This is a genomic window from Cryobacterium psychrophilum, from assembly GCF_004365915.1.
Lineage (GTDB): Bacteria > Actinomycetota > Actinomycetes > Actinomycetales > Microbacteriaceae > Cryobacterium > Cryobacterium psychrophilum.
The window spans coordinates 3,372,687-3,488,029 of the sequence record NZ_SODI01000001.1; the positions used below are offsets into that span (position 1 = coordinate 3,372,687).

The 115,343-nt window shown below is 64.9% G+C and carries 107 protein-coding genes and 1 pseudogene (2 of these 108 cut by a window edge); 79 read left to right on the plus strand and 29 right to left on the minus strand.

From position 1 onward, the window contains the following. Nucleotides 1-112: the 3' portion of a DUF222 domain-containing protein gene (locus EDD25_RS15890; RefSeq protein ID WP_166671328.1), read on the plus strand. The gene continues 1,394 nt to the left of window position 1, outside the view; only the last 112 of its 1,506 coding nucleotides appear in the window; the start codon falls outside the window, past its left edge; the stop codon is at nucleotides 110-112. A gap of 34 nt (nucleotides 113-146) precedes the next feature. Here EDD25_RS15890 and EDD25_RS15895 read toward each other — a convergent pair whose 3' ends face one another. Next, a complete protein-coding gene (locus EDD25_RS15895) occupies nucleotides 147-1,484 on the minus strand; it encodes a GAF domain-containing protein (RefSeq protein WP_241986395.1) in 1,338 nt (445 codons plus the stop codon). A gap of 174 nt (nucleotides 1,485-1,658) precedes the next feature. Here EDD25_RS15895 and EDD25_RS15900 point away from each other — a divergent pair, with 174 nt between their 5' ends. Beyond that, nucleotides 1,659-2,051 (plus strand): hypothetical protein, encoded by a 393-nt coding sequence (locus EDD25_RS15900; RefSeq protein ID WP_134174689.1) that lies wholly within the window; start codon nucleotides 1,659-1,661, stop codon nucleotides 2,049-2,051. Nucleotides 2,052-2,229: 178 nt separating this feature from the next. Here the strand turns inward: EDD25_RS15900 and EDD25_RS15905 are convergent, their stop codons facing one another. Both EDD25_RS15905 and EDD25_RS15910 read right to left on the minus strand, forming a co-directional pair. Further along, nucleotides 2,230-2,610 carry a flagellar assembly protein FliW gene (locus EDD25_RS15905; RefSeq protein WP_134174691.1) on the minus strand — a complete coding sequence of 127 codons (381 nt, stop codon included), beginning with the start codon at nucleotides 2,608-2,610 and terminating at the stop codon, nucleotides 2,230-2,232. Continuing rightward, entirely contained in the window at nucleotides 2,607-3,074 is a 468-nt protein-coding gene (locus tag EDD25_RS15910) for a flagellin (protein ID WP_241986396.1), read from the minus strand. The genes EDD25_RS15905 and EDD25_RS15910 overlap by 4 nt, the downstream gene beginning before the upstream one ends. Nucleotides 3,075-3,227: 153 nt before the next feature. On the opposite strand from EDD25_RS15910, the gene EDD25_RS15915 reads away from it, so the two are divergent. Beyond that, entirely contained in the window at nucleotides 3,228-4,685 is a 1,458-nt protein-coding gene (locus tag EDD25_RS15915; RefSeq protein ID WP_134174693.1) for a lipase maturation factor family protein, read from the plus strand. On the opposite strand, the gene EDD25_RS15920 is transcribed toward EDD25_RS15915, so the two are convergent. Continuing rightward, nucleotides 4,682-5,053, minus strand: a complete 372-nt coding sequence (locus EDD25_RS15920) for an RNA-binding S4 domain-containing protein (RefSeq protein WP_134174695.1) — start codon at nucleotides 5,051-5,053, stop codon at nucleotides 4,682-4,684. The genes EDD25_RS15915 and EDD25_RS15920 overlap by 4 nt on opposite strands. Nucleotides 5,054-5,114: 61 nt before the next feature. Here EDD25_RS15920 and EDD25_RS15925 point away from each other — a divergent pair, with 61 nt between their 5' ends. From EDD25_RS15925 to EDD25_RS15950, 6 genes are all read left to right on the plus strand, one after another. After that, a complete protein-coding gene (locus EDD25_RS15925; protein ID WP_134174697.1) occupies nucleotides 5,115-5,642 on the plus strand; it encodes an adenine phosphoribosyltransferase in 528 nt (175 codons plus the stop codon). Nucleotides 5,643-5,710: 68 nt separating this feature from the next. After that, on the plus strand, nucleotides 5,711-6,202 hold the full coding sequence (locus EDD25_RS15930) for an NUDIX domain-containing protein (protein WP_134174699.1): 492 nt from the start codon (nucleotides 5,711-5,713) through the stop codon (nucleotides 6,200-6,202). A 79-nt stretch (nucleotides 6,203-6,281) separates the two neighbouring features. Continuing rightward, nucleotides 6,282-6,899 (plus strand): CDP-alcohol phosphatidyltransferase family protein, encoded by a 618-nt coding sequence (locus EDD25_RS15935; RefSeq protein ID WP_243834561.1) that lies wholly within the window; start codon nucleotides 6,282-6,284, stop codon nucleotides 6,897-6,899. 94 nt (nucleotides 6,900-6,993) lie between these two features. After that, complete coding sequence (locus tag EDD25_RS15940) at nucleotides 6,994-7,407, plus strand: FHA domain-containing protein (protein ID WP_241986401.1); 414 nt, start codon at nucleotides 6,994-6,996, stop codon at nucleotides 7,405-7,407. Beyond that, on the plus strand, nucleotides 7,407-8,102 hold the full coding sequence (gene ftsR / locus EDD25_RS15945) for a transcriptional regulator FtsR (protein ID WP_134174703.1): 696 nt from the start codon (nucleotides 7,407-7,409) through the stop codon (nucleotides 8,100-8,102). Before EDD25_RS15940 ends, ftsR begins: the two co-directional genes overlap by 1 nt. A 175-nt stretch (nucleotides 8,103-8,277) precedes the next feature. Next, nucleotides 8,278-8,829, plus strand: a complete 552-nt coding sequence (locus EDD25_RS15950; protein ID WP_134174705.1) for a MerR family transcriptional regulator — start codon at nucleotides 8,278-8,280, stop codon at nucleotides 8,827-8,829. Between the two features lie 108 nt (nucleotides 8,830-8,937). Here EDD25_RS15950 and EDD25_RS15955 read toward each other — a convergent pair whose 3' ends face one another. Continuing rightward, nucleotides 8,938-9,753 (minus strand): ParA family protein, encoded by an 816-nt coding sequence (locus EDD25_RS15955; protein ID WP_134174707.1) that lies wholly within the window; start codon nucleotides 9,751-9,753, stop codon nucleotides 8,938-8,940. 77 nt (nucleotides 9,754-9,830) lie between these two features. Here EDD25_RS15955 and EDD25_RS15960 point away from each other — a divergent pair, with 77 nt between their 5' ends. The 3 genes from EDD25_RS15960 to EDD25_RS15970 are packed head-to-tail and all read left to right on the plus strand — an operon-like array spanning nucleotide 9,831 to nucleotide 15,157. Further along, on the plus strand, nucleotides 9,831-13,235 hold the full coding sequence (locus tag EDD25_RS15960) for a pyruvate carboxylase (RefSeq protein WP_134174709.1): 3,405 nt from the start codon (nucleotides 9,831-9,833) through the stop codon (nucleotides 13,233-13,235). A gap of 34 nt (nucleotides 13,236-13,269) precedes the next feature. Further along, entirely contained in the window at nucleotides 13,270-14,622 is a 1,353-nt protein-coding gene (locus tag EDD25_RS15965; protein ID WP_241986397.1) for a MinD/ParA family ATP-binding protein, read from the plus strand. Nucleotides 14,623-14,665: 43 nt separating this feature from the next. Continuing rightward, complete coding sequence (locus EDD25_RS15970) at nucleotides 14,666-15,157, plus strand: peptide deformylase (RefSeq protein WP_134174711.1); 492 nt, start codon at nucleotides 14,666-14,668, stop codon at nucleotides 15,155-15,157. 12 nt (nucleotides 15,158-15,169) lie between these two features. Here EDD25_RS15970 and EDD25_RS15975 read toward each other — a convergent pair whose 3' ends face one another. After that, the gene (locus EDD25_RS15975) at nucleotides 15,170-17,002 is read right to left on the minus strand and encodes an AMP-dependent synthetase/ligase (RefSeq protein WP_134174713.1); all 1,833 of its coding nucleotides are present in this window, start codon (nucleotides 17,000-17,002) and stop codon (nucleotides 15,170-15,172) included. 169 nt (nucleotides 17,003-17,171) lie between these two features. On the opposite strand from EDD25_RS15975, the gene EDD25_RS15980 reads away from it, so the two are divergent. The 3 genes from EDD25_RS15980 (at nucleotide 17,172) to EDD25_RS15990 (ending at nucleotide 20,376) form a co-directional block, all read left to right on the plus strand. Then, nucleotides 17,172-18,116 carry an ROK family glucokinase gene (locus EDD25_RS15980; RefSeq protein ID WP_134174715.1) on the plus strand — a complete coding sequence of 315 codons (945 nt, stop codon included), beginning with the start codon at nucleotides 17,172-17,174 and terminating at the stop codon, nucleotides 18,114-18,116. An 83-nt stretch (nucleotides 18,117-18,199) separates the two neighbouring features. Continuing rightward, on the plus strand, nucleotides 18,200-18,889 hold the full coding sequence (locus EDD25_RS15985; protein WP_134174717.1) for a lysophospholipid acyltransferase family protein: 690 nt from the start codon (nucleotides 18,200-18,202) through the stop codon (nucleotides 18,887-18,889). Between the two features lie 107 nt (nucleotides 18,890-18,996). Further along, nucleotides 18,997-20,376, plus strand: coding sequence for a class II 3-deoxy-7-phosphoheptulonate synthase (locus EDD25_RS15990; RefSeq protein WP_134174719.1), 1,380 nt, complete (start codon nucleotides 18,997-18,999; stop codon nucleotides 20,374-20,376). Between the two features lie 101 nt (nucleotides 20,377-20,477). On the opposite strand, the gene pknB is transcribed toward EDD25_RS15990, so the two are convergent. Beyond that, complete coding sequence (pknB, locus tag EDD25_RS15995; protein WP_134174721.1) at nucleotides 20,478-22,439, minus strand: Stk1 family PASTA domain-containing Ser/Thr kinase; 1,962 nt, start codon at nucleotides 22,437-22,439, stop codon at nucleotides 20,478-20,480. 54 nt (nucleotides 22,440-22,493) lie between these two features. After that, entirely contained in the window at nucleotides 22,494-23,738 is a 1,245-nt protein-coding gene (locus EDD25_RS16000) for a lytic transglycosylase (protein WP_134174723.1), read from the minus strand. Nucleotides 23,739-23,894: 156 nt separating this feature from the next. Between EDD25_RS16000 and EDD25_RS16005 the strand changes: the two genes are divergently transcribed. Then, nucleotides 23,895-24,251: an Rv2175c family DNA-binding protein gene (locus tag EDD25_RS16005; protein ID WP_338419616.1), complete on the plus strand. Its 357-nt coding sequence runs from the start codon at nucleotides 23,895-23,897 to the stop codon at nucleotides 24,249-24,251. A gap of 21 nt (nucleotides 24,252-24,272) precedes the next feature. Here the strand turns inward: EDD25_RS16005 and EDD25_RS16010 are convergent, their stop codons facing one another. Then, complete coding sequence (locus EDD25_RS16010; protein WP_134174725.1) at nucleotides 24,273-25,397, minus strand: polyprenyl synthetase family protein; 1,125 nt, start codon at nucleotides 25,395-25,397, stop codon at nucleotides 24,273-24,275. 75 nt (nucleotides 25,398-25,472) lie between these two features. Between EDD25_RS16010 and EDD25_RS16015 the strand changes: the two genes are divergently transcribed. The 21 genes from EDD25_RS16015 (at nucleotide 25,473) to dnaE (ending at nucleotide 49,293) form a co-directional block, all read left to right on the plus strand. Then, nucleotides 25,473-25,859: a DUF3040 domain-containing protein gene (locus EDD25_RS16015; protein WP_134174727.1), complete on the plus strand. Its 387-nt coding sequence runs from the start codon at nucleotides 25,473-25,475 to the stop codon at nucleotides 25,857-25,859. A gap of 277 nt (nucleotides 25,860-26,136) precedes the next feature. Further along, entirely contained in the window at nucleotides 26,137-26,568 is a 432-nt protein-coding gene (gene mraZ, locus EDD25_RS16020) for a division/cell wall cluster transcriptional repressor MraZ (RefSeq protein ID WP_134174729.1), read from the plus strand. A gap of 97 nt (nucleotides 26,569-26,665) precedes the next feature. Beyond that, complete coding sequence (gene rsmH / locus EDD25_RS16025; RefSeq protein WP_134174731.1) at nucleotides 26,666-27,616, plus strand: 16S rRNA (cytosine(1402)-N(4))-methyltransferase RsmH; 951 nt, start codon at nucleotides 26,666-26,668, stop codon at nucleotides 27,614-27,616. Then, entirely contained in the window at nucleotides 27,616-28,200 is a 585-nt protein-coding gene (gene ftsL, locus EDD25_RS16030) for a cell division protein FtsL (RefSeq protein WP_134174733.1), read from the plus strand. Before rsmH ends, ftsL begins: the two co-directional genes overlap by 1 nt. Before the next feature lie 24 nt (nucleotides 28,201-28,224). Then, a complete protein-coding gene (locus EDD25_RS16035) occupies nucleotides 28,225-30,033 on the plus strand; it encodes a peptidoglycan D,D-transpeptidase FtsI family protein (RefSeq protein ID WP_241986398.1) in 1,809 nt (602 codons plus the stop codon). 13 nt (nucleotides 30,034-30,046) lie between these two features. Further along, nucleotides 30,047-31,591, plus strand: a complete 1,545-nt coding sequence (locus EDD25_RS16040) for a Mur ligase family protein (RefSeq protein ID WP_134174735.1) — start codon at nucleotides 30,047-30,049, stop codon at nucleotides 31,589-31,591. Continuing rightward, nucleotides 31,592-33,004, plus strand: coding sequence for a UDP-N-acetylmuramoyl-tripeptide--D-alanyl-D-alanine ligase (locus EDD25_RS16045; RefSeq protein ID WP_134174737.1), 1,413 nt, complete (start codon nucleotides 31,592-31,594; stop codon nucleotides 33,002-33,004). Beyond that, nucleotides 33,001-34,107, plus strand: coding sequence for a phospho-N-acetylmuramoyl-pentapeptide-transferase (gene mraY, locus EDD25_RS16050; protein WP_134174739.1), 1,107 nt, complete (start codon nucleotides 33,001-33,003; stop codon nucleotides 34,105-34,107). Before EDD25_RS16045 ends, mraY begins: the two co-directional genes overlap by 4 nt. Next, complete coding sequence (gene murD / locus EDD25_RS16055; protein ID WP_134174741.1) at nucleotides 34,104-35,609, plus strand: UDP-N-acetylmuramoyl-L-alanine--D-glutamate ligase; 1,506 nt, start codon at nucleotides 34,104-34,106, stop codon at nucleotides 35,607-35,609. The genes mraY and murD overlap by 4 nt, the downstream gene beginning before the upstream one ends. Before the next feature lie 2 nt (nucleotides 35,610-35,611). Beyond that, complete coding sequence (gene ftsW / locus EDD25_RS16060; RefSeq protein WP_134174743.1) at nucleotides 35,612-36,859, plus strand: putative lipid II flippase FtsW; 1,248 nt, start codon at nucleotides 35,612-35,614, stop codon at nucleotides 36,857-36,859. Next, a complete protein-coding gene (locus EDD25_RS16065; protein ID WP_134174745.1) occupies nucleotides 36,856-37,923 on the plus strand; it encodes a UDP-N-acetylglucosamine--N-acetylmuramyl-(pentapeptide) pyrophosphoryl-undecaprenol N-acetylglucosamine transferase in 1,068 nt (355 codons plus the stop codon). The genes ftsW and EDD25_RS16065 overlap by 4 nt, the downstream gene beginning before the upstream one ends. Nucleotides 37,924-38,033: 110 nt before the next feature. Next, entirely contained in the window at nucleotides 38,034-39,431 is a 1,398-nt protein-coding gene (gene murC / locus EDD25_RS16070; protein ID WP_134174747.1) for a UDP-N-acetylmuramate--L-alanine ligase, read from the plus strand. Between the two features lie 166 nt (nucleotides 39,432-39,597). Then, entirely contained in the window at nucleotides 39,598-40,443 is an 846-nt protein-coding gene (locus EDD25_RS16075; protein ID WP_166671329.1) for an FtsQ-type POTRA domain-containing protein, read from the plus strand. 148 nt (nucleotides 40,444-40,591) lie between these two features. After that, nucleotides 40,592-41,791 carry a cell division protein FtsZ gene (gene ftsZ, locus EDD25_RS16080; protein ID WP_134174751.1) on the plus strand — a complete coding sequence of 400 codons (1,200 nt, stop codon included), beginning with the start codon at nucleotides 40,592-40,594 and terminating at the stop codon, nucleotides 41,789-41,791. Beyond that, nucleotides 41,760-42,584 (plus strand): YggS family pyridoxal phosphate-dependent enzyme, encoded by an 825-nt coding sequence (locus EDD25_RS16085; protein ID WP_134174753.1) that lies wholly within the window; start codon nucleotides 41,760-41,762, stop codon nucleotides 42,582-42,584. Before ftsZ ends, EDD25_RS16085 begins: the two co-directional genes overlap by 32 nt. Beyond that, nucleotides 42,577-43,110, plus strand: coding sequence for a cell division protein SepF (locus EDD25_RS16090; protein ID WP_134174755.1), 534 nt, complete (start codon nucleotides 42,577-42,579; stop codon nucleotides 43,108-43,110). The genes EDD25_RS16085 and EDD25_RS16090 overlap by 8 nt, the downstream gene beginning before the upstream one ends. A gap of 8 nt (nucleotides 43,111-43,118) precedes the next feature. Next, nucleotides 43,119-43,412 carry a YggT family protein gene (locus EDD25_RS16095; RefSeq protein ID WP_134174757.1) on the plus strand — a complete coding sequence of 98 codons (294 nt, stop codon included), beginning with the start codon at nucleotides 43,119-43,121 and terminating at the stop codon, nucleotides 43,410-43,412. A gap of 167 nt (nucleotides 43,413-43,579) precedes the next feature. After that, the gene (locus EDD25_RS16100; RefSeq protein ID WP_134174759.1) at nucleotides 43,580-44,200 is read left to right on the plus strand and encodes a DivIVA domain-containing protein; all 621 of its coding nucleotides are present in this window, start codon (nucleotides 43,580-43,582) and stop codon (nucleotides 44,198-44,200) included. A 4-nt stretch (nucleotides 44,201-44,204) separates the two neighbouring features. Then, a complete protein-coding gene (lspA, locus tag EDD25_RS16105; RefSeq protein ID WP_241986399.1) occupies nucleotides 44,205-44,822 on the plus strand; it encodes a signal peptidase II in 618 nt (205 codons plus the stop codon). Further along, entirely contained in the window at nucleotides 44,819-45,745 is a 927-nt protein-coding gene (locus EDD25_RS16110; protein WP_134174761.1) for an RluA family pseudouridine synthase, read from the plus strand. The genes lspA and EDD25_RS16110 overlap by 4 nt, the downstream gene beginning before the upstream one ends. An 80-nt stretch (nucleotides 45,746-45,825) precedes the next feature. Beyond that, on the plus strand, nucleotides 45,826-49,293 hold the full coding sequence (gene dnaE / locus EDD25_RS16115) for a DNA polymerase III subunit alpha (protein ID WP_241986403.1): 3,468 nt from the start codon (nucleotides 45,826-45,828) through the stop codon (nucleotides 49,291-49,293). A gap of 416 nt (nucleotides 49,294-49,709) precedes the next feature. Here the strand turns inward: dnaE and EDD25_RS16120 are convergent, their stop codons facing one another. The 3 genes from EDD25_RS16120 to EDD25_RS16130 form a co-directional block, all read right to left on the minus strand. Next, on the minus strand, nucleotides 49,710-50,480 hold the full coding sequence (locus EDD25_RS16120; protein ID WP_134172691.1) for an ATP-binding protein: 771 nt from the start codon (nucleotides 50,478-50,480) through the stop codon (nucleotides 49,710-49,712). Further along, nucleotides 50,477-52,066: an IS21 family transposase gene (gene istA / locus EDD25_RS16125; protein WP_134172690.1), complete on the minus strand. Its 1,590-nt coding sequence runs from the start codon at nucleotides 52,064-52,066 to the stop codon at nucleotides 50,477-50,479. Before istA ends, EDD25_RS16120 begins: the two co-directional genes overlap by 4 nt. Nucleotides 52,067-52,323: 257 nt before the next feature. After that, nucleotides 52,324-52,653, minus strand: coding sequence for a hypothetical protein (locus EDD25_RS16130; RefSeq protein ID WP_134174765.1), 330 nt, complete (start codon nucleotides 52,651-52,653; stop codon nucleotides 52,324-52,326). 56 nt (nucleotides 52,654-52,709) lie between these two features. Between EDD25_RS16130 and EDD25_RS16135 the strand changes: the two genes are divergently transcribed. Both EDD25_RS16135 and EDD25_RS16140 read left to right on the plus strand, forming a co-directional pair. Beyond that, nucleotides 52,710-53,765: an HNH endonuclease signature motif containing protein gene (locus tag EDD25_RS16135; protein ID WP_134174767.1), complete on the plus strand. Its 1,056-nt coding sequence runs from the start codon at nucleotides 52,710-52,712 to the stop codon at nucleotides 53,763-53,765. Between the two features lie 75 nt (nucleotides 53,766-53,840). Continuing rightward, nucleotides 53,841-54,605, plus strand: a complete 765-nt coding sequence (locus EDD25_RS16140) for a lysophospholipid acyltransferase family protein (protein WP_134174769.1) — start codon at nucleotides 53,841-53,843, stop codon at nucleotides 54,603-54,605. A gap of 33 nt (nucleotides 54,606-54,638) precedes the next feature. On the opposite strand, the gene EDD25_RS16145 is transcribed toward EDD25_RS16140, so the two are convergent. Continuing rightward, nucleotides 54,639-55,193, minus strand: a complete 555-nt coding sequence (locus EDD25_RS16145) for a flavin reductase family protein (protein ID WP_134174771.1) — start codon at nucleotides 55,191-55,193, stop codon at nucleotides 54,639-54,641. Between the two features lie 69 nt (nucleotides 55,194-55,262). On the opposite strand from EDD25_RS16145, the gene hisD reads away from it, so the two are divergent. From hisD to EDD25_RS16160, 3 genes are read left to right on the plus strand one after another with little or no spacing between them, the layout of a single operon-like run. Then, complete coding sequence (gene hisD, locus EDD25_RS16150; protein ID WP_134174773.1) at nucleotides 55,263-56,573, plus strand: histidinol dehydrogenase; 1,311 nt, start codon at nucleotides 55,263-55,265, stop codon at nucleotides 56,571-56,573. A gap of 27 nt (nucleotides 56,574-56,600) precedes the next feature. Then, a complete protein-coding gene (nrdR, locus tag EDD25_RS16155) occupies nucleotides 56,601-57,095 on the plus strand; it encodes a transcriptional regulator NrdR (protein ID WP_134174775.1) in 495 nt (164 codons plus the stop codon). Nucleotides 57,096-57,108: 13 nt separating this feature from the next. Continuing rightward, complete coding sequence (locus tag EDD25_RS16160) at nucleotides 57,109-58,137, plus strand: quinone-dependent dihydroorotate dehydrogenase (protein ID WP_134174777.1); 1,029 nt, start codon at nucleotides 57,109-57,111, stop codon at nucleotides 58,135-58,137. A gap of 32 nt (nucleotides 58,138-58,169) precedes the next feature. On the opposite strand, the gene EDD25_RS16165 is transcribed toward EDD25_RS16160, so the two are convergent. Beyond that, the gene (locus tag EDD25_RS16165; protein ID WP_241986380.1) at nucleotides 58,170-59,195 is read right to left on the minus strand and encodes an App1 family protein; all 1,026 of its coding nucleotides are present in this window, start codon (nucleotides 59,193-59,195) and stop codon (nucleotides 58,170-58,172) included. Between the two features lie 163 nt (nucleotides 59,196-59,358). On the opposite strand from EDD25_RS16165, the gene EDD25_RS16170 reads away from it, so the two are divergent. The 5 genes from EDD25_RS16170 (at nucleotide 59,359) to EDD25_RS16190 (ending at nucleotide 63,399) form a co-directional block, all read left to right on the plus strand. Continuing rightward, nucleotides 59,359-60,039: a TetR/AcrR family transcriptional regulator gene (locus EDD25_RS16170; RefSeq protein WP_134174779.1), complete on the plus strand. Its 681-nt coding sequence runs from the start codon at nucleotides 59,359-59,361 to the stop codon at nucleotides 60,037-60,039. A 135-nt stretch (nucleotides 60,040-60,174) separates the two neighbouring features. Then, entirely contained in the window at nucleotides 60,175-61,071 is an 897-nt protein-coding gene (locus tag EDD25_RS16175; protein WP_134174781.1) for an ABC transporter ATP-binding protein, read from the plus strand. Continuing rightward, complete coding sequence (locus tag EDD25_RS16180) at nucleotides 61,068-61,736, plus strand: ABC transporter permease (protein WP_134174783.1); 669 nt, start codon at nucleotides 61,068-61,070, stop codon at nucleotides 61,734-61,736. The genes EDD25_RS16175 and EDD25_RS16180 overlap by 4 nt, the downstream gene beginning before the upstream one ends. Then, nucleotides 61,733-62,473 carry an ABC transporter permease gene (locus tag EDD25_RS16185; RefSeq protein WP_134174785.1) on the plus strand — a complete coding sequence of 247 codons (741 nt, stop codon included), beginning with the start codon at nucleotides 61,733-61,735 and terminating at the stop codon, nucleotides 62,471-62,473. Before EDD25_RS16180 ends, EDD25_RS16185 begins: the two co-directional genes overlap by 4 nt. Then, nucleotides 62,473-63,399: an ABC transporter substrate-binding protein gene (locus tag EDD25_RS16190; protein WP_134174787.1), complete on the plus strand. Its 927-nt coding sequence runs from the start codon at nucleotides 62,473-62,475 to the stop codon at nucleotides 63,397-63,399. Before EDD25_RS16185 ends, EDD25_RS16190 begins: the two co-directional genes overlap by 1 nt. Before the next feature lie 65 nt (nucleotides 63,400-63,464). On the opposite strand, the gene EDD25_RS16195 is transcribed toward EDD25_RS16190, so the two are convergent. Both EDD25_RS16195 and EDD25_RS16200 read right to left on the minus strand, forming a co-directional pair. After that, nucleotides 63,465-64,415 carry a M56 family metallopeptidase gene (locus EDD25_RS16195; RefSeq protein WP_134174789.1) on the minus strand — a complete coding sequence of 317 codons (951 nt, stop codon included), beginning with the start codon at nucleotides 64,413-64,415 and terminating at the stop codon, nucleotides 63,465-63,467. A 79-nt stretch (nucleotides 64,416-64,494) separates the two neighbouring features. Next, nucleotides 64,495-64,881 carry a BlaI/MecI/CopY family transcriptional regulator gene (locus EDD25_RS16200; RefSeq protein WP_134174791.1) on the minus strand — a complete coding sequence of 129 codons (387 nt, stop codon included), beginning with the start codon at nucleotides 64,879-64,881 and terminating at the stop codon, nucleotides 64,495-64,497. Nucleotides 64,882-64,969: 88 nt separating this feature from the next. Here EDD25_RS16200 and EDD25_RS16205 point away from each other — a divergent pair, with 88 nt between their 5' ends. Genes EDD25_RS16205 through cydC form a run of 4 tightly spaced genes read left to right on the plus strand, consistent with a single transcriptional unit; the run spans nucleotide 64,970 to nucleotide 70,766 of the window. Further along, nucleotides 64,970-66,382 (plus strand): cytochrome ubiquinol oxidase subunit I, encoded by a 1,413-nt coding sequence (locus EDD25_RS16205; protein WP_134174793.1) that lies wholly within the window; start codon nucleotides 64,970-64,972, stop codon nucleotides 66,380-66,382. Nucleotides 66,383-66,406: 24 nt separating this feature from the next. Further along, nucleotides 66,407-67,411 carry a cytochrome d ubiquinol oxidase subunit II gene (gene cydB / locus EDD25_RS16210; protein ID WP_134174794.1) on the plus strand — a complete coding sequence of 335 codons (1,005 nt, stop codon included), beginning with the start codon at nucleotides 66,407-66,409 and terminating at the stop codon, nucleotides 67,409-67,411. 6 nt (nucleotides 67,412-67,417) lie between these two features. Continuing rightward, nucleotides 67,418-69,070: a thiol reductant ABC exporter subunit CydD gene (gene cydD, locus EDD25_RS16215; protein ID WP_134174796.1), complete on the plus strand. Its 1,653-nt coding sequence runs from the start codon at nucleotides 67,418-67,420 to the stop codon at nucleotides 69,068-69,070. Next, complete coding sequence (gene cydC, locus EDD25_RS16220) at nucleotides 69,054-70,766, plus strand: thiol reductant ABC exporter subunit CydC (protein ID WP_134174798.1); 1,713 nt, start codon at nucleotides 69,054-69,056, stop codon at nucleotides 70,764-70,766. The genes cydD and cydC overlap by 17 nt, the downstream gene beginning before the upstream one ends. A 3-nt stretch (nucleotides 70,767-70,769) precedes the next feature. Here the strand turns inward: cydC and EDD25_RS16225 are convergent, their stop codons facing one another. Further along, entirely contained in the window at nucleotides 70,770-71,405 is a 636-nt protein-coding gene (locus tag EDD25_RS16225) for a DedA family protein (RefSeq protein ID WP_134174800.1), read from the minus strand. Between the two features lie 61 nt (nucleotides 71,406-71,466). Here EDD25_RS16225 and pabB point away from each other — a divergent pair, with 61 nt between their 5' ends. From pabB to EDD25_RS18075, 4 genes and pseudogenes are all read left to right on the plus strand, one after another. After that, nucleotides 71,467-72,891, plus strand: a complete 1,425-nt coding sequence (pabB, locus tag EDD25_RS16230) for an aminodeoxychorismate synthase component I (RefSeq protein WP_134174802.1) — start codon at nucleotides 71,467-71,469, stop codon at nucleotides 72,889-72,891. A gap of 203 nt (nucleotides 72,892-73,094) precedes the next feature. After that, nucleotides 73,095-75,623 (plus strand): leucine--tRNA ligase, encoded by a 2,529-nt coding sequence (gene leuS, locus EDD25_RS16235; RefSeq protein WP_241986379.1) that lies wholly within the window; start codon nucleotides 73,095-73,097, stop codon nucleotides 75,621-75,623. A 103-nt stretch (nucleotides 75,624-75,726) separates the two neighbouring features. Then, complete coding sequence (locus EDD25_RS16240) at nucleotides 75,727-76,416, plus strand: helix-hairpin-helix domain-containing protein (protein WP_134174806.1); 690 nt, start codon at nucleotides 75,727-75,729, stop codon at nucleotides 76,414-76,416. Nucleotides 76,417-76,808: 392 nt separating this feature from the next. Continuing rightward, nucleotides 76,809-78,569 (plus strand): annotated as a pseudogene (locus EDD25_RS18075) (ComEC/Rec2 family competence protein); the annotation flags it as partial. Nucleotides 78,570-78,791: 222 nt separating this feature from the next. On the opposite strand, the gene EDD25_RS18080 reads toward EDD25_RS18075, so the two are convergent. Then, the gene (locus tag EDD25_RS18080) at nucleotides 78,792-79,862 is read right to left on the minus strand and encodes a glycosyltransferase family 4 protein (protein WP_134174810.1); all 1,071 of its coding nucleotides are present in this window, start codon (nucleotides 79,860-79,862) and stop codon (nucleotides 78,792-78,794) included. After that, nucleotides 79,859-81,289: an MATE family efflux transporter gene (locus EDD25_RS16255; protein ID WP_241986378.1), complete on the minus strand. Its 1,431-nt coding sequence runs from the start codon at nucleotides 81,287-81,289 to the stop codon at nucleotides 79,859-79,861. Before EDD25_RS16255 ends, EDD25_RS18080 begins: the two co-directional genes overlap by 4 nt. 146 nt (nucleotides 81,290-81,435) lie before the next feature. On the opposite strand from EDD25_RS16255, the gene holA reads away from it, so the two are divergent. Beyond that, complete coding sequence (holA, locus tag EDD25_RS16260; RefSeq protein WP_134174812.1) at nucleotides 81,436-82,485, plus strand: DNA polymerase III subunit delta; 1,050 nt, start codon at nucleotides 81,436-81,438, stop codon at nucleotides 82,483-82,485. A 7-nt stretch (nucleotides 82,486-82,492) separates the two neighbouring features. Here the strand turns inward: holA and EDD25_RS16265 are convergent, their stop codons facing one another. Both EDD25_RS16265 and rpsT read right to left on the minus strand, forming a co-directional pair. Next, a complete protein-coding gene (locus tag EDD25_RS16265; RefSeq protein WP_134174814.1) occupies nucleotides 82,493-83,059 on the minus strand; it encodes a hypothetical protein in 567 nt (188 codons plus the stop codon). A 139-nt stretch (nucleotides 83,060-83,198) separates the two neighbouring features. Further along, nucleotides 83,199-83,462 (minus strand): 30S ribosomal protein S20, encoded by a 264-nt coding sequence (rpsT, locus tag EDD25_RS16270; protein WP_134174816.1) that lies wholly within the window; start codon nucleotides 83,460-83,462, stop codon nucleotides 83,199-83,201. A gap of 238 nt (nucleotides 83,463-83,700) precedes the next feature. On the opposite strand from rpsT, the gene lepA reads away from it, so the two are divergent. Genes lepA through hemW form a run of 3 tightly spaced genes read left to right on the plus strand, consistent with a single transcriptional unit; the run spans nucleotide 83,701 to nucleotide 87,437 of the window. Further along, nucleotides 83,701-85,557: a translation elongation factor 4 gene (gene lepA, locus EDD25_RS16275; protein ID WP_134174818.1), complete on the plus strand. Its 1,857-nt coding sequence runs from the start codon at nucleotides 83,701-83,703 to the stop codon at nucleotides 85,555-85,557. Between the two features lie 4 nt (nucleotides 85,558-85,561). Beyond that, nucleotides 85,562-86,209, plus strand: a complete 648-nt coding sequence (locus tag EDD25_RS16280; protein ID WP_134174819.1) for a DUF1990 family protein — start codon at nucleotides 85,562-85,564, stop codon at nucleotides 86,207-86,209. A 4-nt stretch (nucleotides 86,210-86,213) separates the two neighbouring features. Continuing rightward, nucleotides 86,214-87,437, plus strand: coding sequence for a radical SAM family heme chaperone HemW (hemW, locus tag EDD25_RS16285; RefSeq protein WP_134174821.1), 1,224 nt, complete (start codon nucleotides 86,214-86,216; stop codon nucleotides 87,435-87,437). 17 nt (nucleotides 87,438-87,454) lie between these two features. Here the strand turns inward: hemW and EDD25_RS16290 are convergent, their stop codons facing one another. Then, the gene (locus EDD25_RS16290; RefSeq protein WP_134174823.1) at nucleotides 87,455-87,829 is read right to left on the minus strand and encodes a DUF4870 domain-containing protein; all 375 of its coding nucleotides are present in this window, start codon (nucleotides 87,827-87,829) and stop codon (nucleotides 87,455-87,457) included. Between the two features lie 95 nt (nucleotides 87,830-87,924). Then, a complete protein-coding gene (locus EDD25_RS16295) occupies nucleotides 87,925-88,365 on the minus strand; it encodes a DUF4870 domain-containing protein (RefSeq protein WP_134174825.1) in 441 nt (146 codons plus the stop codon). A gap of 166 nt (nucleotides 88,366-88,531) precedes the next feature. Here EDD25_RS16295 and hrcA point away from each other — a divergent pair, with 166 nt between their 5' ends. The 9 genes from hrcA to leuA all read left to right on the plus strand — a co-directional run bounded on the left by hrcA (nucleotide 88,532) and on the right by leuA (nucleotide 97,598). Next, nucleotides 88,532-89,560: a heat-inducible transcriptional repressor HrcA gene (hrcA, locus tag EDD25_RS16300; protein ID WP_134174827.1), complete on the plus strand. Its 1,029-nt coding sequence runs from the start codon at nucleotides 88,532-88,534 to the stop codon at nucleotides 89,558-89,560. Between the two features lie 62 nt (nucleotides 89,561-89,622). Further along, nucleotides 89,623-90,732, plus strand: coding sequence for a molecular chaperone DnaJ (gene dnaJ, locus EDD25_RS16305; RefSeq protein WP_134174829.1), 1,110 nt, complete (start codon nucleotides 89,623-89,625; stop codon nucleotides 90,730-90,732). Nucleotides 90,733-90,744: 12 nt separating this feature from the next. Then, nucleotides 90,745-91,485, plus strand: a complete 741-nt coding sequence (locus tag EDD25_RS16310; protein ID WP_134174831.1) for a 16S rRNA (uracil(1498)-N(3))-methyltransferase — start codon at nucleotides 90,745-90,747, stop codon at nucleotides 91,483-91,485. 19 nt (nucleotides 91,486-91,504) lie between these two features. Then, a complete protein-coding gene (locus tag EDD25_RS16315; RefSeq protein WP_134174833.1) occupies nucleotides 91,505-91,882 on the plus strand; it encodes an HIT domain-containing protein in 378 nt (125 codons plus the stop codon). 52 nt (nucleotides 91,883-91,934) lie between these two features. Continuing rightward, complete coding sequence (locus EDD25_RS16320) at nucleotides 91,935-92,951, plus strand: PhoH family protein (protein WP_134175621.1); 1,017 nt, start codon at nucleotides 91,935-91,937, stop codon at nucleotides 92,949-92,951. Continuing rightward, nucleotides 92,948-93,412 (plus strand): rRNA maturation RNase YbeY, encoded by a 465-nt coding sequence (gene ybeY, locus EDD25_RS16325; RefSeq protein WP_134174835.1) that lies wholly within the window; start codon nucleotides 92,948-92,950, stop codon nucleotides 93,410-93,412. Before EDD25_RS16320 ends, ybeY begins: the two co-directional genes overlap by 4 nt. Further along, nucleotides 93,412-94,737, plus strand: a complete 1,326-nt coding sequence (locus tag EDD25_RS16330) for a hemolysin family protein (RefSeq protein ID WP_134174837.1) — start codon at nucleotides 93,412-93,414, stop codon at nucleotides 94,735-94,737. Before ybeY ends, EDD25_RS16330 begins: the two co-directional genes overlap by 1 nt. Further along, a complete protein-coding gene (gene era, locus EDD25_RS16335) occupies nucleotides 94,721-95,638 on the plus strand; it encodes a GTPase Era (protein ID WP_134174839.1) in 918 nt (305 codons plus the stop codon). Before EDD25_RS16330 ends, era begins: the two co-directional genes overlap by 17 nt. 193 nt (nucleotides 95,639-95,831) lie before the next feature. Further along, on the plus strand, nucleotides 95,832-97,598 hold the full coding sequence (gene leuA / locus EDD25_RS16340) for a 2-isopropylmalate synthase (protein ID WP_134174841.1): 1,767 nt from the start codon (nucleotides 95,832-95,834) through the stop codon (nucleotides 97,596-97,598). 96 nt (nucleotides 97,599-97,694) lie between these two features. Here the strand turns inward: leuA and EDD25_RS16345 are convergent, their stop codons facing one another. The 6 genes from EDD25_RS16345 to EDD25_RS16370 all read right to left on the minus strand — a co-directional run bounded on the left by EDD25_RS16345 (nucleotide 97,695) and on the right by EDD25_RS16370 (nucleotide 104,060). After that, a complete protein-coding gene (locus EDD25_RS16345; RefSeq protein ID WP_134174843.1) occupies nucleotides 97,695-97,937 on the minus strand; it encodes an acyl carrier protein in 243 nt (80 codons plus the stop codon). Beyond that, nucleotides 97,934-99,373, minus strand: coding sequence for a dihydrolipoamide acetyltransferase family protein (locus EDD25_RS16350; RefSeq protein ID WP_134174845.1), 1,440 nt, complete (start codon nucleotides 99,371-99,373; stop codon nucleotides 97,934-97,936). The genes EDD25_RS16345 and EDD25_RS16350 overlap by 4 nt, the downstream gene beginning before the upstream one ends. After that, a complete protein-coding gene (locus tag EDD25_RS16355; protein WP_134174847.1) occupies nucleotides 99,366-100,346 on the minus strand; it encodes an alpha-ketoacid dehydrogenase subunit beta in 981 nt (326 codons plus the stop codon). Before EDD25_RS16355 ends, EDD25_RS16350 begins: the two co-directional genes overlap by 8 nt. Continuing rightward, a complete protein-coding gene (gene pdhA / locus EDD25_RS16360; protein ID WP_134174849.1) occupies nucleotides 100,343-101,362 on the minus strand; it encodes a pyruvate dehydrogenase (acetyl-transferring) E1 component subunit alpha in 1,020 nt (339 codons plus the stop codon). Before pdhA ends, EDD25_RS16355 begins: the two co-directional genes overlap by 4 nt. After that, nucleotides 101,359-103,164 carry an acetate--CoA ligase gene (gene acsA, locus EDD25_RS16365; protein ID WP_134175623.1) on the minus strand — a complete coding sequence of 602 codons (1,806 nt, stop codon included), beginning with the start codon at nucleotides 103,162-103,164 and terminating at the stop codon, nucleotides 101,359-101,361. The genes pdhA and acsA overlap by 4 nt, the downstream gene beginning before the upstream one ends. Nucleotides 103,165-103,409: 245 nt before the next feature. After that, the gene (locus EDD25_RS16370; protein WP_175182995.1) at nucleotides 103,410-104,060 is read right to left on the minus strand and encodes a hypothetical protein; all 651 of its coding nucleotides are present in this window, start codon (nucleotides 104,058-104,060) and stop codon (nucleotides 103,410-103,412) included. Between the two features lie 177 nt (nucleotides 104,061-104,237). On the opposite strand from EDD25_RS16370, the gene recO reads away from it, so the two are divergent. The 11 genes from recO to EDD25_RS16420 form a co-directional block, all read left to right on the plus strand. After that, nucleotides 104,238-104,960 (plus strand): DNA repair protein RecO, encoded by a 723-nt coding sequence (recO, locus tag EDD25_RS16375; RefSeq protein ID WP_134174851.1) that lies wholly within the window; start codon nucleotides 104,238-104,240, stop codon nucleotides 104,958-104,960. Next, on the plus strand, nucleotides 104,957-105,820 hold the full coding sequence (locus tag EDD25_RS16380; RefSeq protein WP_134174853.1) for an isoprenyl transferase: 864 nt from the start codon (nucleotides 104,957-104,959) through the stop codon (nucleotides 105,818-105,820). Before recO ends, EDD25_RS16380 begins: the two co-directional genes overlap by 4 nt. Nucleotides 105,821-105,899: 79 nt before the next feature. Continuing rightward, nucleotides 105,900-106,595, plus strand: coding sequence for a DsbA family oxidoreductase (locus EDD25_RS16385; protein WP_241986377.1), 696 nt, complete (start codon nucleotides 105,900-105,902; stop codon nucleotides 106,593-106,595). Next, on the plus strand, nucleotides 106,592-106,720 hold the full coding sequence (locus EDD25_RS18210; RefSeq protein WP_277871687.1) for a hypothetical protein: 129 nt from the start codon (nucleotides 106,592-106,594) through the stop codon (nucleotides 106,718-106,720). Before EDD25_RS16385 ends, EDD25_RS18210 begins: the two co-directional genes overlap by 4 nt. A 96-nt stretch (nucleotides 106,721-106,816) precedes the next feature. After that, nucleotides 106,817-107,971: a tRNA dihydrouridine synthase DusB gene (dusB, locus tag EDD25_RS16390; RefSeq protein ID WP_134174855.1), complete on the plus strand. Its 1,155-nt coding sequence runs from the start codon at nucleotides 106,817-106,819 to the stop codon at nucleotides 107,969-107,971. Further along, nucleotides 107,964-109,229: a deoxyguanosinetriphosphate triphosphohydrolase gene (locus tag EDD25_RS16395; RefSeq protein WP_134174857.1), complete on the plus strand. Its 1,266-nt coding sequence runs from the start codon at nucleotides 107,964-107,966 to the stop codon at nucleotides 109,227-109,229. Before dusB ends, EDD25_RS16395 begins: the two co-directional genes overlap by 8 nt. A 29-nt stretch (nucleotides 109,230-109,258) precedes the next feature. Next, the gene (gene dnaG / locus EDD25_RS16400; RefSeq protein WP_134174859.1) at nucleotides 109,259-111,115 is read left to right on the plus strand and encodes a DNA primase; all 1,857 of its coding nucleotides are present in this window, start codon (nucleotides 109,259-109,261) and stop codon (nucleotides 111,113-111,115) included. Between the two features lie 151 nt (nucleotides 111,116-111,266). Beyond that, nucleotides 111,267-112,904: an ABC transporter substrate-binding protein gene (locus EDD25_RS16405; protein WP_134174861.1), complete on the plus strand. Its 1,638-nt coding sequence runs from the start codon at nucleotides 111,267-111,269 to the stop codon at nucleotides 112,902-112,904. 92 nt (nucleotides 112,905-112,996) lie between these two features. Beyond that, on the plus strand, nucleotides 112,997-114,088 hold the full coding sequence (locus tag EDD25_RS16410; protein WP_134175627.1) for an ABC transporter permease: 1,092 nt from the start codon (nucleotides 112,997-112,999) through the stop codon (nucleotides 114,086-114,088). A 1-nt stretch (nucleotide 114,089) separates the two neighbouring features. Then, nucleotides 114,090-115,169 carry an ABC transporter permease gene (locus EDD25_RS16415; protein ID WP_134174863.1) on the plus strand — a complete coding sequence of 360 codons (1,080 nt, stop codon included), beginning with the start codon at nucleotides 114,090-114,092 and terminating at the stop codon, nucleotides 115,167-115,169. Next, a protein-coding gene (locus EDD25_RS16420; protein WP_241986376.1) for a dipeptide ABC transporter ATP-binding protein crosses the window boundary here: on the plus strand, nucleotides 115,166-115,343 show its 5' portion. It continues 1,526 nt past the right edge of the window; the window shows 178 of its 1,704 coding nt (coding positions 1-178); it begins with the start codon at nucleotides 115,166-115,168; its stop codon lies beyond the right edge, outside the window. Before EDD25_RS16415 ends, EDD25_RS16420 begins: the two co-directional genes overlap by 4 nt.

The window sequence follows — 115,343 nt, forward strand, 5'->3', positions numbered from 1 at the left end:
TCGAACGGCCGACGCAAACCGCACACCCATTCGACTGGCCAGTAAATCACGACTGAAGCTGGGCTCGCACCTCCGACCACGCCGCGTGAAATCGAGCGCGAGTTCGCACTAGTGGACCTTGTCACCAACCTGATGGCTCGGCAAACCTACGGCCGGGCGGGGGCCGGTGTCAGTTCGTCGTCGATGCGTTTCAGGCGCGCCACCACGGTGGCACGTTTGGGGGAGCGAGCCGGCAGCAGTTCGAGGCACGCGCGCCACACCTCGGTGTCCCACGTGGCCTCTTCGGAGCGCGCGTATTCGAGCAACACCTCCACTGAGGCATCCGCTAACATCGCCTCGCGCAGGCGAGCGCTGACTTCTGAGCGGATGTCGGCGATGCCGGGAGCGACGGAGTTGGGCAGAACGGAGCCGCGGTACGCACCCATCGCCACCCGGTGTGCCCCACGTTCCAGAAAGGTCAGCACGCGCTGGGCATCGATTTCGAGGGACGTTTCGAGCCGGTAGGGCCGGGAGCTGATCACCACGCGCCCCGAGAACAGTTCGAGGACCTTGCGCACGCGCACCATCTCCGCGCGGAGCGTGTCGACCGAGTAACCCTCGTCGCTCAGCAGGAGGGCGAGTCGATCTGCCGAAAGTCCCTCGCGGTGCCAAGTGAGGAGCACCAGGATCTCGGCGTGCCGGGGGCTGAGGTCCACAGACACGCTGCCGCTCTCCAGATGCCCGTGGTCGCTGCCGAGCACGTTGAGAGCTACCGGGGGAGCGGCCCGCCGCGGCGCCGCCACAATGAGCGGTGAGCGTGCTGCAGCCAATTCTCGCGGGGCGGTGCCCAGACATTGGATGCGCAGTTCTGCTTCCATCGCGGCGACGGCCGCTTCGACGAGCGGAAGAGTCTGCGGTGCCACGGCCTCGTCGCCGCCGGTGATGTCGATGACGCCGAGGATCTTGCCCGTGTGCGGGTCGTGGATGGGAACGGCGGTGCAGCTCCACGGGTGGGCGAGCAGGCTGAAATGTTCGGCACGGCGAATCTGGATCCCGCGATTGAGGGCCAGGGCGGTGCCGGGTGCGCTCGTTCCGACTCGGCGTTCAGACCAGTCCGCGCCCTCGACGAAGAGCATCTCCTCCACCTTGCCGCGCAAGACACGGTCGCCGTCGATCCAGAGCAACCGCCCTGACTCGTCGCCGATGGCCACGATGAGCTTTGACTCGAAGGCATGCCTGATCAGCAGGTTGTGCACGACCGGCAAGACGGCGGCGAGTGGATGCTGGTTGCGCAGGTCACGCAGCTCCGCGTCGGTGAGGATCCGTTCGGCGGCGACGCTGGTGGGGTCGAGGCTGAGCGAGAGGGAACGTTGCCAGGAATCCTGCACAAGTTTGCGAACTCCGGGGCCGATGAGGCGCTCGGACACGGCGGATTCGTGGGCCTTTTCCAACGCTCGTCCTTCGTCGGTGGCCTTCGAGGAGGCGGCGAGCCGAGGTCCGGTCAATGAATCCTCCGATCTGCACTGGTCGATGGCGACGCACACGATGGCACGGCGGACTGTCAGTCTAGGGGTGCGGATGAGGGGGGCGGTACGGGCTGCGAGGCATTCACAGGTACGGCCGTGAAGAAAAGCTGTGGATATCTCAGTTTCACGGAGAAAACGTTGCATTCTGGGCGCATGACGATCCTTGATGAGTCCCCGCCCGTCATCACCCGGGAAGAGGCCAGGGCGCGCGCGTTCGACCTGGTCGGGCGCGCCATTCGCTTGCAGCTGTGGGTGATGGTGCTTGATGCCCGCGGGCATCAGCTGCCGCTTCTCATCCCCATTGATGACATTCCGGCGCGTCCGGAGCCGGGCGACCTTGCCACGGCGGGTGCCAGCATGTGCGCTCTCGTGTCGGAGTACGCACCGGGCGGCAGTGTGATTCTCATCCTCGAACGGCCCGGCGCCGCACTGCTCACGGCCGCGGATCGGGAGTGGTGCGTCGAGCTCGCCTCCGCGTTCGCACTCGTTCGGATCACCGGCATCTTCGTGGCCCACGACGACGGCGTCGGTGCGCTCGAATCGTAGCTCGGGAATCCCCCTCAGCGGGACGAAATAAAATGGGCGTTGGGCTCGCCTGGCGGCCGAGAATGCGAACGTCACCCGGCCGCGCGCCCAGCGACGGCCGGCCGAGTGTGCCGGTTCCGGCGTTTGGCCGCAGCGAGGTCATGCACGCGTTGTGGCGCGGCCTGCCGCGGAAGGGTGGCTACGCGGCGGTGGTGAGCTCGGCGCGGAGGGGCCAATCCTGACCTTCAAGGATCAGCTGGGCGCAGACGCCGGTCAGCGCGTTCACGACGATGGGGGCCATCAGGTTGACGGTGGTGTTTCCTTCGCCGGGATTCACGACCACGAGCACGAGGGCATCCGCTGGCTCGGACAGAGAGAGCGAACCGGACTGCTCGGTGGAGATGTACGGGGTGTAATCGGGCAGGTACACCGCCGCGTCGAGAACGTAGAGCCGTGTGCTCGGGTTCGGCACCGCCTGCAGGGCGTACAGGCCGTTGGCGCCGTCAACCGTGGTGAGGGTGAAATCCGTCATCGGCGCGAGGCCGGGTGGGGGAGTGACGAAGGTCAGGGAGGCGGTCATCGCAGAAAATCCATCAGTGTCGGTTGCAGCACGCGGGCAGTCACGGCCAGGGCCGACTGGTAGGTCACTTCCTGGAGCTTGAGGTCCAGAATCACCTTCGCCAGGTCGATGTCCTCGACACGGGAGCGTTGGGCCTCGAGCGCACCGGACTGCTCGAGCAGCCCGCCCTGTGCCCGTTCCAATCTGGCCTGCCGGGCGCCCACCTCGGAGCGCTGCCCAATGATCGTCGCGAGGCGCGCGTCAATCGCCGTGAGCTGGTCGCTGACCGGCGTTCCGTCGCGCAGGTTGCCCACGACGGTGTCAAAGAGGGAGAAGACCGACGGGTTGCCGGCCGTGCGCCCGAGAAACGAGGTGTTGGCCACGCAGAGCAGGTCGCCCTTGAGACCGTCGAGCTCCGCGGCAATGGCTTCCTTCGCCGCGGGGGAGAGGGCGCCGTTGCCGCCCTGCATCGTGAGGTCGCGCACCTGCGTTCATGATGTTCGTCGAGGCGGCCATCGTGGGGCCGCCGGACACTGCAAGGGTATGGGCTCTTCCACCGGAGACGAGCGTACTCAGTGAATTGGCGCACGCCATTCGTGCCATTGAATTAACTCCCAGCAGCGCCTACATTGGCGCAAATGGACTGGTTCACAGCGGGTGAATACGAAATAGCACGCCAGATTCTCCAGCGAGGAGTCGCTGCCTGCTTCATGATCGCGTTCGTCTCCACCATCAAAGAGTTTCCCGCCCTCCTCGGTGAACGTGGGCTGCTGCCCGTTCCGCGATTCGTCGCCCGCGTTCCCTTTCGCCGCGCCCCGAGCATCTTCCACTGGCGCTATTCCGATTTCATGCTGCTCAGCATCTGCTGGGTGGGTGTCGTCTTCTCAGCCTTCCTCATCATCGGTATTCCCCAGCAGGGTCCGCCATGGGCGCCAATGATCGTCTTCCTGTTCCTGTGGGCGAGCTATCTGTCGATCGTGAACGTGGGCCAGACCTTCTATTCCTTCGGCTGGGAGAGCCTGCTGCTCGAGGCGGGGTTCGTTGTGGCCTTCCTCGGTTCGCCCGACGTGGCACCGCCGATCACGATCGTGATCTTCGTGCGTTGGATTGTCTTCCGCCTCGAGTTCGGCGCGGGCATGATCAAGATTCGCGGCGGCTCGGAGTGGCGGGACCTCACGGCTCTGTTCTATCATCACCAAACGCAGCCCATGCCGAACCCGGTCAGCTGGTACGTGCACCACCTGCCCCCGTGGTTCCATCGCGGCGAAGTGCTCGGAAACCACGTCGCGCAACTGCTCGTTCCGTTCTTTCTCTTCGCTCCGCAACCGATCGCATCCGTTGCCGCAGTGATCGTCATCGCCACCCAGCTCTGGCTCGTGCTGACGGGAAATTTCGCCTGGCTCAACTGGATCACCATCGTCCTCACGTTCTCGGCAATCGACGATGCAACGTTCCGGGCTGTCCTGGGCGTCGTGCCAGCGTCGGCGCCGGCCGCCGCTCCCGCCTGGTTCATGGGGAGCGTTCTGCTCGTGACCGCATTCCTGCTCGTGTTGAGCTGGGCTCCAATGCGCAACCTGTTCACCAGGGGCCAGCTGATGAATGCCAGTTTCAATCGCTATCACCTCGTCAACGCCTATGGCGCGTTCGGGACCGTCACGCGGGTCCGCTACGAGGTCATCGTCGAGGGCAACGACGACGCCGCGCCGGGACCGAACGCGGCATGGCAGGAATACGGGTTTCGCGCCAAACCGGGTGACCCGCGCCGCATGCCCCCGCAGGTGGCTCCGTACCACCTGAGACTCGATTGGCTGATGTGGTTTCTGGCCCTCGGCTCCCGCGACACCCGCTGGTTCGAAGTGTTTCTGCTGCGCCTGTTGCAGGCGGACCGAACGACGCTTCGCCTTCTCCGTCACAACCCGTACCCCGATCATCCACCGCGGTGGATCCGAGCGAGGCTGTGCGAGTACCGGTATTCGACACGGGCCGAGAAGAGAGCAACGGGTGCCTGGTGGGTACGCAGCGATGTCGGAATGCTGGTACAGCCCGTTGCCTACGAGGGCGGACCCAGCCAGGCGGGAAGAAATCTCCCGCCCTAGTAGCCGCGGAGCTCTTCGATGTCGCGGCGCTCCCGCTTGGTGGGTCGTCCGGCGCCGCGGTCCCGTGTGGGGACGAGGGCGACCTCTTCACGCGGCGGCGGAGGGGGCGTCTGGTCCACATAGCAATCGGCTGCCACGATCGCACCCACCCGCTTGACGATGAGCCGGGAAACGACGAGGATTCGATCGAAACCATCGCTTCGCACGCGTACCTCGTCGCCAATACGCAGCGATTGGGCGGCCTTGGCCTTGTCCCCGTTCACACGCACGTGCCCGGCGCGGCACGCGGCCGTGGCCATGGAACGGGTCTTGAACAGTCGAACCCCCCAGATCCAGCTGTCAACGCGTGCGGTGAGTAGGGGCTCCATGGCCCAATTCTACGGGGAGGGTCTGCGCCCTGCCCCCCCCCAACCCGCTTAGGCTTGAGCAGTGAAAACACCCGCCGCAACCCATGTGCACACCCTCTTAGCGTCCTACCCCGATTTCCCCCAGCCGGGGATTCTGTTTCAGGACCTCAACCCGGTCTTTGCAAACGCGGCAGCGTTCCGTTCCATCATCGACGAGCTATCCGACCAGCATTTCGGCCAGTTTGATGCCGTGGCCGGCATCGAGGCCCGCGGTTTTCTGCTCGCCGCAGCCGTGGGATATGCCGCCAACGTTCCCGTGCTCGCCGTACGCAAGGGCGGGAAACTGCCCGGCACCGTACTCGCCGAAGAATACGATCTCGAATACGGATCCGCGAGGCTTGAGCTCGAAATCGGGCAGCTTGAGCCCGGCACACGCGTTCTCGTGGTTGATGACGTGCTCGCCACCGGTGGAACCATCGCCGCGACAGCCCGCCTGATCGAACGTGCGGGCTACCGGCTCTCCGGCGTGGGCGTCGTTCTGGAGCTGACCGGGCTCGAGGGTCGAAGCCGCCTGGGCGATTCTGCCGTGCACGCCATCATTTCCATCTGAGACTGCCTGAGGCGACCACGGAGGACCGACCGGTTGAGAAGCGCCACCACGAGGTCCATGCTGGAGTCATGACGAGCGGCAGCGGTGATGCGTGGGTTTACGGGCCCGACGGAGGCAAATTTTGGGGACGCTTCGGCGCCGCCGGGCTCCTCGTGCACGACCCGCAGCGCGGCGTCCTCCTCCAGCACCGTGCGCTGTGGAGCCATTTCGGCGACACGTGGGGTCTACCCGGCGGTGCTCGGCATGAAGACGAGACCGCGGTCGAGGCCGCTCTGCGCGAAGCGAAAGAGGAGGCCGGCGTCCCGGCCGACCTTCTTCACGTGCGTTTCACATCGGTGCTCGACCTCGGGTTCTGGTCGTACACCACGGTGGTGGCGCAGGCCGTGAACAGCTTCGATCCCGTGATCAGCGACTCGGAGAGCATCGCCTTGCGTTGGGTTATGCCCGAAGCCGTGGCCCACTTTCCCCTCCACCCTGCGTTCGCCGCGAGCTGGCCGGCTCTCCAGCTGCGCATCATGAATCCGACTCCCGCGTCACGCCGCAACGCCGACGCGGGATGACGTGCCGCACCAGGAAGCGTGCCTTAAAATCTTCCTGATCGGAGGGCTATTAGTTCAATAATTCGCTATGCTTTTAGCTGTGACGAGGGCGGAGAGCAACGAGGTCGGCACGCAGGTTTTTACGGTGCCGAACGGCCTCAGCGCCATTCGCCTCGTTCTCGTTCCCGTCTTCCTGGTGCTGCTCGCGCAGGGTCAAGACGCCCTCGCGCTTATCGTGCTCGCCTTCTCCAGCCTCACGGATCTTCTCGATGGCTTCATCGCCCGGCGCTTCCATTCGGTGACCCGGCTCGGTCAACTGCTGGACCCCGCAGCGGACCGGCTGTACATTTTCGCTGCCCTGATCGGACTGGCGTGGCGCGATCTGGTTCCCTGGTGGTTCCTTCTGCTCGTTGTGGGGCGGGACGTATTCATGTTGGTGCTCGGGGTCGTCCTCGCCAACTTCGGATTTGGTCCCCTTCCGGTTCACCAACTGGGAAAAATTGCGACGTTCTGCCTGTTCTACGCCCTCCCCATGATCATGCTGGGGCAGGCGTTTCCCGACCTCGCGTGGTGGTCGGGGCCGGTCGGTTGGGCCTTCGGTCTATGGGGCGTTTTGCTCTATTGGTGGGCCGGAATGATTTACGCAGGTGAAACCTTCCGGGTGATTCGAATTCCACGGGTCATTGTGCCGGTTCAATCAGATACGCTGGAAACATAGGAGGTGCACCGTGGCCGATTTTGAGAATTCGAACGAGGAGCAGAACGTGCCCGTGCACAAGGAAACACCAGAATCGGTCAGCACCGACACGACCATGAACTTCGGTCAGGAGTTCGCGTCCCAGATGGCGTCGATCGACGCGAACGTCACGGTCGAGGAGCAAGAGGCCATCGCTGCCCTGCCTGCGGGGTCGGCGCTGCTGGTTGTTCGCCGTGGGCCCAATGCCGGGGCTCGTTTCCTGCTTGACGCCGACCTCACAACAGTGGGCCGTCACCCGAACGCGGATATCTTCCTCGATGATGTCACCGTGTCACGGCGGCATGCCCAGTTCTTGCGTCACGGGCGTTCCTTCGACGTGAAAGACCTCGGTTCGCTCAATGGAACGTACTATGACGGGGAACGTATCGAGACGGCGCTGCTGAGCGATGGCGCCGAGGTTCAGGTCGGAAAATTCCGTCTCACCTTCTACGCTTCCCGCCTCGACCTCTCGCACGCGGCGAGCGAATAGTGACGGCGTCCTCCGCCCAGGTGAAAACCGTGGGCGCAGCGCCGCTATTGAGCATTGGTCAGGTATTGTCTCGGCTCACGCCGGATTTTCCCGAATTGACCCCGTCGAAACTTCGCTTCCTGGAGGAGCAGGGTCTGGTTTCACCCGCACGTACGGATTCGGGTTATCGCAAATTCTGTTCGAGCGACCTGGAACGGTTGCGGTTGGTCTTGTCTATGCAACGGGACCACTATCTGCCCCTCAAGGTCATTCGCTCCTACCTGGACGATCTTGACGCCGGACTCTCGCCGACGCTTCCGGGAGGTTCGACTCCTGGGCTGTCGATGCTCTCGATCGCGCGTCGCCTGAGCCGTGAGGAGCTCCTCCGTGAAGCGGGGGCCTCTGCCGGGCTGCTGCACGACGCGGTGTCGGCGTCGATTATCCTTCCCGCCGACTATTACGGCGACAACGTGCTCAACGTGCTTCGGGCCCTTGTCGAACTGCAGCGAAGCGGCATTGAGCCTCGGCACCTGCGTGGTTTTCGCAGTGCTGCAGAGCGTGAGCTTGGCCTGATCGAAAGCGCACTGGTTCCGCTCGCGCGCAGAAAAGACGCGTCGAGTCGAGCCAAGGCCGCCGAGAAGGCCGGTGAAATCGCCGGACAGCTCGAAGTTATCCGGAGCAGCCTGATTCGATCCGCCTTGGGGCGGTTGGTATAGTCATAGGGTTGGGCCAGAGCGGCCGGCGAGCAGATTGCTACCCTTGGATCGAGCTTGTCGATATTTCGACACGGTAAGTTTCGGTGAGAATGTCAGCGGTTGCGGGCAGAGATATCGGTACCGTTAACGATAGCGATCAAAACTTCGTCGCGAAAACATCCTGGGAGGCCGTCGCATGAGTGAGCTGAGTTCTGAGGGCGACGCCTCGCGATATTCCCAGGGACTACTGTTCACCGATGGCCTGCCCCAGCTCGACGAGAATTCCGGCTATCGGGGTGCCGTGGCGGCCCGTGCCGCAGGCATCAGCTATCGCCAACTCGACTACTGGGCGCGAACTGGGCTCGTCGAACCCACGGTGCGGGGCGCAGCCGGCTCCGGCTCCCAACGGCTCTACGGCTTTCGTGACATCCTGGTGCTCAAGCTCGTCAAACGCCTTCTCGATACGGGCATCTCGCTGCAGCAGATCCGCACGGCGGTCAATCAGCTGCGCGAATCGGGCGTCGTCGACCTGGCCCAAACGACGCTGATGAGCGACGGCGCCAGCGTCTACCTGTGCACGTCAAACGATGAGGTCATTGACCTCGTCAGCCGCGGTCAGGGCGTTTTCGGCATCGCCGTCGGTAAGGTGCTTCGTGAGGTTGAAACGAGCCTGATAGAACTCGATCTGCAGGCGGCCGATCCCTCTGACGAACTCGCGGCTCGACGGTCGACGCGCAAGATCTCCTAGTTTCGCACCAGCGCCAGAGCCAGCACGGACACCCGCGCCGGCGCCGGCCGCCCGGGCGCGAAGGCACGATGTGGAGACGGTGACCGTCCCCACATCCGCTTCGGCGGTCTAGCGGGGTGCTGTGGTGTCCGCGTACTCGCCGATACGGGCGGTGCGCAGCACGCGTTCCAGCAGCTGATCGAAGTAACGGGCCATCTCCTGCGCGCTGTCGCCCGGCCAGATGTGCAGGGGCTTGGCGGCGCCCTGTGCCTGCTGCAGCGACGTGCGCTCCGGAAGCTGGGGGCTGAGCACGAGCGGGCCAAACATGTCGCGCAGCTCCTTGATTCGGAACTGGTGCTCCAGCGACGCCGTGCGTGCGCGGTTGACGATGATGCCGAGCGGCTGCAGGCGCGGGCTCAGCCCGCGGCGGATCTCTTCGATTGCACGCAGGGCACGGTCGGCAGCCGCAACGGAGAAGAGTCCCGGTTCGGTGACAACGGCCACGCGGTCGCTCGCAGCCCAGGCGGTCCGGGTGAGCGCGTTGAGGGAAGGGGCGCAGTCGATGAGGACGAGGTCGTATTCCTTCTCGACCGTGGAGAGTGCCTCTTCAAGCTTCCAGATCTCCCGGATGCTCGGGTGCGGACCGTCGAAGTTAATGGCGGACGGGCTGCCGATCATCACATCGATGGTTCCCTGGCGACCGCGCGTCCACCCGCTCGGAGCGATGGCGGCGCGGACGGTCTTTTCCTTGGGCGAAGCCAGAACATCTGCCACGTTGAGGTGCCCGGCGACTTCGATGTCCATCCCGGTCGATACGTCCGACTGGGGATCCAGATCAACAACCAGTGTTCGTACACCGCGGGCGAAGGCTGCAGAAGCAAGACCAAGGGTCACCGTGGTCTTTCCTACACCTCCCTTGAGGGAGCTAACGCTGAGTACATGCACAAGTAGACACGTTACCTTCAGTAGTCTGGGAGAACCTAACCGTTAGCTGTATGCCGGTTCACGTTCGAAAGGTCTGCATGTTTAAGAAGATCCTTGTTGCCAACCGCGGCGAAATTGCGATCCGTGCTTTTCGCGCGGCCGTTGAGCTCGGAGCAAAGACTGTTGCCGTTTTCCCGTTTGAAGATCGCAACTCCCTGCACCGCCTGAAGGCCGACGAGGCTTATCAGATCGGAGAGGTCGGCCATCCGGTCCGTGCGTACCTCAATGTGGAGGAGATTGTCCGCGTTGCACGCGAGTCCGGCGCCGATGCGATCTACCCGGGTTACGGTTTCCTGTCCGAGAACCCCGAGCTCGCTGAAGCCGCTCGCGCTGCGGGCATCACGTTCATCGGCCCGGGCGCCGACGTGCTTGAGATGGCTGGTAACAAGGTCACGGCCAAGGAACACGCCATCGCCGCGGGTGTACCCGTGCTGAAATCGACGCAACCGTCTCAGGACGTGGAGTTGCTCATCAGCCAGGCCGACGAGATCGGCTTCCCCATCTTTGCGAAGGCCGTAGCCGGCGGAGGTGGGCGTGGCATGCGCCGCGTGGAGAGCAAGGCCCAGCTGCGTGGCTCCCTCGAAGAGGCCATGCGCGAAGCCAACAGCGCGTTCGGTGATCCGACGATGTTCCTCGAGGCTGCGGTGCTTCGGCCCCGCCACATCGAGGTGCAGATCCTCGCCGATGCAACCGGTGAGACCGTGCACCTGTTTGAACGCGACTGCTCGGTACAGCGCCGTCACCAGAAGGTCGTGGAGATTGCCCCGGCACCGAACCTGACCGAGGAAATCCGCGTCAAGCTCCACGCGGATGCGATCAAGTTCGCCCGGTCGATCGGCTACGTCAATGCGGGGACCGTCGAGTTCCTTCTGGACACCGTCGGTGAACGCGCCGGCCAGCACGTTTTCATTGAGATGAACCCGCGCATCCAGGTTGAGCACACCGTCACCGAAGAGGTAACGGACATCGACCTCGTGCAGTCGCAGATTCGCATCGCGGCGGGGGAAACCCTCGCCGAGCTGGGCCTGACGCAGGACAAGATCCAGCTGCACGGTGCTGCCCTGCAGTGCCGCATCACGACCGAAGACCCCGCCTCCGGGTTTCGACCCGATACCGGCAAGATCACCACCTACCGTTCTCCCGGAGGCGCCGGCATCCGTTTGGATGGTGGAACCATCAACCCCGGCACGCAGATCAGCCCGCACTTCGACTCGATGCTCGCCAAGCTCACCTGTCGTGGCCGCGACTACGCGAGCGCCGTCAGGCGTTCCAAGCGTGCCCTCGCCGAATTCCGCATCCGCGGTGTGTCCACGAACATCTCGTTCCTGCAGGCCGTTCTCGACGACCCCGACTTCGCCGCAGGCGACCTGAGCACCTCGTTCATCGACGAGCGTCCGGAGCTGCTGCGCACCCCCGCCTCCAAGGACCGCGGAACCAAGATCGTCAACTGGCTCGCTGACGTCACGGTGAACCAGCCCAACGGCGCACGCGTCACCGCGGTCACGCCGGCCGAGAAACTGCCGGTCCTCGACCTCAGCACCGAGGCTCCGAGCGGTTCGCGTCAGCAGCTGCAGCTGCTGGGACCGACCAAGTTCGCTGCCGCGCTGCGCGCCCAGACGGCTCTGGCTGTCACCGACACGACCTTCAGGGACGCGCACCAGTCGTTGCTGGCCACCCGGGTCCGCACGAAGGACCTCGTCGCCGTTGCGCCGTACGTGGCGCGCCTCACCCCGCAACTGCTGTCCGTCGAGGCCTGGGGCGGTGCCACCTATGACGTGGCCCTGCGCTTCCTCGGCGAAGACCCCTGGGAACGTCTCGCCGCCCTGCGCGAGGCGCTGCCGAACATCAACATCCAGATGCTCCTGCGCGGTCGCAACACGGTGGGCTACACGCCATACCCGACCGAGGTGACGGATGCCTTCGTGCGCGAGGCCTCAGACACCGGCGTCGACATCTTCCGCATCTTTGACGCCCTCAATGACGTGTCGCAGATGCGCCCCGCCATCGACGCGGTTCTCGAAACCGGAACCGCGCTGGCGGAGGTGGCCGTGTGCTACACGGGTGACCTGCTGAATCCGGCGGAAGACCTGTACACGCTTGACTACTACCTGCGCCTCGCGGAACAAATCGTAGAGTCCGGGGCTCACGTCCTGGCCATCAAGGACATGGCCGGACTGCTGCGGCCGAGCGCCGCAGAGAAGCTCGTCACGGCCTTCCGCGAGCGGTTTGACCTCCCCGTTCACGTGCATACCCACGACACGCCTGGCGGCCAGCTCGCGACCCTCCTGGCCGCGGCTCGTGCCGGAGCGGACGCCGTTGACGTTGCGAGTGCACCGATGGCCGGAACGACAAGCCAGCCCTCGGCATCCTCCCTCGTTGCCGCCCTCGCCCACACCGAGCGAGATACAGGCATCTCGCTCACGAGCGTCACCGACCTCGAACCGTACTGGGAGGCCGTGCGCAACGTTTACCGTCCGTTCGAGTCCGGGCTATCGGCGCCCACCGGCCGCGTGTACACGCATGAGATCCCCGGCGGCCAGCTGTCGAACCTGCGCACGCAGGCCGTCGCCCTCGGACTGTCCGATCACTTCGAGCTTATCGAGGACATGTACGCCGCGGCGAACAAGATTCTCGGACGCGTTCCCAAGGTCACCCCCTCGTCCAAGGTCGTCGGCGACCTCGCGCTGTACCTCGCGGCGGTGAAAGCCGACCCGGCCGACTTCGAAGCGAACCCGGATAAGTACGACGTGCCCGACTCCGTTGTGGGTTTCATGGCCGGCGAACTGGGCGACCTGCCTGGTGGCTGGCCGGAACCCTTCCGCACGAAGGTGCTCGCCGGTCGCACGATTCGTAGCGGTGTGACGGAGATTTCGGACGCGGAGCGCACAGCGCTGAACATGGACAGCACGACCCGTCGCACCATGCTCAACCAGCTTCTCTTCCCGGCGCCGACCCGCCAATTCGAGCAGATCCGTGAACTCTTCGGCGACCTGTCGGTGATCGACACGGTCGATTACCTCTACGGTCTGCAGCAGGGGCAGGAGCACGCCGTGGATATCGCACAGGGTGTCCGCCTCTATGTGGGCCTTGAAGCCATCGGTGAAGCCGATGACAAGGGCATCCGCACGGTCATGACCATGCTCAATGGCCAGCTTCGCCCCGTGTTCGTGCGGGACCGCAGCATCAAGGTTGAAGCGCGCGTCGCCGAGAAGGCCGACGCCAACCAGCCGGGACAGATCGCGGCTCCGTTCTCCGGAGTGGTCACGCTCCAGATTGAGGACGGTGCGGATGTCACGGCGGGACAGGCCGTCGCGAGCATCGAAGCGATGAAGATGGAAGCGGCGATCACCTCTCCGATCGCCGGCTACATCGAGCGAATTGCCATCCCGAAGACCCAGCAGGTCGAAGCCGGTGACCTGCTCGTGGTGGTTCGTCCGCGCTAGGCTCAGTGCCGCTCACCGAGGAATAGAGTCAGTTTTGGCAGATCAGCACGACGATGCAGAGGGCATAGACCCTGTGCGCGGAACTCCCGGTACTCCTCGGGGGCGCGATGGCGCACCCGAGGAGTACCACAGTGACCTCCCGCCGCATACGGTCGACAACCTTGCCGCCGTGCTGCCCGGTAGCCTCGGCGCACCCGTCACAGCCGCCGTAAAGCCTCGGCGGGCGCTCAGCGGGGCGGCCGAGGATCGCGCGCGCCTCGCCACGCACACGGTCGAGATCGGCGCGTCCGCCGTGCCGCGACCGGTTCGGGCATCCACCGCCAGTAGCGCCACCCTGACCTCGGCACAGGCGAGAACGGATGCCATCGTGCCGGGACGCCGCGACCGGTCTCGTTCCGACACCGAGGGTCGGCAGCGCGACGAGCCCGACTTTGCTGTGCAGCCGGAGTCGGCTGGAATGTTGACCCCCGAACGGCTGCTTACAGTCAATCGAACGACCCGCCGTGCGCCTCGGGGCGCCTGGAACCAGTTCGTGTATGCGGCGTCCCTGCACCTCGTCAATCTGGGCGACTCGGCGGCGGTTCAGGCGGAGACGGCTCTCGAGGACCGCATTCGCAAACAATTTGAAGGCGGCACCCGGTTCGTCCCCATCCTCACTCGCAAGGGTGGCGTTGGGAAAACAACGGTGACGGCTCTGCTCGGAATGGCGCTTGCGGACGTGCGTGACGACCGGATCATTGCCATTGACGCCAACCCCGATCGCGGCACGCTCTCCGAACGGGTGGCCCAGCAGACAACGTCGACCGTGCGGGATGTCGTCACCCAGGGGGCATCGATCGGGAACTTCACTGACTTTTCAACGTTCGTTTCCCGCGACGAAACCCGGCTCGACATCCTGGCGTCCGATACCGACCCGATGCTCTCCGAGGCCTTCGACGAGAACGACTACAACGTGGTCGCCGACCTGGCGGCACGCTACTATTCGATCTCGCTCACCGACTGTGGCACCGGGATCGTGCATTCGGTGATGCGCGCGACCCTGCTTCGTGCGGATTCCATCGTCATCGTGTCGGGCGGGAGCGTCGACGAGGCGCGACTGGCGTCGGAGACCCTCACCTGGCTCGAAGCCAACGGATACCGGGATCTCGTGAAGAATGCCGTCGTGGCACTCAACACGGCGACACAGGGCACGAACCTGGTGCGGCTGGAGGAAATCGAATCGCACTTCCGATCCCGTGTCCGCGAGATCGTTCGCATCCCCTACGACCCGCAACTCGCGGCCGGCAGCGCCGTGTCATACGCGGACCTGAAGCCGATCACCCGCCTGGCGGCCCGGACGCTCGCGGCCCTTGTCGTCGAGGGACTCCCCGTCCGGCGCATCGATTAGGCGACCCACCTGTCAGTTAACCACCAGCATTGGAAGTTCCACTGTGCCTGAACGCCAGATTCGTCTCTTCGGAGACCCGGTCCTGAAAACGGTCTCCGACCCGATCCTCGTCATTGACGACCGGGTCCGAAGCCTCGTGCAGGATCTGGTTGACAGCGTGCAGCTGCCGGGCCGCGCGGGCGTCGCCGCCGCACAAATCGGCGTCAACCTGCGTGCCTTCAGCTACAGCGTGGATGGCACAGTCGGCTACATTCTCAATCCCACGCTCGTCGAGCTCTCCGGTGAGCCCGAGCTTGTCGACGAGGGCTGCCTCTCGGTTCCCGGCCTCTGGTACCCGACGAAGCGCTATCCGTTTGCGCGGGCCACAGGCATCGACCTTGAGGGTGAGCCCCTGGAGCTGTCCGGGACCGGCATCATGGCGCAGGCGCTCCAGCATGAAACGGACCACCTTGATGGCCTCTTGTACCTGGACCGGCTCGACAAGGAGAATCGTCGAGCGGCCATGAAGGAGATTCGCGAGTCCGCTTGGTTCTGATCCTGACCGGGACTAATCGCGCAGCGAGAAGCCTTCGGTGATGGGGGAGCCCGCGTAGAGGCGATCAATCTCATCGGCGAAGTCCCGCAGGATGATGTTGCGCTTGATGCTCATCTTGGGCGTCAGGTGTCCACTCTCTTCCGTGAGCTCCATGGGAAGCACCACGAACTTGCGAATCGACTCCGCACGCGACACCGTGTCGTTGGCTCGGTCCACGGCGCGCTGCACCTCGGCCAGGACCAGGAGATTGACGGCGGCTTCCGCCAGGCTCATCCCCGCGTCGCCCTTGTTGTTGTTGAGCCACACCGGCAACATATCGGGGTCGAGGGTGACGATGGCGGCAATGAACGGTTTCTGGTCGCCGACAACAATGACCTGACCAACCAAAGGGTTGGACCGGATGGGATCCTCGAGTGCGGCTGGTGCCACATTCTTGCCCCCTGCGGTGACAATGATCTCTTTCTTGCGACCCGTGATGGTCAGGAATCCGTCGTCGTCGAACTGCCCAATATCGCCGGTCTTGAGCCAGCCGTCGTCAAAAGTTTCCTGGGTCGCCTGCGGGTTCTTCCAATACTCCTTGAAGACGTTGACGCCCTTCACCTGGATCTCCCCGTCCTCCACGACGCGCACGGATACACCGGGGAGGGGCGGACCGACCGTGCCGATCTTTGCCCGGGTTGCGAGGCTGACCGTGGCTGGGGCCGTGGTCTCCGTGAGTCCATAGCCCTCGAGAATCACGATGCCGAGGCTGTGGAAGAAATGTCCCAGGTGCGCGCCGAGCGGAGCGGACCCGGACACCGCGTAGCGAACGTTGCCGCCCATCGCCTCGCGAAGCTTGCTGTAGACGAGGCGATCGAAGAGGGCGAATTTGATCTTCATGCCCAAAGGAATCGACTCGCCGGCCTGAAGGGCCTTGGAATGCGCCACGGCGACAGCGACAGCGGCCGTGAAAATTTTGCCCTTGCCACCGGCTTCGGCCTTCTGGCCGGCCGAGTTATAGACCTTCTCGAACACGCGGGGGACAGCCAGCAGGAAGGTGGGCTTGAAACTTCCGAGGGAGGGCAGAAGCTGGCGGGTGTCCGGCTGATGTCCCACCCGCACGCCGGCATGCACGCTCAATATGGCAATGAAACGCGCGAAAATGTGTGCCGTCGTGATGAACAGGAGAGTCGATGCGCCGTTCGGGTCGGAGAGCACCTCTTTGAGCGCGACCGCTGCATTGCGGCTGGTTTCCACGAAGTTCGCGTGAGTGAGAACGCATCCCTTGGGTTTTCCCGTGGAACCGGAGGTGTAGATGAGGGTTGCCATGTCGTCTCCGACGGCGAGATTACGTCGGTTTTCGATCTCGGCGTCGGGGACGTCAACGCCCGCGGCGACGAGCTTGTCGAGGTCACCGAGGTCAATCTGCCAGACCTGAGCGACGTTGGGAAGGTCAGCGTGCACCTCATCGAAACGCGCGAAGTGATCGGCCGTCTCCAGGATGATGGCGGTCGCGCCGGAGTCGCTGAGGTTCCAGTGCACCTGGCTGGGGGAGCTCGTGTCGTAGACGGGCACCAGGATGGCGCCGGCGAACCACGTCGCGAAATCGATGAGTGTCCATTCGTAGCGCGTCTTGCACACGAGGCCGATCTTGTCTCCGGGCTGGATTCCTGCGGCGACGAGGCCCTTGGCCAGGGCGATGACCTGGGAATAAAATTCCTTCACCGTGACGGGAAGCCATCCGCTCGCGTTCGGCAACGAAAAGAGCACGAGGTCCGGCGTGGCTTTGAGGCGCTCGACGAGGAGGTCTGTGGCGTTGGCGCTCGGGTCAGCGGCCACAACGGCTGGTGTGTCGAATTGCTTCACGGTAACTCCCTTGGTACCGGCGGGGCGCACTTCGTTTGCCCCGCGGATGTTGGCGGTGATCTGGTGCTTCGCTGCACGACGGGCTGCTTAAGTACACTCTAGGTGGTGCAGTGTGTGCCTGCTAGGTCGCCACGCCCGCTCCCTCCTGCCCGCAACGAAAGGTGCTGCCATGCACGCCATTGGAATTGATATTGGGGGCACCAAGATCGCTGGTGCGCTTGTTGATGAAAACGGAGTTATTCTTCGTTCTGACCGCCAACCCACAAATCCCAACGATCCAGGCGAGATCGAGGACGTGGTTGTGGCGATGATCACCAGTCTCGGGCTGGGCGAGGACGTTGTCGCCGCCGGAGTGGCGGCGGCGGGCTTCATCGATGCCGCACAGTCCACTGTGTACTACGCCCCCAACATTCACTGGCGTAACGAGCCCTTCCGCGCCAAGCTTGAGGCGAGGGTCGACCTGCCGATCATCATCGAGAACGACGCGAACGCGGCGGGCTGGGCTGAATTCCGTTATGGGGCCGGCCGTGACTTCACCGACATGGTCACGCTCACCATCGGCACGGGGGTCGGGGGCGCGATTGTGGCCAACGGCAGCCTGTTCCGGGGCGGGTTCGGCGCCGGCGCTGAATTGGGTCATCTGCGCTTGGTTCCCGACGGGCTGCCCTGCGGGTGTGGGGCCCGAGGATGCATCGAACAGTACGGGTCGGGCCGAGCCTTGCTGCGCATCGCCAATGAAATTGCCGACGCCGGCTCACTGGGGGCGGATCTCGCGGCTGCACGGGCGCGCCACGGGAAGCTCACCGGAAAGGAGGTCGGACGCCTCATCGAGCTCGGCGACCCGGGCGCGGTCGCCGCACTGCGGACGATCGGCGAGTCCCTGGGCGAGGCCTGCGCGAGCCTGGGCGCCGTTCTGGACCCCCAGGTCTTCGTTTTCGGTGGGGGAGTCGCCGCCGCCGGAGACCTGCTTCTTGAACCGATACGCGCGGCGTACCTCGAGCACCTGCCGGCGCGGGGGTATCATCCCGAAGCAGCCTTTGCGATCGCGCAGCTCGTCAACAACGCGGGTGTGGTGGGTGCCGCGGACCTCGCGCGAATCGCCGCCCTGCGCTGAGAGCGCTACGGCGCTGATTGCGCGTGCTGAAGTGGCGATGACACTCGCCGTATGATGTTTGAGTCGGATGGAGATCGAGCACAATGTTTTACTGGTTTATGAAGAACATTGTGGTCGGGCCGCTCTTGCTGGGAATCTTCCGGCCATGGGTGGTGGGCCTGGAGAACATTCCGAAGACCGGTGGGGTCATCCTCGCCAGCAACCACCTGTCCTTCATTGATTCGATCTTCCTCCCCCTCGTCGTGTCGCGCCGGGTGGTGTTCCTCGCCAAAAGTGAGTACTTCACCGGAACCGGGCTGAAAGGGTGGGCCACCCGGCAGTTCTTCAAGGCCAGCGGACAGCTTCCGATTGACCGCTCGGGCGGTAAAGCGTCTGAGGACTCGCTCAACACGGGCCTTCGCGTGCTCGGCGCGGGCGGAGTGCTGGGGATCTACCCCGAGGGCACGCGCAGCCCGGACGCCCGCATGTATCGAGGACGCACGGGTGTGGCCCGTATGGTCCTGGAGTCCGGTGTGCCGGTGATTCCCGTCGCCATGATCGACACCGAAAAGGCCATGCCCACCGGCACGCGCATTCCCAAGGTGCGCCGAATCGGGATCGTCCTGGGCGCTCCGCTTGATTTCACCCGTTTCGAAGGCATGGAGGGTGATCGCTTTGTACTCAGGTCCGTCACCGATGAACTCATGTATGAACTCCAGCGGCTCAGCACCCAGGAGTACGTCGACGTGTACGCGACGAGCGTGAAAGAGAAGCGGGCCGACCTTTCGCGATAGGCTGAAAACACTGCGCTTTGCCCCATTCAGGGCAGTGCCCCGCGTGGGTGCCGCACCATTCAGGCGTGCATGTGTGTGCGCCGTAGACAGAAAACAGGAAATATTTCGTGGTAGACCCCACCGAACCAGTCGTATTGGCAGAAGCATCTGTAATCGCCGGACTGGATCACTGGCGTACGCTGCCGATCAAGCAGCAGCCCAGTTGGCCCGATGCCGATGCAGTCGCCGCGGCTTCCGCCGAACTTGCGACCCAGCCCCCCTTGGTCTTTGCCGGCGAGGTGGACATCCTCCGCGATCGTCTTGCCGAGGCCGCCTCCGGACAGGCTTTCCTGCTGCAGGGCGGTGACTGCGCCGAGACCTTCAGCGGTGCAACGGCCGACCAGATTCGCAATCGGGTCAAGACAGTGCTCCAGATGGCCGTCGTGCTCACCTATGGTGCGTCGATGCCGGTCATCAAGATGGGCCGCATGGCCGGCCAGTTTGCCAAGCCGCGCTCCAGCGACTTCGAAACTCGCGGCGACGTGACGCTTCCCGCCTACCGCGGCGACATTGTCAACGGCTATGACTTCACGCCCGAATCGCGCGAAGCCGATCCGGCACGACTCGTCAAGGGCTACCACACCGCCGCTTCGACCCTGAACCTGATTCGCGCCTTCACGCAGGGCGGATTCGCCGACCTGCGCCAGGTGCACAGCTGGAACCAGGGCTTCGCCGCGAACCCCGCCAACCAGCGCTACGAGAAGCTCGCCAAGGAGATCGACCGGGCCATCAAGTTCATGACCGCGTGCGGCGCTGATTTCGAGGCGCTCAAGCGTACCGAGTTCTACACCAGCCACGAGGGTTTGCTCATGGACTATGAACGCCCGATGACGCGCATCGACTCGCGCACCGGAACGCCGTTCAATACCTCGGCGCACTTCATCTGGATCGGTGAGCGCACCAGGGACCTGGATAGCGCACACGTCGACTTCCTGTCACGGGTGCGGAACCCCATTGGCGTCAAGCTCGGCCCGAGCACCTCGGCCGACGACATGCTGCGTCTCATCAACAAGCTGGACCCGAACCGCGAGCCCGGACGCCTGACCTTCATCACGCGCATGGGTGCCGGTAAGATCCGCGATGCCCTCCCGCCGCTGCTGGAGGCCGTCAAGGCGAGCGACGCAAGGCCGCTGTGGGTCACCGACCCGATGCACGGCAACGGCGTCACCACCCCGACCGGTTACAAGACTCGTCGTTTTGACGACGTCGTCGACGAGGTTAAGGGCTTCTTTGAGGCTCACCGCGCCGTCGGAACGCACCCGGGAGGCATCCACGTCGAACTCACGGGCGACGATGTCACGGAGTGCCTCGGCGGCTCGGAGCACATCGATGAGGCCGCCCTCTCGACGCGTTACGAGTCGCTCTGCGACCCTCGCCTTAACCACATGCAGTCCCTCGAGCTGGCCTTCCTGGTGGCCGAAGAGCTCGGGAATCCGCCGCGCGTGTAGTTCATGAAACGGTGAAGGCCGGATCAACGCGAAAGCGTTGGTCCGGCCTTTTTGCGCAGATTGGCTCGGGAGTTGAGGCAGTCCGACCGTGGAAGGACCAACTAAGCTGAGAAGTTGACCTTCACGTTACTGTTGCGGGGAACCGACGTGCCCGAACCCGGTGTGACCTTGGTCACCGTGAACAGCCCGGGAGCAGCGTCGGCGAAGATGTTGTAGTCCAGCTTCAGTCCGGCATCACTGAGGATCTGCTTCGCCTCTGACCACGGTTTTCCGACAACGTCGGGAACCTGCACGGGCTCCGGCCCGCGGGACACGGTCAGGATGATGGTCGCCCCGGCCCGCACCGGAGCCTCGGGTCCCGTGGTGGAGACCACCTTGCCCTCGGCGATGCTGTCGCTGTAGGTCTGTTCACCGGAGATCGCGAGGAGTTCCTTGTCCGCGAGTGCCTGCGTGGCAGCGGCGACCGAGGACCCGACCACATCGGGAATGGCCCCGAGCGACACGACCAGATTCACCTTGAGGCCCTGGAAGTAGTCGCCGCCCTCCGAGACGTCGCCGTCGTCGCTCGCGCGGCTAGCCGAAATGACCGTGTCAGCCTCCGCCGACGTGCTGAAGATCGAATCCACGCTGCCAACCTCGGCCAGCAGAGTCGTGATCTGTGCTGACGCGTCCTCCTGGCTCAGGCCGGCCAACGGAGGAAGCGTGATGGGTTGCAGGCCGAGGGAGACGACGACGTTGACCGTGCTGTCCTTGGAGACCCGCGTTCCGTCCTTGGGCTTCGTTCCAATCACGACGCCCTCTGGCACATCGGCACTGTACACGGAACTCTCGTTCGATTTCAGGCCGACGCTGTCGATTCGTGCAGCGGCGTCGGAAGGAGACAGGGTCGAGACGGTCGGCACCGCAATGTCGGAACCGGGGCCGGAGCCGAAGTACCATCCGGTACTCCCGAGTGCCGTTGCGATGAGGAGCACGAGCGCGAAGAGCCAAAAACCACGGTTCTTTCGGCGGCGAGCCTTCGTGGCGAGGGCGGTGCTGTTGTCGGGGGACTGGGGGATGACGCCGGCAGCGGTCATGGGGCCCAGTACGCTCGTCGCCGATGTGCCGTCGTGAAGAGCAGCCGTCAGGAGCTTGGTCTCCGCGTTGGCGGCCGCATTCGTGATGCCGGGGACCATCATCGTTGGCTGGAGGGCAGTGGGCTGCTGACCGGGGGAGCCGGCACCGGGGTGGCCGCGGCCGTCCAGGAGCTGATCGAGCATGACGCGCGCGTCCCTGGGGCGTTGCTCCGGGTCCCGGGCAGTGGCCCACTGCACGAGTTCGTCCAGTTCACGCGGGGTCGACGTCACCTTGCTGCTGGGCATCGGTACCGTGTCGTTGGCATGCTGGTACGCGATTTGCATCGGTGCCTCGCCCACATACGGCTGCTCACCCGTGAGCATCTCAAAGGTCATGATGCCGAGGGCATAGATGTCGCTGCGGGCGTCGGCAATGCCCCGGGTGACGAGTTCGGGGGAGAGATACGCAATGGTCCCGAGAAGCGCCTGGCCCGTGGCCGTGTTGTTGTTGACCGCTCGCGCGAGGCCGAAGTCGCTGATCTTGATGCGGCCGTCATCGGCGAGCAGCACATTCTCCGGCTTGACGTCGCGGTGAACGATGCCGGCCTTGTGTGCGGCTGCAAGCCCGCTGAGCACGGCCTCCAGAATGTCCACGGTCTGCTCGGGGGTGAGCTTGCCGTAGTCCTTGAGCAGGTCACGCAGGGTGATCCCCGGCAGGTACTCCATGACGAGGTAGGCCGTGTCAGCGTCCTGGCCCTGATCGAAGACGTTGACGACGTTGGGGTGCGCCAGACGGGCGGCGGAGCGGGCTTCCTGGATGAACCGGCTCTTGAAAGCGTTGTCGTCGGCCAGGTGGCCGTGCATGATCTTGATCGCCACTCGACGTTCGAGACGCAGGTCGGTGGCCAGATATACCGTGGCCATACCGCCTCGAGCGATTCTGGAGCGCACCTGATATCGACCATCTATCAGACGGCCGATCATCTGGTCGGTCGGGGTTTCACTCACTAGTCGAGTCTAGAGAAGCTCAGGGCCATGAGCCTGCTAGAACGCCGCGCGCCGCTAGCCCAGTTGGTTGAGCCAGGCGCGGGCCGACGTTTCCCACTTGCCGTAATGTTCGGGAAAAGCAGAAATCTGCACGGCCTGGGCCGCCTGCGTGACCGTCATCGATTCCCAGCCCGCGATCTCGAGCAGGCCGCGGGTAACCCCGGAATTCGGGTTAGTGCTGCCGCCAAAGAAGGCGAGCGTGGCACGCTTCGGGTTCATGGTCTGTTCCGGGGAACCCCAGCCGACGCTCGGGCGCTGCTGGAACAGACCGAGCGAATCCCGGTCACCGTAGTCGATATTACGCAGACCTGACTCCTGCGCTGCCGCGGCGAGAGCGATGACGAGGCCGTAGTCGGAGACTCCAATGGATCGGCCCACCGCCACGATCGTTGCCGCGTTGGTCCGCATTTCAGCGGTCAGGGGCGTGACATGGGTCGCGTCGGGGAGCGCGGAGAACTGAGAGGGAATTGCGAGTACCTGGCCCGGGTAGATCATGCTTGACCAACCGAGGCCGTTGGCATCCAGAACGGCCTGAACGCTGACGCCAGCCGCCGCAGCGACGCCGCTGATCGTGTCACCCGTCTGGATCGTGTGATTGGATGCCCTCATCGGTGCCGTGACGGGGGTCATGGGGGTGATGAAGGCTGCCTGTACCATCTGGGCGGCGGGCGCGGCCCCGGTCGGCAACGCGACGGCCTGACCGGGGTAGATGATGCTGCTGCGCTTCAAGCCGTTCGCGCTCAGTACCGCGTCGGTGCTGAGTCCGTGCGCGGCTGCGATGCCGCCGATCGTGTCGCCGCTCACCACGGTGTACGACGAGGACGAGACCGAGTGCGCGGTGGGCGCCGGCGCTGCGGCGGCCGTGAGATTGAGGACCTGGCCGGGAAAGATCAGGGCTGCCGAATCGAGGCCGTTGAGTGAGAGCACGCTTGATGTCGACAGACCGAATCGCGCCGCAATGCCGCTCACGGTGTCGCCCTGCGCGACGGAGTACTGGGCCGGTGCGGCCTCGATTGCGCTCTTTGCGACCGTCGCTGTTCGGGTTGTGCTCTCAACGAGTTTTGGGTTCAGCGGCTTCTTCGCCACGGCGGCCTGGGCCGGTGCGGCCAGATTCAGGCTGATGGCCAGCGTTCCGACGATCACGATCGGAACGGTCACGAGCGGGCTGCGCCCTCTCCGCTCGCCGGATTTTGTGCGGCGGTCGCGCGGGGTTTCTCCTGCAGCGACCGCGTCAACGATTGTGCTCAGATCGCTCGACATGGAACTCCTCTTTCGTAAAATACCCCAGCCCCCGGAGTTGAGGCTGGCACAAATGACAACTTGAGTCAATCAGTGATACAGCAGTAATACCTACCAAATGCGGCATCCGGGTGCAACTCGTTTTGCGAGTGCGCCGAATCATGGCAAACTTAAGCCGTGACCGAAGAGTTTTCAGAGCCCCAGAATTCAGAGCCAGAATGGCTGACCATCCCCGCACTCGTCGAAATGCTCGGAATAACCCAGAGTAGGGTCCGACAGCTGATCGATGACCACTATCTTCTCGCCATCCGCCGCGACGGCGTTCTTCAGGTCCCCGCGGAGTTCCTGCGGGATCGAGCTCCGTTGCCTGAACTGCGCGGAACCATCTTCGTGCTCAACGACGACGGCTTCACGAATGAGCAGGCGATGAGCTGGCTGCTTGACGTCGACGACAGCCTGGGGGTGGCGCCCATTGCCGCCCTCCGTGCCGGACGCAAGGCCGAGGTACGTCGCGTCGCCCAGGCTCTCGCCTGAGCGATCCGCTCCCACCACGGTTCAGAAGGCTCGGCGAGCCACCTTGTCTGCGAGGCCGCGGAGTTGGTTTTTGGCATGACCGCTGATGTTTGCGGTGTCAAGTACGGTGAGGGCTTCGGTCAACCGTTCCGTGATGAGCGCTTCGACGCGTTCGACGGCGCCACTGTGCGTGATGGATTGCTGCAACGTTGCGATTCGCGTGGCGTCGAGGGCCGGGTCGCCGAGCTGCTCGTCGAGCACGCGTCGCGCCTGGGCTGAAAGTGTCTGGCGGGCGAGTGCAATCAAGACCGTGCGCTTGCCCTCCCGAAGGTCATCTCCGCTCGGCTTGCCCGTCACGGAGGCATCACCGAAGACTCCGAGCAGGTCGTCCCTCAGCTGGTAGGCGATGCCGAGCGGCAGCCCGAACGCCCGCAGAGACGCGAGCTGTTCGGCACTGCCGCCGGCGAGCGCTGCTCCAATCACGAGCGGGGCGAGCACGCTGTACCGCGCCGATTTGAACTCGATCACCCGCATCGCCCGGTCGCAGAGTTCAGATTCAGGCGCGGTATGCCACGCGCGTTCTTCCAGAATGTCGAGGTATTGACCGGCGGTTACCTCGGTGCGCATGAGATTGAACTCAGATCGAGCGGCCAGGGCCGCCTCGCGGTCCGGTAAGGCGGCGAGCCCCTCGTCGAGCAGCTCGTCGCTCCAGCCCAGGAGGAGGTCGCCGAGCAGTATCGCCGAGTCACGGCCGAATTCCGTCGAACTGCCCACCCAGCCCTTGGTGCCGTGCAGCCGTTCAAAGAGTTTGTGAGCGGATGCCGCGCCGCGGCGGGTGTCCGAGTTGTCGATGATGTCGTCGTGCACGAGCGCCGCCGCATGGAACACCTCCAGTGCCGATGCGGCGCCAGTGATGGGTGAAAGATCGTCGACTCCTGGGCCGTTCCACGCAGCCGGCGCGGACGTCGCCGCGCCGGCACGCACGCTCTGCCAGCCCCAGTAGCAAAAAAGCGCTCTGAAGCGCTTGCCACCGCTGAGAAATTGCCGAGAAAAGGCCACAAGAGGCACAAGGTCGGGGCTGATCAGGGCCACAATTGGATCACGGGTACTGAGGAACTCGTTGATGCGGGATTGAACGAGATCGACTACATGAGTGCTTTCAGTCACCCGCCTAGCCTAGTCAACCTGACGGGACTAGAATTAGGACTCAACCCGCTCGATCCCGAAATTGGAGGGAATGAGATGCCGCTTTCTGAACAAGAGCAGCGACTCCTTGAAGAGATGGAGCGCAGCCTCTATCACAACGATGCAGATTTTGTCGCAAGCGTCGGCGTATCGCGCCTCCGCCCCAACTACCGCTCGATCGCCGTTGGCGTGCTTCTTGCCGTTCTGGGCATTGTCGCCCTGATCGCGGGCGTGGCCCTCCAGCTCTTGTGGCTTGGCATTGTCGGGTTCGTCGTGATGTTCACGGGGGTGCTGCTCGCGCTGTCGCCAGGCAAGTCCATGAAAGGCATGAAGGGCATGCCGTCGTCGGGCTCTTCAGGCCGTGGTCCGGCTCAGGGTCGCACTGATCAGGGCTTCATGAATCGCCTGAACGAGCGCTGGGACCGTCGCCAAGACGGACAATAGGCACGACGAGCGCGAGCTGCGGCTAGCTCCACTTCGCTCCCTCTCACGCAGGGTTTTGCCCTGGAAAGGACCGATCACCCGATCGGTCCTTTTTTTGTGCCCAAAATCCGCCGAAGTGGTGACAAATCACTCCCTTTCCCTCCACCGCCAAATCCCTTTTGTTTCATGGCATTTAGCTCAAAAAAAGTCAAAATATTGGGAATATTCCTGATTTAGTGGTGGACGGTGGAGTAAAGTGGAGCAAGATTTGAATCCGGCAGGAAAGGAAGGGGGATGCATGTTTCTTGGCACCTATGCCCCCAAACTCGACGAGAAGGGACGCATCATCCTTCCCGCGAAGTTCAGGGACGAGTTGTCGACGGGTCTGGTCATGACCCGTGGCCAGGAACACTGCATCTACGTCTTCAGCGCCCGCGAGTTCGAGGACCTGCACGACAAGATTCGTCAGGCTCCGGTCACGAGCAAGCAGGCGCGCGATTACCTGCGCGTCTTTCTCTCCGGAGCCAGCTCCGAAACTCCCGATAAGCAGAATCGGGTCACCATTCCAGCCAATCTCCGCTCCTATGCGGGGCTCGACCGCGAACTCACCGTTATCGGTGCCGGCAGTCGAGTAGAGATTTGGGACAGCGAGGCCTGGGCCAGTTATCTGGCCGAGCAGGAAACCTCATACGCCAACACGACGGAGGAGGTGATTCCGGGACTCTTCTAGCCCCTGGCGCCTGACTCCCAGCCGTTCGCCCTGACACACTTCCCCGGTGCCAGGACAGAATGGATGGGGATCAGGCGGCAGGGACCAGCCCGGCATTATGGCCATAAACGAAATCCACACCCCGGTCCTACTCGAACGCTGTATCGAGTTGCTGGCCCCGGCCCTCACGCCCCCCGGGTCGGTGCTCGTCGACGCGACCCTCGGCATGGCGGGACACGCCGAGGCATTTCTGCAACGGTTCCCCGAACTCACCCTGGTGGGCCTCGACCGCGATCTCGATGCCCTCGCGATTGCACGCGAGCGTCTCGCCCCCTTCGGCGACCGCGTCCACCTCGTACACACCGTGTATGACGGCATCGGTGACGCCCTCGCGGAACTCAACATGTCAGAAGTCCAGGGGGTGCTATTCGACCTCGGCGTCTCGTCTCTTCAGATCGACCGGGTCGAGCGAGGCTTCTCCTATTCCAAAGACGCACCGCTCGACATGCGGATGGACAGCACCTCGGAGCTGACCGCCGAGGTCGTCCTCGCCACCTACAGCGAGCCGGACCTGCGCCGCATCTTCCAGGACTACGGCGAAGAGAAACTCGCTGCCCGGTACGCGAAGGCAATCGTTGCGGCGCGGGACGTGACCCCGTTCATTCGTTCGTCCCAACTCGTCGATGTGATCACGGCGGCCACGCCGGTCGTCGTACAGAGAATGGGGCACCCGGCCAAGCGGGTCTTCCAAGCGCTTCGCATCGAGGTCAACCAGGAACTCTCCGTTCTGGAACGGGCGATCCCCGCGGCGCTTGAGGCGATCGCGGTCGGTGGACGAATCGTCGTGATGGCCTACCAGTCCCTCGAAGACCGCATCGTGAAGCGGGCACTTGCCGGAGCCTCCGGATCGACCGCGCCGGCCGGGCTTCCGGTGGAGCTTCCCGAACACCGACCCGTCTTCAAACTTCTCGTCCGCGGCGCTGAACTCGCGTCTGAAGACGAAAAAGCGGAAAATCCGCGAGCAACACCCGTGCGGCTGCGCGCTGCTGAGCGTTTGAGGAGGGCCTGATGAGCGACAATCTTGCACGAGTGCCACAGGCGGGTACCCCGGAGCGTTCGACAGAGCTCACCGGGGATCATCGCCGGTTTCAGATTGTCTCTCCCGCCTCGCGCCACCGTTCGCGCCCGCGCATCGTCTACGCACTCACGGCCATCGCCGGGGTCAGCGCCATCATCGTCGCGCAGCTTCTGCTGAGCGTTGGTATCTCCCAGGGCGCATACGAGATCTCCTCGCTGCAGGCCAGCCAGGCCGAGCTGGGTCGAACCGAGGCCAGCGTGAACGAGGACCTCGCGAGTGTCTCGTCGCCGCAGAGTCTCGCGGCCAATGCCGCTGCCCTCGGCATGGTCAGTAACTCCAACCCGGTGTACCTGAGGCTCTCCGACGGGGCAGTGCTCGGGGCTCCCAGCTCCGCCTCGGGTTCACACGCGGGTGCGGCGAGCCTCGTTCCAAACTCCCTGCTCGGAGATAACATCGTGCTCAGCCAGCTGTCCGCAGGCGCAGCCGGAGCCGACGTGGCCGGTGCGGTGTCTGCCGTTGCCGTGACCAGTGCACCCGTGGTTCCAGCGGGTCTGCCATCGCCGACGACCCGCTAGCGCGGCTCAGGTAAGGATTTGACCGTGTCCAATAAAGCCGTCCCGACCAGGCCGCACATTACCCGGTCAGCTCGGCGACGGGTGGCGGCCACAGTCGTCGTGTTGTTCATCATCATGTCCGTCTTCGTCGCCAGGCTCGTCGATATCCAGGTTGTGCGTGCCGAAGCGCTCACCGCCGACTCCGTGGGCAACCGTTCGGTCGACCAGACCGTGTACGGCAGTCGCGGCGGAATCGTCACGGAAGGCGGGGTCGTGCTCGCCGAATCGGTGATGCGCTACGATATCACCGTCTCACCCAAGAACGTGGGGAAGTTCACCAGGGCGATTGACGGGAGCGACAAGCGGGCGACGGTAACGGTCGCTCAGGCATCCGCAGAACTGGGCGCTGTCACCGGCCAAAGTGGCGACGCGATCCAGCTCATCATCTCCGATGCCCTCGCTGACAACCCCAAATCTGATTTCGCCTACATCACGAAACAGGTCGATGTTGACGCGCTTCGCGCCATCAACAAGCTCGATATTCCCTGGTTGTACCCGCGGACCAACCCCAGCCGGGTCTACCCGAACGGTGCCGTGGCGGGAAACATTGTCGGATTCGTGTCCGGGGAGGGCAAAGCCCAGGCGGGACTCGAAATCGGACAGGATGCCTGCCTGGCGAGCGAGAACGGCACGGAAACGTACCAGAAGGGAGCCGACGGCGTTCGGATCCCCGGGAGCAGCAACACGACGAAGGAGGCGGTGGACGGCGGAGACGTTGTCACGAGCATCGACTCTGATCTTCAGTTCTTCGTGCAGCAAACACTCGCCGCGCGGGCGCAGGAAACGGGTGCGGCGTGGGGTACAGCCGTTGTCCAGGATGCCAAGACGGGCAAGCTCCTCGCGGTCGCGGACTATCCATCCGTTGACCCCAATAACGTCGGCGGCACCAGCGACCCCGACGACCGCGGCTCCCGTGCCTTCACGGAGTCCTTCGAACCCGGATCGACCCTTAAGGCCCTCACCGCGGCATCCGTGCTTGACGCCGGTGTTGCCGATCTGAATACCACGGTGCTGGCCCCGTATCGCTACCTGCCGTCGAACGGCGCCAACATCAACGACAGCCACCAGCACCCTGACCAGCAGATGACGATGTCGGACGTGCTGGTCGACTCTTCCAACACGGGCATGTCCAAGTTCGGCGAGATGCTCACTGCGAAGCAACGCTACGACTACCTGACCAAGTTCGGCGTGGGAACATCCACCCGCGCCGGTTTCCCGCGGGAGGACGGTGGAATTCTTCATCCCTACCAGGAGTGGGACGCGCAGACCGCGTATGCCACGATGTTTGGCCAGGGCCTCACGACCACCGCACTGCAGGTCGCCAGCATTTACCAGACGATAGCCAATGACGGTGTGCGGATGCCCGTCCAGCTCGTGGAAGGCTGCCGACACGCCGACGGTACGACCACGGGCCAGCCCGACACCACGGGAACGCGAGTTCTCTCCGAGAAGTCGGCCAACGAAACCTCCGAGGTGCTCGAAATGGTGTACAACAACAGCTGGGTGAGCAACGTTTGGAACATTCCCGGCTACCGAGTGGCCGCGAAAACCGGAACCGCGCAGATGCCCAATGGCAGGGGCGGCTATTCCAAGGGTTACCTCGTGTCCGTCTCGGGCTTTGCTCCAGCGGACGATCCTGAGTACGTCGTTTCGGTCAGCTTGGCCGACCCTGTTAAACTGAACTCGTCCGCCGCACCCGCTCCGGTCTTTCAGGAGGTCATGAGCCAGGTGTTGAAAAAGTACCGGGCGGTGCCCTCGGGGGATCCAGCCCCTGACCTCCCCACCTCCCGGTGAGAAAGTGAGCCCTGTGACCAACCTGGCACCCTCGGCTCTCCGTCCCCAGCATCCCGTTCCGCGGTCGTTGTCGGGACTCGTCGAAGAATTCAACCTTGAAGCGCACGGCGACCTCGCCGACGTCTTTGTAACCGGTGTGAGCCTCAGCTCGCGAACGGTGCAACCCGGCGACCTCTACGTCGGCGTCGCCGGCCAACACAGCCACGGTGCGTCCTATGCCGCCGCTGCCCGCGAGGCGGGAGCTGTTGCCATACTGACCGACGAACGGGGGGCACGCCTGGCCGCAGAGAGCGGCCTGCCGATTATCGTCACCGAGAACGCTCGGGCGGCACTGGGGACGATAGCGGCATGGATATATCGCACCGAGGAAAACCCCGCCACGTTCTTCGCGGTCACAGGAACGAACGGCAAGACCAGTGTCGTGTACCTGCTGTTCGGCATCCTGAACCAGCTCGGCGTCACATCGGGCCTGACGTCCACGGCGGAACGACGCATCGGTGACCTGGCCGTCACCAGTTCACTGACAACACCGGAGGCCAGCGAGCTGCACGCGCTGCTCGCTCGAATGCGAGAGGCAGAGGTGCGCGCCGTCGGCATAGAGGTCTCGGCGCAGGCCCTCAGTCGTCACCGCGTGGACGGCCTCGTCTTCGACGTGGCCGGGTTCACGAACCTGAGCCACGACCACCTCGACGATTACGCGGCCATGGATGATTACTTCCAGGCCAAACTCGAGCTCTTCACCCCGGATCGCTCTCGGCGTGGTGTCGTCACCGTCGACTCGGTCTGGGGCCAGCGCATCGTCGCCGAGTGCCGTATTCCCGTGACGACGATCAGCAACCATGCGGATGTCCCCGCCGACTGGCGCATGACCGTTGTGGGCGAGAATGCCACCTACACAGAATTCGTTCTCGAGGGTCCCGGCGCGCGCCGCCTGCAGACCCGCGTGCCGCTCATGGGCTGGTACATGGCAGCCAACGCCGCCCTTGCAATCGTGATGCTCGTGGAATCAGGTTTCGACCTCGACCAAATCGCTCATGCCCTGGAGCGCGATGGTGGCATCGATGCGTACATTCCGGGGCGTGCCGAGCTCATCTCCGGATCCACGGGACCGCTCGTCTACGTTGATTACGGACACAGTCCTGATGCGTTCCTGAACACGCTCGCCGCCATTCGAAAGTTCACGCCGGGGCGCCTCATCATGTTGTTCGGTGCCGACGGTGACCGCGACGCGACCAAGCGGGCCGACATGGGCGCCATTGCCGCTCGCGGTGCAGACGTCGTTGTTGTGACCGACTTTCATCCCCGCTTCGAAGACCCGGCGAGCATCCGCGCCGCGCTGTTGGACGCGGCTCGTGCAGCCGTTCCCAACGGTGAATTCTACGAAGTCGCCAATCCGCAAGCGGCATTCCGCCAGGCGTTGGCGCTTGCCGGTGAGGGCGATGCGATCCTGTACGCTGGCCCCGGCCACGAAAACTATCATGAGGTTGCCGGTGTCAAGATTCCCTATTCAGCTCGTGACGATTCTCGCCAGGCGCTCCGTGACGCAGGGTGGCTGTAAGTGATTGCCCTTTCCCTGCGCGACATCGCCGACACCGTCGACGGTGTGCTCCACCTACCGGCGGGCGAGGCGGACCCCGAGCGACTCGTGAACGGAAGCGTGCAAACCGACTCCCGTGAAGTCGTGCAGGGCTCGATCTTCGTCGCCAAGCCCGGCGCAACGACCGACGGTCACCTCTACGCTCCGCTTGCGGCGGAGCGCGGCGCCGTGCTCCTGCTCGTCGAACGCGTGCTTGACCTTCCCGTGGCCCAAATCGTGGTCGCCGACGTGGTTGTGGCTCTCGGATCGCTCGCGTCGACCGTCGTATCCCGAGTGCGCTCGGAGGGCCGACTCAAGGTCGTGGCCGTCACCGGTTCGAATGGCAAGACAACGACCAAGAACCTGCTTCGCGAGATTCTCGAACGCGTCGGTCCAACCGTGGCCGCCCGGGGATCCTTCAATAACCAGGTCGGTGCCCCCATGACCATGCTGGAGGTCACTCACGACACGGCGTACCTCGTCGTGGAAATGGGCGCGAGCGCGGTCGGGGCGATTGCCCGACTCGTTGGTCTCGTGCGACCTGATATCGGCATCGTGCTCTCGGTCGGCCTGGCGCATGCCGGCGAATTCGGGGACCTCGATGCGACGGTGCGCGCGAAATCCGAAATGGTGACCGAGCTGTTGCCAACGGATGTCGCAGTGTTGAACGCGGACGACCCCCGCGTCGCCCACATGAGTGAAAAGACCGGCGCCCTCGTCGTCTTCTTCGGTGAATACGGCAACGCGATGGTACGCGCGACCGATGTGCGTGCCAGCCGCGCCGGAACCACCTTCGTGCTGCACCTCACCTCCGGCGAGTTCCGCCCGGTGACATTTCGGGTCCTCGGCGAACATCATGTGATGAACGCCCTTGCGGCTGCCGCGGCAGCCGAAGTGCTCGGCGTTCCCCTCGATATCATCGTGGCCGGGCTGGAATCCGTGCAGCGGGCCGAGCGCTGGCGCATGGAGGTTCTGGGTGGGCGCGATAACGTCACGGTCATCAACGATGCCTATAACGCGAGCCCCGACTCGATGACGGCGGCGCTCAAGACCCTGGCGCAGATTGCTGAGCCGGGTAGCCGCACCATCGCCGTTCTCGGTGAGATGGCCGAGCTCGGTTCTCTGGCGGGGGAGGAGCACGATCGCGTCGGCCTGCTCGCCGTTCGTCTCAACATTTCGCAGGTGATCGTTGTTGGTCAAGGCGCACGGCGCATGCATATCAGCACGATCAATGAGGGATCGTGGGACGGCGAATCCGCCTACGTCGACACAGCGGACGAAGCCTTTGAGCTGCTGCGCACCCTCGTGCAGCCTGGCGACACCGTCCTGGTGAAGTCATCAAATTCCGCGGGACTGCGTTTCCTGGGTGACCGGTTGGGAGACCTTTTCTCGTGAGAGCACTATTGCTGGCCGGCGCGCTGTCGCTCGCCTTCACCCTCTTTCTGACACCGCTGTTCATCCGGCTGTTCCACAAGCTCGGCTGGGGACAGTTCATCCGCGACGACGGCCCCAAGAGCCACCATGCCAAGCGCGGCACCGCCACGATGGGTGGCATCATCCTCATCTTCGGCGTCGTGATCAGCTTCTTCACCGCCAAGCTCAGCCAGGGGGAGCCGATCACGGCCTCCCCGTTGCTGGTGCTGTTCATGATGGTCGGTCTCGGTCTCGTCGGTTTCGTCGACGACTTCCTCAAGACCCGCAACCAGCGAAGCCTGGGGCTGGGCGGCTGGTCCAAGATCGCCGGCCAGGTGCTCGTGGCCGGCGTGTTTGCCTGGCTGTCGCTCCAGTTCCCGAACAGGAACGGCCTGACGCCCGCGTCAACGCACGTCTCATTCATCCGTGACACGTCGCTGGACTTCATGAACCTCGGCGCGATCCTGGGCCTGATCGTGTTCATCGTGTGGATCTGCCTCATCGTCGCCGCGACGTCCAACAGTGTCAATGTCACGGACGGCCTTGATGGGCTCGCGACGGGCTCGTCGATCCTGGCGATCGGATCCTTCATCGTGATCGGATTCTGGCAGTTCAACCAGTCCTGCTTCAGCGGCGGTTCCGATTCGACCGACCTGTATCGGTGCTACGAAATTCGTGATCCCCTGGACCTCGCTGTCGTATCGGCCGCTATCGTCGGTGGACTGATCGGATTCCTGTGGTGGAATACCTCTCCCGCCAAGATCTTCCTCGGCGATACCGGATCGCTGGCCATCGGTGGCGCACTCGCCGCCCTCGCTGTCCTCAGCCGCACCGAGCTCCTCCTGGTGCTCATCGGTGGTCTCTTCGTGATCGAGTCCGGCTCCGTCATCGTGCAGCGCGCCTACTTCAAGGTCACTCGGGGAAAGCGCATCTTCCTGATGAGTCCCATCCACCACCACTTCGAGCTCAAGGGCTGGGCGGAGGTCACGGTCGTCGTGCGCTTCTGGATCATCGGCGGTCTGCTCGTCGCCGCCGGTGTTGGCACGTTCTACCTTGAGTGGCTTTCGGCGGTTCCGACCCGATGAGTGAGATTCCTGTCGCCGGTGTCCCGGCGAGCCGACTCGACGGGCTCACGAGCTGGCACGCCGATTGGACAAACCTGCGGGTGGCCGTGCTCGGACTGGGCGTCACCGGTTTCGCGGCCGCGGATACCCTGGCCGAACTCGGAGCAGATGTTCTCGTGGTCGCGTCCGGTGGCCCCGACGAACGTGCGCAGCTCCTGAACGTGCTCGGCGTCGCCCTGGTGCAGTCCGACCTCAGCGAGGTCCCCGCGGAGTTGGCGGCGCACCAGGCGGACCTTGTCATCGTGTCACCCGGCTTTCACCCGGACCACGTGCTCCTCAACTGGGCACGCGCGCAGGGCATCGCGGTGTGGGGCGACATCGAGCTGGCCTGGCGATTGCGCAACAAGATGGGAGTTCCTGCCGAGTGGCTGCTCGTGACGGGCACCAACGGCAAGACCACCACCGTGCAGCTTGCGGCGACGATGCTCGCTTCCGCCGGCTACCGGGTCGCACCGTGCGGCAATATCGGCGTGCCCGTACTCGACGCCATCCGGGACCCGCAGGGCTGGGACGTGCTCGTGGTTGAGCTTTCGAGCTACCAGCTGCACCACCTGCCCCGCACCGGGCCGGGAGCCCTGCAACCCTGGTCGAGTGTCTGCCTGAATGTGGCGGACGACCACCTGGACTGGCACGGTTCGGCCGAGGCCTACCGGGAGGCGAAGGCAACCGTCTACTTCAACACCGGGGTCGCCTGCATTTACAACAAAGCGGATGCGGCGACACTGCGAATGGTCGAGAACGCCGAGGTTCGGGAAGGGGCACGGGCGATTGGCTTCGGCCTTGGCGTGCCGGGTCCGAGCGAACTGGGCATCGTCGAAGGCATCCTGTGTGATCGTGCCTTCCTGGACGACCGCTTTGAGCAGGCACTGGAATTAGCCACGCTCACGGAGCTTGCCGGTGCGGGCCTGTCGGCGCCCCACGTCGTTGCCGACGTGCTCGCAGCGAGCGCTCTCGCTCGTTCCTTTGGCGTTGACCCGGAAACGGTGCGGTCCGCGCTTGTTACGTTCCACCTTGATGCCCACCGGATCGAGGTGGTGGCCCTTCATGAAGGAATCCACTGGATCGATGATTCAAAGGCTACGAACCCGCACGCCGCCGACGCTTCACTTGCGTCGTTCGACTCCGTGGTCTGGCTCGTCGGCGGCCTGCTCAAGGGCGTGAACGTCGATGAGCTCGTTCGCAAGCACGCCTCCCGTTTGCGGGGAGCGGTCATCATCGGGGTCGACCGACTGGCGCTGCGTGACGCATTTGCGCGACACGCGCCCCTGGTGCCGGTCTTTGAGGTCGAGTCAGACGACACTGAACAGGTCATGCCGGGAGCAGTCAGACTGGCTGCAAGCGTGGCCCGGGCCGGCGACGTGGTTTTGCTGGCCCCGGCGGCGGCGTCGATGGATCAGTTCAACAGTTACGCCGAGCGGGGTAAAGCGTTCAATCAGGCCGTACATCAATTTCTTGGAAGGTGAGCATGGCCACCGTCCCACGCACGGGGCCGCGGCGTCCCGCGGCGGCCCCCACGCCGACAGCAGAAGAGCCCCAGAGCATCCACGCCAGGGGCGTGTCAGCGCGTATCAGCGTCGGCCGGTTGTTCAAGGCAGAGTCCACGAACTACTTCCTGCTGCTCGGCACGACGATGTTCCTGGTTGCCTTCGGGCTCGTCATGGTGCTCTCCTCATCGTCCGTTGACTCCTACCTGGCCAACGCCGGTTTCTTTGGCGGAATCATTCGGCAGGGCGTGTTTGCGCTCATCGGCGTGCCCCTCATGCTTCTGGCGAGCCACATGCCGATCGCATTCTGGAAGCGCGTGGCCTGGCCTGCCCTTCTTATCGCGTCATTCCTGCAGTGCCTCGTGGTGTTCACTCCCATGGGCTACACCATTGCCGGCAACACCAACTGGTTGTCCATCGGCGGAATACAATTCCAGCCGTCCGAGGGCATCAAGATGGCCCTCGTCGTGTGGCTGGGCATGATCCTGGAGCAGAAGAAAGACCGCCTCGACGACTGGCGCCACGTTTTCATTCCCGTCTTCGGCGTCGGTGGGGGCTCCGTGTTGCTCGTCATGATTGGCGGCGACCTTGGAACAGTCATGATCATGGCCGGGCTGCTGTTCGGCGCGCTGTTCTTCGCCGGCGTGAAGCTGCGACTGCTGGCCGCTCCCATCGCGGTCGGCGCGCTGGGAGCCGTCATCCTCGCACTGACCAGCAGTAACCGCCTCACGCGCATCATGAGCTTCGTCAACGAGGGCTGCGACCAACTCACCGGACCAATTTCTGCGAGCTGCTGGCAGCCGCTGCACGGCACCTGGGCCCTCGCCAATGGTGGCATCCTCGGTGTGGGGCTCGGCAACTCGAAGGCCAAATGGTCCTGGCTCCCCGCAGCAGACAACGACTACATTTTTGCCATCATCGGGGAGGAACTCGGACTCATCGGCGCCATCGTCGTGCTGTGCATGTTCGTCCTGCTCGCGTTCGCTTTCCTTCGTGTAATGCGTGCGAGCACGAGTGTCATGGCCCGCATCACGACGGCCGCCGTCATGGTGTGGATAATCGGACAGGCGCTCGTGAACATCGGCGTGGTGCTCGGAGTCTTCCCCGTGCTCGGGGTTCCACTACCGCTCATCTCGGCCGGAGGCACCGCCCTGATGACCACACTCGTGGCAATTGGAATCGTCTTGTCCTTTGCGCGGGGCCAGCACACAGGGAGTACCGCAAAGTGACCACCTATCTTCTGGCCGGCGGCGGCACCGCGGGCCATGTGAACCCGCTGCTCGCCATTGCCGATGCGCTTCGAGCCCGGGAACCGGACGCCGTCATCATTGCCCTGGGCACGAGCGAAGGCCTCGAGGCACGGCTGGTTCCGGCGCGCGGGTACGAACTCGTTTTCGTGCCCCGAGTACCGTTTCCTCGCCGCCTGAACCGGTTGGCCTTCAGCTTTCCCGCTCGGTTCAACGCGGCCGTGAGCGGCGTGGCCGACCTCATCCGTTCGCGTGGCGTCGATGTTGTCGTCGGTTTTGGAGGGTTCGTTTCGACGCCCGCCTATCTGGCGGCGCGTCGCCTGCGCGTGCCCATTGTGATCCACGAGGCGAACGCGAAGCCGGGACTGGCCAACAAGCTCGGCGCCCTCTTCACCACGAAGGTCGGCGTCGCCTTTGCCGGAACCTCCATTCGGCACGCGCATTTCGTGGGGATGCCGTTGCGGCCCGAGATCGAACGTCTCGACCGGGCCGCCATGCGCGAGGAGGCGGAGAATTTCTTCGGTCTTGATCACGGCCGTAAGACGCTCCTCGTGACGGGGGGGTCCCTCGGCGCCCGGCGGCTCAACAACACGATTCTCGAGAGTGCCCCGGCGCTCGTTGCGGCCGGATGGCAGGTGCTTCATATTCAGGGGGACCGCGGCGAGGTGGCAGATCCGCACCTCGATCACTATCGACTGGTCGACTACTGCGACCGAATGGACCTCGCTTTGGCGGCCGCCGATTTCGCGGTCTCGCGGGCCGGCGCGGCCACGGTCAGTGAACTGTGCGCCCTCGGAATTCCCGCCGTATATGTGCCGTACCCCGTGGGAAATGGGGAACAGCGTTTCAACGCCGCGGATGTCATTGCTGCCGGCGGCGCCCTGCTCGTCGACGACGCGGAATTTCTCCCGGGCTGGGTGATCGACTCGCTCGTTCCGCTCCTGGCCGACACCCACCGCGTGGAAGCCATGGGCACGGCCGCCGCCTCGGTGGGGATTCGTGATGGGTCGGCCCGGATGCTCGAACTCATCATCCAGGCTCACTGAATACCAACCGCTTCACCGCTCACCCGATCACCGCGTAACGTTGTAGACGAAGCGCCAAGTTGTTCCCAACGTATTGAAGAAACACCAAGCCGAGAAGAGCGTATACACCCGTGATAAAGCCCGACCTCACTGTGACCATCGGCGACGACCTCGGGGCCGTGCACTTCGTCGGCATCGGTGGTTCGGGCATGAGCGGAATAGCCCGACTCTTCCTCGGCAAGGGCTACACCGTCACCGGTTCGGACGTACGGGAATCCGATAACGTCCTGGCTCTGCGTGAGCTGGGCGCACGCATCATGATCGGCCACGACGCCGCGAACGTCGGCGACGCCGACACGCTCGTGGTCACGGGCGCGCTGTGGCAGGACAATCCGGAGTACGTGCTCGCCAAGGAGCGGGGCATTCCCGTTCTGCACCGCGCGCAGGCGCTCGCGTGGCTTGTTCAGCACCAACGCCTGGTTGCGGTTGCCGGAGCGCACGGTAAGACCACCTCGACCGGGATGATCGTGACCGGACTGCTCGGCCTGGGCCACGATCCCAGCTTCGTGAACGGCGGCGTGATTGAGTCGCTCGGCGTCAGCTCCGCCGGCGGCACGGATGACCTGTTTGTGGTCGAGGCCGACGAGTCGGACGGTTCCTTCCTGCTCTACAACACCAGCATTGCCCTGATCACGAACGTCGACCCCGACCACCTCGATCACTACGGTTCGCTCGAAGCCTTCGAGACCGCGTTCGTGGACTTCGCGCACAAGGCGAGCGAGCTCGTCGTCATCTCCTCCGATGACGTGGGCGCCGTTCGTGTGACCGAGAGCCTGTCCGCGGCACGCGTGATCACGTTCGGCGAAGCCGCCGGAGCCGACGTGCGCGTGCATTCCATCGTCACCGACGGACCCGTGCGATTCAGCATCGCCTGGCAGGGCGCCGATTACGAGACCACGCTGCGCATCCCCGGCAAGCACAACGCCATCAACGCGGCCGGAGCTTTCGCGGTGCTCGTAGGTCTCGGACTTGACCCGGCCGGGTCCCTCGCGGCCATCAGCGACTTCGGTGGCACCCAACGCCGCTTCGAACTGCACGGCACCGTCGGCGGAGTGAGCGTGTATGACGACTACGCGCACCACCCGACGGAGGTCGCAGCGGCGCTCTCCGCGGCCCGCACGGTCGTGGGCGGCGGGCGCATCATTGCCGTGCACCAGCCGCACCTGTACTCTCGCACCCGGCTGTTCGCCCAGGAATTCGCCGACGCCCTCGAGAACAACGCGGATCACACCATCGTGCTCGACGTTTACGGCGCCAGGGAAGACCCGGAGCCCGGAGTGACGGGCGCACTCGTCGCCGGCCGGTTCGCCGATCCCGCCCACGTGGCGTTCGTGCCCGACTGGCAGGATGCCGCCGACTACCTCGGCACGATTGCCCAGGAGGGCGACTTCGTGGTGACACTCGGCTGTGGTGACGTGTATCGCATCGTTCCCCAGCTGCTCGACGCGCTTCGCGCGACACGCGAATGAGCACACGCCCGGTATGAAACGACCAGGTAGTTTTGATCGCCCGACCCTTCCCGGCCCGGGGGAGCGCGGGAAGGGGCCCGCAGCCCCGTCGGGAAGGAAATCGGCCGGTTCCACCGGTCGCAAACCCTCCAGTTCGTCGCCCCGGGATGCGCGCACCGAACCGATCGTGGTGCAGTCCGACGCGCTCGCTTCCGTGTCGGGCATCCGCTCGGGAAAGGACGGCGCAGCGCCCGCCGAGAAGTCAGGAGCGGCAGCGGCAGGCGCCGTCCTTCGGGGTGCGCGGCGAGCCAGAAAGCGCTTTGAACGCGCGGAGGTGCGTCGTTTCACGTGGCGTTCCCGCCGTCGGCGCACGATCTGGACCGTCGCGCTCGGCTCCAGCGTCGTGCTGCTCGGTGGCGTCATCGCCGCTGCGTACTCGCCGCTCATGGCGCTGCGCACGATTGACGTCGTCGGAGCCGACCGGGTCGGCACCGAGCAGGTCGTGGGCGCCCTCGACGATCAGATCGGCACTCCGCTGCCACTCATCGACTTCACGCGGGTGAAGGAGCAGCTCGCATCGTTCACGCTCATCGAGAGCTTCGTGACCGAGAGTCGTCCGCCAGGGACACTGGTCGTGCGTATCGTGGAACGTGAGCCGATTGGCGTGATCACGAGCGAGACGGGCTTCGACCTCGTTGACGCCGCCGGCGTGCGCATCGAATCCTCGGCGGAAAGGCCCGCCGGTTACCCTCAGATCGAGGCGCCGGACGGTGTTGGAAGCGCGGGGTTCCTGGCCGCGGGCGAGGTCATCCACGCCCTCCCGGACGGCATTCGAACCGAACTCGACTCCGTGGCAGCCGCCACGACCGATGACGTCACCCTGGGTCTCATTGGGGGAGCCAAGGTCGTCTGGGGGAGTGCGGAACAATCCGAACTCAAGGCGGTCGTCCTGGCCGCCCTGATGGTGGGACACCCCACGGGTAGCGTGAACGAATACGATGTGTCGTCACCGAACAGCGCGGTGCTGCGGTGACCTGACAGAAATCTCGCAACACTTCGCGACACGCGGGCGCGCCTCCCCAAGCAGCGCGCTGTCACGCATAGCTTCGAAATCAGCAATTGCATACTCAGCATAACTTTAAACTTCGAGTAAAGGTTTAGGGTTCCACCGGAGGCCGGACGTGTCAAACAACCAGAATTATCTAGCGGTCATCAAGGTCGTCGGAATCGGCGGTGGCGGCGTGAACGCCGTCAACCGCATGATCGAGCTCGGTCTCCGCGGAGTCGAGTTCATCGCGATCAATACGGATGCCCAAGCGCTTCTGATGAGTGACGCCGACGTGAAACTGGACGTCGGTCGCGACCTCACTCGCGGCCTTGGTGCGGGTGCTGACCCCGAGGTTGGCCGTCGAGCCGCCGAGGATCACGCCGAAGAAATCGAAGAGGCTTTGGCCGGGGCCGACATGGTCTTCGTCACCGCCGGTGAGGGTGGTGGAACCGGTACCGGTGGCGCCCCCGTCGTCGCCCGCATTGCGAAGTCCATCGGCGCGCTCACCATTGGTGTTGTCACCAAGCCCTTCGGCTTCGAAGGCAAGCGCCGCCAGGCCCAGGCCGAGACCGGTGTCGCCTCGCTCAAGAACGAGGTTGACACCCTCATCGTCGTGCCGAATGACCGCCTGCTGGAGATCAGCGACCGCGGAATCAGCATGCTTGAAGCTTTCGCCACGGCGGACCAGGTGCTCCTCGCCGGCGTGCAGGGCATCACCGACCTGATCACGACCCCCGGTCTGATCAACCTCGACTTCGCTGACGTCAAGTCGGTCATGCAGGGTGCGGGCTCCGCGCTTATGGGGATCGGTTCGGCTCGGGGCGCTGATCGTGCCATCAAGGCAGCCGAACTCGCCGTTGCCTCTCCGCTGCTTGAAGCAAGCATCGACGGCGCCCACGGTGTGCTGCTGTCCATCCAGGGCGGGTCGAACCTTGGAATCTTCGAGATCAACGACGCGGCGCGCCTCGTGCAGGAAGCCGTACATCCCGAAGCCAACATCATCTTCGGTGCGGTGATCGATGACACCCTCGGCGACGAGGTTCGTGTAACCGTCATCGCGGCCGGATTTGATGGCGGCGAACCGGGCGCCAAGGCCGTCGAGGTGCGCCGAGCTGACCTCGTGGCTGCCGGCGTTGCCGCCGGTGCGGGAACGGCCACTGCCGGCCCCGCAACGAAGGAAGGCCCGTCCTTCAACTCCGGTTCGTTCTCGGAAGGCGATGCGGCCGCTTCGGTCTGGTCGTCGGCTGATTCTACCGCGGGCGGCACCACCGCGGCCGACCCGGCTTTTGAAGAAGAGTCCGATGACCTGGACATCCCCGATTTCCTCAAGTAATAACGATAGCTCCGAGACCGGGCAGGGGCCACGTGGCTCGCGCCCGGTTTCAGTTGCCGGTTCCACGGACTTGATCGCCGACCCGGGTCTGACGAAACGTCTCGACAGCGTGCGCGCCGGTATAGCGGATGCCGCTCGCGCCGCCGGGCGCGATGACGCTGACATCACCACAATCGTGGTCACGAAGTTTCATCCGGCGGCTGTTATCCGAGCGCTTTCCGCGCTGGGAGTACGGGACGTGGGGGAGAGCCGGCATCAGGAGGCGCAAGCCAAGGTCGCCGAACTCGCTGAACTCGACCTCAACTGGCATTTCATCGGCCAGGTGCAGGGCAAAAAGGCGCGGCAGGTGCGCGCCTATGCGAACGTCATTCACTCCGTGGACCGTGTCTCGCTCGTGGATTCATTGGCCTCCCCAGACACCACCGTGGACTGCTTCATCCAGATCAACCTCACGGATGATCCGGCTCGCGGTGGAGTGAATCCGGCGGACCTGTCGGCTCTCGTCGATCGGGTGCAGCAGTCCGAGGGACTGCGGCTGTTAGGCCTCATGGCCGTGGCCCCGCTGCATGCGGAACCGCGACGGTCGTTTGCCTACGTTCGCGAGCTCAGCGAGGGCATCCGTAGCGCTGCTCCGCAGGCCACACACCTCTCCATGGGAATGAGCCAGGACTACCCCGCGGCCATCCTCGAGGGTGCGACACACCTAAGAATTGGCACCGCAATCACCGGGAAACGCCCGGAACCAGTTAATCTCGACAGAGAAGCTCAACAACACGGAGGTCGACATGTCTAACCCGCTCAAGAAAACCATGGTCTACCTGGGTCTGGCAGACGAAGAGCTTGAGTACGAGGCGCCCGCCGCGGCTCGTGTCGCCGCGGTTCCGGCCGCCACAGCGCACAACGCGGGTCACGCACCTGCCGAGCGTTCCACTCAGGGCAGTGCCTCACACGGCAACGCCCAGAGCACCAGCGGGCGTGCTCCCGTTACCCCTTTACGAAAGACTTCGACCCCCCAGAATGTGGCCGCGTCCGAAATGAATGAAATTCTCACCGTTCACCCCCGCCAGTACCGCGACGCCCAGGTCATCGCCGAGTCGTTCCGTGACGGCATCCCCGTGATCATCAACCTGTCGCAGATGAGCGATGCCGATGCGCGTCGCCTCATCGACTTCGCGAGCGGCCTCTCTCAGGGGCTGTACGGCAAGATCGAGCGCGTCACCGCGAAGGTTTTCCTGCTGTCACCGGCCCACGTCGTCGTCTCCGGCGACACCGCAACTGAAGAATCCGCCGAAGAGGCGTCCTTCTTCGCTCAGGCCTAGTACCTCGCGTGAGTTTGCTCGGAAACCTCCTGTATTTTGTCTTTCTCCTGTACTTTTTTGTGCTCTGGGGGCGTTTCATCGTTGACCTTGTTCGCGGGGTCAATCGGGGGTGGCGTCCGCAGGGATTCGTCCTCGTTCTCGTCGAAATGGTCTACACGCTCACCGACCCGCCGGTTCGTTTCTTCCGTCGGCTCGTTCCCGCCCTCCGGGTGGGACCCATCGCCTTTGACTTCGGGTTTACGCTTACCATGCTGTGCACGATTGTCGGCATGTCGCTCGCTGGTATCGTGCAGCGACTCTGAGCGACACGCCTCACACGCAAATGCCGCCCTGCACACCGGGCCGGGAACGCAACATGTATTCTTATCCGGTGTCCCTCGCGCGCAAGCACGAGCCATGGCAGCTCGGTAACAGAGCTGCACACAAACCAACTGTTCGCATAAGTATCAAGTTCTAAGGGTGGAAAGCCATGGCGCTAACTCCGGAAGATGTAGTCAATAAGCGGTTCCAGTCGACCAAGTTCCGTGAGGGATACGACCAGGACGAGGTTGACGACTTCCTCGACGAGGTCGTCGTCGAGTTGCGTCGCCTCACACAGGAAAATGAGGACCTCAAGGCCCGCATTACCGCAGACGGCGGCGTCATTGCCGAGACCGTCAGCGCTCCTGCGGCCGTTGCCGCGCCGGAGGCCGTTGTCGAACCCGTCAAGCGGGCCGAGGCAGCACCGGTTGCCGCCGTCGTGCCCGAGCCCATCGACGAGACCGCGGGCACGACCAACCTGCTGCAGCTGGCTCGCCGCCTGCACGAAGAGCACGTGAAGGAAGGCGCTGAGAAGCGCGACGCCCTCATTGCTGAGGGACACGCCACGGCCGCTCGCGTTATCGCCGAGGCCGAAGCCAAGCAGCGCGATCAGATGAAGGTCCTCGACGGGGAGCGTTCGGTTCTGGAAACGAAGATCGAGGATCTGCGTACGTTTGAGCGTGAGTACCGCCTCAAGCTCAAGAGCTACATCGAGGGTCAGCTTCACGATCTCGACGCCACGTCGCCCGTTGGCGCCGGTGTGAAGAGCGACTCGAAGTCCAGCTTCTAGGGCTTTGGCGACTAAGACCCGCACAAAGCGTGGCACTCGAGCGCTGATCATCCTCGCGCTCGTTGCGCTGGGAATCTACGCTCTCGACCAGGTGAGTAAATACCTCGTCGTGGCCAACATGGCCGAGGGAGAAATCGTCCGGGTTCTGAACGGTGTGCTGCAACTGCACTTCGTCCGGAACCCGGGCGCGGCGTTTTCCCTCGCCAGTGGTTCGACGTGGATCTTCTCCATCATCGCCGCTGCGGTCGTCGTCTTCATTATTTGGTTTGCCCGACGTATCCGTTCGCTGACGTGGGGGCTCGTCTTCGGGCTTCTCCTCGGCGGAGTGCTCGGTAATCTCACCGATCGTCTCGTGCGCGAGCCGAGCTTCGGTGAGGGCCATGTCGTCGACTTTCTGTCGACGCCGTGGTTGATCCCGGCCATTTACAACGTGGCCGACATGTCGATCGTCACGAGCATGGTGATCTTCATGATCCTGACCATTCGCGGTATCGGTCTCGACGGCGAAAAGGTCGTCGATGCCAAGTCCGTTAAGGCGACGGATGCCGCCGCCGGGCCGGAGACGCCTCCGGTCGCATCAACGCACGACGAACCAAAGCCTCACAGCGGAATTGCCCCATGACCTCCCAGTCTCGTTCCCTGCACCTCCCCGACGGACTCGAGGGGGTGCGGGTCGACGCCGGCCTGGCCAAGCTGTTCGGATTCTCGCGCAGCTTTGCGGCCGAAATCTGCGAGCTGCACGGCGTTACCCTGGATGGGTCTGTCGCCGGAAAATCAGACCGGCTTCACGCCGGCAGCTGGATCGAGGTCACGTGGCAGACCAAGGAACCCGTGCGCATCGTTCCCATCGCCGTGCCAGACCTCACGGTCGTGTATGACGACGACAGCATCATCGTCATCAATAAGCCGTCCGGTGTCGCAGCCCACCCGAGTATCGGGTGGACTGGACCGACCGTTCCGGGCGCGTTGGCCGCCGCCGGCTACCGAATCGCCACCTCGGGTGCGGCGGAGCGGGCGGGGATCGTGCACCGGCTCGACGTGGGCACCAGCGGTCTCATGGTCGTTGCGAAGTCGGAGATTGCATACACCGCCCTCAAACGCGCCTTCCACGATCGTGAGGTGGAAAAGATCTACCACGCGGTCGTTCAAGGTCACCCTGACCCGCTGGCCGGGACCATCGATGCGCCGATCGGGCGTCATCCCAGTTCGGCCTGGAAATTTGCCGTCACGAGCGAAGGCAAGCACGCCATAACCCACTACGAAACGCTTGAGGCGTTTCCCTCGGCCTCCCTGCTCGAGATTCACCTGGAGACGGGACGCACGCACCAGATTCGGGTGCACATGGCGGCGCAACGGCATCCCTGCGTTGGTGACGCCATGTACGGTGCCGATCCCAGCATCACGGCCAGGCTCGGCCTTGGCCGCCAGTGGCTGCATGCCAAACAACTCGCGTTCACCCACCCTGGATCGAACGAGTGGGTCACGTTCAACGCTCCGTATGCGCCCGACCTCGCGTACGGACTTTCCGTACTACGCGGCGACTAGCCCAAAGAATGAGCACAGTGAGCACTTCTTCGACCTCGGCGGACTCGTTCGTACACCTCCACGTACACAGCGAGTACTCGATGCTCGACGGAGCGGCCAGGGTGAAGCCCCTGATCAACGCGGCGATCGAGCAGAAGATGCCCGCCGTGGCGATCACCGACCACGGAAACGTCTTCGGTGCCTTCGATTTCTGGCGTACCGCGACGGATGCCGGCATCAAGCCGATTATCGGCACCGAGGCCTACATCACGCCCGGCACCGACCGGCGGGACAAGACCCGGGTGCGGTGGGGCACCGGCGCGCAGAACCGTGACGACGTCGGCGGCGCCGGCTCGTACACCCACATGACCCTGCTCTCCGAAAGCACGGAGGGAATGCACAACCTGTTCCGCCTGTCGTCCAAGGCGAGCCTCGAGGGCTACTACTTCAAGCCGCGCATGGACCGCGAACTGCTCAGCGAGTTCTCGACCGGCCTCATCGGCACGACGGGTTGCGTGGGTGGTGAGGTGCAGACCCGCCTGCGCCTCGGACAGTACGAAGAGGCGAAGAAGGCCGCCGGAGACTTTCAAGACATCTTCGGCAAGGAGAACTTCTTCTGCGAGATCATGGACCACGGCATCGACATCGAGCGCCGCACCATGACCGACCTGCTCAAACTGGCCAAGGAACTCGACCTTCCCCTCCTGGCAACGAACGACCTGCACTACACGCACGCGCACGATGCGACCGCCCACGCCGCACTGCTGTGCGTGCAATCCGCATCCACCCTGGACGACCCGAACCGGTTCAAGTTCGACTCGAGCGAGTTCTACCTCAAGTCCGCCGCCCAGATGCGGCACATGTTCAGGGACCACCCGGAGTCGTGTGACAACACGCTGCTCATCGCGGAGCGCTGCGAGGTGGAATTCAACACCAAGGCAAACTACATGCCCCGCTTCCCGTGCCCGGAGGGCGAGAACGAGGAGAGCTGGTTCGTCAAGGAGAACGAGGTCGGGCTCGCCAAACGGTACCCGAACGGCATCCCCGCCGAGGTGCGCAAGCGCGCCGACTACGAAATCGGCATCATCATTCAGATGGGCTTCCCCGGCTACTTCCTCGTCGTGGCCGACTTCATCATGTGGTCCAAGCAGCAGGGCATCCGAGTGGGCCCCGGCCGTGGCTCGGGAGCCGGTTCGATGGTGGCCTACGCGATGGGCATCACCGACCTCGACCCGCTCGTGCACGGCCTGATCTTCGAGCGCTTCCTCAACCCCGACCGTGTGTCCATGCCTGACTTCGATGTCGACTTCGACGAGCGTCGCCGTGGCGAAGTCATCCGCTACGTCACCGACAAGTACGGCGAGGAGCGCGTCGCGCAAATCGTCACCTACGGTACGATCAAGGCCAAGCAGGCGCTCAAGGATGCCAGCCGCGTTCTCGGCTTCCCGTTCGGGATGGGCGACAAGCTCACGAAGGCCATGCCGCCGGCCATCATGGGCAAGGACGTTCCGCTCACCGGAATGTTCGACACGGACCATCCCCGCTACCGCGAGGCGGCCGATTTCCGTGCCGTGATCGAATCCGACCCGGAGGCCAAGACCGTGTTCGACACGGCGCTCGGCCTCGAAAACCTCAAGCGCCAGTGGGGTGTGCACGCGGCCGGCGTCATCATGTCGTCCGACCCGCTGATCGACATCATTCCCATCATGAAGCGCGAGGCCGACGGCCAGGTTGTCACGCAGTTCGACTATCCAGCCTCCGAGGCCCTCGGCCTGATCAAGATGGACTTCCTCGGGCTTCGCAACCTGACGATCATCGATGACACCCTCGACAACATCGAGGTGAACCGTGGCGAACGCCCCATACTCGAGGATCTTGGCCTCGAGGACCCGGCCGCCTACGAACTGCTCGCTCGAGGCGACACGCTCGGCGTCTTCCAGCTCGATGGCGGGCCCATGCGCTCCCTGCTGCGGCTCATGAAACCTGACAACTTCGAAGACATCTCGGCCGTTATCGCCCTGTACCGTCCGGGGCCCATGGGTGCCAACTCCCACACCAACTACGCGCTGCGCAAGACCGGCCAGCAGGAGATCATTCCGATTCACGCGGAACTCGAAGAGGCCCTGTCCGATGTCATCGGCAACACTTACGGCCTCATCGTGTACCAGGAACAGGTCATGTCGATCGCCCAGAAACTTGCCGGGTTCTCCCTCGGCGAGGCTGACCTGCTGCGACGTGCCATGGGTAAGAAGAAGAAGTCCGAGCTGGACAAACAGTTCGAAGGCTTTTCCAACGGCATGAAAGAGAACGGCTATTCCATGGATGCCGTCACGACGGTGTGGAACATCCTGCTGCCGTTCTCGGACTACGCCTTCAACAAGGCCCACTCCGCCGCCTACGGCGTTCTGTCCTACTGGACCGCGTACCTCAAGGCCAAGTACCCGGCCGAGTACATGGCCGCTCTGCTGACGAGCGTGGGGGACTCCCGCGACAAGCTGGCCCTGTACCTCAACGAGTGTCGCCGCATGGGCATCAAGGTGCTCGCCCCCGACGTGAACGAGTCGATCGGTTTCTTCGCCGCCGTGGGCACCGACATCCGCTTTGGGCTCGGTGCGGTGCGAAACGTGGGATTTAACGTCGTTGAGGCCATTCGCGCGACCCGTGAAGCCCAGGGACGCTTCGAGTCCTTCCACGATTTTCTGCGCAAGGTGCCGCTGCCGGTGGCCAACAAGCGCACGATTGAGTCGCTCGTCAAGGCCGGGGCGTTCGACTCGCTCGGGGCCACGCGCCGCGGCATGGTCGAGATCCATGAGTCAGCGGTCGAATCTGCGGTCAAGATCAAGCGGGAAGAGGTCAACGGCAACATCGGTTTCGACTTCGACAGCCTCTTCGATGAGCCGCAGGACACCGACCAGGTGCCGGAGCGGCCCGAGTGGAGCAAGAAGGAGAAGTTGGCGTTCGAACGCGACATGCTCGGCCTGTACGTCTCCGATCATCCGCTCGCGGGGTTGGAGATTCCGCTCGCGAAACACGCCAGCACGTCGATTGCCGACCTGATCGCGTCGGAGACCGCGGAAGACGGCGACACCGTCACGGTGGCGGGCCTGATCACGAGTGTGCAGCATCGCACCGCGAAGAAGTCCGGAAACCAGTACGGCATGATCCAGGTCGAGGACTTCGGCGGTGAGATCACGGCGATGTTCATGGGCAAGGCCTACGTGGAATTCGCGCCCGAGCTGATCAGCGACGCCGTGGTTGTGGTTCGAGGTCGGGTGAGCATGCGGGACGACGGCATGAACCTGCACGCGTTCAGCGTCTTCCAACCCGAGCTGGGGCAGGCATCCGACCAGAGCACCCTCTCGGTGACGCTCGCCGAGGCGCGCGCCACCACGGATACCGTGCAGGCGCTGGGGGAGATCCTGACCCGCCACGCGGGAGACGCCGAGGTGCGGATCAGGCTCGTGAAGGGTGACACGGCGCGGATCTTCGAGCTGCCGCACCGCGTGACCGTGAGCGCTGACCTGTTCGGCGAACTCAAAAGCATCCTCGGACCGAACTGTCTCAGCTAACCGAACTGCCTCAGCACACGTCAAGGATCCCGCCGGTGGTGTTGCTACTTCAGGAGATCCGGCCGGGAGCATCCGCTCGGCCGCGGATTTGCAAGGTGGCCGGGGGCTGTCGACCGCGGATCTCCTGAAGTAGCAACCGGAGGGGGCGGATGCCGAGGGCGCGTTCGGAGTGCGGCGCTGGGTTCGCTGGGTGCCCATCTCCGGGCCGAGGATTGGCCGGTAGGCGGGCTGCGTTGGCGCCCGGAACCGGCGCCAACCGCGCCCGTGAGGGCGCTGGCGGGTTCGTTTGCGGACTTCGGGCGGCAGAATTACTTACTGACGAGTAGCCCCTGGCGGTAGCGCACGTCCGAGCACGTGGTAGCGCTGTTCTGACGAGGGGGTAGCGGCCCGAGCTTGGCGCCCGAGCCGCTCCGGTGTTACTCCCAGTAGCTCTTCTCGGCGCGGGCTTGGTCGTTTCGGTGCTGACGCATGTCGATCTGGCCGAGGTTGATGATGCGGGCGTTGTTGGCGAGGCGGTTCACGATTGAGTCCGCCGCGACGCGGTCGGGCAGCTCGGCGACCCAATGCGCGGGTCCGGTCTGCGAGGCGATCATCGTCGGCAGTCGGTGCTCCCGGTTCGCGAGGATCGCGAACAAGTCGCTGGCTGCGTCGCTGTCAACACCGACGGTCAGGAAATCATCAATGATCAGCAAATCGATGTTGGAGAGCTCGTTCAACAGTTTCTGATGCGCGATGCCGTCGCCGCGAGCGATGACGAGTCTCCGGGCGAGGTCGTCCATCCGGGAGTAGAGAACGGAGTGCTCACTGTGGCAAGCGCCGATGGCCAGCGCGCAGGCGAGGTAGGTTTTCCCGCCACCGGTAGGCGAGATGATGAGCAGGTTGGTCGCATCCAAGCGCCAGTCATGGGCGGCATAGCGCCGCATTCTGACGGCGGTGATGCCGCGTCCCTCGCGGTAGTCGACCTCAGCGACGGTGGCGCCAGGGATGGGGAGGGCTGCCTGGCGGATGAGTTTGTCGACCCGGCTGACGCGTCGGGATTCCAACGCGTCATCGACCGCAGTGAGGAACAGCTGCTCTGGCGTGAGGGTGTCGTTGGCTTCGTCTTGGATGAGTTCCTCCAGCCGGGTCGCGACGTGGGTTACGCGCAGTGCGCGGAACTTGTCATAGTCAACGCTGGTGAACGTCACTTTCCGTCCTCGTTTCGGGCGTAGTGGGAGGCGTCACGGACATAGACGTCCGTGACGGTGTCGCGGAACACGACAGTGCTGCTGCGTTTGCGTGTCGAGGCCGCCGGGGTCACCGGTCGGGGCTTTTTCACGTCACTATCAATGGCCGCCATCAACCGTTTCAGAGTGGAATACGTCGGATGGGCTTTGCGGTTGACGAGGTCTTGGCAGGCGGCCTCCAAGCGTTCTCGGTTGTTCTTGCCGAGGCCGTCGAGGATGTTCTGGCAGGACAGGTATCCTTGCGCTTCGATTGCTTGGCTGTCGAGGATCTGCTCGATCACCGTGACGGTCGCCGGCCCGGCGCTGCGCGCCCGGTCAATGAACCAGCGCCTAGACCACAACCCGTCGATATCGCGGTGCTGCGGCGGAACATGCTCGGGAAGAGTCGAGTACTGGCCCTTCCGACCTGTCAGCCTTGGGTGTTCGCAGATGCTGTCGTTGCCGTCGAAGATCGTCACCCGAGACGATGTCACCCGGACCCGCAGCAGCTTGCCCGCTAGGGCAAAGGGCACGGAATAGCGTTGCGTGTCCGCGGTGACGTGGTAGTTCCGGGCAGCTTTCAACTCTTTCCACTCGACGTCCTCGAACCCGATATCAGGCAGCGAGCCCAAAAGCTCGCGCTCTTCGGTGTCGAAGCGTTCCCACCGGGTGGTGTCGTCGGCGCGGCGAATGTCGTGGTTGATCTCTCGCACCCGTTCCTCGATTGCGGTGTTCAATTCGCTCAGGGTCGTGAAGACATCGTCTTCGAGATAGCCGATGACGCGTTTGTTGACGACGTTCACCGCATTCTCGGCTGATGCCTTGTCGCGCGGCTTTTTCGGTCTGGCCGGGACAATTGCTGTCTGATAGTGGTCAGCGAGTTGCTGATATCGGGCGTTCACGACCCGCTCCGCATCGCCTTGGTGGGTTCGGTGGGTCGACGTCGTCGGGTTGTCCGGCACGATGATCTGCGTGACGCCTCCAAAGAACGCGAATGCGTGAACGTGGGCGTCGAGCCAGGCGGGGGATTTCATATCCGCGTAGGCGCGGCAAAACATCAGCCCCGAAAACGGAAGCACCGCAACGAACAAGATGGCCCGGACCACTTCACCGGTGATGGTGTCGACGATGTCCATCGTGTCGCCGGCCCAGTCCACCAACATCGCCCGTCCCGGCTCGTGGCGGAGCACCGCGACGAGATCGTGGGTGCGAAGATAACCGGTGAACAGGGCGCAGAACTGCGAGTACCCGTACTTCTTGCCCGCATCTGTGGTGTCGACGTAGCGGCGCCAGGCCAGCAGCAACGTGAAGTGCCGGTTTGCTTTCATCGCCGCCAGCACCCGTGCCAGGTCGGGTTGGTCGTACTCGTCTGAGACTTTCCGACGCCCGTCGGGGAACCATTCCGCCAACTCGGTATCACTCACCGTAACGGTCGCGGTCAGGCCCCGAGCCTCGACCTCCTGCCGCACCCGAGCCACGTCGCGATGCGAGCACCCCACGATCTCGACGACGTCGCGGTAGCTGCGCCCCTCGAGCAGCAACCCCAATATTTTCCGATAATCCGCCATGACCCGCCCTTAACAATGGAAGGACAACGCCTTGCGCGTTGTCCTTCCACAGCAGAGCAGATTGGCAGCATCAGCGCTACCGTGTTCCCGGAATCTTGCTACCGTGTCGTCGGACTAGTGCTACCTTCAAGGGCTACTCGCCAACTTACTAAGGTCTATAAAGAAATAGGTGAGCAACTCTCGCGTTTACGTTCGATTCGCGCTAAAATGGGGGTATGTTCACGACGGTGAAGTCCGGAGCTGAGATGGTCGCCCTGCTACTGCAGGCCGGCGAACTCGTCACGGCCGCCCTCGCCGGAGTGCAATTCAGCCTCCTCGATAACGACGATGCACTCAGCGTGATGGGCGCGTTGGAAGCCGTGGGGCGTCGGGTGGATGGTGGCCGGATCAGCTCCGCCGCCAACGTGGCTTTTCGCGCCGACTCCGGCCTCGGTCATGACTCGCTCGCCTGGAAGAACGGATGCCGCGGCAAGTTCGAACTGATCACCGGGGTGACGCGTATCTCGAGTAGCGAGGCGAAACGGCGGATGCGCCTCGGCGGCACCATCACCGGGGTCTCGTCCGCGACCAGCGGCCTGGTCGGGCAAGTCATGCCGGTGCGGCACCCCGCCGTCGCCGAGAGTCTGGCCGCCGGGAACTCGGCATCGACGCCGCCGACGTCATTGTCACCGCACTCGAGCAGATCTCGACCCGGGTCGCCCCGGACGACCTCGACCGGGCCGAACGCGCCCTGGTGGCGTCGGCGACGGGGGCGATCACCCCGGAGACCGAAGGACTCCCGGGTGCCGGGATCGCGTTCAGTGCCGACCTCATTCGGGCGCAGGCCCACGAATGGGCGGCGATGCTCGACCCTGATGGGGCGGCGCCGAGCGACGACAAGACGGCCGCGAAGAGCACGTTCGGGTTCGGGCTCCTGCGGGATGGGCTGTATCCGCTGCGCGGCGGCGTGACGCCCGACCTTCGCGGCGTGATGAACGGGGTGTTCAACACGTTCCTCAGTGCCCACGCGGCACCGGCGTTTCCGTCGGCGGAGGACCAGGCGCGCCTGGAGGCCGGGGAACTCATCCCCGGCGCCGAAGAAGCCGTCGACGACCGCACCGGCGGGGAGAAATGCGCCGACATTCTGCGGGCGGTGTTCGAAAAGACCGCCCGAGACCCGAAAACCCCGACCATGGGCGGCGCGGCGCCCGTCGTGATGGTGCACGTGAACGCCCGCGACCTGAAGAACGGTCGCGGCGTCGGCTGGATCGACGGCGTCGACGCCCCGATCAGCCTCCGCAGCGTAAACCAGCGGCTGTGCGCGGGCGGCTACCGGCAGGTCATCATCGGCGACGACGGCCACGTACTGCACCTGGGAGCGAAGGAACGATTCTTCAGCCCCGCCCAGCGCCGCGCGATCGCCGCCCGCGACGGCGGCTGCGTCATCCCCGGCTGCAAAATCGCCGCCGCCTGGTGCGAGGTGCACCACGTGATTCCGTGGCAATCCCACGGACTGACCGACGTGGAAAACGGTGTGCTGCTGTGCTGGTTCCACCACCACACCATTGACACCGCCGGGTGGGACATCCAGATGATCAACGGCCGGCCCCACCTGCGCGGCCCGGTGCTCTTCGACCCCACCCGAACCTGGCGGCCCGCCGCCACCCACCGCGCCAACACTCCGAGTGCCGATCCGCCGTGGAGCAGATCCAGACAGTAGGTCGAGCCGCCCGAACAGGGTCTCAAATCAGGTCAGCAGTGGAAACCCGTCAGGAACCCCCAGTATTCTGGGATCATGAGACGGATAGAGCCCATCTACAGCACCGCGATCACGGCGGGCAGGGCGCTTTTTGGTTCCCTGCGGGTGCATCCCGCACTCGACGGAGGCCACCACCTGCCAAACCAGGGCGGGGCAGTCCTGGCGATCACCCATTTCGGCTACCTCGACTTCGCGCTCGTGGAGTGGCAGATGTGGAAGCGCAACCGCCGCCATATCCGTTTCATGGCAAAAAAGGGGGCCTTCGACCAACCACTGGTGGGCAGGCTCCTGCGCGGCATGCGCCATATCTCCGTCGACATGACCGCGGGCGCTGCCGCCTATGGCGAGGCGGTAACGGCCCTGCAATCTGGTGAAGTCTTGGGTGTGTTCCCCGAGGGCGGCGTCAACGCCTCGTTCACCGTGCGCGAGCTGAAAACGGGAACGGCGCGGATGGCGGCTGAAGCCGGTGTGCCGATCATCCCGATTGCCGTCTGGGGTGGCCACCGTCTGCTGACCAAGAACCACAAGCCCGTGCTGCGTGAAATCGTCGGCATCCCGGTGCACTTCGCCGTCGGTGAGCCGCTCACGGTAGCGCCGGGCGGCGACATTGCCGCGGCGACGCAAACGTTGCACCTTGCGCTGCAAGGCCTCGTTGATGGGCTGCAGGCGCGCTATCCGGAGTCGGGCGAATCCCGCTGGTGGCAGCCGTCGCACCTGGGAGGCACCGCACCGACGCCGGCCGAAGCTGCCGTTGTCGAGGCCGAGCGTCAGCGTCGCCGGGCCGCCGAACGAGCGAAGTAGGCGTCAGGGACCGCGTCCCGGTGCAGGCAACCGTTAGGCGGCCGCTCCGGGCACCCGATACGTACGCTCGTGGTACAGCAGCGCCTCGTCGTCGGTGCCGATGCCGCCACCTTCAACCTGTACGACCACGACGGCACTGTTGTGCACGAACATACGCTCGACGATACGTCCCACCATCCACGAGGTGACGTCGTTGAGCACGGGCAGTCCGTACGGTCCGGCGTGCCAGTGGTCCCCAACAAATCGCTGCTCGTGGGGGCCGGCGAGCTTTTCGGCCAGGCTTCGGTTGCGGGCGCCGAGCATGTGGATGATGACGCGGTCGTTGTCCACGATGGCCGGCCACGTGCTCGCCGACCGGGCCATGTTGAACGTGGCCAGCGGCGGCACCGCCGAGAGGGAGGCCAGGCTCGTGGCGGTGAAACCCGCAGGGGTTCCGTCGGCCGCGACGGTGGTAACGGCGGCCACACCGGCGGCATGTCGTCGAAACGCATGTTTGAAAGCCGCGAGGTCGAGCGGTGCATTGGGGTCTGACTCCAGCGGGGGAGTCGTGGAAGCGTCGGTAAACCGGGACGCGGTCGTATCATTCATCTCTATCCACAATCTGTTCGATACCCACACTATTCCCGGCGTCAAATGTTCGCCGATAGGCTGGAGTCGATGATTCAGACTATTGACCTCCGCGGAACCCCGAAAACGCCCGCCGCTCTCCTCGCCGCGGTGCCTCGAGCACTGACCAGTGTCACCTCGGCGACCGATATCGCTGCCGAGCTGATCGATGACGTTCGGGCGAGGGGGAAAGTCGCACTGCTCGACCAGGCCGAACGCCTCGATCGCGTGCGGCCGGAGCAGGTTCGCGTGCCGGACTCTGACTTTGCCGATGCGGTGGCCGAGCTCGACCCGGCCGTGCGGGCCGCCGTCGAGGAGACCATTCGCCGGGTACGCCTCGCGAGTGCTGCCCAGGTTCCTCCCATGGTGACAACCACGGTTGACGCCGGCGCGACCATCACCCAGCGCTGGCAGCCCGTCAACCGGGTAGGACTCTACGTTCCGGCAGGAAAGGCCGTCTACCCGTCGAGCGTCGTCATGAACGTTGTTCCGGCGCAGATCGCCGGCGTCTCGTCGATTGCCCTCGCCTCCCCTCCGCAGAGCCGCTTCGGCGGACGCGTCCACCCGACCATCCTCGCCGTCGCAGCCCTGCTCGGGGTTGACGAGGTCTACGCCATGGGCGGCGCCGGTGCCATCGGCGCCCTCGCCTACGGCGTCCCGGACCTCGGGCTGGAGCCCGTGCAGATCGTCACGGGACCCGGCAACGTGTATGTGGCCGCGGCCAAGCGACTCGTTAGAGGCCAGGCCGGAATCGACTCGGAGGCCGGACCCACCGACATCCTGGTGATTGCCGACGAGACCGCCGACCCGCTGCTCGTGGCAGCGGACCTCGTGAGCCAGGCCGAGCACGATGAACTGGCCGCGGCCGTTCTCGTGACGGACTCGGTCGCTCTCGCCGACGCCGTTTCGGCACGCCTCGGCGTGCTCGCGGCATCCACGACCCACAGCGAACGCGTCACGGCGGCACTCACCGGCACACAGTCGGCCATCGTGCTCGTCGACGACCTTCTCGTGGCGGCGGGCTTCAGTAACGCGTTCGGCCCCGAGCACCTGGAAATTCAGACCAGGGAGCCGGAGGTGGTCCTGGCATCGATTCACAACGCCGGCGCCATTTTCCTGGGTGCGCACTCGCCGGTCAGCCTCGGTGACTACTCCGCTGGATCCAACCATGTGTTGCCGACCGGGGGACAATCACGGTTCTCGTCAGCGCTCGGGGCCTACACGTTCCTCCGCCCGCAACAGATCGTCACCTACAGTCGAGAGGCCCTGCGCGCCGTCTCCGCGAACATCGCTGCCTTCTCCGACGCGGAGAACCTTCCGGCCCACGGTGACGCGGTCACCGCCCGGTTCGCACAGGACTGAAGGCAGGCGCGATAGGCTGGGTACACTATGTTTTGTCCGTTCTGTCGTCACCCAGACTCCCGAGTCATAGACTCGCGTACGAGCGACGATGGACTGTCCATTCGCCGCCGCCGCCAATGCCCCGAGTGCGGACGTCGCTTCAGCACAACCGAAACGGCAAGCCTCAACATCATCAAGCGCAGCGGTGTGGTTGAGCCCTTCAGCCGCGAAAAGATCGTGACCGGGGTGCGCAAGGCCTGCCAGGGGCGACCGGTGACCGACTCCGACCTCGCCATGCTGGCGCAGAAGGTCGAGGAGACCATTCGGCAGACCGGCGCGTCACAGATCGACGCGAACGATATCGGTCTCGCGATTCTTCCGCCTCTTCAAAAGCTTGACGAGGTGGCGTACATGCGGTTCGCGAGTGTATACCAGGGCTTCAGTTCCCTCGAAGACTTCGAGGGTGCCATTGCCCAGCTGCGCCGCGAACACGCGAGTGCTGCAGACAGCGCCGCCGCGGCATCCGCTGCCGAGCGGCCCTAACCCGAGACGGCGCATGTACCCCCTTTTCTTTTCCCTCGTACTCAGCCGCCTTGACCCGGAACGCGCCCACCACCTCGCCTTCGCCGTGATCAAGCGCCTGCCGCTGCCGGGAGTCGGCACGCTCGTTGCGCGCCTTACCGCACCACGCACAGACCTCGGCGTGCACGCGCTCGGACTCCACTTCCGATCGCCCTTTGGTGTTGCCGCCGGCTTCGACAAGGACGGCGAAGCCGTGCTCGGCCTCGGTCACCTGGGATTCGGTCACGTGGAAGTTGGAACGCTCACGGCCATCGCCCAGCCCGGAAATCCGCGGCCGCGCCTGTTCAGGCTCATCGCCGATCGCGCCGTGATCAACCGCATGGGGTTCAACAATGGGGGAGCGCTGGCTGCCGTACCGAGGCTCACGCGCATTCGGCAGGCGCCCGGCAGACCGGTGCTCGGAATCAACATCGGCAAGAGCCGGGTCACGTCGGTCGATGACGCGACCGACGACTACCTCACGAGCACCCGACTGCTCGCTCCCCTCGCCGACTACCTCGTCGTCAACGTCAGTTCGCCAAATACTCCCGGACTGCGCGGCCTGCAGGAACTCGACAGACTCGCCCCCCTCCTGACCGCCGTGAAGGCTCATGCGGGTGCGACTCCGCTGCTCGTGAAGATAGCCCCCGATCTCAGCGACGACGAGGTGACCCGCATCTCAGAGCTCGCCGTGTCCCTCGGGCTCGACGGGATCATCGCCACCAACACCACGCTGTCGCGGTCACAGCTGAAAACGGATGCCGCTACCGTGGAAGCCGCAGGGGCCGGCGGCCTCTCCGGAGCACCACTCGCGGAACGTTCCCTCGCCGTTCTCCGGCTGATCCGTACCGTCGTCCCCGATACCTTTTGCGTTATCTCGGTAGGCGGCGTCGAAACGGCCGAGCAGGTTGCCGAGCGCCTCGCGGCCGGCGCTACTCTCGTGCAGGGCTACACGGCGTTCCTCTACCGCGGCCCGCTCTGGGCTCGGCAGATCAACCGCGGCCTGGACCGACTGCTCGCCTGAGCTGGCGTGACGCGAGCCGGCTCGGGGCCGACTCAGAGCAGGTTGAACTTGGCGAGCTGGTTCGCGAGGCTGGAACCGTCCGGTCCGTACACCCACGGGATGTCAGCCGTTCCCTCGATCTCGTCTTTGGAACGGCTCCCGGCAAGCACGGCCTCGCTCGGAGAGAGCTGGCGAATCGCCACCGCCGCCACACTGCCGGGGAACTCGTGCACGAACTCGTTGTAGATGGCTTCGTCGTGCTGCCCGTCATCCCCGACGAGGATCCAGCGCATGTGCGGAAACTCCAGGGCCAGGCGGCGCAGATTGCCGCGCTTGTGCTCGCGCCCACTGCGAAACAGGCGGTCGTGGGTTGGCCCCCAATCGGTGAGCAGTAGCGCACCGGCCGGGTACAGGTTTCGGGACAGAAAACGGGTCAGCGTCGGTGCCACGTTCCAGGCGCCGGTTGAGAGGTAGATGAGCGGTGCGCCCGGAGAGGCAGAGGCGAGGCGTTCCAGAAAAACGGCCATTCCCGGCGTGGGAACCCGCGCATGCTCATCGAGGACAAAGGTATTCCAGGCCGCCAGGAGCGGGCGCGGAAGAGTTGTCACCATGACGGTGTCGTCGACGTCGGACACGATTCCACGTGCTGTGCCGGGATCCACGATGAACAAGGGCGCCTCCTGAACGGCGGAATCCTCGGTGTGGAGGCGGGCAACATGCCAACCGGGTACGAGCGAGACCGGTACGACCGCATCGACCACGCCGCCGCGATCCGCCTCTACCTCGTGGCGTTGGCCGTCGATCTCAATAACCACCGTGACAGCCTTCACGGGCACGCTCGTGAAGCTGCGCCAGCCACGGATACCGGCATCGCGTCCATCGCTGCGTGGCTTCTTCTTCGGGGGCGCGGCACCGGCCTTATCCGGCCTGGCCAGGAGAACGCGACAGAGGATGCGCACCCAGCCGGTCGATCCATAACCGGTGAACGGGATAACCGTCGGTCGATACCCACGCTTGCGGGCGCAAACCTCTCGGCGGTCGTGCAGCCAGTCTTCGATTCGCGCCGCTCGGTGCATCATCTGAGCGGGAGTGAGCGCGATCGGCGTCTTGTCTCGGGACTCTGGCACCCCTTCAGTCTCTCACGTGCGGGGCCACAGCTGGCGCTCGCGCCCCGTTGAGCCCCGAAATAGGGATGCGCCGTGCAGCCGCATAGTATGGGCACTCATGTACTAAGGGGGAGTTATGTCGCACGTCGACTTTTTTGGTGAGGGCAGCATCGCCCCCGGTGCTCAGGGACGGGCGGAGCCGATACAGCAGCGCAGCGCCGCTCGGCTGTCCGGACTGCTCGACGCGGCGGCATCCGTTGTGGACGAGGTCGGTTTTGATCGGATCACAACGGCCATGATTGCCGAACGCGCCGGCGCATCAATCGGCACGGTCTACCGCTACTATCCCGACCGGGTTGCGGTGCTCAACGCTCTGCACGAGCGCGCGGTGCTGCGCCTGCGCGAACGCGTGCTCAAGGAGTACAGCGCGAACAAGCCGGAGACGTGGTGGGACGCCGTTGACGGCGCGATCACCGCTTTCGTGGGCCTGTATCGCTCAGAACCGGGCTTTCGCATTCTCAATTTCACCGATCGTGAGGGTCCGGGGATCGGGGAAGAATCCGAACTCGAGTCCGTGTCGTTCGCCCGCGAGCTGGCCACGGTTTTCGCTGAGGAATTCGCTGTGCCGCGGGAACCCGAGTTCACTTTTCGGCTTGAAGTGGCCCTGGAACTGGCCGATGCATTGCTGTCCCGTGCCTTTCAGGTTGACCAGCTCGGCGACGAGCGTTTCATCGCGGAATGCCGACGCGTGCTGTACGCATATCTCTCCAGCTTCTACGGGCCAAACGAACAGCTGAACTTCGACGCGGCCAGCTAGCTTGCTCCGTGCGGTGAGACAGGGGCAACGCCGGTAGCATGTGGTGGAATCGATGGACTCTCCGGCTCAATACAATGGTGGGGTTGAGAATCTGGTTTCTGTCGATCCGATCCCTGTAAGGAATGAGCCAGCTGCATGATCGAATTTCGTTCGGTAACCAAACAGTTTCCCGATGGCACGGTAGCGGTTGACGACTTCAGCCTGGTTATCCCCTCCCACAAGACCACGGTGCTCGTGGGTTCCTCGGGTTCGGGCAAGACCACGTTACTGCGCATGATCAACCGGATGGTTGACCCCACGAGTGGGTCGGTCGAAATCGACGGCGACAATATTGCGACACTCGCGCCGGTGAAACTGCGCCGCAGCATCGGCTACGTCATGCAGAACTCCGGACTGCTTCCGCACCGCAAGGTGGTCGACAACGTGGCGACTGTACCGCTGCTGCGCGGCGTGCCTCGCCGTCAGGCTCGCGCAGACGCGCTTGAGCTGCTCGACACAGTCGGGCTCGATCGATCGCTGGCCGACCGATACCCCAGTCAGCTGTCCGGTGGCCAGCAGCAGCGCGTTGGCGTGGCGCGCGGCCTGGCCGTCAATCCCAACATCCTGCTCATGGACGAGCCCTTCGGGGCGGTCGACCCCATCGTGCGCGCCGAACTGCAACAGGAACTGCTGCGCCTGCAGCACGAACTCGGAAAGACCGTCGTGTTCGTCACCCACGACATAGACGAGGCCTTCCTGCTCGGCGACCAGGTGGTGATTCTCCGCACCGGCGGACTTATTGCTCAGATCGGGTCGCCGGCCGAGATCCTGGCCAACCCGGCCGACGACTTCGTGGCGAGTTTCGTGGGAGCGGACCGCGGAAAGCGAGTCCTGCACCTGGAATCCCACACGAACGGCGACGTGCTCGTGGATGCCGATGGACGACTGGCCGGCGTACTGGCGCGTGGATCGCACCCGAACGCCGTCCCTGACGAAAAGGCCGGCCCGTACGCGGGACCGGGTGCCCCGGCGCAGGGTGGGGATCCAAGGTGACCTGGATCTGGTCGAACCTCGACCTCATCTGGGATCGCACCCTCGATCACCTGGTGCTCAGCGTGCCCCCGATCATCCTGAGCTTCCTCATTGCGCTGCCCATCGGGTGGAGCGCGCACCAGTACCGTCTCAGCCGCGGTCTCATCCTGACCACCGTGGGGCTGCTCTATGCGATCCCGTCACTGCCCCTATTCATCGTGCTGCCGGCGATCGTCGGTACCAACGCGAGGTCCCCGCTCAACCTGGTCATCGCGCTCACCATTTACGGCGTTGCACTGATGGTGCGCGTTGTTTCGGATGGCCTGGCCTCGGTTGACGCGGATGTCCGCCAATCGGCCACCGCCGTCGGATTCTCCGGCTGGTCCCTGTTCTGGCACGTGCAACTTCCGCTGGCCGGGCCCGTGCTGCTCGCCGGCCTCCGGGTCGTGGCGGTGAGCACGGTGAGCCTGGCGACGGTGGGCGCGGTAATCGGGGTGGCAAGCCTCGGCAGCTTGTTCACGGACGGTTTCCAACGTGGCATCCAGGCCGAGATCGTTGCCGGCATCATCTGCACCGTCCTGCTGGCCCTCGCCTTCGACTGGGGGCTGGTCGGGCTCGGCCGCTTCCTCATGCCGTGGTCGCGCGCAACCCGCCCGCCCGTGGCCCGCTTGGAGGCCGTGAAATGACCGTCTTCCTCGACGCCTTGAATTGGATCCTCGACCCGGAAAACTATCTCGGTGCGGGCGCGATCCCCACCCGCCTGCTGGAGCATCTGGTCTTCACGTTCGTGACGCTGCTGATCGCATCCGCGATCGCCGTACCGCTGGGGTTCCTCATCGGCCACACCGGACGCGGCAGGGGGCTGGCCGTCGCGGTCTCTGGCGGGCTGAGGGCACTGCCGACCCTCGGCCTGCTCACGCTGGTGGCGCTATGGGTCGGCATCGGGCTGGAGGCACCGTACGTGGCACTCACCGTCCTGGCGATCCCGCCGGTGCTGGCCGGCGCGTATACCGGGTTCGAGGCGATCGACCGCGCCACGATCGACGCCGCACGGGCTGTCGGCATGTCTGAGGGGCAGATTGTGCGCAAGGTCGAGATTCCCCTCGGCCTTCCGTTGCTCATGGGCGGGCTTCGGTCGGCGGCACTGCAGGTCGTCGCCACGGCCACGCTGGCGGCGTACGTGGCCGACATCGGCCTTGGCCGGTACCTCTTCACCGGTCTGAAAACCCGAGACTACGCCGAAATGCTGGGCGGCTCGATCCTGGTCATTCTGCTCGCCTTGGCTCTCGAGGGAATTTTTTCAGTGATCCAGCGGGTTGTCGTTCCACAGGGCGTCGCAGTTGGGCGTCCCACAGAAGTCCGGGCCAGGTCATCCAGGCCGCGCCCGGGGATGGAATCCACCATCGCGGAAGGAAGCAAGTAATGTTCACAGCAAAAAGAGGCCGGCTCGCGCTGATCGGCGCGGTCGCGGTTGGGGCCCTCGTAGCCCTTGCAGGGTGTGCGTCCGGTGACCCCCTGGGCAGTGGAAGTAGCGACACGAACGCTGCAGACACCCTGGTTGTCGGTTCGCAGGACTACTACTCGAACGAAATCATCGCCGAGATCTACGCGCAGGCGCTCGAGGCAAACGAGATCACGGTTCAGCGCGACTTCCGAATCGGCCAGCGCGAGGTCTATCTGCCCGACATCGAGGCCGGCAAGATCGATGTGTTCCCCGAGTACACGGGAAGCCTCCTCCAGGCCTTCGACAAGAAGGCGGCCGGCGGCACGGGCGACGAGATCTACGCCCAGCTCCAGGAGGTCCTGCCAAACGGGCTCCGCGTGCTGGACAAGGCGGGTGCGTCCGACCAGAACTCCTGGACCGTGACGCAGGCGTTCGCTGACAAGTACAACCTCACCGACCTCGCGTCGCTGAAGAATGTGACCGAGCCGATCTTCGTCGGCGGAAACGCGGAGCTTGAGACCCGTCCGTTCGGGCTGAATGCGCTCAAGGCGAAGTACGGCATCGAGACCGCCGGATTCCAGCCGATCGAGGATGGCGGCGGCCCGCTGACGGTGAAGGCCCTCGTCGACGATGACATCCAGCTCACCAACATCTACACGGCCAGCCCGAACATCAAGACGGACAAGCTCGTTGCCCTCGAGGACCCCGACGGGCTCTTCTTCGCGGACAACGTCGTGCCGGTGATTTCGGAGAAGGTCACCGACAAGGCCGCGTCGGTACTGAACAAGGTCAGCGCTGCCCTGAGCGCCGATGACCTGGTGAGCCTCAACTCGGAGAGCGTCAACGACCAGAAATCTGCCGAGGACATCGCGTCGGCCTGGCTCGAAAAGGCAAACCTCTTTTAGCAACAACGTTCCACCATCAAACCCCCACACGCGAATATTTATTCGTCGTGTGGGGGTTTGTGCGTTTAGGACTGCAAGAGGACGATGGCCGGAGCGAGCGCGAGCGTGATCGCGGTCGTGAGGGCGCCCGCGGTCGCGAGGCGGGAGAGCGGGGCGGTTCTCGTCATGAGTCGGTGCACACGCGGGGCGACAAGCGCCTGCTCGCGTGACGTGAACACCGGTTCACCCGTTGTGGAACTCGACACAGGCGCGGGGGCCTCTGGCTGCTGGCCCAGGCCCACGAGTGCGATGGCCGTGGCGAGCGTTCGGTCGTCGACGACCCGCCGGGCCCGATCGTCGGCCAGCATCTCCACGAGCAGTGCCACCGCATTCTCGGCACGATTGGCGATGGGAAACCACGGCAGGGCACTGTGCCACGACTTGAAGGCGAGTTGTACGAGGTGATGCTGCTGCCGCAGGTGTGCCTGCTCGTGCTCGATCACGCCACGGAGCTGGTCCGCGTTGAGCAGCCGCAGGAGGCCGTTCGAGAGTACGGTGGCGGAACGAGCTGCTCCGGGGAGGCAATATGCCACCGGTGCCTCGTAATCGATCACACGCATTCCCGGCCGGTTGGGGAGCGGGTCGCTCAGAAGAGCGATCAGGTGATGATGCCGGCGACGCTGGTGCTCGGCACGAAGGAACGTCGCGGCGAGATTGAGAAGGAGATGGGTGCCCAGCAGAAGCGCACCGCACAGCGCGAGAACATGAACGAAGTCCACACCAGAGCTGAGCGTGCCCCCTCGTAGCGAGCCCCAGAGCGCGACCAGTCCGTCGGCGAGGTTGGCTCCGAAGGGGCTGAGACCGTAGCTGAGCAGCGAACCGATCATCGATACGCCGCCCGCGAGGGCGATGCCCTGCCAGAGAGCGAGGGCGACGCCGGGGGAGCGGCCCGGCCAACGGGCATGGGCCAGGAGAACGGGGACCGGCCACGCGAGGGCGAGGGCGAGGGCGCCGAGAATTAGCGCGGAAACGAGCACGGGGGCGGGGGCATCCGGTGTTGCGGCAGCACATTTGCGGGGGTCGGTGCCTCGTGGCCGATCAGCACCTCGTGGAGGATCACGGGCTTGGTGTGGTGACGGTGCCCAGAAGCTCCCGGAGGGTGGCGGCTTCTTCCTGCGTCACATTGCCGATGAACCGTGCGAGGGCCTCGGTGCGGTCAGGTACGGAGCCGAGTACCTGGTGCATGAGCTGGGCCGTGTGTTCGGCCCGGGTCGTCACGCACGTGTACAGGTGGGGGCGGATGCTTCGATCGCGGGTCACGAAGCCCTTGGTCTCCAACCGGGACAGAATGGTCAGAACCGTGGTCGCGGCGAGTGGTTTGGAGCTGGTGGCCGAGCGGGTCGGATCTACGAGGCGATCCCGCAACTCGGTGGCGGCGAGCGGCTGTTCGGTGTCCCAGAGAACGTCCATGATCAATCTCTCGAGTACACCCAGGCTTCCCATGATTCAACTCTACGCGGTCCGGCGGTATTTTCTACGTCTTGTAGACGAGTAGTCTTCTACGCGTCGTAGAAACAGTGCTGGAGGGCATATGAATGAGTGGTTGGACCCCCTGCTCCTCTCGCGGTGGCAATTTGGTCTGACGACCGTTTACCACTTCCTGTTTGTGCCGCTCACCATCGGCATGGCACTGACAGTGGCGATCTTCCAGACCGCGTGGGTTCGCACCGACAAGGCCAAATACCTGCAGCTGACGCACTTCTTCGGCAAGATCTTCCTGATCAACTTCGCCATGGGCGTCGTCACCGGCATCGTGCAGGAGTTCCAGTTCGGCATGAACTGGTCCGACTACTCCCGCTTCGTGGGCGACGTCTTCGGTGCCCCGCTCGCTTTTGAGGGCATCCTCGCTTTCTTCCTCGAGGCCACGTTCATCGGCCTGTGGATCTTCGGCTGGGACAAACTGCCGAAAAAGCTGCACCTCGCCACCATCTGGATGACCGTTATCGGCAGCATCACCTCGGCGTACTTCATCCTTGCGGCGAACGCGTTCATGCAGAACCCGATCGCGTACACGATCAACGCGGAGAAGGGGCGGGCCGAGCTGACCAGCATCGGCGAACTGCTCACCAATCCGATCGCGCTCGCCGCGTTCCCGCACACGATCTTTGCGTGTTTCATGGTGTCGGCGGGCCTGATCATCTCGGTGGCCGCCTGGCACCTGGCACGCAACCAGCATTTCGAGACCATGCGTCCCGCACTCAAATTCGGCATGTGGATGATGATCATCGCCGGCATGGGCACGACACTCGCCGGCGATCAGCTCAGCCTGGTGATGGGCGAGGTGCAGCCGATGAAGATGGCCGCCGCCGAGGCGCTGTACCACACGGCCACGGGAGCCAACGCGTCATTCTCGCTGTTCACCCTCGGCACCCCCGACGGAGTGCACGAACTCTTCTCGATTCGCATTCCCTACCTGCTCTCCTTCCTTTCGACCCACACCTTCGACGGCACGGTAGAAGGCATCAACAACCTTCAGGCGCAGTACATTGCCACCTACGGACCGGGGGACTACACCCCCACAATCTGGATCACCTATTGGGCGTTCCGCTGGATGATCGCCCTCGGGCTCCTGCACATGCTCGTCGCCGTTGTGGGACTTTTCCTCACCCGCAAAGGACGGATGCCGACTCAGAAGTGGGTCTGGAAGCTCGCCATCTGGAGCTTCCCGGCTTCGCTGCTCGCCATGACGGTCGGCTGGGTCTTCACCGAGATGGGCCGACAGCCGTGGCTCGTCTTCGGGCTGCTGAAGACGCAGGACGGCGTCTCGCCCGGCGTCACGGGCGTGGAGATCTTGATTTCACTGATCGCCTTCACGGTGCTCTACGGAATCCTCGCCGTTGTTGAATTCAGGCTCATCCTCAGGGCCGTTCAGAGGGGTCCCGACGACGCGCCGGAACTCGATGAAGAGTCCGGTGACGTCAAGCACGCGGTCACGGTCTACTAGGCGAACGGGTAACACGAACACATCATGGATCTCAATATTCTCTGGTTCTGGATCATCGCTTTCATGTTCATCGGGTACTTCGTACTCGACGGCTTTGACTTCGGGGTTGGCATGTCCCTGCCTTTCCTGGGCAAGGATGACACCGACCGACGGGTGCTGATCAACACGATCGGACCGGTCTGGGACCTCAACGAAACCTGGGTCATCGTGGCAGGGGCATCGCTCTTTGCCGCCTTCCCCGAGTGGTATGCCACCATGTTCAGCGGTTTCTACCTTCCCCTCCTGCTGATTCTGCTGGCCCTCATTGTGCGCGGCGTGTCATTCGAATACCGGCATCAACGCCCCGAGTCCGAGTGGAAGAAATGGTTCGACGCAATGATCATCGTCGGCTCCGCCGTTCCCGCGCTGCTCTGGGGTGTGGCATTCGCCAATGTCGTGCGCGGCGTGCCCCTCGACGCTGACTTCAACTACACGGGCACATTCTTCGATCTACTCAATCCCTACGCACTTCTCGGCGGCCTGACGACGCTCCTGTTGTTCTTCACCCACGGCGTCATTTTTGTGACGCTTAAAACCGAGGGGGACATCCGCGTGCGGGCTCGAAAGCTTGCCTTTCGGGCCGGGGCGGCCACGATCATCGTCGCCGCGGCATTCCTGTTGTGGACCACGTTCGGCTTCGGCACGCTGGCCTCCGGTGTGCTCGCGGCCGGAGCTGCGCTGACCCTGATCGTCTCCTTTGTCGCGAACCTGCGCGGCGCGGAGCGGTGGGCCTTCGCCCTGATGGCCGTCACGATCGGCCTCGCGGTGCTCACGCTCTTCGCCTCACTGTTTCCGTTTGTGATGCCGGCGAGCAACGACCCGGCGAATGGCCTCACCATCGCGAACGCCTCATCGTCGCCGTACACCCTTCAAGTGATGAGCTGGACCGCGCTTATCGGGATGCCCGTGATCCTCGGGTACCAGGCCTTCAGCTACTGGGTCTTTCGCAAGCGGATCGGGCGCTCTCACATCGAGGCCGCCGTACACTAAACGCTCGTGAGACCACTGGATCCTCGGCTGCTGCGCTACGCCACGGCGGCGCGCTGGTTTCTCGTTGTCGGTGCGATGCTGGGCCTGGCCCAGACCCTTGTTGTGGTGGCCTTTGCATGGCTCCTGACCCGAACGATCACGCTGGCAATCGCTGGCAGCCGGCTCGACGAGCTCGTGAGCACGATCGCCGCCCTCGCCGCGGTCGTCGTGGCGCGCGCCGGGTTGATCTGGCTCCTGGACCTCGCGGCCAGCCGGGGTGCTGCCCACGTCAAGAGTCAGTTGCGAGCCGCCGTGCTCGACCGGCTCGCCGAGCACGGCCCCGACTGGGTGGGTGATCGCGCGGGGGCCGGACTCGCGACGACGGTCACGACGGGGCTGGACGCGCTCGATAACTATTTTTCCCGATATCTGCCGCAGCTGCTGTTGACCGTGATTGCCACTCCCGTTCTCGTTCTCGTCATGCTCCTGAACGACTTTGCGAGCGGACTCACCGTTGTGATCGTGTTGCCGCTCATCCCGGTCTTCATGGTGCTGATCGGCAAGGCGACCCAGGGGGTGCAGAAGCAGCAATGGACGGCCTTGCAACGCCTCAGCATCGGCTTCCTCGACGTGGTCGGGGGCCTCGGGACCCTCAAGATCTTCGGCCGAGAGGGACGCCAGTTCACGCGCATCCGTACGATAACCGAGGACTATCGAACGCGCACGATGAAGGTTCTGCGGGTGTCGTTCCTCAGCGGCTTCGTTCTCGAGCTGGCGGCCAGCCTGTCCGTCGCCCTGATCGCCGTGTCGGTCGGTCTGCGCCTCGTCGATGGCTCCCTCGCTCTCTCCGTCGGTCTTTTCGTGCTGCTCCTCGCGCCGGAGGCCTTCCTTCCCGTGCAGAGGGTGGGCGCCCAGTTCCATGCGGCAGCCGAGGGGCTTGCTGCGGCCGAAGACATCTTCGCCATTCTCGACGACCACCCAAGGCGGGCCATGCTGCCTGACGAGGCGGATGCTGACGGGGCGGCCAGGCCACCGGCCGACGCCCTGCGCCTCAACGCGGTCACCGTCCGTCGGGACAGCACTGTGGTGATCGATCGGATGCACGCAGAGTTCAGCGCCGGGGATATCACCGTGGTCCGCGGTCCCAGCGGTGCGGGAAAATCTACCCTGGTGGCCGCCCTTCTCGGATTCGTTCCCTTGGACGGCAGTATGACGTTGGGCGGCCGGGCGATAGCGCCGGCGGCCGACCGCTCCTGGCTCGCGTGGTGCGGGCAACGGCCGGGGCTGCTGCGCGGCACGGTTCACGACAACGTGACACTGGGCGACGCACGAGTGCACGCCGGGCTGGTCGCGCAGTCCCTGGCGTGGGCCGGGGCGGCCGAAATAGATCCCGACACTGTTCTCGGCGCCAACGGGGACGGGCTCTCGGGCGGCCAGGCCCATCGCGTTGCCGCTGCAAGGGCCATTTACCGGGCTCAGGCAGGCAACTGCCGCGTCGTCGTCTTTGATGAACCGAGTTCGGCCCTCGACGCCGATACGGAGCATGACCTCGTGCAGGGACTGCGCAGCCTCGCTGACCAGGGGCGCATCGTTATTGTCGTCAGTCACCGTCGCGCCGTCATCGCGGCGGCCGACCGGGTCGTTCTGCTGGGGGGAGGCGCCCATGTCCAGTCGCGGTAAGGGAACAGACCCGGCTACCCGGGTTGGCGCGGCCACGCGCGCGGTGCTGCGCCTGGCGCAACCGCGAACGCGACGTTTTCTGCCGGGGCTCGCCGCCGGAGTGGTGAGCGCGGTGTTTGCCGTGTCGCTCCTGGCGACCTCGGCCTGGCTGATCACCAGGGCAGCCGAAATGCCTCCCATCCTGTTCCTGTCCATGGCCGTCGTCGGTGTTCGCGCGTTCGCGCTTGGCCGGTCGGTCTTTCGGTACCTCGAACGCGTCGCGAGCCATGATGCTGCCTTCAGCCAGCTCGCCGACCTGCGCCTCGGGATCTTTGCGCGCCTGCTGCCGCTCGCCCCGGCCGGGCTGGCGCAGACGAGGCGCGGAGATCTGCTGAGTCGCCTCGTGCGTGATGTGGATGCCCTGCAGGATTTACCGTTGCGCGTCGTACAGCCGCTGTTGGTGTCCGGAATCACGGCGGCCGTGAGCGTGCTGGGGGTGTGGCTGCTGCTGCCGGCTGCCGGACTCGCGCTTCTCGTGTCGCTCATCCTCGCAGGCCTGCTGGGGACCCTGGCTGCCGGTGCCCTGGCGGCACGGGCCGAACGTGCCCTCGCGCCCCTCCGCGGAGCGTTGGCCGACGAGGTGCTGGAAATCCTCGACAACCTTGACGTGCTCACCGCCTTCGGTGCTCTTGACGCGCGACTGGAATCCTTCGGCAGGGTCGACGACACACTCCGCAGTGCCAGCCTCAGGAGCGCCCTCGGTGCGGGCGTGCAGTCCGCGGTGGTCTCGCTCGGTGCGGGCGCTGCGACTATCGCCGCGCTCGTCTGGGGAATCCCTGCTCTCGGAGGTGAGACGGGACTCACCGGCCCCGCATTCGTCGTGATTGTGCTCGTTCCCCTCGCCGTTTTTGAGGTCTTCGGCATGATTCCGTTGGCGGCTGGCGCCTTGAGACAGGTTCGGTCGAGCGCCCAGCGGGTGGCCAGCGTTGCTCCCCGGAACATACCGGTTGAGATCCCGGTCGAAGCGGTGAGAGCGGGCGACGCCGGCTCCTCGCCATGTCTCGACCCCGCAAAACCTGTTGTTCTTGAGCTCACTGATCTGGGTGCACGCTGGCCTGCCGGCACCGAACCCGCGGTAAGCGGGGTCACGCTTCGCCTGGCACCGGGGGATCGGGTACACCTCGGCGGGGCGAGCGGCGCGGGCAAGACCACCCTCGCGAACGCTCTCGTGCGTTTCCTGGACTACACGGGGTCGTATCGCCTCGGCGGGATCGAGGCGAGGGACCTGCCGCAGGGTGAGGTGCGCCGCGTGGTGGGGCTGTGCGAGCAACGTCCGTGGCTCTTTGACGACAGCATCCGTCAGAATCTGCTGTTTGCACGGGACACCGCGAGCGACGCCGACCTGGAGACGATGCTGGACCGGGTGGGCCTGCTCGGCTGGGCAACGGAGCGCGGCGGTCTCGACGCCCGCGTTGGAGAGCGCGGTGCGCTCGTCTCCGGGGGGCAGGCCCAACGCATCGCCCTCGCACGGGCGCTACTGGCTGACTTTCCCATTCTCATCGTGGATGAACCAACGGCCAACGTCGACGCCGAGCAGGGTGAGCGGCTCATTCGCGATATTCTTACCGCCGCCGCCGCCGAGCATCGCGCCGTGCTGCTCATCTCGCACACGCCCGTACCGGCCGACCTCATCACCGACCGGGTGATGCTGAATTGATGCTCAGCTCATGTGACGCGACTCGCGTCGGTGCAGCCACTTCTTCACGAGCATGACGGCCACGATGAAGGCGATGATGATGCCGACGAAGAAGTAGCCGGCAGTGTGCAGCTGCCCACTGACTTCGCGATACGTGCCGGCAGCGGCGGAACCAACCGAGATGTAGGCGGCTGACCACAGCACGCACGCCGGTACGGTCCAGGCTATGAACGTGCGATAGCGCATGGCGCTCATGCCCACGGTGAGGGGAATGAGCGAGTGGAGAACGGGCAGGAATCGAGAGATGAAGACGGCGACGCCCCCACGTCGGTTCAGGTAATTCTCCGCCCTCACCCAGTTGGCCTCACCGATGCGTCGGCCGAGTCGGCTTCGTCGAATGTACGGCCCGAAGTGGTGGCCGAGTGCAAAGCCGAGGCTCTCGCCGATGACAGCGCCGCAAATGACGGCAATCATCAGGGAAAAGTACTCGACAGGGTTGGCCACGCCAGTGCTCGCGACGATGACGACCGTGTCTCCGGGCACAATCAGGCCCACGAGAAAGGACGTCTCGAGCATCATTGCGAGACCGGCGAGCGCCGTCCGCAGCACGGGATCGACACTCGACACGGTTTCAAGGATCCAGGTGAGCACGTCATTCATCTCTGACACCCTATTCGGATCGCGTCGTCTGTGGCCCCAGTCGGCAGCCTAGGCTTGCAGGGTGAGTGGAAGCGTGCGGCATATTCCCCTGGAGGAATGGTGGGATCCGTCGCGCGTCTTCGAGACCCTGTACGGCACCGACTCCCACGCGTTCTGGCTCGACGCCGGAGCAGACGCCCAAACCGGTCGAAGCTATCTGGGGGCGGCCGGACGGCGATCCCGATACGTCACCGCGTGCGTCGCGGACAACACCGTGAGCGTGTGTACCCCGGCAGGGCCTGGGCAGCTCCCTGAGGTGTCGACGCGAACCATCTTCGATTTTCTTCGCGATGAGCTCCCGGCCCCGGTATCCACCGGACCGGATACCGGGTTTGACGGTGAATTTCAGCTGGGCTGGGTCGGCTGGCTCGGCTACGAACTCGGGGCGCAGACGGTCGGCGGTGCGACTCAGGTGTCGAAGTCCCCGGATGCTGCCCTGCTCGAAATCGATCGGGCAATCGTCTTCGACCACGGAAAACGCACGGTCACCCTCGTCGCGAGGACCTACCCGGACGACCCGCCCGGAACCCTTGACCTGTGGGTGCAGAGTATTGTGAGCGCCCTCCGCCCGGTACCCGCGTGCGCCACTCCGGTCGCCACGGTGGCCCGCCAGACGGCGGCGAGCGCTCGCTGGCGACACCCGCCGGAACGCTATGCGAAGCTGATCGACGAGTGCCTCCTGGCAATTCGAGCCGGTGATGCCTATCAGGTGTGCCTCACGAATGAGATCACGGTGACCGGACGGGTCGATCCGGCGGTGGCGTATCGACGTTTGCGTGAGAGCAGTCCGAGCCACCACGGCGGCCTCCTGCGCTTCGGAGAGACGGCGCTGCTGAGCGCCTCACCCGAACAGTTTCTGCACGTCACGCCCGCGGGCGCCGTACGAACGAAACCGATCAAGGGCACCCGACCCCGTTCCGTCGACGCGGGGCGCGACCGGGACCTTGCGAAGGAACTGCGCTCGAGCGACAAGGAATGCGCCGAGAACCTGATGATCGTCGACCTGATGCGCAATGATCTGGGCCGGGTGGCCGCGCTGGGATCTGTCGCCGTCACGAAACTGCTTGCCGTGGAAAGCTACCCGCATGTGCACCAGCTCGTCAGTACCATTGAGGCCAGGCTTGCCCCCGGTCTCACCGGGATCGATGCGGTCGAGGCGTGTTTCCCCGCCGGCTCCATGACCGGGGCGCCCAAGCGCAGCGCCATGAGCATCATCGACGCTCTGGAGGACGGACCGCGCGGTGTCTACGCCGGCGCGTTCGGGTATTTCGGAGTGGACGGATCAATCGACCTGGCCATCGTCATCCGCAGCATTGTGCTGAGCGCGAATGAAGCGGTGATCGGCACGGGTGGGGGAATCACCGCCCTCTCGAATGCCGAGGAGGAAATTGAGGAAACCCGCGTGAAAGCGGCGGCCCTGCTGGCTGCCCTGGGTGTGCGTGACTGACCGCTGGCGGCGCTCGTCGACGCGCCCGAGTCAGCACGAGGCACGAGCGATGAGTAACCTAGAGGGGTGGACGCCTCGACCGGGCGCGCTCCCGCGAGCCTCGGCTCGCACCCCTCGCAATGAATGAGAGTCCCGTGGCACACGAGCACGACACCGTCCCTTCGCACGACACCGTGCATTCGCACGTCGACAGTGACGAAGAGATGTACGACTTCGCGGCCATCCAGGCGAAATGGCAGCCGATTTGGGAAGACCTCAAGCCGTTCAGCACGAGCGACCCGGAAGACAGCCGCCCGCGCAAGTACGTTCTCGACATGTTCCCGTACCCCTCCGGTGACCTGCACATGGGGCACGCCGAGGTCTACGCCCTGGGCGACATCGTTGCCCGCTATTGGCGCCACCAGGGCTTCAATGTGCTGCACCCCATCGGCTGGGACTCCTTCGGCCTGCCCGCAGAGAACGCGGCCATCAAGCGCGGTATCGACCCTCGCGGGTGGACCTACGACAACATCGCCCAGCAGAAGCGCAGCATGCGTCTGTACGCCACGAGCTTTGACTGGGACCGGGAGCTGCACACCAGTGACCCCGAGTACTACCAGTGGACCCAGTGGCTGTTCCTGCAGCTGCACAAGAAGGGCCTAGCCTACCGCAAGGACAGCTGGGTCAACTGGGACCCGATCGACCAGACCGTACTCGCCAACGAACAGGTGCTCGGCGACGGTACCTCGGAGCGCAGCGGCGCGGTGGTCGTCAAGAAGAAGCTGACCCAGTGGTATTTCAAGATCACCGACTACGCCGACCGCCTGCTCGATGACCTGAACCAGCTCGAGGGGAGCTGGCCGGCCAAGGTGCTCAACATGCAGCGCAACTGGATCGGCCGGTCCATCGGCGCGGACGTCGAATTCGTGATTGAGGGGCGCGAGGAACGCGTGACCGTGTTCACGACCCGACCGGACACCCTGTTCGGCGCGACGTTCATGGTCGTCGCACCCGACTCCGACCTCGCCGCCGACCTCGTGGCCGGCTCCTCACCCGAGGTACAGGCATCCTTCCAGGAGTACCTCGTGCAGGTGCAGCGCAGCACCGAGATGGAGCGCCAGGCCACCGATCGCCCCAAGACCGGTGTCTTCCTCGGCCGTTACGCCGTGAACCCCGTCAACGGCGAACGGCTGCCCATCTGGACCGCCGACTACGTTCTGGCGGACTATGGCACCGGAGCGGTCATGGCCGTCCCGGCCCACGACCAGCGCGACCTGGACTTCGCCCGTGCCTTCGACCTTCCCGTGCGCGTCGTCGTCGACACGAACGCGGCCGTCACCGGAATGATCCCCGTCATCACGCCGGAGATGCTCGATGGAACCGAGGAACTTCCCGAGCTGGATCCGGCCTCGACCGGCATCGCCCTGCCCGGTGAAGGACGACTCATCAATTCCGGGCCGCTCAACGGCATGAGCAAGACCACAGCCATCAAGCGCATCATCGAGCAGCTCGCCGCCGATGGCACGGGTCGCGCGGCCAAGAACTATCGCCTGCGCGACTGGCTCATCTCACGTCAGCGCTACTGGGGCACCCCGATCCCGATCATCCACGGCGCCGACGGAGCCGAGATCCCGGTTCCGGAAGAGCAGCTGCCGGTGCTGTTGCCGGCGTCCGACGGTCTTGACCTCAAGCCCAAGGGAACGTCCCCACTCGGCGGCGCAGCGGACTGGGTCAACGTCGCCAACCCCATCGACGGCACCCCGGCCCTCCGCGACGCCGACACGATGGACACCTTCGTGGACAGCTCGTGGTACTTCCTTCGATTCCTGAACCCTACCGACCCCACCCGCGCCTTCGATCCGAAGGAAGCCGAGAAGTGGGCACCGGTGGACCAGTACGTGGGCGGGGTCGAACACGCGATCCTGCACCTGCTCTACGCCCGTTTCATCACGAAGTTCCTGTTCGACGAGGGATATGTCTCGTTCACCGAACCCTTCACCGCCCTGCTCAACCAGGGCATGGTGATCCTCGACGGTGCCAAGATGTCGAAGAGCCGCGGCAACCTCGTGTACTTCACCGAAGAGGTCGAACGTCACGGCGTCGACGCCGTACGACTGACGATGGCGTTCGCCGGACCGCCGGAGGACGACATCGACTGGTCCGACGTCTCACCCGTCGGATCGTCGAAGTTCCTCGCGCGTGCATGGCGGGTCGCGCGCGACGTGACCAGCGCGCCCGACGTGGAATGGAAGTCGGGAGACGCCGCCCTGCGTCGGGTGACGCATCGCTTCCTCGCCGACGCCCCCGGGCTGGTCGAATCCTTCAAGTTCAACGTTGTCGTCGCTCGCCTGATGGAGCTCGTCAATACGACCCGCAAGGTGATCGACACGGGCCCCGGCCCCGCGGATGCTGCGGTGCGAGAAGCCGCAGAGGTCACGGCGATGGCGCTCAACCTGTTCGCTCCCTACGCGGCGGAGGACATGTGGCAGCACCTCGGCTACGAACCCTGCATTGCCCTCGTGCTGTGGCGCAAGGCAGACCCGACGCTCCTTGTGGAGGAGGCCGTGACCGCCGTCGTGCAGGTGGATGGCAAGATGCGCACCCTGCTCGAGGTCTCGCCGAAGATCTCCGGTGAAGATCTCGAGAAGATGGCGCGGGAGGCGGTTCCCGTGATCCGTTCGATCGGTGAGCGGGAGGTCGTGCGCGTGATCGTGCGGGTGCCCAAGCTCGTCTCCATCGTCACGCGCAGCTAAGCGGTTCTACCGGCCGCCCCTCCCCACACACGGGCGGCGGGCGGCCGTGCACAGTTGTCGGAGGACAGCCCTCCGAACGCCGTGACCCGCCTAGTTTGCGGGGATGACAATTGATCACCGTGACGACCTCGCCCGGCTGAGCTCGCACGCTCGTGCCCCGGAGCGAGCCCGTCTGCGCCTGGGAGTCGGCGCAGCCATCGTGCTGCTGATCGCTGCCCTCGTGACGGCGGTTCTGGTCTCCGCCCTCGCCCAGCCCACGAGTGATCGTGTCGGCGCCGGGCCAGACGCCGCCTCGTCGACAGCCGGCACGTTTTCGCAGGCGCCGGATGCCCAGGCCTCACCGGCGCCCACCATCTTCGTGCACGTACTCGGCGCGGTGCGCACCCCCGGGCTGTTCGACCTGCCGGCCGGATCCCGGGTGATGGATGTGGTCGCGCAGGCGGGAGGCCTGCTCGAGACGGCGGATCCGGGCGGGGTCAACCTCGCTCGCCTCCTCGTGGACGGAGAACAACTGTACGTGCCGCTGGTGGGGGAGTCCCCGCCGGGGCAGCCGTCCGGAGCGGCGGCCGGCGGGGCCGCTGGGCTGGCGGCCGGCCCCGCGGCCAAGGTCAACCTCAACACCGGCTCGCTGAGTGACCTGGACACGCTGCCGCATGTGGGGCCGATGATGGCGCAGCGCATCATCGATTACCGCACGGCCAACGGGCGATTCACGAGCGTCGACGACCTGCGCAATGTGACCGGTGTCGGCGACAAGACCTTTGAGGCGCTCAAAGACCTGGTCACGACGTGAGGCTCGACCTTCGCCTGGTCGTCCCGGCCGTGGTGTGTTGGGTGAGCGCGGGCATCCTGGTCACATTCCCCGGGGTGGGTGCCGTCGTGGGTGCCGCCTCCTGGTTCTTTGCGATCGCCTGCCTGGGCGCCTTGCTGGTGACGCAGCATGCCTCCCGTCGGCGGCCCGAAAATCGGCAGCTGTGGGGCACGCTCATGGTGTGCGGGGCGACGGCGGGCCTGATGGCCGCCGTGATTGGGGTGGCTGCTCCCGCGCGGTTGCCCGACGCGGTTCGGGTCGCCGCCGCCCGGCATCAGACCGTCGACATCACGGCCACCGTGTGGTCGCTGCCGGTTGCGGTCACCGGCGGAGTCGGTGCCGGCGTGGCCGGTCGGGTGCGGTTTCGGGCGACGATGACCAGCCTGTCCGGCGCGCACGGTTCCGACGCACCCGGGTCCGGACTGTCCGGCGCCGCCGTGCCGCTGCTCGTGTTCGCGCCGACGGCGTCGACGGGCGAGGAGGGGGCGGCCGCGCCGCGCATCGGCGAGACCGTGCGACTCGTGGGCACCCTGCGGCTCACGGATCCGGGAGATTCCGCCTCGGCACTGCTCTTTGCGACGAGCCGACCGACCGTGCTCGCCGATGCGGGCTGGGTTCTCCGGTGGGCCGGTGACCTGCGCTCCGGATTCTCCCGGGACGCGGCGCTGCTTCCCGGCGACGGCGGCGACCTGCTCCCCGGCCTGGCCATCGGCGACACCACATCGGTCAGCCCGGAACTCGACGACGCCATGAAGGCGAGCTCGCTCAGCCACCTCACGGCCGTGTCCGGTGCCAACTGTGCCGTCGTGATCGCCGCGATCATGCTGCTCGGACGCCGGCTGCGGCGGGGAATGCGAATCGCCCTCTCCCTCGTGGCCCTCGGCGGCTTCGTCGTGCTCGTGACGCCGGAGCCCAGCGTGTTGCGTTCGGCCGTGATGGCGGCGGTGACCCTGCTGTCGATCGGCGCGGGCCGCCCGGGCCGCGGGGTGCCCACCCTGGCCCTCTCGGCCATCCTGCTACTGCTCCTGGACCCCTGGTTGTCGCGCAACTACGGCTTCGCGCTGTCGGTGCTCGCCACCGCGGGCCTGCTCGTGTTGGCCGGCCCACTGTCCCGGCTGCTGGCGCGATGGATGCCCCCGGCCCTTGCCGTTGTCATCTCGATTCCGCTGGCCGCCCAACTCGCCTGCCAACCGGTGCTCCTGCTCCTGAACCCCACCCTCGCCCTCTACGGGGTTCCCGCGAACCTCCTCGCCGCACCGGCCGCCCCGGTCGCCACCGTGATTGGGCTGCTCGGCTGCCTGGCGAATCCGTTGCTGCCCGGCATCTCCGCCGGTCTGGTGCACGTGGCCTGGCTCCCCTCGGCGTGGATTGCCGCGGTGGCCAGGACCACGGCTACGCTCCCGGGAAACCGTCTCCCCTGGCTGGAGGGCGTACCGGGCGCCGTCGCACTCGCGCTCCTGACCGTGCTCGCCCTCTGGCTCATTCTGCGACGCCGGGACAGACCGTCACGACGATGGTCGGCTGCGGCGCTTGCGGTGCTGCTGACCTGCAGCGGCGCGTACGCGGGAACTCTCGTCGGGGCCGGGATCGGCCGAGCGGCGCACTTCCCGGCCGGGTGGCAGATCGCCGCCTGCGATATCGGACAGGGCGACGCCGTCGTGGTACGCGAGGAGGATCGCTATGCGCTCGTCGACGTGGGCCCGGACCCCGGCCTGCTGGGCGCCTGCCTGGCCACGCTGGGTATTTCCCGCATCAACCTGCTCGTTTTGACCCACTACGACCTCGACCATGTGGGAGGCCTCAGCGCCGTCATCGGCCGGGTGGACACCGCCCTCGTTGGCGTGCCGGAGAACGCGCAGGATGCTGGCCTGCACGAGCAATTGGTCCGGGGTGGCGCCACCGTGCTGCAGGCAGCCCAGGGCGACCACGGCACGCTCGGTGGCCTCGATTGGAGGGTGCTGTGGCCCATCCGAGGTTCCACCCGGATGCAGGTCGGGAACCCGGGGAGCGTCACGATCGAGTTCGCCGGGCGCGGCATCCGATCCGTATTCCTCGGCGACCTGGGGGAGGAAGCCCAGAAGGCCCTCCTGCGCTCGGACGCGCCAGGCAGGGTCGAAGTGGTCAAGGTGGCACACCATGGCTCGGCCGACCAGAGTCCGGATTTCTACGCCGCCCTCGGCGCCAGGGTCGGTCTCGTTTCGGTGGGCGCCCGGAACACGTACGGGCACCCGACGAAACGGCTGCTGGATATTCTGGGCGAGGTCGGCACCCGCGTCGAGCGTACCGACCTGCGGGGAATGATTGTGGTTTCGCAAGGTGATGACGGGTCGCTCCTGGTCTGGGGCGAAAGGGCGGCCTCAGACGCCCGCATCCCGCGCAAACGGCGCGTCGGGCGAGCCGCCGATGCCCATGAACCCGGCCAGGCTGCGGGCCAGGTGTTTCGTCGTGAACCGCGCCTCCACCGAGGCCCGAGCGCGCTGCCCGAGCGCCGCAGCCTCGGTCGGGTTGGCGAGCACCGCGAGAACGCGTTCGCTCATCGCCCGGGGATCGCCCATGGGGGTCAACCATCCGTTGTCGCCGTTGACAATGTAATCTCGCAGCCCCGGCGCATCGTTGATCACCACCGGGCGGCCCGTCGCCATTGATTCAAGGCTCACGGTCAGGCCGGAGGCATGCAGGTTCGGTTTCGTCGCCACCGCGACGACGCTGGCCCGCGCGTACAGCGCCTGCAGTTGAACGTGCGTGAAGTGCCCGACCCGCGTCACTCCCGGTGGAGGCGACACGGACGACGCGCTTTGAACAATGATCTCCACCTCGGGCCGGCTCGCATGCACCAGGCTGAGCGCCTCGTACAGCACGGCCGCATCCCGGTCGCGGTCTCCGCCCACGCTGACGATGAGCGGCACCTCCGGGTACGGCTGGGCCCGCCAGAAGGTCTCATCGACCCCAAAGCGGATGAACTCGACCGAGGGCGCTCCGGCGCCGAGGAACTCACGCAGGGGCGCCACCTGGGCGCGACTGTTCACGAAAATGCCGCGCATTCCGCGCAGCACCGATCGCAGGCGTGCATCGGTGGTCGAGACGCCGGAGCGGCCCACCCGATCGGTCACCCAGATGACGCCGCAATACATTTCTTGCCGGGGTCGAAGCGCGCTCATCCGCACGGCCACATTCTCATCCCACGCCAGGCCCGTGCCGATGGGAGCGAAACGCGGCAGTCGGGCTCGCGCCGCCGCGGGGATCAGACGAGCGAGGGCGGACTGTGCCCTGCCGGGTTGTGACACGGATGCCGCGGTGACGGCCAGGCCGGCGGGCGCAAGCTCATGCAGTCCGTAAGGCCACCGGCCTGGAACTTCGTCGGCCTCGAAACGTTCGATCCACCCCGGCAGGTTGCGCTCCAGGGGGTAGCAGACCTCGACCGCGCTCACAGCGAAGGATCCTCGGCCGTGGCGGGCGAGGCATCAGGTTCCGGCTCGGCGCGACGCCTGGCCAGGTCGCGTCGCACGTACCAGAGGTTGGGGAAGATCTGGCAGATGAGCACCGCCGCGGATGCACCCGCAACCGCGCCGGCGGCGCCGAGAATGGGCACGAGCCAGAAGGAGAGACCGAGGCTGATCGGGACCATGGCAATGACGGGGACGACCTGGAAGACCAGGCCACGCCGATCCGTCATATACATGCCGAACGGGTACTTGGCCGCCTGAAGCCCGACAAAGATGACGAACATCACCAGCAGCAGGGGATCGAGCTCGATCTGGCCACTCGACACGAAGTCGGCCACCCACGGTGAGACGAGGGCCAGGAGCGCGCCGAGGGTGAGCCCGCCGAGCAGGAACCACAGCGTCGGAGCGAGCGGTGACTGCACTCTGGACGTCGATCGTGCGCGGGCATAGATCGGCCACAATGCGATGCCAGCCGCCGCGATGGTCTGCAGAACGATTCCGAACAGCTGGGAGGCGAGGTTGTACTTGGCGAGCTCATAGCTCGTGGACAGGTGGCTCAGGAGCAACCGGCCGGTCTGCATGGCGAGGGGCAGGGCGAGCATCTGCACGAGCATCGGCCAGGCGAGGCCGAGGGCGGGAACGCTCTGAACCCGGCGGATGCGCGGAATGTCTCGAACGGCCATCCGCAGCTGGGGTGCGAGCGCCCGGCCCGCGATGACGAGGCAGATCACCGAGACGATGCCGCTCGCCACATAAGACAGCACGGCGATGTACGTTCCGGCGGGTGCCGACAGGGCGATCAGGATGCCGATGCTGAGCAACATGAACGGCGCAATCACCGCCTGGCTGGCGACCTGCGCGCTCGTCTTTCGCAGGCCGACCAGGATGCGCTGGCCCACGGTGAGGGGAAGCACCAGGCCAAAGATCGCCAGGCAGGCAAACGCGGCAACGCTTCCCCCGTCGGGGATGAGGCCGTCGCCGAGCAGGAGCGGCCACCAGCCGAGCAGGTGAATGGCCACGGCCCCCACCACAATCAACGTCCCGGACACGATCAGGATCCGAAAGGCCGTCACGATGACCCGCCGCACGTACTCGTCGGTGCGCACGGAGTTCGATCCGGCAACCGCGTTGATCACGATGGCAGCGATCCCGAGGTCCGCGAACGGGAGCAGGGCCGGGAACGTGGTCAGGAGACCGTACTGCGCGTAGGCATCCGTTCCGAAGTTGGCGATGATCAGCCGGCTGGTGAATATTCCCAGCAGCCCCGAAAGTCCGACCACCACGATCTTGGCGACCGCGGTTGTGCCGACCGTTGCCAGCATCCCGCCTGAGGTCGGGCGGGACGTGGACGGCTTGGGCACAACAACCTCGGCTTCGCTGGTACGACTGTGCGTCGGCAGAACAAGAAACATACATGGGCTTCGTGTATTCATATCAGGAGAACGGTGCGCCCGGGGGCGATGGGCACGGAAAACCGGAGGTTCCCACGAAGTGGGGGTGGCCGGGGCGGCGCACGTCGACGCGCGATAAGCTTGAAGCTGCAATCGAAGGGAACCGCATGGTCGCGAAAGCGCAGGGAGCTCGCCGGGCCGCACCACAGGCGCGGACGACAGCCAAGGGGACCTCGATCCCGCAAGTATCGTGGCACCAGGTTCGCCCGGCCCCGATTGTGCTCGTCTCCGGAACGGAAATCTTCCTGGCCGAACGCGCCATCCGCCAGCTCAGGGATTTTCTGAAGCTTGAAGACCCGAGCCTTGAAATCACCGACGTGCAGGCCGATAGCTATGCGCCGGGTGAGCTGCTCACCCTCGCGAGCCCCTCGCTCTTCGGGGAGCCGCGTCTCATTCGCGTCAGCTCGGTCGAAAAGTGCACAGACACCTTCCTCACCGAGGCGCTCGACTATCTCACGAACCCGGCCGAGGACACCTACATGGTGCTGCGCCACGGTGGGGGAGTGCGGGGCAAGAAGCTGCTCGACACGATCCGTGGCGGTGGCGGTGGCGGCATCGAAGTCGTCTGCACCGAGCTGAAGAAGGACACCGAGAAGTACGAGTTCGCTTCGGCAGAGTTCAAGGTCGCCGGTAAACGGGTCACCGCGAGCGCCCTCCGATCGCTCGTGGCCGCCTTCTCGGATGACCTGGCTGAACTGTCGGCAGCGTGCCAACAGCTCATCTCAGACGCCACTTCCGAAATCACCGAGACTACGGTCGACCGCTACTACGGCGGACGAGTGGAAACGAACGCGTTCAAGGTGGCGGATGCCGCCATCGCCGGGCGGAACGGCGAAGCGCTGTTGACCCTGCGGCACGCTCTGTCCTCCGGTGCAGACCCCGTACCGATCGTTGCGGCCTTCGCGAGCAAGATTCGAACGATGGCCAAGGTTTACGGAGCGCGCGGTTCGGCCGGTCAGCTCGCGTCCACGCTGGGACTCGCGCCCTGGCAGGTCGAGCGCGCGCAGCGGGACCTTCGCGGCTGGAGCGACGAGGGGTTGGCTCGCTGCATCGAGGTACTGGCCGAGACGGATGCCGGGGTGAAGGGTGGGGGCCGCGACCCCGTGTTCGTGCTCGAACGCCTCATCGGCGTGATTGTGCGCCGCGGCAACGTCTGAAACCGCGCTACTGCCCGGCTACGCCCAGCGTGACCCCGGATCGCTGGAGGTAGAGCCAGATGCCGTCAGTGAATTCCGGGTTGCCGCAGATGTCTGCGGTGACCCGCACGGGAACGGTCGCTGCCGTCCCCGCGACATCGGCGGGGCGGGCCAGCCCCGCGAATGAGCCCGGCAGCGTGGGACAATACTCAAGAACTATCCGACCCGTGGGATCGGAGAACTGTACGGTCACGGTCTGATCCGCGGTGGGCATGAACAGCTTGAACGCGAGCATGCCCAGCACCGCGAGGATCGCGACGACGCCCGTCATGGTCGCGACCCGGTCGCGCAGATTCCTCGGCGAGCGGGCGGAACCGGCGGAAAGGCCCAGGAGGACGGTGCCGAGGAGACAAGCGACACCGAACAGGCCGAGGGCAGGCCAGACCGGGGTTGACTCGTTTGTTGTCGGCAGGAACAGGAGGCTCACGGTCAGCACCGCTGCCCCACCGGCCGCGAAAGCTGCCAGGAGTGTGCCGTGGCGGAGTCTCGGTTCGGGTGGGCTGGCGGCAATTTTGGGGTAGTCAGCGCTCATCACGGCGACAGTCTAACGCCGTCCCGCGCGCGGGGGCCCAAACGGGGCGTCCTGACAGGCGCGTGTCGGAGCGCCGACGACCTGGGCGGATACACGAATGGTCCCCGCCGTGAGGCGAGGGCCATTCGTACAGTGAGTCAGATTAGACGAGTGCTGAAACAGCCTTCGCGATTGCCGACTTCTTGTTTGCTGCCTGGTTCATGTGGATTACACCCTTGCTGACGGCCTTGTCGAGCTTCTTGGAAGCAACGGCGAGGTTGGCGACAGCCTGGTTCTTGTCGCCGGAGGCAACTGCGGTACGAGTCGCGCGGATGGCCGACTTGAACTCGCTCTTGACCGACTTGTTGCGCTCCTGAGCCTTCTTGTTGGTGCCGATTCGCTTGATCTGCGACTTGATATTTGCCACGTTTATACGCTTTCGTTAGGTCCTGTTTGGACTGCCTGGTTCGGAGTGCCGCTGAGCGATAGAGGGCGCTGCTGCGGCGAAAATCGTGTGGGGTGGGACCCAACACGCAAGTCAACGGCCAACGATACCAGCACACGAGGTTTCGGCGCAATCGAGATCGTAATCTCGCAGGAGGCAGGGCCCGGTTACGCTCCCCGCGTCCCCGCGCCGGGCGCGGACATGAAAGAATGGTCAGACTATGTCACCGAGAGCACTTCAGGCGCTTGAACCGGCCGCCACCCCGCCCGAGTTCATCCGTAACTTCTGCATCATTGCCCACATTGACCACGGTAAATCCACGCTGGCCGACCGAATGCTGCAGATCACGGGAGTGGTCGACGAGCGATCCATGCGTGCTCAGTACCTCGACCGCATGGACATTGAGCGCGAGCGCGGCATCACCATCAAGAGCCAGGCCGTGCGCATGCCGTGGGAGGTCGACGGTGTCACCTACGCACTGAACATGATCGACACGCCCGGTCACGTGGACTTCACCTACGAGGTGTCCCGCAGCCTCGCCGCGTGCGAGGGCGCGATCCTCCTGGTCGATGCGGCGCAGGGTATTGAGGCCCAGACCCTGGCGAACCTCTACCTCGCGCTCGAAAACGACCTGACGATCATCCCGGTGCTCAACAAGATCGACCTGCCGGCGGCAGAACCCGACAAGTACGCCCGCGAGCTGGCGAGCCTCATCGGCGGCAAGCCGGAGGACGTGCTCCGGGTATCCGGAAAAACAGGAATGGGCGTCTCTGAGCTCCTTGACCTGGCCGCACGCTCGATCCCATCGCCGGTCGGCGACCCGGACGCACCCACGCGCGCCATGATCTTCGACTCGGTCTACGACAGCTACCGCGGCGTCGTCACCTACGTGCGCATGATCGACGGTAACCTCGGCCCGCGCGAGAAGATCCAGATGATGTCCACTCGTGCCACGCACGAGATCCTCGAGATCGGCGTGATCTCCCCGGAGGCCACGATCAGTAAGAAGGGCCTCGGCGTCGGTGAGGTCGGCTACCTGATCACTGGCGTGAAAGACGTTCGCCAGTCCAAGGTCGGAGACACGGTCACGGCCGCGGCACGGCCGGCCACGGAGGCGCTCCCCGGCTACACGGAGCCCCAGCCCATGGTGTTCTCCGGGCTGTATCCGATTGACGGCAGTGACTACCCGGCGCTTCGTGAAGCCCTCGACAAGCTCAAGCTGTCCGATGCCTCCCTCGGGTACGAGCCGGAGACATCCGTCGCGCTGGGCTTCGGCTTTCGCTGCGGCTTTCTCGGCCTGCTGCACCTCGAGATCATCACTGAACGCCTCGACCGGGAATTCGGGATCGACCTCATCACGACGGCACCGAGCGTGCCGTACGAGGTCATGACCGACGACAAGAAGACCGTCACCGTCACGAACCCGAGCGAGTTCCCGAACGGAAAGATCGCCAAGGTCGAGGAACCCATCGTCAAGGCCGCGATCCTCGCGCCGAAGGACTACGTCGGCGTGATCATGGAGCTGTGCCAGAGCCGCCGTGGCACACTGCTCGGCATGGATTACCTCGGAGAAGACCGGGTCGAGATTCGTTACACCATGCCGCTGGGCGAGATCGTCTTCGACTTCTTTGACAACCTGAAGAGCCGCACCGCCGGTTACGGATCGCTCGACTATGAGCCGATCGGCTCGCAGGAGGCCGACCTGGTCAAGGTCGACATTCTGCTGCAGGGCGAGCAGGTCGACGCGTTCAGCGCCATCGTGCACCGAGACAAGGCCTACGACTACGGTGTGCTCATGACCGGCAGGCTGCGCAAGCTCATCCCCAGGCAGCAGTTCGACGTGCCGATCCAGGCCGCGATCGGCGCTCGCATCATCGCCCGCGAATCGATCAGCGCCATCCGCAAGGACGTGCTCGCCAAGTGCTACGGCGGTGACATTTCCCGTAAGCGCAAGCTGCTCGAGAAGCAGAAAGAGGGAAAGAAGCGCATGAAGATGGTCGGTCGCGTCGAGGTTCCGCAGGAGGCCTTCATCGCCGCGCTCTCCGGCGATGAACCCCCCAAGAAAGAAAAGAAGTAGACGGATGCGCCGATCCACGTTCACCGATGCGGCCGTGACCTATGGGGCCATCGGCGGCACGCTTGCCCCCGACCTGATGCAGTACCCGCCGAAGGGCCACCGGCCGCTTGAGCGCAGCGTGCGGCTCGGAAGCGGCGATGAGCGTTTTCACGTGGCGTCGAAGCTGCTCATGACCTGGGGCGTTCAGCGGGGCAGCGGCATGAGCGTCACCGACCTCGAAAACGGCACGGGAGTGCAGTACACGCCGGTGGAGTTCGAGCCGGACGGTACGCCGATTCCCGCCCGCCAGGCGCCGGAGGGCGAAGCCACCTTCGCTGAGGACGGTACACCGTACATCATGAACGGGATGACGGCGCAGCTGGAGATCCATGTCGGTCCGATGCGGGTCAAGGCACCGGTGCGGGTGGTCTACGTCATTGACGAGACGGCCCGCGTTGGCTTCGCCTACGGCACCATGAAGGGGCATCCCGAAAGCGGTGAGGAGTCCTTCATCGTGGAGAAGCGTGAGGATGACTCCGTGTGGTTCACGCTGCGCTCCTTCTCCCGCCCGAGCACGTGGTACTACCGTCTCGCGTCCCCGATTCTTCGCGTTCAGCAGGAACGGTTCACCCGCCGGTACCTGAAGGCACTGCACCCGGTTGGGGCGCTGTAGGTCCGTGGCTGGTGCACTTCCCCTGGGCGACCCGGCCCCGGTCGACGGCCTGATCCCGGCGTCGGCATCCGTTGGTGCGAGCGAGCGCGATTTCGGCGTGTACCTGCACGTACCGTTTTGTCGCGTGCGTTGCGGCTACTGTGACTTCAACACCTACACGGCGACCGAGCTCCGCGGGGTCAAGCAAAGTGACTATGCGAGTCAGGCCGTGCTTGAGGTGGAGTCCGCCGGTCGAATCCTGAAGGAATCCGGTCTTCCGCAGCGACTTGTGTCAACCGTGTTCTTCGGGGGCGGAACGCCCACCCTGCTTCCTGCGACCGACCTGGCCAAGATGCTCCAGGCCGTGCGCGCGGAATGGGGGATCGCACCGGGGGCCGAGGTCACGACGGAGGCCAACCCGGATTCTGTCGACGCCGCGTATCTCGCGTCGCTCGCCGAGGCCGGATTCACCCGGGTGTCCTTCGGAATGCAATCGGCCGTACCGAGCGTGCTGGCCACTCTCGAACGCACCCATGATCCGGACCGGGTTCCCCTCGTCGTGCGCTGGGCGCGTGACGCGGGTCTCGACGTGAGCCTCGATCTGATCTACGGAACCCCGGGGGAGACGATTGAGAACTGGCGTGCGAGCCTTGAGCACGCCATCAGCCAGGCGCCGGACCACCTGAGCGCCTACTCGCTCATTGTCGAGGAGGGCACCAAACTGGCGCGCCAGATCCGTCGCGGTGACGTCGTGCCCACCAATGATGATGAGCAGGCGGAGTTCTACGAGCTCGCCGACGAGCTCCTGGCCACGGCCGGTTACCACTGGTACGAGGTCAGCAACTGGGCGAAGGATGCCGCGCACGAGTCGCGGCATAACCTCTCGTACTGGCGTAGCCAGGACTGGTGGGGCGTTGGACCCGGCGCCCACAGCCATGTGGGTGGAGTGCGCTGGTGGAATGTGAAGCACCCGGCAGCCTATGCCGAGCGCGTGCTCTCTGGTGTGTCTCCGGCCGTCGGCCGGGAAACCCTGGATGAGGCCACCCGGGAACTCGAACGCGTGCTGCTGCTCAGCCGGATACGAACGGGGATCCCGATTGCTTCCCTGTCGGCGTCGGGACGGCATGAGGTCGCCGGCCTGATTGCAGACGAGTTGATCAACGCGCGCGCCGCCCTCTCCGGTTCAATCGAGCTGACGTTGAAAGGGCGACTCCTGGCGGATGCGGTTGTTCGCCGCATCACGGAATAGAGCCGCCTCCACAGCGGTCAGCTGACGAACTTGAGGGAGAGGGGATACGTGTATCCCTGGCCGCGGTTCGCCGCGAGGCCGGCCAGGATGCTGAACACGACGACGGCCACCCAGATGGCGAAACTTGTCAGGTATCCGATGAGGATTGCGGTGAGAACGAGCGACGCGGCGTAGCCGATAGCCGCCGTGATCTGAAAATTCAAGGCCGAAGCACTGTGGGCGCGAATGAACGGTCCGCGATCCTTGAGCAGCAGATACCCGATCAACGACGGCACGAAGGAGAAGAAGATGCCGCCGACATGGATGAGCGTCGCCCAGAGCTTCTCGTCGGCGGGACTCAGTGGGGCTGCGGAGGACCGGTACGGATCCGTGGGCGGGGTGGCATCAGACATTCGGTCTCCTGAATCGAGTACCGGGGTTGTGGCGGTCTGCCACCGGTTATCCCAGCGTACCCGGGGAACCTTTGCCGCGGCCTTGAAATTTCTGGCTACTTGATGAAGCGCACGGACACCGGGTACCGGTAGCTGCCGCCGTCTTTGACCGCCAGGAACCCCATGATCGAGAACACGACGGCCATGACCCACAGGGCGAACCCGAGGAAGGTGAACAGGAAGCCGATCCCGAAGGTGACCAGGGCAAGAAATGTTCCGAGGAAGAACACCGCGAACCATGCGATCATGACGGTGATCTGAAAGTTCAGGGCCTCTTTCGCCTCGATATTTGTGCGGTGGCCGCGATCCTTGAACACGAGCCAGATGACGAGCGAGGGGAGAATCCACAGGATTCCGCCCAGATGGGCCCAAGACGCCCACTGCTGATCTTCGGCCGCCGTGAGCGGCGCGGCCACGGGCGCCGCCGGGTACGGAGATTGCGGTGGGTTCTGGCCCGGGTCGGGGTCACGGGGCGCCTGCGAGTTTGGATCGCTCATGATCATTCCTTTCAGATGAACGTGTATGAGACCGCGTATATGCATAAGGTACTGCTACCCCTGTGCGGGGGCAATGGGCGAGATCGCCCGTTGCGCGATATGATTGGCACTCAGGCAATGCGAGTGCCAGTGATGTGGTGCGCGCGACAAGTAGGGAGGCGTGACGATGGTTTCTGATCGTGGTCTCGACGTCTTACGCGTCATCGTGCAGGATTATGTGGCTTCACGCGAACCCGTCGGATCGAAATCCATTGTCGACCGGCATGCCTTCGGCGTTTCGGCCGCGACGATCCGCAACGACATGGCCCTCCTCGAGGAGGAGGAACTGATCGCCGCACCCCACACGTCGTCGGGGAGGATTCCCACCGACAAGGGCTATCGCGTTTTTGTCGATCACCTCGCGGGCCAGCGCCCCCTGTCGCCGGCCCAACGACAGGCGATCGAAACGTTCCTGGGCCAGTCGGCAGACCTCGACGAGGTGCTCGTGCGCAGCGTGCGTCTCCTGTCCCAGCTCACCCATCAGGTCGCTCTCGTACAGTACCCCTCCCTGTCCCGCGCGAAAGTGCGGCACATTGAACTTGTTTCTCTCACCGAGAAACGTGTCCTGTCCGTGCTCATCACGGATTCCGGTGCCGTCGAGCAGCGGGTGATCGACCTGCCGGGCCCCGTCGACGAAGCGACGCTCGTGCAGGTGCGGTCCCGACTCTCCGCCGCGATCATGGGGCTGACCATGACGGATGCCGCCGCGGCGCTGGCAGCAGCCCCGACGCTCGTTCCCCCCGGGGAGCGCGAGCTCGATGCCGTCGCCGACCTCATCACGGAGACCCTCCGCGAGCAGGTTGGCGCGAACGGGCAAACCAAGCTGGTGATGGCCGGAACCGCCAACCTGGTTCGAACGGAAGAAGATTTCTCCGGCAGTATCTACCCGGTACTCGAGGCGATCGAAGAACAGGTGGTTCTCCTCCGCCTCTTCGGCGAGATGGCCGGCGACCAGCGCGGGGTCTCGGTCAGTATTGGCCGGGAGAACGCGCCGTTCGAACTGGCCGAAACCTCGGTCCTGACGAGCGGATACACCTCAAACGGTAATTTGGCGCGATTAGGCGTACTTGGCCCGACCCGCATGGATTACTCCAACAACATGGCGGCCGTTCGAGCCGTCGCACGCTATCTGTCCCGCCTGCTGGGCGAGAACTGATTCACAGCGCGCATTGACTATCAACTACTGCCCTATCAACAGATCAACGAGGAGAGCCACCTTTGGCTGACCACTACGAAGTCCTCGGTGTGAGCCGCGACGCGACCACCGACGAAATCAAGAAGGCGTATCGACGCCTCGCCCGCCAGCTGCACCCGGACGTCAACCCGGGGGCGGAGGCCTCAGAAACGTTCAAGAGCGTCACGCACGCCTACGACGTCCTGAGCGATTCCGCCCAGCGACAAAAATACGACCAGGGTGGACAGGGAGGTGGCGGCGGATTCGACGGCCAAAACTTCGGCAACTTCGGCGACATCTTCGAGACCTTCTTCGGGGGCGGTGGCGCATCACAGCGCGGTCCCAAGTCCCGGCGGGAACGCGGCCAGGACGCGCTCATTCGCGTGGAGCTCGACCTCGCCGAGGTTATCTTCGGAACGCATCGCGACCTTGAGGTTGACACCGCTGTGCTGTGCGACACCTGCAAGGGATCGTGCTGCCAGCCCGGCACCGCACCCGTCACCTGCGATATCTGCCGCGGCACCGGTAGCATCCAGCGCGCGGTTCGCTCCCTTCTGGGCAATGTCATGACGAGCAGCCCGTGCGGTTCATGCCGCGGGTTCGGCACCGTCATCGCGACCCCGTGCACCACCTGCTCCGGCCAGGGACGCGTTCGTGCCCGGCGCACCGTGCCCGTCGACGTTCCGGCGGGCGTCGACACCGGCCTGCGACTGCAGATGCCGGGCAGCGGCGAGGTCGGCCCGGCCGGCGGCCCGAATGGGGACCTCTACCTCGAGATGAAGGTGCGACACCACGACATCTTCAGCCGCGACGGGGATGACCTCATGTGCGCCCTGGAGGTCCCAATGACGTCCGCGATCCTGGGGACGACGGTCAAGCTCAAAGGCCTCGATGGTGACATCGACGTCGAACTTCGCCCCGGGGCGCAGAGTTCCGAGATCCTCACGATCAAGGACCGCGGCGTTACGAGGCTGCGCGGCAACGGTCGCGGAGACCTGAAGATCGGCATCCAGGTCGTCACGCCCTCACGGCTCGACCACAAGGAGCGCGACCTGATCGAGCAGTTCGCTGCTCGCCACTCCGCGCCCGCGCCCGCGCTCAGCCACTATCAGCAGGGACTGTTCGCGAAGCTTCGCGACCGTTTTCTCGGCTAGCGGACAACGATCGTGGCCACTTTCTACCTGGCGCCGGAACTTCGGCCGGAGGACTGCCTGAGCGGTTCCGTCGTGAGTGTGACGGGTTCTGAGGCCCGGCATGCCGTGACCGTGAGTCGCATTCGCTCGGGTGAGCGGCTCCTGATCGGCAATGGCGCGGGTCTCATGCTGGCCGGAACCGTCGTGACGGCGGACCCGGCGGAGTTCACCCTGCGCGTCGACGTGGCGACGGAGACGCCGCCCTCGACCCCGCGTATCCGCCTCGTTCAGGCCCTGGCCAAGGGAGACCGCGACGAAATGGCCATACAGGCTGCCACGGAACTGGGGATAGACGGCGTCATCCCGTGGGCTGCGGCCCGTTCCGTATCCCGGTGGGAGGGCCCCAAGGTCGCGAAGGGCCAGGAGCGGTGGTCGAGCATCGTGCGAGAGGCCAGCAAGCAGTCGATTCGCCCCTGGCTGCCGACGATCGGCGCGTTGGCCAGTACCAAACAGCTCGCTGTGCTCGCAACAACGACACGGATGTTGCTCCTCGAACCCACGGCGTCGGTTCGGCTGACCGACGTGCCGGCACCGAACGATGACCGCGACATCGTGCTCGTCGTCGGGCCGGAAGGCGGCATATCGCCGGGGGAACTCAGCCTGCTCGAGCAGGCCGGCGCCACCCAGGTACGCCTCGGCGACACTGTCCTGCGCACCTCAACGGCCGGTCCTGCCGCGCTGGCAATCCTCAATGCGACCCTCGGCCGCTGGTAGTCGAGCTTAAGATAGATATATGTCTTCCCCCGGCGCAAAACCGTCCATCTTCAGCCGCATCATCGCCCGCGAAATTCCGGCGACCATCGTGGCGGAGACCGACCGCATCATTGCCTTCGAGGACATCGCGCCTCAGGCCCCCGTGCACATCGTCATCACCACGAAGGCGACGCAGTACCGCAATGTCGTTGAACTCGCGGCCGGCGATCCCGCGCTCCTGGCCGAACTCGTACGCGTCGCCGCCACGATCGCCGATGAACGCACGGGGGGCGAGTTCCGGCTCGTCTTCAATAACGGGGCCGCAGCGGGACAAACCGTCTTTCACGTGCACGCACACGTGATGGGCGTGGGCGACCGGTCGCAGTCGCTCGGGGAGGGGTCCCTTGGTTCACTCTGATCACCACAACGCCCCGCAGCGGGAGCTTCGGCTCCGCGTCGACGGGATCGCCATGGTGCGCCTGCTCGGTCCGGAAGACCGCTACCTCTCCACAATCGAGAAGCAGTACCCCGATGTGAGCGTGCACGTTCGCGGCAACGACATCACCCTGATCGGGCCTGCCGACGGCGTTGAATCCATCCGTCGCCTCATCGACGAACTCCAGGTCATGCTCCGCGACGGGCAAGAACTGGGCGAGGCCCAGGTGGCGTCGTCGGCGCGCATGCTCCATGGTGACGCTGTCACGAGTCCGTCCCAGCTCCTCGGAGCGCCCATACTGACCGCGCGCGGCAAGAGCGTTCGCGTCAAGACCGTCGGACAGAAGGAATACGTCGACGCGATTGACGCCAACACCATCGTTTTCGGCATCGGCCCGGCCGGTACGGGAAAGACGTACCTGGCCATGGCGAAGGCCGTGCGCGCACTGCAGAACAAGGAGGTCGAGCGCATCATCCTCACGCGGCCGGCGGTGGAGGCGGGGGAGCGCCTCGGGTTCCTCCCCGGCACGCTCAGCGACAAGATCGACCCCTACCTGCGCCCCCTCTACGACGCCCTCGGGCAGATGCTGGATCCGGAGTTGATCCCGAAGCTCCTCGCAGCGGGCACGATCGAGGTTGCCCCGCTGGCATATATGCGCGGACGCACCCTTAACTCCTCCTTCGTCGTGCTTGACGAGGCGCAGAACACCACCCCGGAACAGATGAAGATGTTCCTCACCCGCCTCGGGTTCGGATCGAAGATGGTCGTCACGGGTGACGTGACCCAGATTGACCTTCCCGCCGGCTCCAGCGGCCTGAAGCTGGTGACCCGAGTTCTGGACGGCATTGACGACATCCATTTCTCGTACCTGACGAGCGCGGATGTGGTGCGCCACAGCCTGGTCGGCCGCATCGTCGATGCGTACACCGAATACGATGCGCAGCGGCAAGCCCTGCGACAGGAAACCGCCGAGGCCCGCGATTTTGCGGCCAGAGGCCCCCAACGTTCCGGCGGTCCGCAGGGCCGCCTCCCGAAACGGAGTCAGACGTGAGTATTGAAATAAACAACGAGTCGGCCATCGACGTCGACGAAGCCACCATCCTGCGACTGTCGGCCTTCGCGCTCGACACCATGCACGTGCATGCCGACGCCGATTTGGCGATTGTGCTCGTCGATGAGGGGGCGATGGAACAGCTCCACGTGCAGTGGATGGACGAGCCGGGGCCCACAGACGTGCTGAGCTTCCCCATGGACGAGTTGCGGCCGGGTACGGAAGAGGCCCCGACACCACCCGGGCTGCTTGGCGACATTGTGCTGTGCCCCCAGGTCGCTCAATCGCAGGCGGAAACGGCAGGGCACCCGACCCTCGACGAGCTCCTGCTCCTGACCACCCACGGAATCCTGCACCTGCTCGGCTTCGACCACGCCGAGCCCGAGGAAGAAAAGGAGATGTTCGGGATCCAGCGAGACATTCTGCTCGGCTTCACGATGCAGGAACGACACCGCGGCTGATGCTGATCGGGTGGTTTCTAGCGGCGGCGATCTTCTTGATCGCCTTCGCCGGTTTGATGGCTGCCGTCGACGCCGCAATTACCGCGCAGTCTCGGGCCGACATTGCAGGACTGGTGACGACGGCTCGTGCCAAGCTTTCCCTGCGGGCGATAGCAGCCGACATGGGCGCGCACCTCAACGCCATCAACTTCATGCGTATCATCGCGGAAACGACGGCCGCCGTTCTCGTGACGCTGGTCTTTGCGACGAGCATCGAACGGTTGGGACTCGCCCTGCTCCTGTCCGCGTTCATCATGACGGCGGTCTCATTTGTTCTGGTCGGTGCAAGCCCGCGCAGCGTCGGCCGGGCGCATCCGGTCAGGCTGCTGCGCTCAAGCGCGCTCCTCGTGCACTTCGTGCGGGTGCTGCTCGGGCCGGTGGCCAACGCCCTTGAGGCGCTCGGCAATCGGGTGACACCCGGCCGCAGCCGCCTCGCGACCTTCACCTCTGAGGACCAGCTGCTGAGCATGGTCGATGAGGCGACCGAGCTGGAGGTTATTGAAGAGGCGCATCGGGACCTGATCCACTCCATCTTTGAGTTCAACGAAACCGTGGTGCGCGAGGTGATGATTCCCCGCACGGACATGATCACCATCGAGGCCGCCGCCACCATCGACGCGGCCATGGGCCTCTTTCTCAGCACGGGAACGTCGCGGGTGCCCGTCCTGGACGGTGAGGTCGACGACGTCACGGGCATCCTCTACCTGCGCGATGTCGCGCGTGTGGTGTATGAACGAGACGTGAATGCCGACTCGCTCACGGTTGCCGAACTCGCTCGCCCCGCCGTGTATGTGCCCGATTCCAAGAAGGCCGATGCGACCCTGCGGCAAATGCAGGCGGAGTCAAACCACCTGGCAATGGTCATCGACGAATACGGCGGAATCGCCGGGCTCGTCACTCTCGAGGACCTGATTGAGGAGCTGGTCGGTGATATTTCCGATGAGTACGATCGGGAGTCGATCGAGGTTGAAGATCTCGGGGACGGACACTTTCGTGTCAGTGCACGACTCCCGGTTGATGAACTGGGAGAATTGTTTGACCTCGAACTCGACGACGACGACGTGGACTCGGTCGGCGGTCTCCTGGCAAAAGCCCTGGGCCGGCTCCCGATTGCCGGTTCCGTCGCCGGGGTCAGCGGTTTGATCCTCACCGCCGAACGAATAGAGGGTCGGCGAAAGCGCATCAGCACCGTGCTGGTGGAACGAGACGAAGCATTGATTGATGCGCAAACGGCATTCCTCGGGACGCCGGACGATGAAGGAGCAGGTCATGACCAGAACAAATGAAAACCCGGCCGGTGCGTACCGTGCGGGGTTCGTCTCGTTCGTGGGGCGCCCCAACGTGGGCAAGTCCACCCTCACCAATGCCCTGGTCGGTGAGAAGGTCGCGATTACGTCGTCGAAACCGCAGACCACCCGCCGGGCCATCCGGGGCATCGTGCACCAGAAGAACGGGCAGTTGATCCTCGTGGACACTCCCGGCATTCACAAGCCCCGCACGCTGCTCGGCGAACGCCTCAACAGCCTGGTGACCGCCACCCTCGCCGGCGTTGACGTCATTGGGCTCTGCATTCCCGCCAATGAGCCCATCGGCCCCGGCGACAAGTTCATCAATGATCAGCTGGATGCTTTCCCGCGGGCACGCAAGGTGGCCATCGTCACGAAGATCGACGCCTCCTCCAAGACCAATGTGGCCAACCAGCTCCTCGCCGTGTCACAGCTTCGGGATTGGGAAGCGATTGTGCCGATATCCTCGACCAGTCGCATCCAGTTGGACACGCTCTCGGTTGAGCTTTTGCGTCTGTTGCCGACGGCCGAAGCGCCACTCTACCCGGCCGACGCCGTGACTGACGAGACGCTTGAGTCCCGCATTTCTGAGTACATTCGGGAGGCAGCGCTCGAGGGCGTGACCGACGAGCTGCCGCACTCCATTGCCGTAACGATCGACGACATCATCGAACGTGATGACCAGGAACTCGTGGAGATCTACGCGAACCTTTTCGTGGAGCGCGATAGCCAGAAGGGCATCATCATCGGCAAGTCGGGCAGTCGACTGAAAGATGTCGGCATGCGGGCGCGCAAGGAGATCGAGCCACTCGTGGGCAAGCGTGTGTTCCTGTCGTTGAGGGTCAAGATCGCCAAGGAATGGCAGCGGGACCCCAAGCAGCTGGGACGCCTGGGCTTCTAATACCCGGGTTCCCGGCGTCCGTGGGCGGATTGGGAGCCTTTTGGGGGGGAGCTATCGGCGCGAAACGATGCTAGCCTAAAAAAATGCTGTTCGGTCTGCTCCTTCTTAGCTGCCGCGACGAGTCCTAATCTGAGGCCTCCCTCGTCGCGGCGTTTGTCGTTGGCTGCTGACACTCTTAGAGGGATCACAGATCATGAAGAATAACCAGACCGCGTCCAATCTTCCGGTTCACCGCTACCGTCCGTATAACGAGCAGTTCGCTGTGAACCTCACGGACCGCACGTGGCCGTCGAAGCGTATCGAGGTGGCGCCACGTTGGTGCGCCGTCGACCTGCGGGACGGCAACCAGGCGCTCATCGACCCGATGAGCCCCGAGCGCAAGCGCATCATGTTCGACCTGCTCGTGCGCATCGGGTACAAGGAGATCGAGGTGGGCTTTCCGTCCGCCAGCCAGACGGACTTCGACTTCGTGCGTAGCCTGATCGACGAAAAAGCCATCCCCGACGATGTCACGATCCAGGTGCTGACCCAGGCTCGGGAGCCGCTCATCAAGCGCACGTACGAGTCCATCAAGGGTGCGAAGCAGGCCATCGTGCACCTGTACAACTCCACGAGCGTGCTGCAACGCGACGTCGTCTTCCGCCAGGACAAGCAGGGCATCATCGACCTCGCGCTCCACGGAGCCCGAACATGCCGCGCCATGGAAGCGACGGTGCCCGGCACGACGGTGTACTACGAGTACTCGCCGGAGAGTTTCACGGGGACGGAACTCGAATTCGCTGTGGACATCGCCAACCAGGTCATCGAAATCTTTGAGCCCACCGCCGAGCGCAAGGTCATCATCAACCTGCCCGCGACCGTGGAAATGGCCACGCCCAACGTTTATGCCGACTCCATCGAGTGGATGTCGCGCCACCTCGCGCACCGCGAAAACGTGATCCTGTCCCTGCACCCGCACAATGACCGCGGGACCGCGATCGCCGCTGCAGAGCTTGGCTACCTTGCCGGTGCCGACCGCATTGAGGGATGCCTGTTCGGCAACGGGGAGCGCACGGGCAACGTCGACCTCGTCGCGCTGGGCGTGAACATGTTCACCCAGGGCGTTGATCCTCAGATCGACTTCAGCAACATTGACGAGATCAAGCGCACGGCGGAGTATTGCAATCAACTGCCAGTCCCCGAGCGGAGCCCCTGGGCCGGTGACCTGGTCTTCACCGCATTCAGCGGCTCGCACCAGGACGCCATCAAGAAAGGCTTCGAGGCGATGGACGCCGAGGCCGCCGCGCAGGGCTGCACGACGAACGACCTCGTCTGGGCCGTTCCGTACCTGCCCGTTGACCCCAAGGACCTGGGCCGCAGCTACGAAGCGGTCATTCGGGTGAACTCCCAGTCGGGCAAGGGCGGAGTGGCGTATCTGCTCAAAACCGATCATTCCCTCGACCTGCCCCGCAAGCTTCAGATCGAATTCTCCGGCGTCGTCCAGACGAAGACGGACAGCGAGGGTGGCGAGGTCACGAGCTCCCAGATCTGGGATATCTTCAATGACGAGTACCTGCCGGCAAGCGTGAAGGCGCCCGACGCCAAGTGGGGCCGCTTCGAGCTCTTCTCCACGCGCACCTCCAGCGACCTGGCCGGGCATGTCGACCTCGCGGTTGACCTGCGTGATGGGGAAGACGTGGCCAATGTGACCGGCCGGGGCAACGGCCCGATCAACGCCTTCCTCACGGTGATGGTGGAGCGGGGTATCCAGGTCACCCTGTTCGATTACGTCGAGCACGCCCTGTCTGCCGGCGGCGATGCCCTCGCCGCCGCGTATGTGGAACTTGACGTCAACGGCAAGCGGTTCTGGGGCGTTGGCATCGACGAGGACATTTCCACGGCGTCTCTCAAGGCCGTCGTCTCGGCAGTCAACCGTGGTGTGCGCTCCGAAGTGGGCGATCGCGAGCTCAGCGTGGTCTGAGCCGTCAAACTGCGCGAGTCGGCCTGCGATGAACCACGCTCACTGGGCGAATGGTTCATTGCGGGCCTTTCCCCGCTCGCGCGACCACGGGTCCGATCAGCCGTGGAGGGCGACGTATGCGATCAGGCCCCCGACCGTTGCGACCGTCGGATAGTCGCGCTCGGGAGTGTCGACGCCGGTCGACTGGGCAATCGTCTCGATGAGTCGCAGGAAATCGAGCGAGTCGAGTTCAAGATCCTGCCGAAGCCTGGCGCTCTGCTCGAGGCCGTCGGTGTCGACGTCCGGGGCTACCGCGCCGATCGCCGCGTGCACTGCGGCGCGGGCATCCATGTCGTTCATAATTCCTCCGGTATCTGCAGCAGTTCGTCGATGCGGGCGAGAAAACGGCCGCCGCGCAGCCCGTCGCTGACCCGGTGGTCGGCCGAGAGGGTCGCGGTGACCGCCTGGCGCACGCCGAGCATCCCATTGTGTGCCCATGGTTGTTCCACGATGCGGCCGAAGCCCGCGAGCGCGACCTGCGGCGGATAAATGACGCCGAAGACGCTTTCGACGCCGAGTTCACCGAGGTTCGTGACCGTGATTGTCGAGTCGGCCATCTCGGCGCGCTGGAGACGCCCGGCGCGCGCGCGCCCGACGAGGTCACGCAGTCGCTCCATGAGTTGATCAACCGTCAGCGTGTCCGCGTCGTGGATCGCAGGGGCGATCATGCCTCCCTGGCGCAGGGCGACGGCGACGCCGAGGTGCACGGCCGTGTTCGGCTGAAACGCGCCGTCGGTATAGAATCCATTCATCTCCGGCACGTCGCGGGCCGCGCGCGCCGAGGCTTTCAGGAGCAGCGCCGCCGGGACGAGCCGCTCCGCCACCTGACGCCCCGCGTTGACGGTCTCCATCCAGACGAGCGCGGCGCGCAGGTCAATTGTCGTGCTCAGGTAATAGTGCGGGATGGTCTTCTTCGAGCGGGACATGAGCGTGCCGATGGCCCGGCGCAGGCTCGCCGCGCGCTCTGCGGCCGCGGCCGCGGGGACGGCCTTGGGCGGGCGGGCCGCTGGCGGTGCGGAAGCGGGCGCCTCCGCGGGAGTCGGCCCCGCCACGGGCGCCGCCGGCTCAGGTGATGTGCGCAGCTCGGCCGCTCGGCGCACGTCCGCCTCGGTCACGGCTCCCTGCGGTCCCGTGCCGGTGATGTCGGCAGGATCGACGCCGAGCTCGGCCGCGAGTCGCCGCGCGCGGGGCGAAGAGCGCACCCGGTGCGGCGCGGCGGGCGCCGGCGTCGTCGGGGGCGGCTGTCGACTCGGTGTCACGCTGGCGTGCTCGACGTCCGCTCGCGTGAGTGCGCCGTTTCGTCCGGTGCCGTGCAGTTGGGTCGTGTCGACGCCGAGTTCGTGGGCGAGGTGCCGTACCGGGGGAGAGACGAAACCGGGCGGTTCCTCGCGGGGTGATAGCTCGGCGGACGCGGGCGCGGCTGCCGGTGCCTCCGGCGGGAGCGGCGCGAGCGGCTCTGCCTGGCCCGGTCCTGCCTTGCTCGGTCCCGCCGCGGTGGCCGGCGTCTGTACGATGTGGGCGAGCGCCGTGCCGACCGGCACGGTCGTGCCCACCTCGACGAGCAGCTCGGAGACGACTCCCTCTTCAAAGGATTCGACGTCCATCACGGTTTTGTCAGTGTCGACCGCGGCGATCACGTCTCCGCGGTGCACATAATCGCCGGGTTTGATGAGCCATTCGATGAGCTTGCCGCGCTCCATGTCGGCGCCGAGCGACGGCATCCGGAATTCACCCACGCGTGCCCACCGCCTCATGCGCTGCGGCGAGCACTCGCTCGAGCGAGGGCAGGGTGGCCTGTTCGAGGTGCTTCGCGTACGGCATCGGCACCTCCGCGCTGCACACCCGGCCCACGGGGGCGTCGAGGTCGAAGAAGGCGTTCTCGGTGATGCGCGCGCTCACCTCTGCGGCGAGGCTGCCACTGCGCCAGCCCTCGTCGATCACGACCGCGCGGTGGGTGCGGGCCACGGTCGCGAGGATCGCGGCATCGTCGAGGGGGCGCAGGGTGCGCAGGTCGAGTACCTCGGCATCGATTCCCTCCTGCGCGAGCTGCTCTGCGGCGTCGAGCACGAGCTGCAGTGTGCCGCCGTAGGTGATGAGGGACACGTCGCTGCCCTTCCGTCGCACCGCGGCGGTGTCAATGTCGACCGGGCCTGCTGCGTCGTCGATCTCGCCCGGCACGTTGTAGAGCGTGGCGTGTTCGAAGATCAGCACGGGGTCGGGGTCCTCGAGTGCCGTCCACAGCATTCCGCGGGCGTCCTCGAGGGTCGCGGGGGTGAGGATGCGCAGCCCGGGGATGTGCGCGTACCAGCCCTCGAGACTGTGCGAGTGCTGGGCCGCAAGCTGGCGACCGGCTCCCGTCGTCATCCGGATGACGAGGGGCACGTTGAGCTGCCCGCCGGACATGTGCAGCAGGGTCGCTGCGTTGTTCATGATCTGGTCGAGCGCGAGTAGGCTGAAATTAACCGTCATGATTTCAACGATCGGGCGCATCCCGCCGAGCGCGGCGCCGATTCCCGCGCCCACGAACCCGGACTCCGAGAGCGGGGTGTCGCGGATTCGCTCCGGGCCGAATTCTTCGAGGAGACCGAGACTCACGGCGAAACAGCCGCCGTACATCCCGACGTCTTCGCCCATCAGGAAGACCCGATCATCGCGCAGCAGCGCGTCCCTGATCGCGGCCCTGGTGGCCTCGCGGTACGTGGTCTTCATCGCGGGCCGCGATCACTGTAGACGAAGCGGGTGAGTTCCTCGACCGGCTCAGGGGTTCCAGCGTCGGCAAACGCGACGGCCGCAGCCACCTCGGCGTCGACCTCCCCCTGGATCGCGGCCCATTCCTTGTCGGAGAGTTTGCCGGAGGACTCGAGGGTGGTGCGCAGCGCTTCGATCGGATCGCGTTCGAGCCAGGTCGACACTTCTGCCTTCTCTCGGTAGCGCTCGGGATCGAACATCGAGTGCGCCCGGAAGCGGTAGGTGCGCAACTCCAGGAAGTGCGGACCGCCACCGGCCCGGATCGCGTCGACGGCACGGCGGGCCGCCTCCTCGACGGCGAGCACGTCCATCCCATCGACAGACCACGCCGGGATCTCGTAGCTGGCTGCCTTGAGGGCGATGCTCGTCTGGGATTCCGATCGGCCGAGGGCGGTGCCCATGGCGTAGAGGTTGTTCTCGCAGCAGAACAGCACCGGCAGCTGCCACAGGGCGGCGAGGTTGAGGCTCTCATGGAACTCGCCCTCGGCGACGGCTCCCTCCCCAAAGAAGCACGCCGTGACCCTGGAACGGCCCGCCATCTTGTCGGCAAGCGCCAGGCCTACCGCGACGGGTAATCCGCCGGCCACGATGGCGTTGCCACCGTAGAAGCGGCGGGCCGCGTCGAAGAGGTGCATCGACCCGCCCCGCCCCCGGCAGCAGCCCTCCTGGTTGCCGTACATTTCGGCGAGGATCGACGTGGCCGGGACGCCACGCAGGAGCGCGTGGCCGTGCTCGCGATAGGTCGCCACGACGGCGTCTTCCGCCCCGAGGGTTGCCATGACACCGGCCGCGACGGCCTCCTCGCCGATGTAGACGTGCAGGAAACCGCGAATCTTGGCCGCGCTATAGAGCTCGACGCACTTCTCTTCGAGCCGTCTGACCCTGAGCATCTGCTGCAGGAGGGTCCGGCCGTGATCCGGAGGTGCGCTGTCGGCGTCCTCGAGCGACCGGTCGGCGCCGGCCGCCCGGCGCGTCATCGCGGCACCTCGACCGTCGAGGTGTCACCCTCCGGGAGGCCGAGCTCGCGGGCCTTGAGCAGGCGCCGCAGGATCTTGCCGCTCCGGGTCTTCGGCAGTCCTGTGGTGAACTCGAGCTCACGCGGCGCGACGGCGGCGCCGAGCCGTTTCCGTGCGAAGCCGATGATGTCCAGGCGCAGCGAATCGCTGGGTTCCCAGCCGGCCCGCAACTCGACGAAGGCCTTCACGACCTCGCCGGCGACGGCATCCGGGATGCCGATCACTCCCGCCTCAGCGACGGCAGCGTGTTCCATGAGCGAGCTCTCCACCTCGAAGGGGCCGATAAGGTGGCCGGAGGACTTGATAACGTCGTCGCCGCGGCCCACGAACCAGTAATAGCCGTCGGCGTCCCGCTTGGCAAGGTCGCCGGTGAGGTACCAGCCACCGACGAAGCACCGCCGGTACCGCTCCTCTTCGTTGAGGTACCCGCGGAACATGGAGGGCCAGCCGGGCCGCAGGGCCAGCTCGCCCACGGTATCCGGCTCGGTCACGAGCACGACCTCGCCATCCCGCAGCAGAGGTGCGCCCTGCTCATCACGGGCGACGAGGTCAGCCGCGATACCAGGGAGGGGGCGCCCCATTGAGCCGGGGCGGATCTCGGTCGCGGCGTAGTTTGAGATCATGATTCCGCCGGTCTCGGTCTGCCACCAGTTGTCGTGCACTGGCTGGCCGAACGCCTCCTGCCCCCACACCACGACTTCGGGGTTGAGCGGCTCGCCCACGCTCGCGACGAAGCGCAGGGCGGACAAGTCGTAGTCGGCGGCCCGCTCCGTGCCCGCCTTCATGAGCATGCGGAGCGCGGTCGGGGCGGTGTACCAGACCGTGACCCCCTGTTCGGCGAGGATGCGGTACCACCTGTCGGTATTCATCTCCTCTTCGTCGACGATGACCGTCACGCCGTGCACGAGCGGTGCGATCACGCCGTAGGAGGTACCCGTGACCCAACCGGGGTCGGCGGTGCACCAGTAGATGTCGTCCGGATGCAGGTCGAGGGCGAAGCGACCGGTCGCGTAGTGCGCGGTGACTGCATCGTGCACGTGGATCGCGCCCTTCGGGGTGCCCGTCGTGCCGCTCGTGAAGTGCAGGAGGGCCATGTCCTCGCGTTGGGTCATCGCAATCTCGCCGTAGGGGGGCGCATCTTGCATGAGCGTCGCCAGATCGAGTGTGCCCGGCTCGGGTTCATCGCCCGCGTCGATCAGGAGAACGTGGCGCAGCTCGGGCAGTTCGTCCCGGATGGGCACGATCTTCTTGCGGTACAGGGCCCGCGTTGTGATGAGTACGCGACCGCCGCCAAGCTGCAGGCGTTGACGCACGGGTTCCGGACCGAATGCCGAGAAGAGTGGGCAGAAGACGCTCGCGTTCTTGAGCGTTCCGAGCACCGCGGTGTAGAGTTCCGGGCTGCGCCCGGCGAGGGAGAAGACACGGTCCCCACGGCCGATCCCGAGCTCGCGCAGCACGCTCGCGAACCGGCTGGTGCGCTCGGCCAGCTGCGCATAACTGAGCGAATGCGTTGTGCCGTCCGCCCGGACGAAGCGGAGTGCCTCCTTGGCGCCGCCGGCACCGTTTGCGTGCCGGTCGACGGCCTCGTACGCGATGTTGACCCCACGGCCGTCGGGCGGCCCGGACAGTTCGCTCCGGGCGGCATCCCAGGAGAACGCGGCGCACGTCGCGTCGTAGTCGAGGAGGTTCGGTTGCACCTGCAGAGCCAGCGGGTGTTTGCGGATCGTGGGCCAGCGAGTGGATGATTCGATTCCTGCCGTCATGTGCGACATTAAAGCCCACCTCGGGTGGCGGGCATAGGGCCCGCTCGTTTTCCGGTCTCCTCATTTCTCGCTGTCGTTGCATCCGCGGCGGACGCCGATTTCATCGCCCTCGCCCGCGAAGGCATCCCGTTCTGCTCGCAGCCCCAGCCTCGATCAGCCGGTGCGGTGTGAGTCGCCAACGGCATGACGATCAGAGGCCGCCTGTCCGTTCCGGGAAAACTCAGATCAGCCCGGAACGACCACGCTCACCCGACCCGACCGGTGGATCGAGGCGCAGCAGGCACCCGGAGTGAGGAGGGGGCGAATATGCCATCGATAAGGACCGGGACCGTGCCGGGCAGAGAATCCACCGGGCAGAGAACCGCGCGGCAATCCGCGATCGCTCCGGCCAGCAGGTCGTGCAGCTGCGCATCCGGGTCGGGAATGCATGCCTCGGCGATGCCCTGCACGGATACTCGCAGGATGGAATCAGCAGCGCGCGGCGTGAATGTGGTGTGTGACTGTGACCGGACGGACACCATGAACTCTCGCGCCCACGTTTCCGCGTCAGGCACCAGACGGAGTGCGGCATGAATCCGCGCCGACGTTTCCGGGGTATCGACACCGAGTCGGTTGAGGTGGCGTTCGCAGGAGATGAGGCCGACGGCAAGGGCGCGTTGGCGGTGCATGTCCACCAGGGGAAGCGCCGCGGCGGCCGCACGAAGCGACACGAGAATCTCGGTCTGCGGGGCTTTTCCGCGCAAGCCGATGACCGAAGGAATCAGGACGGCCAATCGTGAGCGACCATCGTCGGTCGTGCAATCGTTCACCATACGCGCGAGTGAAGCCAGCACCGGGTGAGTGCACGCGGGATGATCGCTCCACGATTCGCCAGCCAGGTAGGAGGCGAATTCCATGAAACAACCACCTTTGCGCGGGTTGCGGTGTTTCCCCCGGGACAAGACGGGCATTCCGTCCGGCAAAGCGATCTGAACCTGTTTCATAAGTGACCTCCACGCCACGCAAGGAACGTTTGCTTAAAGTCTCCCCCCACCGCGCGCGAATTACTAGTGCTGGAGGTGGGAGAATCAGATGTGCCTGTCTACCGAGATGAAGCCGTGGTGCTTCGTACCCACAAGCTGGGCGAAGCCGACCGCATCGTCACGCTGCTCACTCGAGCGCACGGCAAGGTGCGGGCAGTTGCCAAGGGTGTACGACGCACCGGGTCCAAGTTCGGAGCACGGCTCGAACCCTTCATGGTCGCCGATGTGCAGTTGTACGAGGGGAGAAGCCTCGACATCGTCACTCAGGCCGAGTCCCTCGGCTCCTACGGCGCCCTGATCACCGCCGACTACGACAGCTACACGGCAGCGAGCGTCATGGTGGAAACCGCGGACAAGCTGACGGAATCCGAGGGTTCCCTTCAGCAATACCTCCTTCTGGTGGGAGCACTACGATCCCTTTCGCGCCGGGAACACGGCCCGAGCCTCACCCTGGACTCGTATTTGCTTCGTGCGGTCTCGATGGCCGGCTGGGCGCCGAGCTTTCAGGACTGCGCCCGTTGTGGGGCAGGGGGAGAGCACTCGTCGATCGTCGTTCAGCTGGGCGGTGTCGTCTGCGACGATTGCGCCCCGCCCGGGTCTCCGCGCCTGGATACCGCCACCATTGTTCTCCTGAGCGCTTTGCTCACCGGCGATTGGGACCATGCCGCGTCCACGAGCGCGCGCACCCAGAACCAGGCGGGTGGCATCGTCGCGGCGTACACACAGTGGCACCTCGGCCGCGGACTACGATCGCTGGAACACGTGACACGATGACATCCCTCGAACCGACCCGGCGGGGATTCCTGCGCAAGCCGCGCAGTCCCAAGCCCTTCACGCACAAAGACGCCGTGCCGTTCAAGGCCCTCGACTGGACCGGACTGTATCCGCCGGACCTCGAACCCAAGGCTGTTCCCGAGCACGTCGCCGTCGTCATGGACGGGAACGGGCGCTGGGCGAACGCCAGGGGACTCAGTCGTATCGAGGGGCACAAGATGGGCGAGGCCGCGCTGCTCGATGTCGTCGCCGGGGCCATCCAACTCGGCGTCAAGCATCTGAGCGTCTATGCGTTCTCCACGGAGAACTGGAAGCGTTCCCCCGAGGAGGTTCGCTTTCTCATGGGGTTCAACCGGGACGTGCTGCACCGCCGCAGGGACCAGCTGAACGAATGGGGAGTGCGCGTGCGCTGGGCTGGACGCAAGCCCCGGCTGTGGGCATCCGTCATCAACGAACTGCAGTTTGCGGAGAAGCTCACGGCGGGAAATGATGTGCTCACCCTGACCATGTGCGTGAACTACGGTGGCCGCACGGAGATCACGGATGCGGTGCGTGAGCTGGCCGAGGAGGTCGCGGCAGGCCGGCTGAAGCCGTCCGGGATCACCGAGAAGGCCATCCAGCGACACCTGTACACGAATGAACTCCCCGATGTTGACCTGTTCCTGCGCAGCTCGGGGGAGCAACGCACGAGCAACTTCCTGCTGTGGCAGAGTGCCTACGCGGAGATGGTCTTCCTCGATACGCTCTGGCCCGACTTCACCAGGGTCGATCTCTGGCACGCCGTGGAGCTCTACGCTTCGCGCAATCGCCGCTATGGCGGGGCGGTCGACGTGCCCACCAGCAAAACCACAGGTCATTAGAATCACGTTCCAATGAATGGAATGAGCTTCTCATCGGGGCCGCGGGAATATTGCGGGTCGTCCTGGTGGTTGCGCCAGAGTGACCGATACAACGAATGTGAACGAAGCGACAGCCACCGCCGACACCATCAAGGTAGACATCTGGTCGGATGTCCAATGTCCCTGGTGCTACATCGGCAAACGTAAATTCGAGGCGGGGGCGGCCATGTATGGCGGTGCCGTCGAGGTGGAGTACCACAGCTACGAGCTCTCGCCCGATACCCCGGTCGAGTATGCGGGTACTCCGACGCAGTACCTCAGCGAGAAGAAGGGCCTGCCCATCGCCGAGGTCGAGAGCATGCTCCAGCGCGTGACCGGCATCGCGGAGAGCGTTGGCCTGCACTATGACTACGACTCCATTCACCAGACCAACACGGTCATCTCGCACGAACTTCTGCACTACGCCAAGGCCAAAGGTCGCCAGCTCGACATGAAGGAACGTCTACTGAAGGCGTACTTCGTTGAAGGGCGGCACGTGGGGCGCATCGAGGACCTCGCCGACCTCGCGGCCGAAATCGGTCTGGACCGCTCCGATGTGGTCCGGGTCCTCACCGAGCACGCGTATCTCGCCGACGTGAAGGCGGACGTCGCCCAGGCCGCCGAATACGGCATTCAGGGTGTTCCGTTCTTCGTTATCGACGGAAAATATGGAGTGTCGGGAGCGCAGGATCCTGATACGTTTGCCCAAGTCTTGAACCAGGTACGAACCGAAAAGTCTGAGGAGACCATCGCATGAACGACGCAACCACCACGAACACGCCCGACGCCACGCCGAGCCCCACGATCCAGCTCCTCGAGCAGCCCGGTGAAACCGCCGGCGCCGGCGCCTGTGGCTGCGGTTCCTGCGGCTGCGGGGCCTGACACACCGCTTTCCAGCGCAACAGGTGTGGCGCCCACTCGTGGGTGCCACACCTGTTGTTTTTAACAGCGGATTGTTCTGGAAGAATTGACCTACACATGACTCTCACACCCGCGTCCCCCGCACCGCTCAAGATCGGGCCCCTCACGCTCGACGTGCCGGTCGTCCTCGCTCCCATGGCCGGCATCACGAACACCGCATTTCGACGTCTCTGTCAGGAATTCGGCGCCGGTCTCTATGTCAGCGAAATGATCACGTCGCGTGCCCTGATCGAGCGCACACGCGAGTCGATGCGTCTGATCACTCACCATCCGAGCGAAACGACGCGTTCCATTCAGCTCTATGGGGTCGACCCCAAGACCGTGTCGGAAGCGGTCACCATGCTCGTGGCCGAGGACCGTGCCGATCACATCGACCTGAATTTCGGCTGCCCGGTACCCAAGGTCACGCGCAAGGGCGGGGGAGCGGCGCTGCCCTGGAAAATCGGCCTCTTTCGCCAGATCGTCGAAGCGGCCGTCGACGCCGCCGGGGACGTTCCCGTCACCGTGAAGATGCGCAAGGGCATCGACTCCGATCACCTGACCTACCTCGAAGCCGGCAAGGCCGCAGCGGGCGCCGGTGTCGCATCGATCGCCCTGCACGCGCGCACGGCGGCGGAGTTCTATTCCGGTCACGCTGACTGGTCGGCCATCGAAAAGCTCAAGAACGCCATCACGGACACGCCGATCCTCGGCAACGGAGACATCTGGTCGGCCGACGATGCCCTGCGCATGGTCGCCGAGACCGGATGCGACGGCGTCGTTGTCGGCCGCGGGTGCCTCGGGCGACCGTGGCTCTTCGGCGACCTCGCCGCGGCATTCCGCGGCGAGACGGTCAAGGCTGAACCCAGCCTCGGCCGGGTGAGCGCGACCTTCCGTCGGCACGCGGAACTGCTGACGGAGTTCTTCGAGAGCGAAGAACGCGCCTGCCGCGACATTCGCAAGCACGTGGCGTGGTACTTCAAGGGCTATCCGGTCGGCGGTGACCTGCGTGCCAGGCTGGCCGCCGTGGAGTCCCTGGCCATGCTTGACGACCTGCTCGGAACGCTCGACTGGGACCAGCCGTACCCCGGTGACGGTGCGGAGGGGCCCCGCGGGCGTGCCGGAACGCCCAAAAAGCCGTCGCTGCCGGAGCGGTGGTTGGACTCCCAGGAGCTGGCCGGGGTCGAACGACGGCACCTGACCGAGGGCGAAGGGGACACGAGCGGTGGCTAACTCAACGGAACACGGCACGCCCCCCTATAGCGAACATGACGAGGAACGCTGGTTTCCGGAGGAGCACTACTCCCGCCGGAGCGACTTCGCACGCGACCGCGCACGGCTATTGCATTCCAGCGCGCTGCGCCGACTCGCCGCCAAGACGCAGGTACTCAGCCCGACCGCGGGTCTCGACTTCGCGCGCAACCGACTCACGCACTCGCTCGAGGTGGCCCAGGTGGGCCGCGAACTGGCGAATCGGCTCAATACCAATCCGGACATCGTTGACACCGCCTGCCTGGCGCACGATATCGGGCATCCGCCCTTTGGCCACAATGGGGAGAAGGCGCTCAACACCTGGTCGCTCGACATCGGTGGTTTCGAGGGAAACGCCCAGACGCTTCGACTCGTCACCCGCCTGGAGCCGAAAGTTTTCGGCCCCAACGGGCAGAGCTACGGACTGAACCTCACGCGAGCGAGCCTGGATGCGAGTTGCAAGTATCCGTGGCCGGAGAGTTCCTCGGTGCGGGACCCCAGCGGTCGCGCCAAATTTGGGTTCTACGAAGATGACATTGCCGTCTTCGAATGGCTGCGTCGGGGCGCCCCCGACCGGCAGTTGTGTATCGAGGCCGAGATCATGGACCTCTCAGACGACATTGCCTATTCGGTCCACGACTTCGAAGATGCCGTCGTGAACGGCTACGTGGACGTTGCGTTGCTTGGGCGCCGTACCAATCACGATGATCTCCTGGCGACCATGTCGGAGTGGATCGGCGGCGAGCTCTCCGAGGAGGACCTCGCGAAGGCCTTCAACCGTTTGGACTCCCTCGACTATTGGATGTCCGAATGGTCGGGAGGACGGCGCGACCAGGGGCGGCTCAAGAATCTCAGCAGCCAGCTCATCGGGAGGTTCAGTGGGGCCGCGGTGCGCGCCACGCGAGCGGCGTATCCGGGTGCCAACTTCATCCGTTTCGGGGCGCATGTGGTCGTGCCTCGGGAGACGCAGGCGGAGATTGCTGTGCTGAAGGGCATCGTCGCGGCGTTCGTGATGACACGCAACACGCGCAAACCGATCTATGTGCAACAGAGGCAGGTTCTGACGCTTCTGGCCGACACTCTTCTGGCGAGCGGTGACGAGCACCTCGACCCCGGTTTCACCGAAGACTGGGCTGCCGCCGGTGACGATGCGGCCCGCAAGCGCGTGGTTGTCGATCAGGTCGCCAGCCTCACCGACCAGTCCGCCCTGGCCTGGTACGAACGACTGGTGCAGGGCTAGTTCCCCGGCTGGACAGGTAGAATTCGGTCATGGCTGGACTGATTCGACAAGGTGACATCGAAGAGGTCAAGGCCCGCACCAACATTGCCGACATTGTCGGCGACTACGTGCAGTTGAAATCTGCCGGTGTCGGGTCCATGAAGGGCCTGTGCCCGTTCCACGACGAGCGCACCCCGAGTTTCCATGTTCGTTCACAGGTGGGTTTCTACCACTGTTTCGGTTGCGGCGAGAGCGGCGATGTGTACTCGTTCCTGCAGAAGATGGACCACGTCACGTTCAGCGAAGCCGTCGAGCGGCTCGCCGGACGCGCCGGGCTCGAGCTGCACTACGAAGACGGCGGGGGAGCCGCGCCCGACCACGGCAACCGGGCCAGGCTGCTCGCCGCCAACCAGGCCGCGGCAGATTTCTTCGTCGACCGGCTCGGCAGCCCCGAGGCGCAGATCGGCCGGGATTTCCTGGGCGGACGGGGCTTCGATGCCCAGGCCGCCGCGCACTTCGGTGTGGGCTTCGCCCCGAAGAGTTGGGATGCTCTCACCAGGCATTTGCGGGCCAAGGGTTTCACGGACGACGAGCTCACCCTGTCCGGGCTCGTCTCCAGCGGTGAGCGCGGCGTTTACGACCGCTTTCGCGGCCGGCTCGTGTGGCCCATTCGCGACATCACCGGGCAGACCATCGGCTTTGGCGCACGCAAACTCCTCGATGACGACAAGGGGCCCAAGTACCTCAACACCCCCGAATCACCCGTCTATCACAAGGCGCAGGTTCTCTACGGGCTCGATCTGGCCAAGCGCGATATCTCCCGCAACCACCAGGTCGTCGTGGTCGAGGGGTACACCGACGTCATGGCCTGTCACCTCGCCGGTGTGACGACGGCCGTCGCGACCTGCGGCACGTCTTTCGGCGTGGATCACATCAAGGTGCTGCGCCGGGTGATGGGTGACGACAGCGGGGTCGGCGAGGTGGTGTTCACGTTTGACCCGGATGCTGCCGGACAGAAGGCCGCCATGCGCGCCTTCAGCGAGGAACAGCGTTTCAGCGCCCAGACCTTCGTGGCCGTGGCGCCCGAGGGCTTCGACCCCTGCGATCTGCGGCTGCACCGCGGAGACGACGCCGTTCGTCGTCTGGTCGACTCGAAGAAGCCCATGTTCGAATTCATGATTCGCCAGTTGCTCGGGCAGTACAACCTGGAGACGGTCGAAGGTCGAATCGGTGCTCTCCGCGCGGCAGCGCCGATCGTCGGGGACATTCGAGACCCGGCCCTGCGTCCTGGCTACACCCGCGAACTCGCGCGCATGCTCGGCGTCGATCTCGGCGAGGTGCGCAAGGCTGTCTCCACCGCCCAGGGCCGCTCGCGCGCCCCGAACGCCCCCGTTCGTCATACGGCCGGCACGGAAGAGGCTCCACCGGAAAGGCCCTTTTCACTTCTGGAATTGCCGACCGACCCGGTCACCCGGATGGAACGTGACGGCCTCATGGCCATGCTGCAGCATCCAACGCTCGTGGGCCCCGATATCCTGGCGCGCGCCGTGCAGACAAACTTCTCGAATTCGAGCCTCGCGATTGCACGCGACGCGATTGCCGCGAGCCTGCAACATGCAGGCAATGCCGACTGGCTCGACCACGTGCTCGCGGCCGTGCCGGAGACGCTCGCCAATCTCGTGCAGCAGCTCGCCATGGCCCCCCTGCCGGAGCGTCCCGGCCGGGAGATCACCGGATATGTGCGTGATGTCAGCATCGCTCTGATCGAAAAAGACCTGCTCCGGCAGAACGCGGAGCTGCGCGGGCGTCTGCAGCGAACCGACCCCGCCAATCGTGACGTGTACGTCACCCTGCAGCGAGAAATCATGCGCGTCGAGGCCGAAAGACGCAGCCTTCGCGACGAATAAGACTCGGCAATGTTGCAGCTCTGTAAAGAAGCTGCGGCGTGGTGGGGCAAGCCGCGAATTGTGTGCTACTTCTGTTTTTACAGCTTAACCTTTCCGACGCGCCATCGGGTGCCGGGGAATTGGTTCTCCCAACAGGAAGAGGTCTACGGATATGACATCCGCACACACCCACGGCAAACGGACCCTCGCTGCCGCAGCAGGACTGTCCATCGCGGCGCTCGTGCTCGCCGGCTGCTCAGCCGGCGGTACCTCCGACGGCGACGCCGCCGCGGGTGGGCCAATCGTCATCGGCACGACCGACAAGATCACCACCCTTGACCCTGCCGGTTCCTACGACAACGGTTCCTTCTCGGTTCAGACGCAGGTGTTCCCGTTCCTCATGAACAGCGCTTACGGCAGTGCCGACGTTGCCCCGGACATCGCCAGCAAGGCCGAGTTCACGTCGCCGACGGAATACACGGTCACCCTCAAGCCCGACCTCAAATGGGCCAACGGCAACGACCTCACGGCCTCCGACGTGAAGTTCAGCTTCGACCGCCAGCTCGCGATCAAGGCCGACAACGGACCCTCCTCGCTTCTCTACAACCTGGAAAGCACCAAGGTCGTCGACGACTTGACCGTGGTCTTCACGCTCAAGCAGGCCGATGACCAGATCTTCCCGCAGATCCTGTCCAGCCCCGCCGGTCCGATCGTTGACGAGGATGTCTTCTCGGCCGACGCGATCACGCCCGACAAGGACATCGTCGACGGCAAGGCCTTCGCCGGTCAGTACGAGCTCGCGAGCTACGACTTCAACAACCTGCTGTCCTACGAGGCCTACGAGGGCTACCAGGGTCTTCTGGGTCCGGCCAAGACCGACGTCGTCAACGTGAAGTACTACGCGGATGCCTCCAACCTCAAGCTCGACGTGCAGGAGGGCGGCATCGACGTGGCATGGCGCAGCCTGTCGGCGACCGATATCGACGACCTGCGCGGCAACGACAAGGTCCAGGTTGTTGACGGTCCCGGTGGTGAGATTCGCTACATCGTCTTCAACTTCGACACGCAGCCCTTCGGCGCCACAACCGCGGACGCCGACCCGGCCAAGGCCCTCGCCGTTCGCGCTGCAACCGCAGACGTCGTGAACCGCGCCGAGCTGGCCGACCAGGTCTACAAGGGCACCTACACGCCGCTGTACTCCTACGTACCGGACGGACTGACCGGCGCCACCGAGTCCCTCAAGGGCCTCTACGGCGACGGCGAGGGAGGACCCGATGTCGACAAGGCCAGGGCCACGCTCGATGCAGCAGGCGTCAGCACCCCCGTCGCGTTGAACCTGCAGTACAACACGGACCACTACGGCCCGGGTTCGTCCGACGAGTACGCCTTGATCAAGGACCAGTTGGAATCCTCCGGCCTGTTCACGGTCGACCTGCAGTCGACCGAGTACGTGCAGTACGTGAAGGACCGCACCGCCGACGTGTACCCGCTCTACCAGCTCGGCTGGTTCCCGGACTACTCGGATGCGGACAACTACCTGACGCCGTTCTTCCTCACGGAGAACTTCATCAAGAACCACTACAGCGACACCGAGGTCAACGATCTCATCCTGCAGCAGGCAGTCACGCCCGACAAGGCTGAGCGCACGGCACTCATCGAGCAGATCCAGGACAAGGTCGCGGACCAGCTGCCGACCCTGCCCCTGCTCCAGGGTGCACAGGTGGCCATCACCGGAACGAACATCAGTGGCGCAGAAGACACACTCGACGCGTCGTTCAAGTTCCGCTATGGAGCACTCAGCAAGGGCTAGGCGCTTCACCGGCTAGAGTTCTCACTAGCTTGATCGCGGGGGCATCCAGTGTTGCTGGATGCCCCCGATTCATTTGAAATCGTTAGGTGAGTATGTCCACTGTGGCCATTAAGCCGCCGTCTCCGGCCCTGAGGCCGACCCGGCGTAAACGCACGTCCCCCGGGGGTGGAATCGGGCGCTATCTGATCACCCGCTTCCTGCTCATCATCCCCACCATCTTCATCCTCGTATCGATGGTCTTCTGGCTCATGCGTACGACCGGGGACCCGATTACGGCGGCACTCGGTGGGCGTTTGAGCCCCGACCAGCTCGCGGAGCGAATCCACGCCGCCGGGTACGACCGGCCGATCATCGTTCAGTATTTCGAGTACCTGGGGCAGGTCTTCAGCGGCAATTTCGGAACAACGATCAGCACGAACCGGCCCGTCTCCGAGGTGCTCACCACGTACGGGCTGGCCACGGCCGAGCTCGTGTTCTACGCCCTCCTCGTTGCCTTCATCGTGGGGATCCCCCTCGGCATGGTCGCAGCGTACTGGCGCGACAAGGCCCCTGACGCGTTCCTGCGCGTCTTCGCCATCCTCTGCTACGCCACCCCGGTATTCTTCGCCGGACTGCTGCTCAAACTGGTCTTCGCGGTGTGGCTCAAGGTTCTGCCCGTCGCCGGGCGCGCATCAACGGGCGCGGAGTTGCAGATGCAGTTCCTGCCCAACAAGACCGGCGTGTACACGATCGACGCCATTCAAACCGGAAACGCGGCCGTGCTCGGCGATGTCCTCTCCCACGCCGTTCTCCCGGCGCTCGCGCTCGGCCTGCTAACGGCGGGCGTCTTCCTGCGCCTGGTGCGCACCAACGTGATCGGCACACTCGGTACCGACTACGTGAACGCGGCCCGCTCGCGAGGCGTCAACGAATTCCGGCTGGTACGCAAGCACGCGTACCGCCCTGCACTTATCCCGATCATCACCGTGATCGGCCTCCAGATTGCCCTCCTGCTGGGTGGCGCAGTGCTGACCGAGACTACGTTTGAGTGGAAGGGTCTCGGCTTCATGCTGATCCAGTTCATTCAGGCCAGAGACTTCGTCGCCGTCCAGGGCATCGTCGCTCTGCTGGCGGTCATCGTGGCCCTGTCCAACTTCATCGTGGACATCATCGCCGCCGTGATCGACCCGAGAGTGAGGTACTGAGATGACCTCGGTTGCTCCATACGACAGCAAACCCCGCCCCCCAGCGAAGTGGACCAAACTCCCCGTCGTGCACCAGTTGCGGCAGAGTGTCGGTCTGCAACGCGGCATGCTGGTCGCCGGCCTCATCATCACGGGCGTCTTCATCCTCACCTCGCTGTTCGCCCCGCTGCTCGCGCCGTACGGCTTCAGCCAGCTGCGCGATGCCAGCGGACCATTCGGCGCCCAGCAGCCACCCGACGCCGCGCACTGGCTCGGCACGACCGTCGGCGGCTATGACGTGCTGTCCCGTGTCATTTGGGGATCACAGACCGCGATCGTCGTGATGATCGTCGCCGTTCTGCTCTCGATCTTTGCCGGAGTCGCACTCGGCCTGGTCTCCGGCTACTTCGGCGGCTGGCTCGACCGCATACTCGTCGTGGTCAGCGACGCCGTCTATGCGTTCCCGTCGCTCCTGCTCGCCATCGTGATGGCCATCGTGATTTCGGGCGGTCGATCCGACCTCGTCGGTGGCATCCTTGCCGCCGCCATCTCGATCACGGTCGTCTTCATTCCCCAGTATTTTCGGGTCATCCGTGCTGAAACCGTGCGGATCAAAGCGGAGGCCTACGTTGAATCCGCTCGGGTGCTCGGAGCGAGCAACTTTCGGATCATGTTCAAGCACATCTTCCGCAATGCCACCCGCACCCTCCCGCTCATCTTCACGCTCAACGCCTCAGAGGCCGTGCTCACCCTGGCTGGCCTCGGCTTCATCGGGTTCGGCATCGAGCCGTCGGCCGCGGCCGAGTGGGGCTACGACCTCAACAAGTCGCTGTCCGACGTCACGAGTGGAATCTGGTGGACGAGCCTCTTCCCCGGACTCGCCATCGTTCTCGTGGTGCTCGGAATCACCCTCGTTGGTGAGAGCCTCAACGACCTCGCCGACCCGCGCCTGCGCAGCCGACGAGCCCCTGGCGCATCCGACGGCACGGTTGCGGAAACATCCGTCGTGCCCGGCGGCACCCTCGTTGCGGGCCCCGGCGGCCTTGCCGGTCTCGAGGGCCCCGCGTCACCCCCCACCGACGGAATCGAGGCTCGAGAATGAGCGCCCAGCCCGTGAAGAACGTCGTCACGATCTCCAATCTCGACGTGGTTTTCGCCACCGATGCCGGCGCGGTCAAAGCCGTCGACGGAGTGAGCCTCACGGTCGCTCCCGGCGAAGTCCTGGCCATTGTGGGCGAGAGCGGAAGCGGCAAGACCGTAACGGCAAAGACCATCC

Excerpts from the sequence above, each read along its gene's own strand:
- EDD25_RS15900 (WP_134174689.1), top strand. The coding sequence starts at position 1,659 with ATGACGATCCTTGATGAGTCCCCGCCCGTCATCACCCGGGAAGAGGCC.
- EDD25_RS15905 (WP_134174691.1), bottom strand. The coding sequence starts at position 2,610 with ATGACCGCCTCCCTGACCTTCGTCACTCCCCCACCCGGCCTCGCGCCG.
- EDD25_RS15915 (WP_134174693.1), top strand. The coding sequence starts at position 3,228 with ATGGACTGGTTCACAGCGGGTGAATACGAAATAGCACGCCAGATTCTC.
- EDD25_RS15920 (WP_134174695.1), bottom strand. The coding sequence starts at position 5,053 with ATGGAGCCCCTACTCACCGCACGCGTTGACAGCTGGATCTGGGGGGTT.
- EDD25_RS15930 (WP_134174699.1), top strand. The coding sequence starts at position 5,711 with ATGACGAGCGGCAGCGGTGATGCGTGGGTTTACGGGCCCGACGGAGGC.
- EDD25_RS15940 (WP_241986401.1), top strand. The coding sequence starts at position 6,994 with ATGAACTTCGGTCAGGAGTTCGCGTCCCAGATGGCGTCGATCGACGCG.
- EDD25_RS15950 (WP_134174705.1), top strand. The coding sequence starts at position 8,278 with ATGAGTGAGCTGAGTTCTGAGGGCGACGCCTCGCGATATTCCCAGGGA.
- EDD25_RS15960 (WP_134174709.1), top strand. The coding sequence starts at position 9,831 with ATGTTTAAGAAGATCCTTGTTGCCAACCGCGGCGAAATTGCGATCCGT.
- EDD25_RS15980 (WP_134174715.1), top strand. The coding sequence starts at position 17,172 with ATGCACGCCATTGGAATTGATATTGGGGGCACCAAGATCGCTGGTGCG.
- EDD25_RS15985 (WP_134174717.1), top strand. The coding sequence starts at position 18,200 with ATGTTTTACTGGTTTATGAAGAACATTGTGGTCGGGCCGCTCTTGCTG.
- EDD25_RS16000 (WP_134174723.1), bottom strand. The coding sequence starts at position 23,738 with ATGTCGAGCGATCTGAGCACAATCGTTGACGCGGTCGCTGCAGGAGAA.
- EDD25_RS16015 (WP_134174727.1), top strand. The coding sequence starts at position 25,473 with ATGCCGCTTTCTGAACAAGAGCAGCGACTCCTTGAAGAGATGGAGCGC.
- mraZ (WP_134174729.1), top strand. The coding sequence starts at position 26,137 with ATGTTTCTTGGCACCTATGCCCCCAAACTCGACGAGAAGGGACGCATC.
- rsmH (WP_134174731.1), top strand. The coding sequence starts at position 26,666 with ATGGCCATAAACGAAATCCACACCCCGGTCCTACTCGAACGCTGTATC.
- ftsL (WP_134174733.1), top strand. The coding sequence starts at position 27,616 with ATGAGCGACAATCTTGCACGAGTGCCACAGGCGGGTACCCCGGAGCGT.
- murD (WP_134174741.1), top strand. The coding sequence starts at position 34,104 with ATGAGTGAGATTCCTGTCGCCGGTGTCCCGGCGAGCCGACTCGACGGG.
- ftsW (WP_134174743.1), top strand. The coding sequence starts at position 35,612 with ATGGCCACCGTCCCACGCACGGGGCCGCGGCGTCCCGCGGCGGCCCCC.
- EDD25_RS16085 (WP_134174753.1), top strand. The coding sequence starts at position 41,760 with ATGACCTGGACATCCCCGATTTCCTCAAGTAATAACGATAGCTCCGAG.
- EDD25_RS16090 (WP_134174755.1), top strand. The coding sequence starts at position 42,577 with ATGTCTAACCCGCTCAAGAAAACCATGGTCTACCTGGGTCTGGCAGAC.
- EDD25_RS16100 (WP_134174759.1), top strand. The coding sequence starts at position 43,580 with ATGGCGCTAACTCCGGAAGATGTAGTCAATAAGCGGTTCCAGTCGACC.
- EDD25_RS16110 (WP_134174761.1), top strand. The coding sequence starts at position 44,819 with ATGACCTCCCAGTCTCGTTCCCTGCACCTCCCCGACGGACTCGAGGGG.
- dnaE (WP_241986403.1), top strand. The coding sequence starts at position 45,826 with ATGCTCGACGGAGCGGCCAGGGTGAAGCCCCTGATCAACGCGGCGATC.
- istA (WP_134172690.1), bottom strand. The coding sequence starts at position 52,066 with ATGGCGGATTATCGGAAAATATTGGGGTTGCTGCTCGAGGGGCGCAGC.
- EDD25_RS16140 (WP_134174769.1), top strand. The coding sequence starts at position 53,841 with ATGAGACGGATAGAGCCCATCTACAGCACCGCGATCACGGCGGGCAGG.
- EDD25_RS16145 (WP_134174771.1), bottom strand. The coding sequence starts at position 55,193 with ATGAATGATACGACCGCGTCCCGGTTTACCGACGCTTCCACGACTCCC.
- hisD (WP_134174773.1), top strand. The coding sequence starts at position 55,263 with ATGATTCAGACTATTGACCTCCGCGGAACCCCGAAAACGCCCGCCGCT.
- nrdR (WP_134174775.1), top strand. The coding sequence starts at position 56,601 with ATGTTTTGTCCGTTCTGTCGTCACCCAGACTCCCGAGTCATAGACTCG.
- EDD25_RS16160 (WP_134174777.1), top strand. The coding sequence starts at position 57,109 with ATGTACCCCCTTTTCTTTTCCCTCGTACTCAGCCGCCTTGACCCGGAA.
- EDD25_RS16165 (WP_241986380.1), bottom strand. The coding sequence starts at position 59,195 with ATGATGCACCGAGCGGCGCGAATCGAAGACTGGCTGCACGACCGCCGA.
- EDD25_RS16170 (WP_134174779.1), top strand. The coding sequence starts at position 59,359 with ATGTCGCACGTCGACTTTTTTGGTGAGGGCAGCATCGCCCCCGGTGCT.
- EDD25_RS16175 (WP_134174781.1), top strand. The coding sequence starts at position 60,175 with ATGATCGAATTTCGTTCGGTAACCAAACAGTTTCCCGATGGCACGGTA.
- EDD25_RS16185 (WP_134174785.1), top strand. The coding sequence starts at position 61,733 with ATGACCGTCTTCCTCGACGCCTTGAATTGGATCCTCGACCCGGAAAAC.
- EDD25_RS16190 (WP_134174787.1), top strand. The coding sequence starts at position 62,473 with ATGTTCACAGCAAAAAGAGGCCGGCTCGCGCTGATCGGCGCGGTCGCG.
- EDD25_RS16200 (WP_134174791.1), bottom strand. The coding sequence starts at position 64,881 with ATGGGAAGCCTGGGTGTACTCGAGAGATTGATCATGGACGTTCTCTGG.
- EDD25_RS16205 (WP_134174793.1), top strand. The coding sequence starts at position 64,970 with ATGAATGAGTGGTTGGACCCCCTGCTCCTCTCGCGGTGGCAATTTGGT.
- cydB (WP_134174794.1), top strand. The coding sequence starts at position 66,407 with ATGGATCTCAATATTCTCTGGTTCTGGATCATCGCTTTCATGTTCATC.
- cydC (WP_134174798.1), top strand. The coding sequence starts at position 69,054 with ATGTCCAGTCGCGGTAAGGGAACAGACCCGGCTACCCGGGTTGGCGCG.
- EDD25_RS16225 (WP_134174800.1), bottom strand. The coding sequence starts at position 71,405 with ATGAATGACGTGCTCACCTGGATCCTTGAAACCGTGTCGAGTGTCGAT.
- leuS (WP_241986379.1), top strand. The coding sequence starts at position 73,095 with ATGTACGACTTCGCGGCCATCCAGGCGAAATGGCAGCCGATTTGGGAA.
- EDD25_RS16240 (WP_134174806.1), top strand. The coding sequence starts at position 75,727 with ATGACAATTGATCACCGTGACGACCTCGCCCGGCTGAGCTCGCACGCT.
- EDD25_RS16255 (WP_241986378.1), bottom strand. The coding sequence starts at position 81,289 with ATGTTTCTTGTTCTGCCGACGCACAGTCGTACCAGCGAAGCCGAGGTT.
- holA (WP_134174812.1), top strand. The coding sequence starts at position 81,436 with ATGGTCGCGAAAGCGCAGGGAGCTCGCCGGGCCGCACCACAGGCGCGG.
- lepA (WP_134174818.1), top strand. The coding sequence starts at position 83,701 with ATGTCACCGAGAGCACTTCAGGCGCTTGAACCGGCCGCCACCCCGCCC.
- EDD25_RS16280 (WP_134174819.1), top strand. The coding sequence starts at position 85,562 with ATGCGCCGATCCACGTTCACCGATGCGGCCGTGACCTATGGGGCCATC.
- EDD25_RS16290 (WP_134174823.1), bottom strand. The coding sequence starts at position 87,829 with ATGTCTGATGCCACCCCGCCCACGGATCCGTACCGGTCCTCCGCAGCC.
- EDD25_RS16295 (WP_134174825.1), bottom strand. The coding sequence starts at position 88,365 with ATGAGCGATCCAAACTCGCAGGCGCCCCGTGACCCCGACCCGGGCCAG.
- hrcA (WP_134174827.1), top strand. The coding sequence starts at position 88,532 with ATGGTTTCTGATCGTGGTCTCGACGTCTTACGCGTCATCGTGCAGGAT.
- EDD25_RS16315 (WP_134174833.1), top strand. The coding sequence starts at position 91,505 with ATGTCTTCCCCCGGCGCAAAACCGTCCATCTTCAGCCGCATCATCGCC.
- EDD25_RS16320 (WP_134175621.1), top strand. The coding sequence starts at position 91,935 with ATGGTGCGCCTGCTCGGTCCGGAAGACCGCTACCTCTCCACAATCGAG.
- EDD25_RS16330 (WP_134174837.1), top strand. The coding sequence starts at position 93,412 with ATGCTGATCGGGTGGTTTCTAGCGGCGGCGATCTTCTTGATCGCCTTC.
- era (WP_134174839.1), top strand. The coding sequence starts at position 94,721 with ATGACCAGAACAAATGAAAACCCGGCCGGTGCGTACCGTGCGGGGTTC.
- leuA (WP_134174841.1), top strand. The coding sequence starts at position 95,832 with ATGAAGAATAACCAGACCGCGTCCAATCTTCCGGTTCACCGCTACCGT.
- EDD25_RS16345 (WP_134174843.1), bottom strand. The coding sequence starts at position 97,937 with ATGAACGACATGGATGCCCGCGCCGCAGTGCACGCGGCGATCGGCGCG.
- EDD25_RS16355 (WP_134174847.1), bottom strand. The coding sequence starts at position 100,346 with ATGAAGACCACGTACCGCGAGGCCACCAGGGCCGCGATCAGGGACGCG.
- pdhA (WP_134174849.1), bottom strand. The coding sequence starts at position 101,362 with ATGACGCGCCGGGCGGCCGGCGCCGACCGGTCGCTCGAGGACGCCGAC.
- acsA (WP_134175623.1), bottom strand. The coding sequence starts at position 103,164 with ATGACGGCAGGAATCGAATCATCCACTCGCTGGCCCACGATCCGCAAA.
- EDD25_RS16370 (WP_175182995.1), bottom strand. The coding sequence starts at position 104,060 with ATGGAATTCGCCTCCTACCTGGCTGGCGAATCGTGGAGCGATCATCCC.
- EDD25_RS16380 (WP_134174853.1), top strand. The coding sequence starts at position 104,957 with ATGACATCCCTCGAACCGACCCGGCGGGGATTCCTGCGCAAGCCGCGC.
- EDD25_RS18210 (WP_277871687.1), top strand. The coding sequence starts at position 106,592 with ATGAACGACGCAACCACCACGAACACGCCCGACGCCACGCCGAGCCCC.
- dusB (WP_134174855.1), top strand. The coding sequence starts at position 106,817 with ATGACTCTCACACCCGCGTCCCCCGCACCGCTCAAGATCGGGCCCCTC.
- dnaG (WP_134174859.1), top strand. The coding sequence starts at position 109,259 with ATGGCTGGACTGATTCGACAAGGTGACATCGAAGAGGTCAAGGCCCGC.
- EDD25_RS16405 (WP_134174861.1), top strand. The coding sequence starts at position 111,267 with ATGACATCCGCACACACCCACGGCAAACGGACCCTCGCTGCCGCAGCA.
- EDD25_RS16410 (WP_134175627.1), top strand. The coding sequence starts at position 112,997 with ATGTCCACTGTGGCCATTAAGCCGCCGTCTCCGGCCCTGAGGCCGACC.
- EDD25_RS16415 (WP_134174863.1), top strand. The coding sequence starts at position 114,090 with ATGACCTCGGTTGCTCCATACGACAGCAAACCCCGCCCCCCAGCGAAG.